This is a genomic window from Mesobacillus sp. S13 (assembly GCF_020422885.1).
Taxonomy (GTDB): domain Bacteria; phylum Bacillota; class Bacilli; order Bacillales; family Cytobacillaceae; genus Mesobacillus; species Mesobacillus selenatarsenatis_A.
Genome location: NZ_CP084622.1, coordinates 2,575,457 through 2,690,799, shown reverse-complemented (window position 1 = coordinate 2,690,799; position 115,343 = coordinate 2,575,457). Strand labels below are relative to the sequence as shown.

Here is a 115,343-nt window from a genome sequence, read left to right as displayed (position 1 = left end):
AGTTAATTTCATAAAAATTGAAAAGGTGTTGTTGCAGTTTGAATCTGACCCTAGTCGTTGGACTTTTTTTACTGATGCTTTTTTTGATTGGTATGATAGGCATCAAATTAATTAAAATCCCTGATATATTATTATATATTTTGCTTGGACTTCTTTTATCCATCTTTATTAAGGAATCCAAGGTAATTGAAATGGCAGGAGAGATCGGTTTAGTCCTGCTGTTCTTTATTCTTGGTTTGAAATTCCCGGTTAACAGGTTAATTTCAAACAGTGCCAAGGTGTGGAAAGGCGGCCTGCTGGATGCTGTCCTGGGGATATTTGTAACTGCGGTAATATCCCTCCTGTTCGGTCTGGATTGGGTATCTTCATTGATTGTTGGAGGAATTGTCTATGCAACCAGCTCCTCGATCACAGCAAAGCTTTTGGAGGAAAAGAATAGAACCGACAACAAAGAATCCGAATTCATGCTGCTGATCCTGATTTTCGAAGATTTGATTGCACCTATCCTTGTTACCGTATTGATTGGTCTATCTGGAAAGGGTTTGTCAGCTACAGATTTTATGATCATCCTTTTAAAAATTGCCATTCTCGCAGGGAATGCAGTGTTCTTCGCAAAAGTGGTCTTTAAAAGACTAGAATCAGGACTTAAAGAGATTATCAATAATGATATTTTCATCGTATTGATTACTGGAATTGCGCTTACCTATGGAGGCATTGCAATGATGCTTGGTTTATCAGAGGTAATAGGGGCGCTTCTGGCAGGTATGATGCTTTCTGAGCTGACCATTAAGGAAAAGGTTGAAAGAGCTGCTTTGCCAGTAAGGAACATTTTCCTCCCATTCTTCTTCCTGAATTTTGGTCTTCACATTGAATTGACAAGTGACATCCCTTATTTAGGTTTATTGGTTGTGCTAGTATTGTGGTCCTTAATTCATAAACTGATTGTGGGATATGTTGGAGGTCAATGGTATGGTCTCTCGAGAAGCTATTCCTTAAAAGCGGGCCTGTCCCTGACTCAGCGCGGAGAGTTTTCCGTTATCATCGCTGCGCTCGCGACCGGTGAGTTGAAGGTTTTTGCCAGTATCTACATTTTGGTGATTGCTTTCGTAGGAACCATCCTGTTCCAGCTGGCTCCTGGATTGAAGAAGTTAATTGTTCAGAAAGTGAAAGAAAAAAAGAGTTAAGCATTAAAGGGGCGACCCCATTAATGCTTTTTGATCGTCAGTTGTTCCTATATCAATCCAAGATTTCCTTTACACGTCCAACCTGACCGTCCTCCAGCCTAACCTTAATGCCGTGTGGATGTGAGGGTGAATTGGTCAAAATATCTTTAACGATTCCCTGAGTAAGTCTTCCGGTTTTCTGATCGGACTTAAGGACAATATTTACTTTCAAACCAGTTTTGATATGATTTCGATTTTTGCCATCTTTACTGTTTGCCATGATTCTGCCTCCAGACTTTCAATTGAAGAATGATAAAAACTATTGATGAGTATTCAATTCTACCATTATTTGAATTATTATAAAGTAAAAAAGCAAAGAGGGATGATCTTGAAGTTGGGGAAGTGGGCATGGTTAATATTATGCATAGTATTGATTGTCTTTTTAATTGGTTATCTTCAACAGAAACAGCAAGAAAAATATAAGGGTCTTGAGCTGATTCCTGAACAAACAGAGGATATTCCGCTATATTCTGGACTGAAGCCTGAGAGTCCAGTGTATAAAATAAAAGGTGATCATTGGGCTGATATCATGCATTTTTACGAGAACGAACTACCAAAAAAGGGCTGGAGTGAAGTCATGATGCAGGCCTCGCAAAATTCTGATGAAGATGGAGCCGGCTTCATTTCAAACTGGGAACAGAAAGGGACAAGCTGGGTATTATCCATAAGTGGAGGGTATTTTAAGGCCTCAGACCAGACAGAAGTCATTTTTGAGAAGCGAAAACCCTTAAAATCAATCAATTGGATTGAAACGGATGTCACTGAAGTGTGTGTAAATGAACAGCCAGATAAAACCGATGATTGTTTTTCCTTGACAGATCAGCAGGTAATCAAACGAATAATTGAATTAATCAATTCAGCCCCAGAAGCTGAAAATCAACAGATTTACTATAATGAGAAGAGTGTCATCGACTTCCGAACATTTAAGATTACTGTCTATTATGATCTTGAAAAGGGGATTTATTTGGTCTCAGAAAGAGGGACGAAATGGATGAAGCCTGAAAGAGAATTCTTTCAATTGACTAGAATTTCAAAAGAATATTGAACAACTCTTTTATGATATGATTCATAGTTCACTTAAAATAGACGGGTCTAATTAACTGGGTCATCCCGATTATTTTTATGTATTCGCTGGATTTAGCAGTTCGAAAAGAGATTATTTATGACTTAGGGTGTATCCTATTGTTAATGTGTATATATTTTTGACAATTATGAAGAAAAGGGAAGTGACCTTTGTGAATCCAACATATGCGGTTGCAGATGAATTACAACAAAATGCCCAAACAATCGCAACGGAAATGGTAGATTCCATAGTTGATCTTATTGGGGTGGAGATTCCAAAACAGGAAATTGAGCAGGCAATTATTGTCTATACGGAATATTTTATTTTTCTTGGTGAATCAATTAGAAACAAAGATGAGACAACCTCCAAGGGGCTTCTTGAATGGAGCAAGCAAAACGGGGAACGCGAAGCAGCCAAAGGCGGCAGGGTTTCTGACATTCTCTTTAGATATCCTCCCACAAGGATGGTCTTTATCGATAAAATGGCTGAGCTTAGTTTGAGGCATGGAGTCAATACCGATGATTTAATCTGGATCAATAAAAGAGTGAACAATATGCTTGATATTAGCATTAATGAAACTGTATTTGCGTTTGAAAGGCAGACTTCGAATCAGATCAAGGAAGTCCAGGATGAAAGAGATATTTTATCGACCCCAGTTGTTCCAGTCCAAGAAAATGTTGCAGTGCTGCCTTTAGTAGGGAAAATGGATCATGATCGAGCCAGATTGATACTAGAGAGGGCTATTCCCCTGGTATCTAGCCAAAAAATACAGTGTTTAATCATTGATTTTTCAGGAATTGTTATGATAGATGCAACCATAGCTAAACACATTTTTGACATCCATAATGTTTTAAGGCTGCTGGGAGTAAACTCAATAGCAACTGGAATGAGGCCGGAACTTGCTCAGGCTGCAGTGGAGGGTGGAGTTGATTTTTCAAGTATTAAAACATTTGCTACAGTAAAACAAGCAATTGATAGCATCAATCATGACTTGTAAGATGATAGGAGGATGGATTTGAATTACCAAAAGCCAGATATCAAACTAATTGCATTGGACATGGATGGTACACTCCTCAATGAGCGACACGAGGTCTCTGAAGAAAATAGACAGGCGATAAAAGAAGCGGAAAAAAGGGGTGTCCATGTCGTCCTCAGTACTGGGCGAAGTCTTAAAACGGCCAGGGACTATGTGTTATCACTGGAACTGTCTTCTTACCTTGTGACGGTCAATGGGGGAGAGATCTGGGGGCCAAACGGAGAATTAGTGACCCGGAACATGGTGGATACAGAACACATCCAGTGGATGTATGATTTAACCCGAGAGCATAATACTGGATTTTGGGCTACAAGCAGTGAAGACGTTTGGAGAAATAATATGCCAGAGGACCTGTTCTCCCAGGAATGGCTCAAATTCGGCTTCCAAATCGAAGAGGACGAAATCAGAGAAAGTGTGCTCAAAGAGTTAAAAGACAAGGGTCTATTCGAAATCAGCAATTCAAGCCTGAAAAATATAGAAGTCAACGCACTTGGCATTAATAAGGCAAAGGGCTTGGAAAAGGTATGCGAACTTCTGGGGATATCGATGGACAATGTGATGGCTGTAGGTGACAGCCTAAATGATATTGCCATGATTACGGAAGCAGGCCTTGGCATTGCTATGGGAAATGCACAGGAAACTGTAAAAGAAGCTGCCGATGATATCACAGGTACAAATCGAGAAAATGGTGTGGCACAGGCCATCGTGAAATGGGTTCTTTCATAATTTAGGAAGCAGATCACTTTGCTTCCTGAATTATTTGGCTCAGTTTTTGGTTTTCGAGTGCGTATGAGAATTCATAAGCGGAGGATTTTCGGCTATTGTATACAAAGCAAGCTTCTGAAGCATAAATAGGCGGAGATATTCCGGTTAACTGCTTTAAAAAAGAAAAAATAAAACGATTTAACCGGAAAAACGACCCTTATTTTTAAGAAAATAAGGGTCGTTATTTATTTAAGCGGAATTTTTTCGTTTATTTTTCAAACAATGTAAAATCAACAATCAGTAATAACAGAACTTTATATTAAACAGTTGTCTGTTCTTCGCTAGAGTGCTTTAACAGCAACTGCTTGAACCCATTTGAGTCTATTTCATTCAACAAGGCTTTATTTTCTGCAAGTTCAACTACCGCCTGTCCGTTTACAGCCTCTGCATAAACCTTCTCAATTTCAGCCCTTTTGACTCCTTTCCCTATATGGATAGCTTTAGGTGCGGAGTGTCTTGAAATCATGTTCCTGATTTTAATATGGTCAGCATGATTGCTGCCCCCAAATACTTTAATATCTGATTCTGCACTTGTAAACCCGCTTATTTTCACATTTTTGAGTATGATATTTCTAGAGCGATATTGAAGCGCGATTGCTGGTTCACCGCCATAGTCATATGAAGGGTCACCAATCACAGTAAAATGGTTTACTGCTACATTTTTATAAGCAGACACGACCATTGCTCTGGGAGACGAATTTGCGTACAACTTGGTATGAACCGGCTTAAAGGAGATAATATTGGCTGCCTGAATATTGACGGCTGTTTTGGATTCGGGATCATTTTCCTTGTGGTGCCCTATATGCCTGAAATTGAAGGATCGATTGTCATTGACAGATAGATGGCCAATGATGACAACATTGCTGGCTGCTGAAGAGTTATGATGAGCCTTGATTTCTACTCCTCCAAAGCATCTTGCTGATGAGTTGTTCAGTAGCCAAACATTTCGGGATCCATCGTCTATTTCAATGCCATTTGAATTTGAAAATCCCTCTTTATGTGTTTTACCGCTTGGATCACACATATGGCAATTCGAAATGAAAATATTATCACTATGGTGAGTGGTAATGCCGTCATCTCCGAAACCATGTCCGTTCAGATTGTCCAGCCAGATAAACTCACTGCCGCCTCGGGCCCGATAACCATCACCATAATAATTGTACAAAGGAGAAGAGATGTCAAAGCAATGCAAGCCTGGGTTAACTGCTTCAACATCCTTTATCCAACCATACTTTACATTGGCAAAAAGCAGGCAGCTGGAATGATTTCCCCAGGTACTGGTCTTTTCGGCACTTCCCAAACGTTCGACATTCCAATCCAGGGTCATTCCTTTTACATGGACATTCCTGTTTCCAGTACGATGGTTTTTGTTTGTCAGGAGTCTCCTGCTTTTAGGGGCGGAATCATGAAGCTTGATGATTGTTTTTCCTTTTCCTGCACCAAGCAAATAGGTGAAGGATGGCAGTTTGATTTCTTTTACAACATATACTCCCTCCGGAATATGAACTTTCACACGACCTTTGCCAAGGGCCATTTTGAAGGCATCTGTGCAATCAGTTTTTCCATCTCCAAGTGCGCCAAAATCCTCTATATGAACCTCTCGATTAATTTCTTTTAGTAAAGTTTTGTACTCTTCATTCAGTCCCTCAAGCCATTGAGGGAAAACATTGCCGTTCTTATCAACAACAGTACCGAATGGTTTACCGTGGTCAAATGCTGATTTTGTCTGGATGATTCTTCGGAAACTTGCACTGAGATTTCTGAGAACTGAAGAAAAGCTTGTATTATTTTTTACATTAATAGGTTTGTAATCTGCACTTGCTTCCCTAAACAATTCATTTGTCTCCTGAACTAATTCAAATATATTAAGCTTCTCTTCTGATAAACGGGAGATCAGTTCAGCATTTTTTGTTGGATCATGTTTTCGGTCGATATTTACCATGTTGTTCCCACCTTTTATTAAAAGCTGCTTGCATATTATTTCCCGCTATAGGGAAAGATAATCTATTCGTGCTTAAAAATACCTTCTATCAGCAGGAATCTCTAGTTAGCTTTTATCACTTACAAATAGGATATGTTAGAATAAAATCGTTCTCCATAGAGAGTGAGGGGTTTTAATGATTACTTTAGGTCCCAGGGTAATAAAAACTGGATTGGCCGTAGCACTGGCATTATACATAACAAACTGGATAGGGTTGGAGCCAGCGGTTTTTGCAGCTATTGCCGCTACATTTACGATCCAGCCTTCGATCTATCGTTCGTGGAAACAAGTATTAGAGCAGTTTCAGGCAAATACACTCGGCGCGATCATCGCGATTGCATCGATTTTTTTATTCGGGAATAACCCGATTGTAATCGGGCTTGTAACAGTAATAGTCATCATCATCAGCTTGAAGCTAAAAATGGAAAGTTCTTTATCCTTAACGCTTATTACCGTTTTGATTATGATGAGCTCCCAAGAATTTAATGGAGTAGTAGCAGCTGCAAACAAATTCCTCATCGTACTTGTAGGGATGGGTTCAGCATTCCTTGTTAATCTAATCATCTCGCCGCCAAATTTCAATAAAAATTTCACCGAAAAAATGGACAGCACTTTTAGAAACATGTCTTTGCTAATCAGAACAGCCATATCGAATGAGCTGACTGAAAAGACATTTCAGGGCCAATGGAGTCAACTTAGAAAAGATATTACTAAGCTTGAAGAACTCTATAAAATACTAGATGAGGAAAGAATGAAGATATCAAAGATAAAACATTTTGATATCAGGGAACTGGTATTGTTTAAGCAGATGCTTGCCTGTCTTCATCAGGGCTTAAGACTGCTGGATATCGTAGAAGATCATTTTTTTCAAAGCCGTCCTGAACAGCAAGAGACGAATGAATTTGATGATCAATTCGAAGAACTTATTCAATATCATGAAATGATCCTGCTTAAATATTCAGGAAAAATCAGAGAACTAGATTCGGAAGGATTTCTTGAAAATAGCGGGCTATTCCTTGAATCAATCCTAGAGGACACCTCAATTGAACGGAATGACCGATTGCGACTCATCATCATCGGGTCAGCCATTTATGACTACGCTTTTCAGCTTCATCGACTCAACGAATTGATTGATCAATATCAAAACAGAAAGACTGACACAGAAAAAGCTGTGAAAAAGCTTTTGTAGTAGGGATTGATAAAATTCAATAGAAAAATGGTACTAATCAAAATTCCTTTGTTAAAGCTTATTGTTGTGATTAAGTCCTGTTGATTGAAGTGGAAGGCGCGCAGACTCCTCCGAAAATGCTAATGCATTTCCCTCGTGCGTGGGCTGATTCTTGGAAGATAATCAATGTCCTGCGGGCTCAGCTGGACAGGTGAGACCCCGCAGGAGCTTGCTCCGAGGAGGCTCACCGCCAGCCTAGCGGAAAGCGAAGCGCCTGGAACGAAAATCAACAGTCTAATTTAATCCAGCCATTCCAATTAAAAACATCTATGCCAATTTATAAAAATCTCCTATAATCTATTTAATTGTGATTAAGGAGAAATTGAGAATGACAGAAAAAAATTTCACTGAGAAAAACCTGGTACATAAAAATGAGAATAAATATTTCTGGATTGTATTAAGTATTAGTATTGCTTCTTACATTTTGTTTGCAATATCCATCGTGGGAATATTTATCATTGCAGGATTCTTGATGATTTCATTGGTGCTTCATGCTTTGATGATTGGCCAGATACGGCTGAATGCGGTGAAAATAGGAGACAATCAATTTCCGTTAATCCATTCGACGGTCAAAGATTTATGTGTAAAAATGGAAATTAAATCCATACCTGATATTTACGTGATGCAATCAGGCGGAGTAATGAATGCTTTTGCGACACGCTTTTTCGGAAGGGATATGGTTGTTGTCTACTCCGAAATTTTCGACCTTATCGAACAAAATGCTGAAGAGGAACTCCAGTTTGTCCTGGCACATGAATTGGCTCATATCAAACGAAATCATTTCGGCAAAATGATGTTCATCCTTCCTTCTATGTGGATTCCGGGTATTGCAGAAATGTACCTGCGCGCTTGTGAATATACATGTGATCGCTATGCGGCCTTCTATACAGGTAATCCTGCAGCGGCGAAAAACGGACTTACCATGCTGGCGATTGGGAAAACCTTATATAGAAGGGTGAATAATACAGAATTTCTTGCCCAGATCAATAAAGAAAAAGGGTTTGTGGTCTGGCTGGCAGAAATCTTATCAACACATCCGCCGCTTCCAAAAAGAATAAATGAAATCAGCATCTTTTTTGGAGAAGGTTCAACCATAGTACCTTCCAAAAAATCAATAGGGCTTGTAGCACTTGTAGCTGCTTCCATAATACTTACAGGTTTGGTTTTGGTTGGCGGATACATGGTCTATGATGAGGTGAATTCATCTATCTTTGCAGATGAAGAGTATTATGAAGAAGATATAGAAGTTTCTCCATTAATCGAAGCAGTCATCAGTGGGAATGCGAAGAAGGTTGATAGTTTAATAGAGAATGGGGAAGATATTGAACAATTAGACTATAATGGATACACAGCATTGGACTGGGCTGTTATGGATATGAATACCGACATGGTTCAATTGCTGTTGAATCTTAAGGCGGATCCTAATTTCGAATCGGATTATGGCATGACACCATTTATGACTGCTGCCCAAACAGGGAATGCTTCAATGGTCAAAATGCTGCATGAAGCTGGCGGTGATCCTAACTACCAAGAAATGAGCTCTGGGTATACAGCATTGATTTATTCAGTATTCAGTGGCGAAATCGACACGGTCAAACTGATGATAGACTTGGGGGCAGACACACAGCTAAGAGATTATTCGGGTATGACTGCGAGAATGCATGCCTTGCAATCAGGTGAGCAGGAAATCGCAGATTTATTAAAATAAATTAGAGACAACTAGGAGGAAAATTCAATGAACAGACCAGCTGGTTTTTGGGTAAGACTGGGTGCAGCAATTTTAGACGGATTAATCATCGGAGTTCCACTTGCAATTATCAGTTATTTAATAACAGGTAACACTGAAGACAATGCTTTTACTTCCTCAGTGAACCTGCTCTACTCTGTGCTTGTTCCAGTAGTGTGGTCCGGATATACAGTCGGCAAGAAAATCGTTGGTGTAAGAATCGCGAAAGTAAACGGGGAGAAAATAGGTTTCGGCACGATGCTTTTGAGAACTCTCGTCGGCGGACTAGTTTATGTTCTTACTTTAGGTCTTGCTGCTATTGTCAGTGCTTTCATGGTAGGGCTTCGACAGGATAAAAGAGCAATCCATGATTTCATCGCAGGCACATATGTAACTTATGAAAAACCAAACGAAATACAGTATGAACAATAAGATCATGACACCTGGCATTCCAGGTGTTTTTTATTACTAAAATTTAAACAATTTTGAGTCATAAACATTAATCTCCATCTCTTGATTTTGTGGAAAAACTTGGTGATTTCTAAACCGTTGTTATGGTATATTAATGCTTATTAACTTGTACTATTGAACTTTCTGATTGTAAAACATCAAGTATGCAGGTTTTCTTGTTTTTAAGGGGGAGTAAGTGGATGGGACCGATTTTAATAGGCATTTTAGCAGCCTTCTTTTTTGCGTTCACCTTTATTTTGAATCAATCGATGGAGTTATCTGGTGGAAGCTGGATATGGAGCGCCTCCCTTAGATACCTATTCATGGTTCCCTTCTTATTGGCCATTGTGGCTGCAAGGGGAAATACAAAGCCGGTAATTCATAGCATCAAACAAAATCCTTTCCCTTGGTTTCTTTGGAGCTTTGTTGGCTTTGTCTTGTTTTATGCACCACTTACATATGCTGCAGCCTTTTCACCAGGGTGGCTGATTGCAGCGACTTGGCAAATCACAATTATTTCCGGTGCTTTGCTCAGTCCCTTGTTTTATGAAAGGACGATGACAAAAGAAGGTTTAGTAACAGTGAGGGCTAAAATACCCTTCAAGGGACTCGGAATGTCAGTGATCATTTTAGCAGGAATCTTGCTAATACAATTAGAACATGCTAGACATTTACCCTTTAAGATGGTTGTACTTGGGGTCATCCCAGTCTTGATCGCATCTTTCGCTTATCCTCTGGGAAACAGAAAAATGATGGAAGTTACAAATGGAAATCTTGACGCATATCAACGCGTCCTGGGAATGACTCTTGCCAGTCTGCCTTTTTGGCTTCTCTTATCTTTATATGGTCTGTTGACGGTGGGTCCTCCAACCACGAACCAAAGCTTCCAGTCCCTTTTAGTAGCCATTACCTCAGGGGTGATTGCGACTGTTTTATTCTTCAAGGCGACAGATTTAGTGAGAGGCAATATGCAGAAACTCGCTGCAGTAGAAGCAACCCAGGCCATGGAAGTTCTTTTTGCATTGGGAGGCGAATTTTTAATCCTGGCAACCCCACTTCCATCAACATTATCCTGGGTCGGCATTATCTTCGTCATGCTAGGTATGGCACTTCACAGCCTTACAACAATGAAGAGAAAAGAAGAGCAAATGAAAATCAGTGCGTAGATTGACCCTATCTAGCCTCATAAATCTCACAAACTCTATAAAATTGTTAAGGTGGGTTTGATTGGAGTTAAATGAAGTAAAACTTACAAAGCAAATGTCAAAAGTTTTTGGCATAGCAGAACATGCATGTAAATATGACAAAAGTCCATGCTTGACACCTGAGCATCTTTTGATTGGATGCTTGGATGATGGGTCTTACCCTATAAAGGAGGCAATACAAAAAAGTGGCATCGATATTGATTCTTTGAAGGATTCATGTCATCCGATTCTTGAAAGTCTTCCTTTCGGTTTCTGTGAACCAATTAAAACTCCAGTTTGTCAATCAACGAAACTAGTGATTGATCAAGCAATAAACTATATGAGGAACTACAATCAGGTTTTCCTAAATGAAGGACATGTCCTGAAGGCTTTAATTATAACTGGACAAACTGATAGAATGTTGACTCCGGAACAGCAAAACACCTTTCTGAGTCTGGGAACAGTATCGCGGGATATGCAATTGGATTTATCAGGATACAGTGTACAGAAGCAGCTTTACAAGAATATTAGAATGGTTCGCCATGAAGATGCTGAGAGGCTGATCCTGTTCATAAAAGATGAGTTTGGCACTCGTTGGATTGAGACAATCAAACAGGCACTTGTGCGTAATCTTCCGTCCATTTTTATCGCTGAAGATCGATCAGGGGATATAATTGGCTTTGCAGCTTTTGACATACAACAACCGGGTTATTTTGGACCTATGGGCGTCGCGAAAAACAAAAGAGCTAAAAGGATTGGAGAGTCATTGCTGCATGTCTGCCTGGAAGATATGTTGAGAAAGGGTTATAAAGAAATTATCATCGATCAAGCCGGACCAATCGAATTTTATGAAAAAGCGTGTAACGGCAAAGTCATTCCTATATTTGAATAAGGCTAATACAGAGACCATCCTCATGGTCTTTTTTTCATATTTTTCACCTGTTACTTATTTCCTGTTTATTACAAATTTAGTAATACTTTGTATTCATTTTTATCTGAATAGTATAAATATTCAATAAATAAAAAGGTTTTTACAAAATTATGCAGTATTTCTTCGGTAATCAAATGATCAGGGGGTGCAAGAATTTGCGAAGCAAAAAGAAGGTTACCGTAAGAAAACTCTCAGCAGTAATTTTAGCGTTCCTCATGGTATTTTCAACATTTACTAGCCAGCTGTCCATAGCTGCCGAACAGAAATCCAAAAGTTTTTCTGAGGAAGAACTAGTGCTGGAGAAACAACGAGAGCAAGCTTCTGAAAAAGCAGGAGAACAAGAAGCTCCATCTGCAGATACAAACGAACTGGCAAATCTGTTGGACGGATTGGGAATACATCCACCGCCTTTGAAAGGCGATGATCCAGCAGCAGTTGAAAAGGAAAATGAGGCAGCTCTTCTTGAAGCATTTAAAAAGGACCAGGAAATTGATGTCATCATCAGGATGAAAGATAGGCCAGACTTCAACATGATTTATCCTCAAGTGAAAGCAAAGAAAAACCGCGCTGCAAAGATTAAGACCATCCATGACCACCTCAAAGAAAAAGCGGCCAATTCTCAAAAAGGAATCAAACAGGCACTGGATGCCTTAGAAACAAAGGGGAAAGCCAAAAAGAAGAATTCACTCTGGATTATCAATGGAATGACTGCTTCTATCACAAAAGAAGCTTTTGAAGAACTTGAGAAACGTGATGATATAGCGGAAATCTCACTCGATCACACACTCAGCCTTCCTGAAGTGACAGTAGAAGAAAATCCCCCTCGTCTGCCTCAATGGGGACTAGAGAAAATTTATGCTCCAAAGGTGTGGGGTCAATACGGATTAAAAGGAGAAGGTATCGTTGTCGGGATCATGGATTCTGGTGTAGACGGAAATCATGAAGCTCTTAAACAAAACTACCGCGGCCGGGATGGTAATCATCAATATTCTTGGATTGATTTATCAGGCCAGGGCTATGACACACCGAATGACGGCTATGGCCATGGTACCCACGTAGCTGGTACAGCTGTTGGCGGCGGCACTGGTGAACCGATCGGGGTAGCGCCTGAAGCAGAATGGATTGCGGCAAAAATTTTCAATGATGGTGGCTCTACGACTCTATCTGCCATTCATCAAGCTTTTCAATGGTTTATGGCTCCAGGAGGTGACCCATCAAAGGCTCCTCATATAGTCAATAACTCATGGGGGAATTCCAATACTTATAACCTTGAATTCTATGAAGATGTAAAAGCTTGGGTGTCAGCAGGAATCTTTCCATCTTTCGCAGCAGGAAATGATGGTCCTGGGTCACAGACAATCGGCTCACCTGGAAGCTTTCCGGAGACTTTTGCGGTTGGCGCGACGGATGAGTTTGACCAGACTGCCTATTTTTCCAGCCGTGGCCCGGTCTTTTGGAAGGATGAAAACGGTGATGAGCAACGGATCATAAAACCTGATATTTCTGCACCAGGCCACAAAATTTATTCAGCCTGGCCGGCTAAAAGGAATGAAGGGAAGTACAACACAATCAGCGGTACATCCATGGCAACTCCACATGTCACAGGCGCAATAGCGTTATTGTTACAGGCTAATCCAAACCTGACAATTGACCAGATAAAAGAAACACTGAAGAAGACTTCAAGAGTGGAACCGCATATGGGTACGCTGCCCAACGATTCCTATGGTACGGGCATCATGAATATTTACCAGGCTATCACCGAAACCGCTTTTGCAGGTGAACTTACTGGCAAGCTGACAAATAAGGATGGTGAGCCGATTGAAGGGAAATTTGAAATAAAGGAAGAGGCTCTTTCCTTTACCATTGGGAAGGACGGGGAATTCAATTACAAAATCAGGGAAGGAAACCACAAAATTAAGGTTACATCATTTGGCTATCAGGATTACGAAACAGTGATCGAACTGAAAAAAGGCGAAACGTTATCTGTAAAATGGGTATTGGAGGATGCCGAGGCATTTACAGTATCCGGAAAAGTAACTGACAATACAGGGAAACCTGTTCCATATGCGTTCATAAGGGTTAAAGGCACGCCAATGCCGATATATCGCACAGATGCAAACGGAACATTTGAAGTGAAGAATTTGCCTGCCGGCCACTATGTCCTTCAGGTATCTGGTGAAGGGATAGATGGACTGGCAAAAGAATTGAATGTTGACGCTGATACCTCCATCGATTTGAAGGTGAATAGTAACTCAACAAATTTAAATAAAGATTGGTCTATGGCGAACGGCAACAATCAGCGAAATGCTGTGTCTTCTAACGCAATTGACCTAGCTGCCTTGGAGGAAAGCTGGGAGTACAATACTTCAGGGAAAGGAAAGATTCTTTTTTCTACACCGGCTGCAGCTAATAACAAAGTTGTCCTTGTCACGGACAGCGGTTATGTTGTAGCACTTGATGCATTTACAGGCAAGGAGCAATGGTCAGTAAGAATTGGAAGCACGAACAGGTCTTCACCGACTATAGATGGAGAGACTGTCTATCTGTCAGGTGGAGAAGACGGAAAGATCTACGCATTGGATCTGAAATCAGGAAGCATTATTTGGACCACAGTCGTTGGGGCAATGGCAGTCTATGAATCTCCATTACTTGTTGATGGAACACTATTTGTGTCATCTGATCTTTCAGAAGATGCAAAGGTAACCGCGTTAAATGCAGAAAATGGAGAAAAGAAATGGAGTGTCAATCTTGGCGCACCTACCTATTTCGGTCCTAGTGCTGGAGATGGGCTGTTATTTATCGGAAGCTATGATAATCAAAAGCTAAGAGCGCTCAGGATTGAAGACGGAACAGAAGTGTGGAACAAAACACTCGTAAATGAGGGTATTGCATCAAAGCCGGTATTAGATGACGGCACACTATATCTTGCAGGTACTAATTTTAACACTGAAGCCGGCACACTTTATGCTCTGGATAGCAAGACAGGTGAAGAGAAATGGAAGGCAGGCGGTATCGGTGATACGCAGGCTGGCTCACCAATCGTTTATGAAAATCTTGTCGTCATAGGTTCAGCAGTTCAGCCGGTATTGCGCGCATTCGACGCAAAGACAGGGCAAGTGCTTTGGAACAACCGCTCTGTGGGCACTACTTTGAACAGTGGTTCTGTTTCTGCAAATGGATTATTATTTTTTGCAGGTACAAGCGGAAACCTGTCTGTCATTGATGTGTACACCGGTGAAAGATTGAAAGATTTCAGCCTCCCAGTTTACAGTACATCGGGTATTCCTATCCTTTCAGGACAGGTAATCGTACCTTTCCAGACTGGCGTCAAGAGCTATAGCTCACCTGGCTCTGTTAAAGGAGCAATGAAAGATCATGAAGGCAATGTTATCGAAGGTACTGTGACGGTTGTAGAAACAGGAGAAACTGTCAGCGCAGATAAAAATGGAGTCTTTTTGCTCAAGCATGCACCTGGTGACTATACGATCAGGATTTCTGCTTATGGTAAAAAGCAAATAATTGAAAATGTAAAGCTTTCTTCAGGCTATCAATTCATAAAGAATTATCAACTTGAAGAAGCCGATAAGGGCTCTTTATCCCTCCTTGTAAAAGACCAGCGCACTGGTAAGCGGGTAGAGGGAGCGGCTGTCATCCTCAATCAGTCACCGATCGAGGGGAAGACGGACAGTAATGGGGAATTTTCCAAAGACGTTTATGAAGGAACCTACAAGGCAGTTATAGAGTTAGATGGTTACAAGACCGGCAGCTTGGAAATCGCTGTTAAGGCTGGCAATCATACAGACCTAAGCTTTGAATTGCAGCCAATAGATGTTGCGGTCCTAAATGATTATAAGAGTGAGATCACCACCCTATTGAATGTTAATGGATATATCGCAGAAGAACGGAGCTGGGATGTTGTCGAGGACATAAGCCGCTATAAAGTGCTTTACCTGAATGGCGGGTATGGTTCTGAAGGAATCAAGCCGACTGAGCACCAGTTTAGAGAGTTGGTAGAAAAAGCAAAAGCTCATCATGTCAGCATTATTTTCACAGATCAGTGGGGGGCGAACTATGGGTCCATCCATCATTTGAAGGACTTTTTCCAGGATCCGAAAGACCTTGGACATGACTATGATGGTGGTGAAGTGAGAATCCAGGTTGAAGCAGAACATCCTATCTTCAAGGGTTATAAACCTGGAGACAGAATCAATGTTTTAGAGAATAATGCAGATTTTGCCTGGTTCAATCAGTATACCGGTAGGACAATTGGTAAAATCGGCAACACGGATCAAGGGTTTGTAGGGTCGGGAATTGCCTATTATGCAGTATCCGAGGACAGTGCCCATTTATTATTGTCTAGCCATGCGACAGTACCTTGGGAAAGTTCCAAGGCCTGGCTTCGCGGCCAGCAGCAGATTCTTTTTAACAGTATTGATTATCTGTACAAAGCTCAATACGGAAAAATAACAGGTTCAGTAACCGATGCAGCCGGGGAACCTGTAGAGGCAAACATCGAAATGATTGAAACAGGAGTTAAAGTGAAGACTGACGCTGACGGAAACTTCACGCTTTTCCATGATGAAGGAACATTCAAACTAGAAGTAAGATCGAAAGGACTGGGTTCCAAAGCAGAAACTGTTACTGTAGCAAAGGGTACGGCGGCAAAAGTCCAAATTACTTTAGGTGAGTCAGAAAAAGGGATCCTAACTGGAACTGTAACGGACTCCATATCAGGCATGGAGCTCGAGGGAGTCGATCTTGCAGTTGAAAACTCAGCAGGCGAAACAATCGCAGAAGTTAAAACTTCTCCCAATGGAAGATATGAGGTTTCCGGATTGGAGGAAGAAGTATATCTCCTTATTTTCAGTAAGGAGGGATACATCGCACAAACTCAGAGTGTCGATGTTGCGCGCCATTCAGGTGATTTCGATATTCAGATGCACAATATGCCTTCCATCGGGGTAGTAGGTGACTACTATTCTTCTGAAAAAAACTTCAAGGCTCTCTTTAATGAGATCGGAGTAAGTGTTTTAGATGTTGCGCCGGCAGAATTAGTCCAGAGAATGCCAGAGTTTGATGTCATATTTTTCAATGACCCAAGCTCTTCAGCCATAACTGATGAAATGATGGAAGCAGCGGATAAAGCACAAACCAGCCTAATCTATGGTGATGCAGTCTGGGGTGGCGGCATCAAGCAGTTGGTGAATTTCAGAAAGGATCCGAAAGAGCTTAAAACAATAAGGAAGACAACTGAATCTGCCCAGTACAAGGTAATAGAGGAACATCCAATATTTGATGGAGCAAAGGCCGGGGAGTCCATCGAAATCCTCACTCCATCCTCCAGCTATGTTGGTTACTTCAAGGAATATAGCGGCTTTTCTCTTGCGGAAATCAAGCATGAAGGTTCTGATGCCGCGCATGGACTCGGGGTTGCATATAAACCAAGATCTGCTGGAAGTGCTGAATTATTGTTGAGTGGTCACGGTTTTGCTTATTACCATAGTGCCAAGGATTATACAGAGGCAGGAAAACAGCTTCTCATCAACTCGGTATTATGGGCGGCAAATGTTAAATATCCGGTGATAAGCGGAACGATTGTCGATGAAGAAGGCAATCCCTTAATAGCAGATATCAAGGTGAAGGGACAGCCATATCAAACTCAGTCAAGCGGTGAAGATGGAAGTTTTACTATCGCGACGCTAGAAGGAGAATACGAGATTGAAATCAGTGCCTATGGCTATGCCGAAAAAACTTTGAAAATAACGGCAGAAATGGACGGTGAGCCAAAGGAGATTCCATTGTCTGTAGCTGAAAGTGTTGCCTCCATTACTGGCAGTGTGGAAGATTCCAAGGATGGAAGTGCAATTGAGGGTGCGAAGGTTACACTGTTAGGTGCACCAAAAGAGGCAGTAACAAATATCCAGGGTCTCTACAACCTAACAAAAGTGGAACCAGGTAACTATACAGCACGCGTAGAAAAAGAAGGCTATGTGCGCCAGGACATTGAAGTGAAAATTACAGACGGCCAAAAAGCAACCTTGAATGTAAAATTGAAGCCATCACCAACAGTTGGAATCATCGTCGATCTGACTGCTTCAGGAACTACCTATAAACAATATTTGGAAGAACGAGGTTATAAGGTCATTTACCTGAACTATAAAGATACAGACAGGTTGGCTGAAGTGGATGTTATTTTTGCGAATTCCGATTATGCCAGAAATCTTGAACCGACAAAAGAAGAGTTTTTAGCATTCCAGAAAGCTTTGGATGAAAACAGGAAATCAGTCATTTGGACAGGCCAGGCTGGAGGACGCGGTTCGATTAGATATTTACAGGAATATAATGGTGAACCAAAAACTATATTCGAACATAACAACAAGCCTGGAGCGCAGGGAACTGTCGTGGGTGACCATCCACTTACTGCAGGTTTTAAGGCAGGAGACATCATCGAAATACCTGGAAAGTCAGGATATTACTATGGTTTTGACGGCTATTCAGGTAAAACCATTGTTGATTTTTCCCATTCAGAAACCGATGAAAAGGGCAGCATGATCGCCTATAAAGGAAGGACGACTGATTCAGTTGAGATTCTTTTAGCCAATATGACAATCAGCCATGTATTCAAGCCTAATGACTCCTTTGACCCCGCGAGAGAACGGCTGTTGAATAACGCGCTGAACTGGGCACTAGATAAGAAAGAGGCTCTTGTCGGTGAACTCCATGGCCTAGTCCAGAATGTCAACGGGGCAGTGCAGGGGATGGTTACTGTAAAGGAAACAGGCAAAACCTATCAGGTAGATGAAAAAGGGGAATTCTTTGCAGCATTAGAGGAAGGGACATACACCTTGATTGTTGATGCTTTTGGACATGCTCCAAAGGAGTTCACTATTTCAATTGAAAATGGCGAAGCATTAAATGAAAACTTCGTCCTAGAGCCGGTCGATTCTGGTATCCTATCAGGAAAAATTATCGATGCTTCTACAAAAGATACAATAGAGGGGGCAAGACTGGAAGTAATCGGAACACCAGTATCTGTCACAACAGGTAAAGATGGAAGTTACCAAGCGACACTTCCTGCCGGCCAATATGAAGTCAGGGTGATTGCGGCAGGATATAAGCCGGTTTACCAGTCTGTAGTAATTACCACAGGCCAGCATACAGACTTGAATGTCTCGCTTGTCGCTTCTGAAAAAATTGCATTCCTTGCAAATCCTTATCAACAGGACAGGATCATGCCATTCCTTGAAAACAATGGTTATGACGTTGATCTGCATCCATATAAGGAATCTGAAACCTTGATCGAGAATATATCAAACTATAAATTGATCATCGTCAATGATTTGTACATGGAAGACGACAGATTTAAGGCATTGGTGGAACGAGCGAATGAAAATGAAGTCAGCATTATTTTCACTTCATTGTTCGGTGGGCCTATTGGAGATTTGAGTGATGTATATGGAGATCCTGAGGAGTTTGAATATAGTTTTGTAGATAAGGAACTAAATCTTCGGGTAGATGAAAACCACCCAATCCTTAAGGGATTCAATAAAGGTGAAGAAATTCCATTGCTCCTCAACCCTAAAGGCAGCGTACAATATTCGGTGTTTGATGACTATAGCGGTACGATTCTCGGGAGTTTGACTAACCCGGTTAAGGGAGAACTAGGCAGTTCCATTGCCTATAAGTTCAGTTCATCCAATAGTGTCCATATTCTTTTATCTGCTCTGCAAATCAGCAGCTATGGGCATCCGAATGACAGATGGACTGAAAATGCGAAAAAAATATATTTGAATGCAATCAATTACGCATTGACCGCAAGCCAGGGTGAAATCAAAGGCGTGGTTAAGGATAGTCAAGGACAGCCAATTGCAAATGCCTTTGTTTCTATCGAGGGAACAAATAACAAAACAACCACTAACTCAGCAGGTCAATACAAATTTGGAATTGGTGTCGGTGATTATGAAATCAAAGTCCAGGCAAGAGGCTTTGCTCAACAAACCAAACCTGCTAAAGTTGCGGAGTTAGGAAGCAGTGTCGATTTGAACTTTACACTGGACGCGATTGAAGGATCTGATTTGAAGGGTGTTATTTCTGGAAAGAAAGGCAAAGAACTTGTGGCGGGTGCTTCATTGACGCTCGTTCCCAAGGATGAACCTGATTTTAAAATGGAAGGTTCCAGTCAGGAAAAAGGTTCTTATGTTTTCCAGAATTTGCTCCCTGGCGAGTACACGTTGAATGTAATGGCAGATGGATATGTCCAGGAATCTTTTGAGGTTGAGATCGGATCCGAGGATAAAGTATTCAACCTTGAACTGAATGCTTTCGAGGCTGCAGTGTTAGGTGATGTCAGCGGTGCCCTTACTGCTCTATTAAACGAGCAGGAGCTATTTGCGGAAGAAAAAGGCTGGGACATCCTAGGGAATGTCGGAAAGTATGATGTCATCCTGGTTAATACAAATAGAGGAACAAAAGAGCAATTTGAACAGCTTATCAAAGAAAGTGATGAACAAAAGACTAGCCTTGTATTCACGGGAACTTGGGGCGTTGGAGAGGGCTCCATTCAAAGACTGAAAGAGGCAGCGGGAAGTCCGGAAATGGATCAGCAGGGATATAATGAAGGTGCAATCTTTGTTCAAGCTGTCGATGGGCATCCAATATTTAATGAAGTCGCCCAGGATGAAAATGGCCGCGTTAAAATCCACAGTGCGAAAAGTCCATATTCAACCTTTAAAGACTACACTGGAATTGCGATTTCGAGCCTTTCAGTGGACGGGGAGGATAAAGGTGAATCAATTGGCTTTGAATTCAGGAGCAAGGATCATATGCACTTGCTGATGTCTTCTTTTTCAGTTACGAATATCATCGGACCTGACTATGGGTGGACTCAGGATGGACGACAGTTATTCGTGAATGCCATCAGGTGGTCCAAGGATTCGGTTCAGGAAATCCCTGAAGCTCCAGCTTGGGATTTGGATGAATTGAAGGTGAAGGATGAACTGGCATTAGTAAAAGGCACAGCAGCCCAGGGGACGACAGTGAATATTTATGAACAGCATGGGAATGATGTATTCCTGATTGACTCGGCTAAAACCGGGCGTGACGGCACTTTCTCAGTGGAGTTGGATCTTGCGAATGGATCACATACATTGCTTGCAGAAGCTGAGAACTTCGCCGGTAAAACTAAAACAGCGAAAACAATGAAAGTAATTGTAACTGGAAAACCAAAGAAAAAAGATAAAGATAAAGCAAGTTAACAAAAACGGATATGAGTTGATAAAGGCTTTCCTTTTTGGGAAGCCTTTTCTCTATAATGAATTGGATTGTCTACAGAGGCGTTTAGGTGGAAATTTAAATAAGATTTACTTACACTTTTAATGAGTTATTACCTATGGAATCACAGGAGAGTACCTTATCAATATGCTTATTATTTCACATTCTATGTCCTTTTATGGTATATTAATATTTAAAATATTCTCACAAGTTTTAGGAAGGTGACAAAATGACATCAGGAATCGAAGTGAATGACAGCAGTTTGCCATTACGCCGGGATGTGAAAATGCTTGGAAACATCCTTGGAGATATTCTAGTCTATCATGGCGGAGTGGAACTGTTTGAAAAAGTAGAAAAGATCCGCGCTATGTGCAAAACGCTTAGAAATGGACATGACCGCGATACATACCCTGCTTTGAAAGAGGAAATCGCTAGTTTGTCAGTACCCATGAGGAAGAATGTAATCAGAGCTTTTTCTGTATATTTTCATTTAATCAATGCTGCAGAACAAAACCATCGGATCCGCAGGCGCCGTGATTACTTGCTGGAGTCCGAGATCAGCGCACAGCCTGGCTCTATTGAAGCAGCCATCCTTTCATTGAAAGACAATCATATATCCTCTGATATCATCCAAAATGTATTAAATACCATTTCTTTGGAATTGATCATAACAGCCCATCCAACAGAAGCCACCAAGCGTTCAATTCTGGAGATCCAGAAAAGGATAGCAGATATCCTTAAAAGTCTGGACAACCCACTTTTATCCAAGAAAGAGCGTGAAAGGGTCGAGGAAAGCTTATTCAATGAGGTTTCCGTCCTATGGCAAACGGATGAATTGAGGGATCGTAAACCCACCGTCATAGATGAAGTAAGGAATGGACTTTATTATTTTGACCAGACTTTATTCGACGTGCTCCCTGAAATCCATCAGGAAGTAGAAACTAGCCTGAAAGGTCACTATTCTGAACATGAATGGAAAGTGCCTCATTTCCTTCGATTTGGTTCATGGATCGGCGGTGACAGGGATGGCAATCCAAATGTGACTCCAGATATTACATGGGAAACTTTGCAAAGACAAAGACGTCTCGTACTAAAAAAATATAAAGCTGTATTAGTTGACTTGATGAAGCGTTTCAGCCATTCAATCACAAGAGCAGCTGTTAGTGAAGAGTTAATGGCATCTGTGCTTGAGGATGAGGAAAGATATTTAACAGATGATCAAAAGTGGAATATTGAAGGCGAAGTGTATCGCCGTAAATTCGCGGTCATCATTCAAAGGCTCAAGGAAGCCGGGAAATCAGAAATAGGCTATAAATCATCAGAGGAAATGCTTGAAGACCTTCTTGTCATTAAACGAAGCATCTATCAGCACCACCCTGTGCACCATGAGCTTAAAAGTTTGCAGAAGTTGATCAGGCAAGTACAGTTATTTGGATTCCATCTTGCCACTCTGGATATTCGGAACCATAGCGGGGAACATGAAGCGGCAATATCTGAAATACTAAAAAAGGTCGGGATCACTCAGGATTACCCATCATTATCTGAAGATGACAAACAGGAATTACTTATTAAAATTCTTGCGGACCCAAGGCCATTGCTCCTTCTTCATGAGGACTACTCAAAAGAGACACAGGAAATGCTTCGAGTTTTTCAGATGATCAAACGGGCACACAATGAGTTCGGAAAGCGATCGATCTCTGTTTATTTAGTGAGTATGACTCAATCGGCAAGTGATTTGCTGGAAGTTCTTGTCCTAGCCAAAGAAGCCGGTATTTACAGGCTCCACACTGATGGTACATTTGAGACGGATTTGAATGTTGCTCCGTTGCTTGAAACGATCGATGATTTAACAGCTGGGCCTAAAATCATGGAAACATTATTCAACATGCCTGTTTACCGCAATCATTTGAAAAAGATGGGGGACCAGCAGGAAATAATGCTTGGGTATTCAGATGGAAGCAAGGATGGCGGAACGTTGACGGCTAACTGGAAACTTTACAAAGCCCAGCTCGAAATCAATGAAATGGCGAAGAAGTACCAAATTGGACTGAAGTTTTTCCATGGCAGGGGAGGTTCCTTGGGCCGTGGTGGCGGACCATTGAACAGAAGTTTGCTATCCCAGCCTGTCGAAACACTTGGGCAGGGAGTGAAAATTACCGAACAGGGTGAAGTATTATCATCTCGCTACCTATTGAAAGATATTGCTTATAGAAGCCTTGAACAGGCTACATCCACGATGATGAAGGCAGCTGCTAATGTCTTAAAGGAATCTGAGCAGGGCCATTTACGTGACCAAAGATGGGTTGATGCAATCGAACAAATATCTGCTGTTTCCTTGAGGAAATATCAATCGCTTGTGTTCGAAGATCCTGATTTCATCACCTATTTCAACCAAGCAACACCATTAAAGGAACTTGCTGAGCTTAATATAGGTTCTCGTCCAATGAGCCGTAAGAACAGCAGTAAGTTTGAAAATCTTCGTGCTATTCCATGGGTATTTGCGTGGACCCAAAGCAGACAGCTTTTCCCTGCATGGTATGCGGCGGGTTCTGGTTTGCAGAGCTTTGCACAACAAAGTCCTGAAAATCTGAAGGTCTTACAGGAAATGTATGCAGAATGGCCGTTTTTCAGGAGTACGGTTGATAATCTGCAAATGGCACTAATGAAAGCAGATATCACTACGGCACAGGAATACAAATCGCTTGTAGAAGATAAAGAAATTGCTGATCGTATTTTTGGCAACATCTTAGAGGAATACGAAAGAACCAAGAATATCCTTCTGGAAATAACAGAAGATGAAGAACTACTGGATCATACGCCAAATATCAAAGATTCAGTTCATAGACGGAATCCATATGTCGATCCGCTAAACTTCATTCAGGTTGAGTTGATTAAGGAGCTTCGTCAGGATGAAGATCCAGACGATGAATTATTGACTCAGGTATTATTAACAATCAGCGGTGTTGCTGCAGGATTAAGGAATACGGGCTGATGTAAAAGGAAGTCCCAAAGTGTTTTTGGGACTTCTTTCTTTTTCTTTCGATTGTAGTGATTGGAAACGGGTAAATCTAGAATAATGAAATATAGTTTCATCCAGGCAGTTCCAATTGCCTTTGCAGGGTAATATGAGTTAAAATTTCATGGTTAAGTGATGATGCCATTTTCATAGTAAGATTGAGTATTTTACTGACTCCAGCCATATGTCCATTTTGGATTGCAAGCCGATCACATTGGATTTCACTTTCAATGCTCATCTGATGTTCCGGAACAGGGTATTCAATATGGCCGATTTCGTGCCATATGATCGCTTCTTTTATATCACTGTCATCACAGAAAGCCTGGTAATCATAAACAACAATGAACCAATCAAATTCTTCTTCATAGGATTTATAAAACAATGTCAGGATTCGAGAGTCGATATCCCATAGATCAAGCCATTTTCCACTTTTAAAACCAAATACCTTTAACACGGCCTCCTTATTTTCGATAATCGCTATTCTCCCATTGACATGATACTTATCCGGGTCCAAAAGTTCACCAATGCATTTCAAAGAACTCCCCCTTTTTAAGAAGACCTGTTACCATTGTTAAATATATTGGTTATTGTTAAACAACATGAGTAAAATAAATTAGGTAGGATTTTGATCAGAAGGGAGGAAGCTGTGTATGCTTTGTTCACATAGATACTTGAAAGTGGATCGAAGAATTGAAGATAATGAACAAGTTTATGAAGAGTACGAACAATTGATGCAAATGTATAATGACAGGATTACCACAGCTTCTGACGTTTTTTATTTGCGTGATATTTTGGATATTACATTCAAGAAAATGTCAGGCATGACAGGATTCCTTTATCTTCATACGACAAGAGGGGTGTATTCCTTCTTTACTAATGCAAAGCCGGATCAGCTCATCACGAAATATAAAGAAATAAAACATCAAAAACTTACTTGATTTTACATATTAAGTAGCAAAAATCACACTCTATATACAAAGGGTGTGATTTTGTGCTTTTTTCAATTTTGGGTGCAATTGGATACCAATTGAATGAACATCTGCTGATTCTAAGCTCCATATCACTTCAGGAACTATTAGAAGCGGAAGCCAAGTACCATAAGGTATTAAGGACGTACTGGCATGAGAATAACTTCCTGACTTATAAATGGTGGTTTTTGGTGGTTCTATCCATTGTCCCGGCTATAATCTGGTGGGTGCGGGTCGATAAAACGAGGCTGATTGAAAATACAGCGTTCGGCTTGTTCTATGGAGTAACAGCCATCTTCCTTGATTCTATCGGAAGCAACGCAATGGTTTGGACATATCCAGTCAGGCTCACTCCATATTTAAATCCGCAGTTATATCCATATGATGTGGGAGTTGTCATCATTCCTTTTATGTTCGTTTATCAAGCATTCAGCATGTCATTCAAAAAGTTTTTTGTTGCAACAGGTGTATTATCCCTTTTCCTGGCTTTTATAGCAGAACCATTCATGGTGTATCTCGACATCTATAAAGAAATTACCTGGAAACATATTTATTCTTTTCCGATTTACTGGTTAATAGGGATCATGTGCTGGGTCATCATTAAAAAATTCAAATCCTATTCAACTTAAACTTGAAAATCCCTCGCCTAAGGCCAGGGATTTTTATGTTATATTGTTGGTAGAAAAGGAAGTGGAAATATGACGGACTTTACCATTAAAGTCATTCGAATTATTCAAGCAATCCCGGTTGGAAAGGTAATGACATATGGCCAGATAGCAAAGAGTGCAGGAAGCCCAAGGTCCGCAAGGCAGGTTGTCCGAATACTTCATTCCATGTCAGATAAATACAACCTTCCATGGCATAGAGTGATCAATTCAAAAGGTGAAATCGGCCTTCGAGATGAAGAATCATTCAATACCCAGAAATTTTTGCTGGAATCAGAAGGAATTAAATTCAACACAGAAAGATCTTTGCCGCTTAAGGAGTATTTGTGGCAGGGGGAAACCGAATTTTATTAATGGATATAGGAAAGTGGCCCTATCAATATTGGGATAAGGGATGAATGGGGAACGTTTAGCCAGGCCTTTTTCCAGTAAGAGCAAGGTCACTTTTTTTCAAGCTCGATTGAGGATGACAACGCTTTTGAAAAAAGCTTTTAAAGACAAAACTACAAGAATAATACATAAATCTGCAATATATTCTTAAATTATATACAATGTGTTGAGGGTTTTTGCACTCCTGGATGGGGGAATAGTATTAGAGGAGTAAATTGCATTGCGAGGTATATTATGGAAGTTTCATTGCTCGAAAAAGAAATAAGCGGATATATAGGAAGGTTGTTAAGAGAGAATTTTGGACGCGGCCCCGGTAACGTGTTTTGCACAATCTCGAGTCCTTTTGTATCAATTTATGTTACCAACTTTTTATCCCCGATGGAGAACACTCTCCTCTCTAACCAACAAAGCGTCTATGTCCAAAAAACAAGAGACTTGATGGTGGGAACGCTCGAAGAGGAAATCAAGTCCTATATTGAATCGAACACAAAAGATAAAATAAAGGAATTTTACTATGACTGGAACCTAGACGAAAAATCTGGAATGTTCTTATTCATCTTTGAACAAGACCAGCTTCTGAATTCCCAATCATACGTCAATAAACAGCTTATTGAGCAAAAAACAATTGAGCTAAGTAAGGAGATTCAAAAAACTCCTGAAAGCACTTATTCAAAGCTGCTTAACGAGCGGACACTGATTGTTGTCCGTCAAGGCATATTGATCAGCCTGGAAAAAGAATTCATTCATTTAGGTTTCTCAGAAACCTTGAAGATTGCTAAGAGGAAGCTTGAAAAGAAAGTAATAAATAAACATCTAAATTCCTATGAAACCTATTTAGACGCTAAGGTTATTGATTACTTTGTTGACTGGAACTTTGATGAGGATAAGAGCTTTACATTATTTATCTTGAAGCCATAAAGTGAAGTACCTCTTGAATAATCCATTTCAAGATGTTACTATACTAATAAGGGTAAAGGTTAAAACTCTTAACCTTGCTTAATTGAAAAATCTTTAACAATTAAATACATTAATTCTGATAGCAATGAATGGGCATAGAACCAAATCATAAGTCAGAAAAGGATGAAATGAATATATAATCCTTTTCTGACTTTTTTTATTGTCAAATATGGATTTTTTAACTGTAAAGGAATGATTATATACTATAATGAACATAAGCAGACAAGATTTAGTTTCATGCATTGATACTTTTGTATTGGAAAAACAACAGTCGATATCGGAATCTCCTAATACAATCAAGAAGAAGGAGCTTGAGACGTATCTAGAGGAATATGCATTGGAGCAAGGTATTTCTTATTTAAAACAGTCGAAACCAACAAAAACCATTTATATTTTCACTGTCGGGAGCCAAGAGGCTCAAGTGGAATTTTTCTATAGATATAGCCACTATTATACTAGACATTCTATAACTCTTAACTAAAAAGCTGTTCCTAAGGGAGCAGCTTTTTAGTTTTTTGCCGGTAAAGGTATTGAATTCATGCAGGTGTTATAGGATAATTTTGTCATTGTCTCTTAAAGTGAAGATTTAAAATTTACTAGTTATGGTACTAACATGTTCGTGAAGAAATCACAGAAAAAGATTCAGGAGGGATAAAAGGTGAATTTCGCTCTAAAAGCTTTGTTGATCATCATAGGGACACTTTCAATAGCCCTGGGAGTGATTGGGATTGTTGTTCCTCTCTTACCGACCACCCCGCTGATCCTGCTGGGTGCAGCCTGTTATGTGAAGGCTTCAGATGAATTGTACCAAAAATTAATCAAGAATAAATGGTTAGGCAGGTACATTAAGGACTTCCGTGAGAAAAACGGAATAACCCTTAAAAATAAGGTGCTTAGCCTGAGCTTAATGTGGATCTCAATCACGGGGACCATTTTGTTTTTTGACATTGAATTATGGCTTGCAGCCGCCCTCATCATTGTTGCTGTTACAGTCAGCGCCTATATACTATCCTTTGATACTATTTGAGATGGCAGCTACTGCTCCATTTTATCCTGTTTCATTCAACCAATTTGACTATTTCTATCTCCATTCAACAGGTACTTCCTTGACAGAAGGAACTATAATTTATACAATTATCTTGAATTCGAGATATATAACGATAAACCAGGGGTAAAGATATCTTTGAAAAGGAAGGAGACTTAAAATGAAACATATTTAAAAAAAAAGGAACAGATTCATCGAAACCAACATTATTGCTGCTGCATGGTACAGGGGGAAATGAAAACGATCTCCTTCCATTGGCGAATATGATTGACCAGGAAGCGACTGTATTGAGTGTGCGAGGGAACATCCTTGAAAATGGAATGCCTCGTTTTTTCAGGAGGCTTGCTGAGGGTGTCTTTGATGAAGAGGACTTGGTCTTCCGTACTCAAGAACTACATGAGTTCTTAGATGATGCCTCGGAAAAATATGAACTTGACCGTAGCAACATTGTTGCAGTTGGTTATTCGAATGGCGCCAATATCGCCGCTAGCTTACTTTTCCACTACAAGAATGCCCTCAAAGGAGCAATCCTCCACCATCCAATGGTTCCTAGAAGAGGGATTGACCTGCCGGAACTTTCCGGTACAGAAGTGTTCTTAGCTGCCGGGAAGAACGACCCGATTTGTCCTGCAGCCGAGTCAGAGGAATTGAAGTCACTATTGCTTAAAGCTAATGCTCATATAGAAATGCATTGGGAGAACAGCGGGCATCAATTGACCCTAAATGAGGTGGAAGCTGCACGCGAATGGTATGTACGCAGGTTTTAAGAGTTCATAAATAAAGAAGAGCAATGTGAAAACATTGCTCTTTGGCGTTATTTCACTAAGGCTTCTGCTGTTCTTTTAGGAGGTCACCTTTTTTGCTTTCATTGGTTCTTTCATCAATTCTACAAAGATGCTTGCAAACTCTGGATCCCATTGAGAACCCTTACCTTGTTCAATTATTGTTAGTGCTTTATCAAACAACATTCCATTCCGATAAGGTCTGTTGGAAGTCATGGCATCAAACGCATCTGCCACTGCAATGATTCTCCCAAATAGAGGTATGGCAGTTCCTGATATTCCCAATGGATACCCACGGCCGTCATAACGTTCGTGATGATACATTATGCCTTCAATAACTACGTCCATGTCTGTAACCCCTTGTACTTGCTGAACTATATTCGCACCAACTAAGGGATGTTTTTTAATCTCGGCAAATTCCTCATCTGTGAGTTTTCCGTCTTTTTGCAAGATTTTATCCGTGATGCCAATCTTGCCAATATCGTGCAAGATCGCTGATTTTTTTAACAATGAAAGTTCATGTACCGATAATCCATACTTTTCTCCGATTTGGAATGAATAAGCTGCTACTCTTCCGGAATGTCCCGCAGTATAAGGATCACGAGCATCTAATGCTGCCGACAAACTCTCGAGCAAACTCTCGAACATCATTTGGTTTTGTTGTTCCCGAATATTGATGGCATCAACCATGTGATTGAAGCCACTAACTAAGCCTGCGAATTCATCGGAGTATAATTCGTCGGTTTTTGCCGTTAGGTTCCCTTCCTGAACATTTTTCATGGAGTTTTGCAGTTGGACTATAGGTTGGTTTACATCCAAAAATAGTAATTTTGAACCATAATAAGCGAAAGCAAGACCTATAAGGATTATGAAGCCAGCCCAGCTCCAATAATTTTGAATCGATTCTCGCACTATATCGAGCTTTACTTGAGTCGCAAGACCGAATAATAAAATTGGAAAAACGGTTATATAAAGAAAACTTAATTGGAATTTTCGCTTAATCGAGATTATTCTTTTACCTTCCAGAGATAGAGACTCGCTGAAATGTTGATCTGCTATATTGGATAGCTCTTTGAGCAATGGCTGTATTGCCTTTATTGTTAGGAAAAATTCAATTATACCATGCATCCCGGCTACCAGGATTGCTCCAATCATTGCAAAAAGCACAAAAGAATAGGGAATACTCAACAATTCCAAATGGATAAAGTATGTTGCTAGAATCACTGCGGGAGCTGATAAGCCGATTAAATGCGGGCCCATTATCCTTTTAAAAGTCAGAGTGGGAAAACTGTGCAGCCTGGCAAAGGCATGATGCAAAGAGTTCAAATTTAAGCAACCTTCTTCATAAACTTTCAAGATGGGCTTAATATCCTTTGAAAAAGCAAAGTACTCAATAATGATCATGGAAAAGAAAGAAATTGTTAAAATAGCAGCCAGGACAAAAAATTCAAATGCAGAAAGAGATAGTGTGAAGAAAATAAAAATTCCTCCTACTCCTAAAACTGCTAAGCTTGAGCCAAAGATGTAATTATGTAAAAGTTGTTTCCTAAAATTCATAAATGATTCCAAACAATTTCTCCTTAATAAATGAAGTGTTTTGTTAATTATTAACTATTCCTATATGTCTGTAAAGAAAAAACCGCATTTTTGAAGGCTTATTCATTACGTTTATGGAACTTGTAGTAATATATAGTATGAAATCAAAGGAGAGATCATTATGAAGACGATTGGAATGATTGGTGGTATGAGCTGGGAGTCATCTGCTGAATATTACCGGATAGTCAATGAGGGAGTAAAACGGCAGCTTGGAGGATTGCATTCTGCAAAAATCATTTTATTTAGTGTTGATTTTAATGATATAGAAAGATGCCAATCAGAAGGCAGATGGCATGAAGCAGGGCAGATTTTAGGTGAAGCGGCTATTTCACTGGAAAAAGCAGGAGCTGATTTCATCGTGATTTGCACCAATACAATGCATAAGGTGATTGACCAAATTTGCCAGAAGACAAGCCTGCCAATTGTTCACATAGCAGATGAGACTGCAGCACAAATCAAAAAGATGGGAATTAAAAAAGTCGGTTTGCTTGGAACTAAGTATACGATGGAACAGGATTTCTTCAAATCAAGAATCCAAACAGAAAATATCGAGGTTATAATTCCAGACGAAAAAGATCGGAACTTAATCAATAAAACGATTTTCGATGAATTGTGCCTTGGATCTATCCAGCCCTCCTCAAGAGAAAACTTTAAAAGTATTATTGAAGGCCTTGCTGCTGAAGGGGCAGAAGGCATCATTCTGGGATGTACAGAAATCGGACTGTTGATTAAGCAAGAAGATGCAGTTATTCCTCTATTTGATACAACCGTAATACATGCTAATGGAGTAGTGGAAAAGGCACTCAATACCTAGGGAAAAATGGGCCAGAGGTTCTGGTCCATTTTTCATCTTGATACCAGATAACAGAAATGGGTACTAAACCTTTTCAGCAAGGGAATGTGGGAACTTAAAAGCTGACTATTTTTTATATATAGACAGCATCCGTGAAGTAAAGGAGTGCAGGGGCAGGGGACGCAAAAGAATATTTATAGACTGAGGCATAAGGTAGTCATTCTGGGCTTGCTTGAAACATTTATACATAGCTTTCCCGCCTACCGAGTTTGCAGAATGAATCGTGATTCGATTGGCATACAGCTGTTTCTCGACCATTATTTTTACAAGCATCAATCCATTTCTGGTATGGCTTGCAAGGTCATGATCTAAAGACAGGTGGTCGATTTCATAGTTTTTCAAGAGAATGAGACATTCATCTATTGTTTCTGCTAAAACATAGCCTTCGGGAGCCTTGCGGTAGTCATCTAGGAAAACACTGATTTCTTTCATTTCTCGATCTCCTTCCCATAAGGGGGTGACTAAGAAAAGTCGAATAGCCCTAGATATTTATCATTCCCTCAAGCCTAACACACTTTTTAACATAAAAATACCAATACTTATTGGGAAATCCTTCTAAAGATGGCAGTAGGCCACTTTATTGATGTCATTTTATTTAATCCAATACCCTTCACAGTGTTCATTGTTTAAAATGTGAAACAAGTACATGTTTGAAAAACGGAGTATTTAAAAAGGCATGCAAATTTTGAGTGATCTCAATAGTATCGACCCACTTATTTCAGAGAGAAGTGGGGGATCCCCGAATCTTACATTCGGGGGGCCATTATGTTAACTAAGAATTCTTAAATACTTTAGCAAGAATATCGGGTCTCGCAAGGTATATTGGATGCTTTTTTAGATGCAGAACCTGGATGAACTGAGTGTAAACATCCTCATTATGAGTGCTTGCCGCCACGACTTTCTTTACGAACCATTGTAACATCGAAAGACCTATTGGCTTTCTTCCTTTGGTCGTTCGGAACCGAAAGTCTTCTGTTAAGGCAATTAGCCAGGGGATTTGAAGGATATTTCCGACCTTTTTATGGTAGCTTTTTGTTAACTGTTTCTTGGTTGTCTCCTTCATTAATAGCTCCTTCAATGCCTTAGCTTCCATTGCAGCAAGGCTCATTCCCTGTGCGAAAACAGGATCGATCCGACAAATAGCATCACCCATCACGAGCAAGCCAGAAGGAAAATCTTTAAGTTTCTCTATATGGTAACGGCGAAGGGCAGGGAACCGATAGACCTCAACTTTCTGCGAGTATGGTAATTCATTTTTTATCACCTCATATAAATCAGGGTGTTCAAGTGTTTTTGCATATCGCATAAAACTGTCTGCATCATTAGGGACATCCTTGGTACCATAGCCAATCAGGGTTACCAACATACGATTCCCTTCAATAGGGGAAATCGTCCCGCCGCGATTAGTCTCTGGAGGATTAGGATAAGCGAGAAGACTGTGCCAATCCGTTGATCCAGAAGAGAATCCTTTATAGACCATACTGCCATAAAATAAATCCACCTTAACTTCTGTTTTGGAAGGAGTTTGGTATCCTGACTCCCTTAGCCATTGGTTATGGAGTGCCGCAGCCCCAGAAGCATCGATTATTAAATCTGCTGGGAGTTCGATTATTAATCCTTCTTCATCCTCGAATACCACTCTATCAATTTCATTCCTATTAATTAGTAGACTCTTAACTTTGCAGCCGAATCGAAAATGAATATTTGACATCTTTTCCAGCCTCATCAGAATTTGTCTTTCAAGTAATGGACGACTTTGCTGACTAATGAACACATTTGAAGCAAATCGAATCTTCTCACTTCCGTGGTGTGACCAAACGAGATCTCCAGCAAAATCAGATTTTTTCGCTCCTTTTTCGGACAATTCCTCAATGATTCCAGGGAAAAACTCCTCAAGGATCTCTTCACCACTTTTCAATAAGACATGGCCATGGACACTCTGCGGAACGCCTTTCCTGTTCATGCCCAGTTCAGCGCTTTTATCTTTTTCTATTACTAATACTTCATTGAAAAACTCAGACAGGACCCTTGCAGCAAGCATGCCTGCAATGCTGCCTCCTGCTACTACTGCTCTATTTCTTTTCATTTTTTCCGAGTTCATCTTTTGCGCCATTTCCCCTCATGTTGATATATTAAGTTAAAATGATAGTAAGAATGCCATAACGACAACAGGATAATTTTACCGGAAGAGGTGTCGAATTGAAAGAGTTACAAGCATATACAAAGGAATATCAAAAAGAAATGGGCTGGGAAATCAATAAAGAAAACTATGCTAAAAGCAGAGAGTCATTATTGAATAACTATTTACTTCTGACTACTGAGGTAGCAGAAGTTGCGGAGGAGTTGAGGAATGCTTTTAATTTCACACAAATGAAGGTGAAGGAGGGAATGGGGGAAGAAGAGGCGTTCGTCGCTGCGAAAGAGAGCATCAAAAATGATATTGGTAAGGAGCTGGCTGATTGCCTCGCGTATCTATTGAAATTTTATAACTACTTTGATATAGATTTGGAAGACAGCTTTTATGAAAAAATGAAGGAAGTTAGAGAGCGGAAAAACAAAGATCTTTAATGAAAGCTATTTATGGCGGCAGGCTGTTTTAAAGAAAATGTGAGTATAACTTTTTCGCGGATGCTTTAAGAATGGAGCTCAAGCTTATGAATGAACATCAATGGGACAAATTGCTGAATGTAAAAACAACAGGTGACCAAAAAGGATTCATGACTTCATTGCATTACCATCGGTATGAACCCACACCATATAGTGCGTTAGAAAAATTTTTCAATGATTATAAACTTGCACATGATGATCATGTAGTCGACTTTGGGTGTGGGAAAGGACGTATGAACTTTTACCTGAATGATCTCTTCAATTGCCATGTTGCCGGAATTGAAATGAATAAAGCGTTCTATATGGAAGCCCTAGAAAACAAACAGAATTACTTAAAGAACCATCGTTACAGGGCGGATAAAATTCATTTTTATTGCGTTTTGGCGGAGGAATATGAAATTTCACCAGAAGAAAACAAGTTTTATTTCTTTAATCCTTTTACCGTTCAAATTTTGATGAAAGTGTTAAACAATATCCTAATCTCTTTTGAGGAAGATCAAAGGGATATCGATGTGATTCTATATTATCCATCAGAAGACTATATCTTTTATTTAGAGACGCAAACACCATTTGAATTGATCAATGAAGTGAAGTTACCTGAAAATAACCCGAATGAAAGATTCTTAGTCTATAGATTGAAATCGTATAAGTAGAGCTATTAATTCATCTGAATAAAGATGCCCCAGCAATATGCCGGGGCAAAATTCAATTATTTAACACTCTGAGGATGTTGATCATCAGCCAGCATTGCTGCTTTCGCATTGAGGTCCACCTGTTCTGGTGACTTGCAGCCTGGAATGACAGCAGTTACTGCAGGGTGTTTCAAGACCCAGGATAATGCCCACGTGGCCATAGGCACACCTTCAGGAACCTCGTTTTGTTGGATTTCTTCTACCTGCTTGAGCAGGATGGCTGTTTCTTCGCTGTCATGTTTTGAGCGGACATCATCAGCGTTGAAGGTCGCACCTGGTTTGTATTTTCCGCTTAAATATCCACTAGCCAGCGGAACCCTGGCAAGTACCCCAAGATTTTGATTTTGGCTAGAAGGGAAGATCTGTTCTTCCGGCTTCCTGTCAAGGCGGTTGTATACGACCTGGATGGCACCTGCGTGTACGTCAGAAGCGCGATCCGTTTGGTAGCTTTCTTCATTCGATCGAAGTGATATTCCGAGGCTGCGGATTTTTCCTTTCTCCAATTGTTTATCAAGCATTGTCCATAATTCGTCGTTGTTGAATTCTTCGTCTGTACATGAGTGAGCCTGATACAAATCTATGTAGTCTGTTTTTAGAGCTTTTAGCGAAGCATCAAGCTGTTTCAGTACTTCATTTGCACTCCAGTGTCGGGTCCTTTCAAAATTACCATGGAAATGATGACCGAATTTTGTTGCCACAATCCAGTTCTCCCGCTTTCCACGGCTCAGGTAATCTCCAATAAGACTTTCGGATAAGTGATCTCCATAGCATTCAGCTGTATCGAGGAAGTTGATCCCTTTCTCATTTGCTTTGTCCAGGATGGCATCAACTTCATATTGTCCAAAATCCTTTCCCCACTCACCGCCATACTGCCAAGTCCCAATTCCGACTACAGATATATCAAGGTTGGTTTTCCCTAAGCGTCTGTATTTCATTTCATCACTCCTAAAATAATTTACATCAATCTTATCATTTGGCTGTTTTGAAGAAAAATATGTTGCACATATACAATGATCATATACATCATCCAAGGAAAATGGCTGATTTTAGAGGAATTCAAGCTTGAATCAAGAAATTAATATAGATCAACCAATTGACAAGGGGGGAACCCGATGGAAGAAAAAGTATTGAAAGCCATCCAGGATGAATACCCAGAGGATTTTGCGTGGTGTTACGGATGCGGGAGGATGAATGAGCACGGACACCATTTCCGGACCGGTTGGGACGGGGTGAAAACCGTATCCATCTACAATCCTAAAAAAGAACATATGGCAATGCCAGGGTTTGTATATGGGGGAGTGATTGGCTCGTTTGTAGATTGCCATGGCACTGGGTCAGCAGCTTTATACCTTCATCGCAAAAATGGATTTGAACCTGGTGACGGGGCAGAACCACCTAGATTCGTAACAGCATCCTTGCATGTCGATTTCATGAAGCCGACACCTCAAGGAACTGCATTAAAGGCAATAGGAACCGTACATGAAATCCATCCAAAAAAATATCGAGTCGAAACAGAAGTGTATGCTGGGCAAACATTGTGCGCTAAAGGAGAAGTCATCGCAGTTGTGATGCCAGATACTTTTACATCTAAATAGGACAAAAAAAGAGGCTTACTCAAAAAGTCAAATATATATTCGGCTTTTTGAGTAGCCTTTTTATTATGGATAATCATGTCAACCACAAAATGGATGCTGCATTTTATTGTTCCAGCGCTTTTTTGTGACTCCATATGGCCGATGGATACCGCATTTTTCAGCTCACGCGCGAAAATGTGTCTCCATAAGGTCAATGGCTGTGTATTTTCTATTGAATAGGTTCAAGCATAGTTGTCGGGAGATATCCTTCCTGTCCGGAATCTTTCATTTTCACTTTTGTTCGTCTAATTTCTCTTTCCAGGATTTCTACTTCACTGCCTTGTTTGACCTCCTCCACTTTATGATCCTGGACGATCGTGTCTACTCCGTCTACATCATTTATCTCAATTAATTGATAGAGCTCGTCGTATGCTTCCGGTGTTAGTGCGAGGTAGGCATCTTTTTGTACAATTGCCATATCTCCGGCTTGAAGAGTATTGTCTTTAACTTCTTCTTCGCTTTCTTTATACGTATCTTTCATGTTCTGGATGATTCCCGGAGCCTCTTCCTTCACTTTATCGACTACTTCTTTTGATTTCTCTTCTGTCGCCTCAGCGGCATTCTTTGTTTCTTCTTCTATTTCTTTCACTCCCTGTTCTGCTTCATTGCTGTTGCAGCCAGAGATGAGCATGATTGCCAAACTGGCAGGGATAATTAATTTATTCAATGGTAGCGACATAAGTATATCCTCCTGGAACCGTATTTTTTATATTTTAGGATACCACTTTGGCTTTCATATAAAACATTCGTAATTTTGTCGACAATTCATGTGGTTTAGTCAATAATGACTTTATGTATAGGAAACGAGGGATTGCCTATGAACAAGAAAACTAGATTTTCCCCCTTTGTAACAGCGGAAATGTTCGTTAAAGAACGTTTTCCTGACTGTGACGCTGCGTTGTTAGCGGGAAGTGTAACAAGGGGAGAAGACACTGTTACCTCTGATTTGGATATCGTGATATTCGATCAGAAGGTCCCATCAGCATACAGAGAGTCATTAATTGCCTATGGCTGGCCAATCGAGGTGTTTGTCCATAGTTTAAACTCCTACAAGCTTTTCTTTGAGAGTGATATTAAAAGGGCGAGACCAAGCTTACCGAGAATGGTTGCTGAAGGAATGGTTATTAGGGAAAGTGATTTTCTGCCACGGATCATCGAAGAAGCAAAGAGGATCATTGAAATAGGACCGGAGGAGTGGACCGACAAAGAGATTGAGTTTAAAAGATATTTCATAACTGATACGCTTGATGATTTCATTGGATCTGATAACAGGGCAGAGGCAATCTTCATTGCAGGTACTCTCGCTGAACAGCTTCATGAATTTGTGTTAAGGACTAACAAGCGATGGGTCGGCAAATCAAAATGGGTGGTGAGGGAATTAAATCGTTATGACCCTGTATTCACTGAACAATTTGTAGAAGCTTTTTCCAATTATTACGGTACTGGTAATAAAAATAAGGTCACAGAATTGGCCGAACTGATTTTAGAACCCTTCGGGGGAAGGCTATTTGACGGCTTTTCTATAAAGTAAAGTAAGTAAAAGCAGCCTGTATATTCTAGGCTGCTTTATCTGTTCCTGCCGAATTTCACTTTTTTGTGTGCCATCTAAGTTTATTAAATGGTAACAGTTATACTTACTTAAACCTCATTCATGCCTTGAATGAAAATAAAAGCAATAAAGCTGCTATTCCCTGTATACAGAGGCTGAAAAGGATAAAGAAGATGAACATTTCCTGCTCGGAAGCAATATTCTCAGGTAGACCGCAAATGGCCGGCTTTTTCATTACCGCGCCAAGCATGGTTCCCATGATTGCACTTGTGCCGCCGTTATATATTCCTGCAATCAAGGATTGTTCATTTAACAATGAGCCAAATAAATAACCTATCGTGATACCAAGCAATATGTTAAGCACTCCGACAATTTCAAATTGCGCTGGAAAAAGTAATGTGAGGTTCAGCGAAGCCACTAGTCCCACTATGCTGCTAGTAAAATAGGAGGCTGTATATCCGAACCTGTCACTAAAAAGCAGTCTCGACTTTCGAAGCCTTAAATATAGCCATGCTCCTGCGAAGAAATTAATGAATGTAACGGATATCAAGAATATGTTCATACGATAAACGCACCCCAATTTTACTAACTTAAGTTTTGTAAGCTGAGGAGGCTGCTAAGCAAAAACAGCTGATGATGAAAACCTCAATCATGATTAAAAACATAACTCCTTCTAACGCCGCAGCTCCTACCATAGGAGCCATGATCCCCATCATCAAGCCAGTGATAAATCCAGTCAATAAGGTTTGATAGTCAAAGAGATTCCCAAATAAAATCCCAGAAAGACAACCGATTATCACTGAAAATAACGTCGCTTCCAAAAAGTAAAAAGGATATAGATTAATAAAAACAATCCCGGTCCCAAGAGCCAAACCGCCACTGGTGACCATGGTTATGTTCATTCCTAAATGATAGCCAATTCGCTTTCTTCGATTGTAAAGAAATATATATAGTACATATGCGGACAAGAAATTAATTGGGTAAAAAATCACAATCCATTCTGGCATGACACATCACCTCTACTGTTCAATGTATTCATAATGAAAGATGAGGTGTTTGAATATTTAACCAATTATAAAGACATTTATGATATTTGCCTAGATGCCCTGTTAGGGAACTTGACCATATAAACAATCTTATATTATGGTGTATGTATATTTACTTTGGCTATTTCCAGGTTTGGAATGAATCAAAGGCTGGATGGGATGGTTGTCATGGATGAATTATTGAAGAAATTGCGATACAAACAGGGTCCTGCCATTTTACTGAATGCTCCGGAAGGATATCAGTCATTAATTGAAGAGGCAGACAATGAGAACGACAAAATGGAATTTCTGCTCATGTTCGCTAACAACAGTGAGGAAGTAAAGACTTGGTTTCCAACAGCACTTTCGGTTCTGAAGGAAGATGGTATCTTCTGGATCGCCTTTCCGAAGAAGAGCTCAAAAGTGAAAACGGATATTAATCGCGATACATTATTCAAGCTTGTCCAAGAACTTTCAGACTATAGAGCAGTTAGCAATGTATCCTTGGATGAAAAGTGGTCAGCACTCCGCTTCAGGCATCAGGACCTTGTCAAATCGAAAAAGTAATGGAATAAAAATATCTTTTAATCTATAAAATGTATGGTAAAATGAAAAAGTCAAAATTACATATTCCGTTCTTGCGGAAGAGGTTCTAGCTACCCTCTCAAAAAAACTAAGGGAAAACAGTACTGCTGTCTTAGTGGTACTGTTTTTTCTGTTGTAAAGGAGTATTTTTAATGAAGAATGAAAAAGCTGTTGTCGTTTTCAGCGGCGGACAGGACAGTACAACCTGCTTGTTTTGGGCCATGAAGGAATTCGGTGAAGTAGAGGCAGTCACTTTCGATTACAATCAGAGGCATAGGACAGAAATTCAATGTGCAAAAGAAATCGCAAGGGAGCTAGGAATCAAGCATCATGTTCTGGATATGAGTTTGCTTAACCAGCTTGCGCCCAACGCACTTACCCGGAAGGATATCGAAGTGAAGGATGGGGAAGATGGGAATCTGCCTTCAACCTTTGTGCCAGGAAGGAATTTATTATTTTTATCATTTGCAGGCGTGCTAGCCAGTCAAGTGAACGCTAAGCACATCGTAACAGGTGTGTGCGAAACCGACTTCAGCGGCTATCCTGATTGCAGGGATCAATTCATTAAATCGATGAATGTGACTCTTAATCTATCAATGGACCAGAACTTTGTCATTCATACACCGTTGATGTGGCTGAACAAAGCTCAAACCTGGAAATTGGCTGATGACCTTGACGCTTTTGAATATATCCGGACAAGAACATTGACTTGCTATAACGGAATCATTGCAGATGGCTGCGGGATTTGTCCTGCCTGTCAATTACGAAAAAAAGGGCTGGATGAGTTCCTGGAAGGAGTTGTTTCTTGATGTATGATTTCAGGATCGTCGACCAGCTGCAGAAAATAGATAAAGATATTAAGAGAGAGCAACTAAAATATCATTCCAAGCGTGTTCTCGTCAGTAAGGAATTCACCTTTGACGCTGCGCATCACCTTCACGAATATGATGGGAAATGCAAAAACCTCCACGGTCATACATATAAAGTCATTTTCGGCCTGAGTGGTTTTATCGATGCCCGGGGATTAATGATTGATTTTGGAGACATAAAGGATATTTGGAAATCAGATATAGAAATATATCTTGATCACAGATACTTGAATGAAACATTGCCGCCGATGAATACAACTGCTGAAAACATGGTTGCCTGGATTTATGAAAAAATGGCTGAAGCACTGGCAATTAGACAGCATTTATACGACGGTGCAAGGGTTGAGTTTGTGAAACTCTACGAAACTCCTACAAGCTATGCTGAAGCAAGACGGGAGTGGATGGAGATTGAGTAAGATTCCCGTTATGGAAATTTTCGGACCGACGATTCAGGGAGAGGGAATGGTCATCGGACAAAAGACAATGTTTGTACGAACGGCAGGCTGTGACTATTCCTGTGCCTGGTGTGATTCAACCTTTACATGGGATGGTTCTGGAAAAGACTTGGTACGGCAAATGGATGCTGCTGAAATCTGGAGTGAAATGAGAGCTTTGGGTGGAGATGGCTTTTCATATGTCACCATCTCAGGTGGAAATCCTGCTCTCCTAAAAAATCTATCTGGACTAGTTGAGTTACTAAAGGAAAACGAGATCAGCGTATGCCTGGAGACACAAGGGAGCAAATGGCAGGACTGGTTCTTGGAAATTGATGCACTGACGCTGTCTCCAAAACCGCCTAGTTCTGGAATGAAAACAGATTTTGAAGTTTTGGACCAAATCGTAGATGGACTGAAAGAGAAGGGGTCTTTAAGTAACGCCAGCCTTAAAATAGTCGTTTTTGATGACGTTGACTATGAATATGCCAAATCAGTTCATCAGAGCTATCCCGAATTACCGTTCTTTTTACAGGTAGGAAATGACGACATTGAAACAGAAGACCAGATGAACCTCATGTCATCGTTGGTAGATAAATATGAATGGCTGATTAATAAGGTTATGTGTGACGTGGAAATGAACAATGTTAGAGTCCTTCCGCAGCTTCATGTCTATGTTTGGGGAAATAAAAGAGGGGTTTAGACTAACAGGAGGTTAGATGATGAGAATCTTTTTATACTTAATTTCAATTGTTACTGCCAATGTGATTACAGCTGCTCTTGCGCCACTTCATTTTGGAATGTTCATTGTACCGATGGGGACATTGCTGATCGGGGCCACATTCATTTTCCGTGACCTTGTGCAGAATAAGTACGGCCGTGCGAAAACTTATATGTTCATCGGTTTGGCGCTCGTTCTTTCAGCTATTGTTTCGTATATACTTGGAGATACACTTACGATCGTCTTTGCCTCTGCATTGAGCTTTGCTGTTGCTGAGACAACTGATACGGAGATTTACACAAGGCTTAAGCTTCCAATGAGCTGGAGAGTATTCTACAGCGGATTGGTCGGCGGACTGCTGGATTCAGTAATATTTGTCGTAATCGGATTAAGTCCGCTTGGAGCAAACTTCCTTCCATGGGAAGCTGTTCCCGCAGCAATATTAGGCCAGGTTATCGTTAAAACCATCATTCAGGGGATTGGTGCTATGCTGCTTAACCCTATAAATAATATATTCAATCATAAAGCAATGTCGAATTAGGATAAAAAGGTGCTCGATCTATTGATCGAGCGCCTTTTGTTTGATTGGGATGAATTTGGCTGGTGTAATATTACCCGCGTCTCCTTCGAGAGCCCGCTGTTTTATTTTAGGAACAGATATGCTGAATTGTGATGTTTGGCTTTCCATATTATTGATTATTTCATTTTTAATCACAATAACAAGGATGAAAATAATCAGCAGCAAGCCCAGGGAACTGAATGCTACCCATGGAGCTGTCTTCAGTGTCCAGAAATTTTGTCCTGTAAGGCCCGCAAGTTCATTGGTTATGCTTTTGGGGTAAAATGTATTATATATCTTTTCCTCATGACGTCCACCGAGAAAGAGCTGGAATAGAGCTAATCCCATCAAAATCTGCAATGTCTGCAAAACCTGTTGGACAAACAATAAGACCAAATGTGGTTTCAAATGAGGCAGAATTTGTACCTTTAAAATATGAAGTTTACTTGCACCTAACAATGCTGAACTTGTCACATAAGATTTCGTGCTGATTTCCTTAACTAAATCTGATGTGAAGAAAAATACCGCCGGAAAACCGAGAAGGAATAATACAATCAACTGGTATTCAATTTTGACGATAACTGGTATTTCGTTAAAAGTAAATATGACAGCATCCATCAACATCACAGCGAGCAGCAGTAATGGAATATATTGAAACGGCAGGAAAAATGCCTTAATAAAAGGTTTACTGGCAGGTGCCCATGTTTCGGTCATTATTCCCATTGCTGCACCAACGGCAACCCTTGCAATAGAAACAATGAATACGGCCGCGATGGTATATTTTAACCCATCCAGAATCAGCAGCAAATTATCCCGCCCATCACGGTCAGTACCAAGGAGATATTCTTTACTAGGAGGATAAGGCGGATTTTCCAGGACGTTTCCGTTTTTATCATAAAGTTGGTCAAGCATCGAACGATAATCATCCGGACCGATATAATCATACAAAATACTTGCGATCAATAAGACCAGCAAGATCCCAAGGCTGATCTTCGTTCTTCGATATGTTGGCAATTTCATAGCTGGAATTCTCCTCTTCTCCTGGTCACAGTCTCTCTGACTACTAGTTTTATTAGAACCTCGAACATGATTATTGGAAGAATCAAAATGCCAATTCCATAGATTAGCGGCAATACATGTTCACCCCTGAAAACCTGGAATAGAATCTGGTTTGTAAGAGTTGTTTCGTAGTGGTACATATGCTCAACCAAAATCAGGTTGGAGAGCAGCATATAGAGAATGACCTGGAATTTGAGAGATAAAATAGGCAGGATATTCCGCAGGATGTAAACAAAATATAAATAAACCCTTGATAAGCCTTTGGAATATCCTAAATGAACGTAATGGGCCTGTTCTTCCTCTTCCATACATTTGATTAGATATAAGGCATAAAGAACTGCAGGCAAGAAAGATGTAACGATGACAGGAAATGCTAAGGGCTGTGAAGATCCAAAGCCGTACATAGGAAAAATTTTAAAGTTAAATTCCTTCAACAGATAGATATTCAGCATATTTATGATGAAAATAAACAGAAGATCCGGAAGCCCTTCAAAATAATCCAAAAATTGATGTAATCTTTTCCTTAACTTGATAGGCGATAAAATCACCAGGAACCCGATCAGGCTCCCCAGTAAGATGATAGTAGCCAGTGATATGCCAAGAACCTGATAAGAATTCAGAAATCCATCAATCGAGATTGCTAAATGTTCACCATTCTTTAAGTTGAATAATGCTGTAAAAGAAAGTAGAGACACAATACCAAGCAAGGAAGTTATTATTAATGCTAAACTATAAAGTACTTTAATGAGGGCTTTCATTAAAATCCTAAATCCATTTTTCATAGTTATTCTCCTTTCAGACTTATTTAATTTCTCTTCTGTGGTAAAAAAATCCTTTTTTTGCAAGAGAACAATTTGAGCAAATCTCCTATATAACACCAGATTGAGAGTGCTGGCAAATTTAGCACAGTATTATGAGAGTAATTTCTCTAATGTACAGTTGCTGTTTAAATTCTGTTAACAAACTTCTTTAAGTTTCGTTATAATGAGCATTCATAAACGGAGAATTTACGTTTATAGTTTGCTGAAAATACTTATGAAGCAGAAATAATCAGAGATATTTCGGTTAACAACTATAAAAAAATCAAAATCCAATGATTTGGATGGAATAAACGGAAAAACGACCCTTATTTGTAAGAAAATAAGAGTCGTTTATAATTTGATCTGAATTTTTTCGTTTATTTTTCACATTATAACTTCAATTTTTTCAAAAGGATTCTTTCGAGTGTTTTCCAAGGTAGGAAATTCTTTAACTGGATCATGTTCTTGACACCTTTTCCTAAAGGGTATCTTAGGGTTGGTGTACTTTCGGCTGAAGCAATCCTCGCTGCAAGTTTGGCTACATCGTGAGGATTTCCATAAGAATCTTGGCCTGCAGTTAGTATTTCCAGTATTGAGTCCTTCATTAAATCATATGGTGACTCATGGGACAATGATATACTTTCGATACTTTGCCATATATTTGTTTTGTATGAACCAGGTTCGATAAGGACTACATCAATTCCAAAGGGTTTTAGCTCAAGTCTTATGCTTTCACTATATCCTTCAAGGGCATGTTTCGATGCCACGTATGCTGACAATCCAGGAAATCCCAATCTTCCGCTGATGCTGCTCATATTTATGATTTTACCTGATCTTTGATTCCGCATAGCAGGGAGGACGGCCTGTGTGACGGCAATAACACCAAAGAAGTTCGTTTCTAATTGTTTTCGATATTCATCCACTGTAAGTTCCTCGGAAAATCCACCTTGAGCATATCCCGCATTATTAACAAGCAAATCTACAGAACCGAGTGATAGCACGTACTCTTTGAATTTCTCGATCGATAGTTGCGTTGTTACATCCAATTGAAAAACGGTAATTTTATCTGTCACATTTTCAGATGCTGCCAGTTTCAGCAAGTGCCCTTTTTTATTCAGGTTACGCATTGTTGCAATCACCTGAAAACCTGATTTAGCCAGTTCGATGGAAATCAATTCACCAAAGCCGCTAGAAGACCCTGTCACAATTGCTGTTTTCACGATTCTTCACCTTCTTATGTCACTTTTTAGTCAATATTACAGGTAAAAGGTCAATTTGAACATGATTGAATGTATCTTTCCAGGAATCATGGAAAAAATCTAATATTGTGGATTTTCCTAAAAAGGAGCTAGGCAAATGACAAAGTTAGACGCATTTAAGCTTTTGAATCTTATTGAAAGAGTATATCCGCTTGTCATAATAAAGGGTGATACGGTACAGAGATGGATGGCCAGTTGTGAAATGATGGATTATGGCTTGGTGTTGAAGAAACTGGTTCTGCATATGAGGGAGAAGCCTTATCCACCTACTTTTGATGAGATCCTCATTAACTCAAGTGGTAATGGCAGCTATTTTGTATGGATAGATGAATATTCAATTAGGGACTAGAAAACCCCGTCAAAGACGGAACACCTGATTGGAGGGTGAAATAGTTCTAAAAACATGCAAATTAAGTGTTTAATATTGTATTTCAAGTGGTACTTTTTTCGGTGAAAGTGATTTTTAGAAAAAAAAGGGGGGCTCTATTTTAAAAAAGACACTTCCTACATATTTCTTTACTAACGAGAAAATGGCTAAAATAAAAAAATACCAACAAATATTATTACCTGGTCACAAAAGATAAACGTTGTTAAATCAAGGATTTAAAGAAGAAAAATATCGAAACATGACATTTGTCATGTGTCATATATGACACCTGCTACTGCACAGAATGCTTTCCCTTATTTATAATTTGGTTAACTAACAAATCCGAAAGGGGAATTTATCTCAAGATGGCAACTCACAATGCAAAAGAACTTAGAAAACAGGTCGCCCCTTATGAAAGTTCAAATACTAAAGATAGTATCATTCAAATTTTCAATACGGTCATTCCGTTTTTGGTATTATGGTTTCTTGCCTATCAAAGCCTTGCGATTTCATATTTATTAACACTAGGCATCGCTGTGCTCGCCGCTGGCTTCATGATCAGGATCTTCATTATCTTCCATGATTGTACTCACCACTCTTTCTTTAAAAACCGTAAAGCGAACAAAGTGATTGGTACGCTTACAGGAGTATTAACATTGTTCCCATATAGCCAGTGGGGACATGAACATTCTGTTCACCACGCAACAAGCAGCAACTTGGACAAGCGGGGGACAGGGGACATCTGGGTCCTGACTGTTGACGAATACATGGCTGCCCCGATGTGGATGAAACTCGCGTACAGACTGTACCGTAACCCGTTTGTGATGTTTGTGCTCGGGCCGATTTATATCGTTTTGATCACTAATCGTTTCAACCGTAAAGGTGCGAGGATGAAGGAGCGCCTAAACACTTATTTAACAAATGTCTTGATTTTCGGGATTGCTGCTCTTCTAATTTGGGGTATTGGCTGGAAGGCTTTCATCATGGTAGAAGGTCCAATCTTCTTCATCGCTGGAATGTTCGGCATCTGGCTATTCTATGTACAGCATACATTTGAGGATTCATATTTCGAAGCCGATAAGGATTGGGAATATGTGCGCGCTGCTGTGGAAGGAAGCTCATATTACCAGCTGCCTAAAGTGCTCCAGTGGATTACTGGTAACATAGGCTACCACCATGTGCACCATTTAAGCCCTAGAGTTCCAAACTATAAGCTTGAAGAGGTCCATAAGAATACTAAGCCTTTGCAAAATGTGCCGACAATCACACTTTCTACAAGCTTGACTTCTTTGAAATTCCGTTTATGGGATGAAAAGAATAAGCAGTTTATCAGCTTTAAGGAAATGAAAGCCTATAAGCACAACAGCAAATTAACCGCACAGACTAAGCCTGAACTATAATAAACACTCCCCTTAATCCGAGTATGATTGATACTGGAATAAGGGGAGTCATTTTTTTAAGCTGGCAGATTTTACATATGTTAAAATAAGAACAGATACAGATAAACAGGCTATTTTTCATTCATTACTGCTTGGATATATTCTCGACTCACCGTGAAGAAGAGGGCCATCCTCTTTTCAAGGGGTAGTGGAAGCAACAGAATTTACGGAAAGAGCCATAATAAAAGAGGGTTGATATGATTAAAAAGTTTTTTAACTCGCTTAGAATTACCGGGATTTCTCCATACATATGGACGATTCTGGGGATATTGCCTTTTTACTTCCTTTGGCAGCTGCCAACGACAGTAGGGAAAGTTGTCGGAATCATTCTGACTCTTTTGTTCTTTCTCGTATACTGGCTAGCCTTTGTTTCTAAGGGCTGGACGGTTTATCTATGGACTTGTATTTTAATTGGTATTTCAATAGCGTCTACGAGTTTGTTCAGTTACATATATTTCGCTTTTTTTATCGCTTATTTCATTGGGAACATTAAGGACCGGATTCCTTTCCTGGTTCTGTATTTCATCCATCTAGTAGGGACTTCGATTGTGATCAATTTCGAGATTGTCTTGCAAGAGGACTTTTTCATCAGACAGCTTCCGATCATCGTGATTGTATGGATTGGTGTCATCCTTCTGCCGTTCAGTATCCATAACAAAAATGAAAGAGGAGAGCTTGAGGAGAAGCTTGAGGATGCCAACAAACGGATCTCGGAGTTGGTTAAACTGGAAGAGCGTCAAAGGATAGCCCGTGATTTGCACGATACACTAGGCCAAAAGCTGTCTTTGATCGGACTGAAGAGTGACTTAGCCAGGAAGCTGATCAATAAAGATCCTGAACTGGCAAAAGAAGAATTGAAAGATGTCCAGCAGACTGCCAGGACGGCTTTGAATGAAGTAAGGAAAATGGTTGCTGAAATGAGAGGAATCCGTGTTCGCGATGAACTGGTTCATGTAAGACAGATGCTAAAAGCAGCTGAAATCGAGTTTATCGGCAATGAAGAAGAATTCAATCTCAATAATGTTTCTTTGCTGTCTGAAAACATCCTGAGTATGTGTTTAAAAGAGGCCGTGACGAATATAGTTAAGCATAGTAAGGCATCAACGTGCAGCATATCAATCATGCAAAGTGAACAGGAATTGTTTGCTCAAGTAAGCGACAATGGCGTGGGTAATATTGCCGACGAAGACTTATATAAAGGGAGCGGTCTTCAGGGAATGCGCGAGAGACTGGAATTCGTGAATGGCACACTCGAAATTATATCTGAAAATGGAACCACTCTATTAATTAAGATTCCAAAAGTATTGAAACAAACGGGCAGGGAGGACCTGATATGATAAAAATTGTCATTGCGGAAGACCAGCGCATGCTTCTGGGGGCATTAGGCTCCCTGTTGAGTCTTGAGGATGATATGGAAGTTGTGGGGAAGGCGAGCAACGGAGAGGAAGCTGTTGCTCTTGCAAAAGAGCTTAAACCGGATATTTGTGTCATGGATATTGAAATGCCTGGGAAAACAGGTCTGGAAGCAGCGGAAGAATTGAAAGGCTTGGGATGCAAGGTGATCATTTTGACGACTTTTGCGCGTTCTGGTTATTTTCAGCGAGCATTGAAAGCTGGTGTGAGCGGGTATTTATTAAAGGATAGTCCATCTGAAGAGCTTGCAAGTTCGATTCGCAGCGTGATGGGGGGAAGACGCATTTATGCACCTGAGCTAATGGACGATGTATATAGCGAAGAAAATCCGCTGACTGATAGGGAAATGGAAGTGCTTGGGCTCGTTGCCGATGGTAAGAATACGAAAGAAATCGCAGGAGAATTAAGTATCACGACAGGTACAGTCCGAAATTATATTTCGACAATCCTAGATAAGCTCCAAGTGACCAACAGGATTGAAGCAATCACTCAATCCAAGGAAAAAGGATGGTTTAAATAATAAGAAGAGCCTGATATCAGGCTCTTCTTATTTGTAGAATACCTTATCAATATTATACTTGGCCTTAAGTACATTAATGGCATAGGTTTCATAAATTTCTCTGTCTATCGGATCGACCACTGTAATGACAGCAATCTTGTTCACTTCATGACGATGGTTTTTGATAGGAGACACATTATCCTCAAAATGTTTTTTTACGCGTGGTCTAAGCTTCCGGGCTTTCCCAACGAACATCAATTCGTCGTCGGCGTTGAAAAACAAGATGATTCCGCCTTTATCCCTAGGAATACGATGGTAATCTGTAAAACCATATTCGCTGCTAATGACCGCTTCTACCTTTTCTCCTAATTGCTTGCTTCGTGTAATGACTACATCTGGTGCTGGCAATTCAATTTTAATCATTTTTAATCACTTCCTATTCTTCAATTAGTAAATCGTACCACAGGCAAATATGAAAATCCACATAATAATATTATTTTACCCAATCAGAAAGAGACTGACGCATAATGTGCTGGCCGTACGGTCGGACGATAGACTTATAAAGAGGAATCAGTCCACATAAGGGTAAGATACTGTTCGAACGGTAGCCTTATGAAGAAGAATCAGGCCGTATAAGGGTAAGATACTGTTCGAACGGTAGCCTTATGAAGAAGAATCAGCCGGCATAAGGATACGATACCGTTCGAACCGTAGCCTTATGAAGAAGAATCAGAGTCAAGTCCTGGTTATTGTGTAAAATTAACGGCAAGTAATCTCAACCAAACCCTTTCATTTTTTTGCGAAACTTCCATGGTTTCTTTTCTTCATCTTCGGGAAGGGATGTCAAATGGTTTTCAATTTGATATCCCTTCCCGGAGATGTAATCATCCATGATGGAAGTGGAGCTGAAAATGCGGCTAATATACCCGACCCTTTAAAGATTTCCTCTTTGAGTAGTCTGACACATGGTAATGCATCAGAACAGCGCCAACCAAACGATACGCAGATTGGGAATTAGGGAAAATACGAATCACTCTTTCTCTTCTACGAACCTCCTGGTTCAGCCGTTCCAATGAGTTGGTGCTTCGGATATGGATCCTGATAGCTTCTGGGAAATTCATATATTGTATGGTATCTTCGAAACCTTCATCTAATATAGCAAGCGCTTTTCCAAACCTTGACTCATTACTAAAACGGTTCATCAATTCATCCTTGAACCGGCGTACATCTTCAATCGTAACTGCTTCAAATACTCGCTTAATCATCATGCGGATTTCGGCTGAATCCTTTTTAGGCAATTTATCAATAATATTCCGTTTGAAATGGACATTGCATCTTTGCCAAGCAGTGCCAATAAATTCACGTTGGATGGCTTTCTGTAGTCCTTGGTGGGCATCTGAAATTATAAGTTTTGGTGATTGGAGTCCGCGTGATTTAAGCTGTTGAAAAAAACGGCTCCAGCTTTCAAAACTTTCCGTATGGTCAACACTAAGGCCAAGGATTTCACGTGTATGATTCTCTGTAATGGCTGTTGCAATATAAACAGCCTTAGATACGACACGATGGTGCTCTCGCACCTTTATATACATGGCATCTGCAAAAACGTAAGGGTAGTAGGTAGTATTCAAAGGTCGCCCAGCCCATTCATTTACAATGGGATCAAGCTTCTGTGTAAGGGATGAAACAAAGGACTTGGAAACATTCTTTCCACAAAGCTGTTCCACGATGTTGGTCACTTTCCGGGTCGAAACACCATTGACAACCATCTCCAACATGGAGAGGACCATAGCTTGATCACACCGGGCATACTTTTCGAAAACGGTGGTTGAAAATTCTCCATTACGCGTCCGTGGAACCTTTAGGGCTATATTTCCAATACTCATCAACAGCTCACGTTCATAGTAACCGTTCCGGTAGTCACGACGTTCGACAGCACGTTCATAAGGTGCAGCCTTTAAATAGTCGTCTCTTTCCTTTTCCATAAACTCATTTAATACCAACACAACGGCAGATTTAATCACCATATCAAGATTGGAATTTACAATAGCTTCTTTTAAAACATCAACATTCAGGTTAAACTGTACTTGAGTCATTTATATTCCTCTTTTCACTTGTTTATCGTGGTTGAAAACAGTGTTGCCAAGAGTGAATAAAATGACTCTTTATTTTTACACAATTATACGGACTTAATCAGAATCAGCCGGCATAAGGGTAAGATACGGTTGGAACTATAGCCTTATGAAGAAGAATCAGGCCGTATAAGGGTAAGATACGGTTGGAACGATAGCCTTATGAAGAAGAATCAGGCCGTATAAGGGTAAGATACCGTTCGAATCGTAGCCTTATGATGAAGCATCAGCCGGCATAAGGGTACGATACTGGAATTCTACGAATGTTGAAGAGACTTCTTTAGGTATATGAATCAATCCACACTTGATATTTTCCTTCACTAAAAGCAATAATGATAAGGATGGCCGGTATAATTCGGCCTTTTAAAGAAAGCAGGGATTAAATTTGAATCAATTTAGATCACTTGGCATATCTGGACGACTTGCAGAAACACTTAACCAGCAGGGAATTTCCAACCCTACACCCATCCAGGAAAAAGCAATACCATTGTTGCTAGATAGCAAGGATGTTATTGCACAATCCCAGACAGGTACTGGAAAAACCTTTGCTTTTGTACTGCCTATTCTGGAGAAAATCGATATTAACAAACCAAATATACAGGCGCTGATTGTAACTCCTACTAGAGAGCTTGCATTGCAGATCACACATGAGATTAAAAAACTGATCGAGGGATTAGATGGTATAAATGTTCTTGCTGTATATGGAGGACAGGATGTTGAATCACAGCTTAAAAAGCTTAAGAAGAACATTCATATTGTCATCGGTACTCCCGGCAGATTGCTTGACCATATTCGCAGGGAAACGGTTGATTTTTCAAAAGCAGGTTTCCTTGTCTTGGATGAGGCTGACCAAATGCTTCACATTGGTTTCCTGAATGAGGTCGAAGAAATCATCAAGCAGACACCAAAAACGAGACAAACCCTACTTTTTTCAGCAACAATGCCGGATGAAATCAAAAAGTTAGCAAAACAACATATGTACAAACCAGAATATATCCAGGTTGAGAAAAATCAGGCCCCTCTGGAAAACATCAAACAAATTGCCATTAGTACAACTGACAGGGGAAAACAGAATGACCTAATCGAATCACTCAGATTATATCAGCCTTTTTTGGGGGTCATTTTTTGCAGAACGAAAAGAAGGGTTAGCAAGTTGAATGACGCTCTGAAAGCGAACCATTTTAATTGTGACGAGCTGCATGGTGACCTTTCACAGGCAAAAAGAGAACAGGTTATGAAAAAGTTCCGTGAAGCTAAGATTCAGTATCTGATCGCAACAGATGTTGCGGCAAGGGGACTTGATGTTGAAGGTGTAACGCATGTATTTAATTATGACATCCCTCTGGATACTGAGAGCTATATCCACCGAATCGGGCGAACTGGGAGGGCAGGAAGTGAAGGACTCGCTTTAACATTTTATTCGCCAAAAGATAGGCCCTTGTTGGACCAAATTGAAACAGAGCTCAACATAGGAATTGAAAAGAAAAACATGGGGAACGCCAAGAGAAGTGATTCCCAAGCCGATGAAGTTAGTGCCGGGAAAAAAAGTAAACAGAGATCGGGTGATTATAAGGGAAAGAATACTCGATCAAGAAGACGGGATGATAATAAACCTGAAAGAGATCATCGGGGTGAAAAAATTAGTAAAGATCAAGGTTCGAGAAGAAGGGCAGAAGATCGGCGCGAAGCACGATACGATGGACTAAGTCGAAGAGAGAGGGAGCAATCCTCACCAAATCGTGAACGAAGAAACCATCCTGAAGGACAGCAATCCAGCCCTTCTCGTCCAGGTGGAAGAAGAATGAGTGATGATAAAGCAAGGAGAAGTACTGTTGAAAGACCTACCCGGGATAGACAGGGCAGAGAGCGCCAGAACTCCAGCTCTCCAGGAGGCCGAACAGCCAGAAGAGGCGGTTCAAGCAGCCGCAGAAGCAGATAGCACATATAAAAACAGACCGCAGCTTATTTTATCTGCGGTCTGTTTTTATGCAGTTTTCTTATCGAGTTTAGAACTTTTCTGTTTAATGTTGCTTATTTGGAAGCTTGTCACTAGGGTTTTCTTTACCCTGACGTTTTCTATTCTGTTCGTCTTTCCTTTGTTTATCATGAAGTTTCTGCACAAATTCGTTGGTATTCTCCATCCGTATACCTCCTATTATAAATGATTCGTCGTTACTTTTTCCATTATTGAATCAAATCATTCATGTAAATAGACACCGATAGGGTAAAATAGGAGTTATAAATTCCCATGTAAGGAGAGACAGGTGTGGAAATAAACGATGTTTTCGGAAATTTGCCGGTGCTTGAAACGGAGCGTCTGGTCTTAAGGAAAATAAGATATGAGGATATTGATGATATACATACATATGCCTCCAACCCTGAAGTATCGAAATATGTATTCTGGGGAGCACATGAAACAAGAGAGGCGACGGAAGACTATGTAAAGATGATTTTAACTCTTTATGCAGAGGGAAAAATTGCTCCATGGGGCATTCACTATAAAGAGGATAACAAGCTGATTGGTACAGTAGACTTTGTTTCCTGGCAGACTCAGCATAAGACTGCGGAACTTGGTTATGCTCTGTCCAAGGATTATTGGGGAAGAGGGATTGCTACTGAGGCAGCTAAAGAACTGATCAGGTTTGGAATGGAAGAAATGGGTCTTGTCAGGATCCAGGCAAAAAGCCTTGTAGCCAATGTAGGTTCTGAGCGTGTAATGGAAAAGGCTGGAATGACTTTTGAAGGTATCTTAAGGAAGTTCATTTATGTTAAAGGCGCCCATTATGACGTGAAAATGTACGCAATCATAAAAGAAGACGTTTAAAAATGAGCGCCGTTTAGTTAACTGGTGTGATCTTGCTTGTTAAAGATATACACTCTTGCGTTTTCGGCTCTATTAAATTTAGGGCCTGAAAACCCTCTCTTTAATAACTCCTTCCTCATGAACATCATGATTCCTCCGTGCCCAACAATCAGAATGTCTTCACCGTGAGCCAATGCTTGATCCAGAACCCTGTTGATTCTCGTGATAACTTCCTGTTTACTTTCCTTTTGTGATTTATGTCCCAGTAACCAAGCAATCCGAATGAGTGTGACATGAAGCCAGAGGGGCAGACGAAATTCAGTATGAATGACAGGATAAAGTGTCATCTCCCGCAAGTCCTCCAAAAAAATGATCTCTCCTTCAAACGCTTTGAATGCTGTTAACTTAGCTCTTTCCAAATCACTTGAGTAACATTTAACCCACTTTTCATCCTGATGATGTATTTCAACTTCCTCGACTTGGGATTGATTATATTCTTTTTGCCAATTTAGAAGCTCCTGTGAAGTGACAAGCTTATTGGGATAGCCTAAGGTCACTTTAAAATGCCGTAATAATCCAACTTTCATATTCATCATCCTAACCAATGGAGTATCCTACTTTAATTCACCAAATAGCTATAAAATACCTTCAAGAAAATATTTGTGAACTTTAAAAGCAGGAGGTGTCTACACATTGCCAAGAGGAAAAGAACTTGAACAGCTGCCCATGGCGAACACTTTGCCAGGAATGGGGGAAGACCCCAGCAATTTTGACCGTGAAATACTAACAGGAATCACAAACGATATACGTCCAATGCCTGCAAAAATAAAGGAAGATCATCAAGGTAATAAATAACGTGAACTTGAAGGTTTTTTGCCTTCAAGTTTTTTTCGTTTTTACAGAAACCGGGTTGATAATAAATTAAAAGCATACTATTATTGAGTGTGAAACGTAAACGTTTACGTAAAGGGTTTGATTGGAAATGAATTATACAATTAAAGATGTAGCAAAACATGCAAATGTCTCGATTGCTACCGTATCAAGGGTCCTGAATGGACAGAGCGGCTATTCAAAAGCAACTGAAGAAAAAGTCCTTCATGCGATCAAAGAGCTTGAGTATCAGCCAAATGCAATCGCCCGCGGATTAATCAGTAAAAAATCCAACACTGTTGGGATTTTATTTCCCGAAGTGTCGAGTCAATTTTCTTCAAAGATCTTGCGGGGCGTGGAAGAAGCAGCCCACCGTCTAGGTTCGAGCGTAATTGTCTGCAATACGGCATCACATGGACAGAGAACCATGAAGTATTTACAGCTTTTGTCCGAAAAAAGGGTAGACGGGATCCTGTTTGTCAGTGAAAGGATCACGGAAGAGTATTACAAAACTCTTGACTCGATGAAAATACCAGTTGTCCTTATCTCGACTGAATCCTATCAATATCCCTTGCCTTTCGTGAAGGTCGATGACAAGCACGCAGCTTTCACCGCTACTGATTATTTAGTGAAAATGGGGCATAGTAAAATCGGGATGTTGAGCGGAAACAAAGACGATCTCATAGCCGGACAACCGAGAATAGATGGCTTTAAGCAAGCGTTGGCACAAAGTGGACTTCCGATAAACGAGAAAAGGATTATTCATTCACAAGGTTTTTCGTTTAAGGATGGTTTTACAGGTCTGCCAAAACTCCTTGAGCAGTCCCCCGATTTGACTGCGATTTTCGCTGCCAGCGATGCCTTGGCCCTGGGTGCGATATCTGCTGCATATAAACTTGGTGTAAAAATACCGGATCAACTTTCTATTATAGGCTATGATAATCTGCCCATCGCCGAAATGGCGATACCGCCCCTTACTACCGTAGCACAACCTCTGGAAGAAATGGGTATGGTTGCCGCAGAGATGCTTTTTTCGATGATGGATCAGGGTGGAAAAAGGGTTGAAAGCCGTATCATGTCTCACTCTGTGATTGAGCGGGAAAGCGTAACTAAAATAAAACCTATGTGATACGTAAACGTTTACTGTGCTGAAATCGCGTATGGATTGTTGCTTTATGAAGTCATCCATCTAATAAGAGTGTCACTAATTTGGAATGAAATTCTGACTGCGATAATTTTACAGAGATAGCCTTTATAAAACAAACTATTTGGGAGTGGTTTTGATGAAAAAGCATTGGTGGAAGGAATCAGTCATTTATCAGATTTACCCTAGAAGCTTTATGGATTCCAATGGAGACGGTATAGGAGATATCCCTGGCATTATATCGAAACTTGACTATCTAAAAGAATTGGGAGTAGATGTTATCTGGCTTTCACCAGTATATCAATCTCCTAATGATGATAATGGATATGATATCAGTGACTATCGAGAAATCATGGATGATTTCGGAACGATGGCAGACTGGGAGCTTCTATTAAAAGAGATGCATGACAGAGGATTGAAGCTGATCATGGACCTGGTTGTAAACCATAGCTCGGATGAACACCAATGGTTTGTAGAGTCCAGAAAGTCTAAAGATAATCCATATCGGGACTATTATATTTGGAGACCTGGGAAAGATGGAAAGGAACCAAATAACTGGCAATCTACATTTAGTGGATCTGCCTGGCAGTACGATGAAAATACAGATGAGTATTTCTTGCATATCTTTAGTAAAAAACAACCTGATTTGAACTGGGAAAACCCAAAACTTCGTCATGAAGTTTACGATATGATGAAATTCTGGCTGGACAAAGGCATTGATGGATTCAGGATGGATGTCATCAATTTCATTTCAAAAGTAGAGGGCCTTCCTGATGCGCCAAATCCTGATGGGAAAAACTACGTTTCTGGCAGCAAATACTTTATGAATGGACCGAAAATACATGACTTCCTTCAGGAAATGCATAGAGAAGCTCTTGCTGATTATAACGTGATGACTGTAGGTGAAATGCCAGGAGTGAATGTTGAGCAGGCAAAGCTGTACACTGATGATTCCAGGAATGAAGTGAATATGGTTTTCCAATTCGAGCATGTTGACCTGGATTCTGGCCCAGGGGGAAAATGGGACCTGAAGCCGCTGAAGCTAACGGATCTAAAGAATAATTTTACAAAATGGCAAACCGGTCTTGAGGATATAGGTTGGAACAGCCTTTATCTGAATAATCACGATCAGCCCCGTATGGTTTCGAGATTCGGGAATGATCAGCAGTACCGGGTAGAGTCAGCCAAAATGCTGGCCACATTCCTCCATATGTTAAAAGGTACACCATATATTTATCAGGGGGAAGAAATCGGGATGACAAATGTCCGTTTTGATTCTATTGATGAATATAAGGATATTGAGACACTGAATATGTATGACGAAAAAGTGAAACAAAATGGGGAAGATCCTGAAAAGGTAATGGAGTCCATCTATGTAAAAGGACGGGACAATGCCCGTACACCTTTCCAATGGGATGAAAGCGAGCACGGAGGATTTACGACGGGCACCCCATGGATCCAGGTAAATCCAAACTATAAAGAAATCAATGCGAATCAGGCAGTCGCTGATGAAAAGTCCATCTACCACTATTATCGGAAGCTAATCCAGCTTAGAAAAGAGCAACCGGTAATTGTCCATGGCAGATATGACATCCTGGTTCCTGATGATGAGAAAATTTATGTGTATACAAGAACGTTCGAGTCTCAAAAGCTACTAGTTCTTTTGAATTTCAGTGATCAAGAGCAGTCCTTCGGAGTTCCTTTAGAATTGCAAGGAAAGAAAAGTGAAATTCTGATTTCGAATTACGAAGCAAGCGAAGGATACGGTGCTGAAGTATCATTGAGGCCGTACGAAGCAATTGTATACCTTATTGAGGATTAAATAACGAAAAAAAGGCTGCGAATGCAGCCTTTTTTATATAAATTTCATTTAATTCTTATTTTTTTACTTCCCATTTCTTTACTAAAGCAAGGAAGTTTAGACGGTATTTTCTCATGATGGTATAAATGAGATAGTAAACGAACATACCGAAAAGTATGATATTGATGACCATACCCATGAAAAAGACAGCCCCTAAATGGATTCCGGCGTCTAACCCATGAGACGGCATACCAGCTGCAGAAGGGAAGATCCCATAAGGAAACAGGGTTTCACCAACAACTACATTCAAATAAAATAAGAATGGGAAAAGCCAGATGAGTGCGACACCACTAATGAAACCAGCTACCGGATTTCCTTTGAAGAGCTTTGCACTTACAGTAGAAAGTACTGGCCCCATGCCGAAGGATGGGATAAAGTGGACTAAAAATCCAAGAGTAAATCCTAAAGACACATTATGTGCATTCTCTTTGATTCTCAATAATTTTATAAGAAGGAATTTTAACCTGCGCAAATTTTTATTGATCATAATTCACCAACCCCAAATTAGTATACAATTTGATGAATCATTTGAATAGCTTTTTTGACATATTTATTCCAAAGTGATGGATTCTACGATTTTGGTTAGGAATTTTTTACTTACCTCTATTCAGAAGAAGAAAAAATGATATAGTTAAACTATATTTTCGGCTATTCTTTAATAAAATAAACATGATTATGTGGTAGCTGGGGTAAAAATAGGCATAGGCAAAATAAGAAAAAGTTTCGGAGAGTGATGACAACTGATGCGGTTTACAAAAATGATTCCCAATATGTTTACACTTGGGAATCTGTATTGTGGTTTTCTATCAATCGGATTTGCGGCAAATGGCCAATTTAATAATGCAGCTATATTAATTTTGATCGGTATGATGCTGGACAGCATGGACGGAAGACTGGCGAGGATGTTGAAAGCAGACAGCCAGCTTGGGAAGGAGCTCGATTCCCTTGCGGATATTGTTACCTTCGGGGTAGCACCTTCTTTTCTCGTTTATTATACATACTTTTATCAATTTGGATTGTGGGGCTTGATGGTAGCGGGGCTTTTCCCGTTATTCGGAGCTTATCGCCTGGCAAGGTTCAATATCAGTACAGATAAATCATCGCTTAATTACTTTATTGGCGTACCTATAACAGCAGCGGGCGGAATCATGGCCATCCTCACATTATTTGGAGACTTGATTCCCAACATCGTCACCACGGTTGTCTTTACGGCGCTAAGCTTCCTAATGGTTAGCAGGATCAGGATTCCAAGCTTTAAAGAAGTGCCGCTTCCGAAGTATGGAACAATCGTGACAATATTTCTTGGTTCATTGCTGTTTGTGATCTGGAAAGGAACATACAGCCAGTTCCCTTACTTGATTTATATTGCCACACCGTTGTATGTAGCGTATTTGGCTTATCGCTTTGTGAAGGGAAAAAATAAAAATAATATTGATTAGCATATAAAAAAGCCTTTGCTGTCATAGCAAAGGCTTTTTACATAAGGAGTTATTAATCTCTGGAAGAGTCGTTAAATGAACGAGATACATCTTCTTTCACATCTCCGGCTGTTTCTTTCAGTTTTCCTTTACCTTTATCAAGGCGGCCTTCAGCTTCCATTGATTCATTGTCGGTAAGCTTCCCGAATTGCTTTTTAGCTTCACCTTTAACCTGGTCAAATGCGCCTTTTGTTTGTTTGTCATTCATGATTTATGGCCTCCTTTAATTAATTATATTTTTATATACCCTGAATCAATCAACACAAACTCTGAAGGTATAGGATTTAATATGACTGTCATCAATTAAAAGATGGTCAAAACAAGTAGGAAGATATTTTTTAAAAAAATATTACTTTAAGAGGTAATTTAAGTTGCTTTTTAAAGTAATATAAATTACTATTCAAAGTAAGGAGGTGGAAAGAAGTGGATAATATTAGACTGAATGTTGCGTTACTTAGAAAAAAAGTCCCAAATCTAACCTCAGCAGCTAAGTCTGTTGGACTGAGACCGGCTACTGTTTCAAATTTATCTACAGGTAAAATACCGGTCGGCAGGGCAGAAGTGCGCACAATTGTCGCTCTCGCAGAACTTGCTGGTTGCAGTTTGGATGAGTTGATTTTAAGAGGGGAGAGTGTGGAAATGATTCAAACAGGCATTAAAACCTTGGACTTGTTTGCGCCAATTTCTAAAGGAGGAACTGTTGGGCTCGTGGCCCGTCCTGGAATGGGGCAATTAGTGGTACTGGCCGAAATGTTACATCGGTTGAAAAGAGAAGGATTTGTGACTGTTCTAATTAAACCGAAAGGGGATTATCCAGAACTTGATGATGTTCTCCAAGACGTCGATTTTGTCACAAAAAATATCGAAGAGACAGAGAAAATCATGCAAAGAGAAGGTGTAGATAAAGATTATGCCCTTACAGCCGATCGTTCGTATGTCCTTTCAGGGGAGATGTTCTCTTTGCAGGAATCCTTCGATAACAACGGAGTCAGCAGTGTAACGACTTTCTTGATAGACTTAAAGGGTGAGGCTGTCGATGAAGACCTCCCTTATGGCCCGCTAGATACTTTGTGGCAATTTGATGCTGATCTTGCCGCGCGCCATAAATACCCAGCTATCAATCCAATCTACTCCACATCCTCCATCTTAGAGGGGTCCTATTTAGATCCTGTTCACCATAGTATTCAACAAAGAGCGCAAAAGCTTTTACGCAGGTATAGAGAGTTGCGTGCAATCGTCAATGTCCATGGACTCGAACGGCTTCCAGCCTCCGAGTCGCAAGTCTATCAACAGGGGGAAAAGTTGGAAGCCTATCTGACTCAGCCTTTCTATGTAGCTGAAGCATTCACTGGGAAGAAGGGTGAGGATGTGAAGCTCCAGGACACATTATCGGATGTTAAAAAAATTCTTGATAATCCTTCAAGTATAGCGAGTGCAGAGGAACTTGATTTTATAGGAAATATAAAGTAACACATTGGGCCAGCCGTCGATGAGGCACTTTGTTCTATTTTTTGTCGTTAAAAACCCCAAAAAGTCAGGTACAACTAAACCTGACTTTTTGGGGTGAAGGGATATTTCATAATTAGTAACGACCCACCTGGAGCTGTTTGTAAACTTCTTCGCGCACTTCCTGCAGGGTGTCGCGTTGGAGCAGCTTAGTTGTACTTATTCGTAAATAGGTTTGTTCATCAATTGTGCCTTCTTGCTGCAACTTATCAAGATGGGGCAAACGGAAATTGCCAATAGGCAGGTAGGCAAGGAACAATTTCTCGTTTTTTTGTTTTAATGAGATTTTAATCCCTTTCAGAAGAGGGAAGAAATAAGATGAATAATCTTGTTCAATAATCAAGTCTTCCTTCAATGCATCCCTGATATAAGGTAAAGTAGTGGGCAGGGAAATAAAGTAGACCATTTGATCATAGGAATAATGAAGGTCTGAAACCCTGAACCCATAATGTTTGGTTACGCGTTTGGAATAAAACTTCTGCGAAAGGATATACATTGGCCTGCTAGTCAAAGCGGAAGCCAGGAAAAAGAAAAGGGCAGCGAGAATCAATGCCAGTTCAATCAATGCTAACGAACTCCTTAAAAGAAATTACAGTATTTTTGCCTGCGTTTTTAGCTTTGTAAAGGGCCTGGTCGGCAGCTTCTATTAGCTCATTTTTACTGTTTATGTTCATATGATCTGTACAAGCTGTTCCGACACTTACAGTTAAAGTGCCATTTGGCTGTGTTTTTTCACCGGGGAAGCTTGTCTTTTCAACATTTAACCGAATTGTTTCGGCTACTATTTCAGCTTGTTCCAGATCGGTACCAGGCAAAAGAACCACAAACTCTTCTCCGCCAAAACGGAAGGAATAATCTCCTGGTCTTAAAGACTCCACAATGACTCTCGCCAACTTCATTAAAACTTCATTTCCAAGCAGATGGCCGTTTTTATCATTGAACACCTTAAAGAAGTCAATATCAAATATGATAAGCGAAAGGGGAGCAGCTCTGCTTCCTTCAAAAGGAAAGTGTTCATTAAGAATGTTCTGGAATGCCCGTTGGTTTAGAAGGCCTGTCAAACCATCCCGTAAAGCCATTTCCTCAATTTGCTCATAGAGATTGGCGTGATCAAGTGCAATCGCCGCCTGGTTAGCCAAAGGCAGGATATTCTCTGTATCCATCAATGTAATGTTTTTTTTATTTACAATATTATCAATGAGCAGGATTCCAATATTCTTTCCCTGGTTAATTAGCGGAATAATCGCAAACTCCTCTGTTTGGAACAACTCAAAAATTAAGACTTGTGAAGGATCATCTTTCTCGATGCCTTTGACAATGACTGGTTTTTGGCTTGATAATGCTAATCCAAAGACATTATGTTCATCAATCGGGATTTCCAATGAACGCAAAAGAGCATTCAATTCCGGATCGGTGAAATTGCTGTCAAAATTATGTTCGATTAATTCGCTGAGTTTAAGCCTGTCTTCAGAGATTTTTTCCCAAACTTCATAACCTCTCTTCACATCCATTGGGCCTACGCCCACTATACCTTTTAGCGACTTTGACTCATTTGAAGCAAGGAAAATCATTGCTCTGTTAAAACCTAGCCCATGACCAGCGGTAACTGATGTCAAGATTACCTTCAAAAGCAAATCCTGCTGCAGAGTGCGCTGCATTGTTGTACTTACTTCACGAAAGACTTGTAGATGTTTTGATTGTTCCATAAGCATGTTCAGCCAGCGGTGGTGATTTTTTTTCTTATTCAGTAAATATTGTGATAAATAGCCTGCACAAGATCCAATCAGCAGGTATACCGGCAGAAGTGCCAAAATGGTCCCTTCTGTCTGTAAATAAACAAGAATAAGGCTGAAGATGGCGGCAACAATACCACCAATTAATTTAAAGGAATACCCAGCTGTAATGATAAACAACAGAATACTCCAATGTAAATGATTGCTTCCATAGAAATACATAGAAAGCTCAACAAGGATCAATGATGCAACAGAGAAGATCAATTGATTCAGAAAAGCGCTTACATGAAATCTGATTAAATTTGCTGTCAGTGATAACCCAACAGCAGCAATGATTAATAAAATGATAGCCTCCAGCTTGCTCACTCCTAATTTAAATCCTACATCTATTTTACTATTTTTTTCAAAAATTGATAGGTTGTTTTATTAGTATTGAGACTAAATAGTGTTGCTTTTGATAACCAAAAAGGAAAATTAAAAACGCCCCTAAATAAAATCGGGCAGGTTATGGGAAGATAATGATATCATCAGGAAACTGAGGTGTGTAGATGGAGGACAAGACTAAAATAGGCCTTACTTCGGCAGAAATGTCCAGTATGTGGACGCAGTATATTAATGATTCAATTTCAATCTGTGTATTAAGTTATTTTAGGAACAACATAGACGACAATAAGATAAAAGAAATTGTTGAGTATGCGAATGAATCTTCACAGAAAAACATTTTCATCTTAAAGGAGATCTTCAATCGTGAAGATTTTCCCTGTCCCGTTGGTTTCACAAAGAAAGATGTGAATATCCACGCACCCCGGTTATTTTCTGATACATTTGTCATGATGTATCTAAGGCATATGTCGATTCTTGGGATGGCAGCAAATAGTGCAGCAATTGGCCTGGGAACTCGCCCTGATGTGATCGCATTTCATAAAAGTGTTTTGAAATCAGCAGTCGGACTGCAGGATTTGACGAGGGAGTTAATGCTGGAGCAAGGGACTTATATTCGGCCTCCTTTTATATCAGTGCCTGATAAAGTTGGCTTTGTTGAGAAACAAAAATTTCTGTCAGGCATCAAAAGCAGGAGACGTGCACTCACTTCAGTTGAAATCACTCATTTATTTATGAATATACAAACAAACCAAATCGGGAAAGCGCTAATCATGGGATTTATACAGGTGGCACAGGACAAAGAAGTCAAGGAGTATTTGCAGAGAGGGAAGAAAATTGCTCAAAAACATGTCGACTTATTCAGTGATATCCTGAAGAATAATGATATCCCAGCTCCAATGTTTTGGGATGGTGCAGTAACAGACAGTACCACGCAGGTTTTTTCGGACAAGCTGATCTTATTCCATATTACGGCGATGATTGCCGCAGGGATTGGTAACTACGGAGCTGCCATGGCCGCAAGTCCGCGTAAGGATATAGGGTTGAAATATGCTTCCCTCATTCCCGAAATAGCTTTGTATGCGGAGGACGGTGCTAATATCATGATAAAAAATTCCTGGCTTGAGGAGCCTCCAATGGCTGATGATCGGGACCAGCTGTCCGGGTTGAAATAAATTGAAGAAGGGTGTCCCGTGTTTTGAATACACATGGTTCACCCTTAATTTATGGTTATGTAATCATTCATTGTTGATTTGCATAAAGGTATGAAAATTCCTAAGCGAAGAATTTCCGTCTATTGTATATAGTTGTAGCTTTTGAAGCGGAAATAAAGGGAGTTATTCCGGTTAACCGTCAAAAATAATACAAAATCCAACGATTTAGATTAAATGAGCGGAAAAATGCCCCTTATTTTAATGAAAATAAGGGGCGGTTCCAATTTAAGCGGAATTATTCCGCTTATTTTTTCGCCACTGTTAAATCTTTTGCCAGCAGAAATAGTCAGAAACAAGTGGCAATACTTTCTATTTGGCATTTTGTAAATCAGGGAATTTTACCGGGGTATTTACCGATAATTGATCCCGATAAGAACGGTACGCTATGACTGAATGATTATGAGAATGGACGTCGAGCTGCAAAATTTTTCCGTTGTTTGTCTCTAAATAGTATCTTATCTCATCCTTACTTAGTTCATAAAATGAAATGGTAACACCCAGGTATTGTTTAGTTGTGATTCTTGTATCAGGATGATTCCTGACATAGTCGGCTATTTGCTGGACAGTTGCAGAGGATGCACTTGTGATGGAATAAAGAGTTTCTTTGGCGTGGCCAAATGCCTGATTCAAACCTATCTTTGCTTTATTGAGCAAATTATTAAAAGATATGTTCAATTTCATTCCTCCAACTAAGCATTTTCCTTTATGTTAGTAATATACCCGGGAAGATTATAGAGAATCCATTTTATTGTTTATTTTACTTTCGAAATACCATCTTAAAATCGGGGGGACTGCAAAGTAGATAAAGAATAACCTAAACAGCTGGAAACCTGATACTATGGATAAATCCGCATTGACTTCATGTGCAATGATGCCCATCTGATCCATTCCGCCTGGCGCCAGGCTGAGAAAGCTTGTAACTATATTGAGGCTCAAAACGTCTGATAAGAAGAAACTTAATAAAAGTGATTCCATCACTAGCAAGAAACCACTCAACAATGCGAGTGTGATTGTTAATGATTTTCTCTCTAATTTCTGAGGTTTTAAAAGCATGCCTATATAGCCGCCAATCATCAGCTGTGAAGCATCCATTACCGATGACGGCAGGGATGGGCCAGTAAATTCAGCATAAGACAAAATGGCTGTTCCTAATATTGGCCCGAGTAAAAATGGAGTAGGCAGCCGCAGCTTTTTAGCGATTATCACTCCAAGGATACATACTAAAATAAATGAGAAAAAATTAATTGGTTCCGAAACAAACTGGCTTGAGCCTTCCAATCCATTATTCGCCGAATGGCTGATGTTAAGTACAGGGCCGAATATGATAAAAGGGACGACAAAAACAATCATTAATAATCTGGAGACCTGAAGGAAGGTAACCGTTGTAATATCAATGCCCTTCATTTCTTCTGCAAATATGATCATTTGTGACAGCCCGCCTGGGATACTGCCGGTCAAAACAGTAGGATAATCAACTTTAGTCAACTTTGATATCACTTTAGAAATCAAAGCAGCAGAACTTACCAGAATCACCGTCATCATCAACATGGTTGGAAGGTTTACTATGATATTCTCTACTGATGAACGTGTAAAGGAAAGACCGATTGAATATCCAATCAAGACCAATGCTGAATCCCTAAAAGCTCTTGGCCAGTACAGGGTTAATCCTTTAAAACGATCAGCAATCAAAATTGCCGACATTGGCCCAAGGAGCCAGGAAACAGGGATGGACAGGGATGAAAATATCAGGCCGCCAGCTAAAGCAATCAAGAAAGAAGATATAAATGATTTTGCGCGTAAGTTATTTTTCAAATCTGCACCTTCTTGTGATTTTGTCACTCCACCAAATTGTGGTAAGACAATCCTAGCATAATGTATCTATTTGTTAAAAATAACATAGGTTAAGTTTCATTATTGTAGAGATTATAAATTGCTCGGGGAGATGGTTTAATGGGTCACGATATCAATAGCTTTGAAGAATTGAGAACTTTATTTGGTGAGCCAAGTGAGTTGGCAAAACGCAAGGTAATTTCCTTGGTGGATGAACATTGCTCCAATTACATCTCTCACTCCCCATTTTTAGTCTTATCCACCTCAGACGAAAATGGGTACACAGATTCCTCTCCAAGGGGTGATGCTGCTGGATTTGTCCTTGTTCTCGACCATAACCGGATAGTGATTCCGGAGAGGCCAGGGAATAAGAGAATGGATTCTCTGAAAAATATCTTATCAAACGGCAGAGTAGGGCTGTTGTTTCTAATCCCTGGGATGCTGGAGACATTGAGAGTCAACGGAAAGGCCAGATTGACACGTGACCCAGAACTGCTAAGCAGGATGAAAGCCGGTGGGAAGGAGCCGCTGCTTGGCATCGTAGTGGAAGTAGAGGAATGCTATATACAATGCGGAAAAGCATTGAAACGGTCAGGTTTATGGAATCCTGAAACCTGGGGAGACTCATCAACATTACCAAAAGGTGCAGAGATACTGGCAGCACACTCGAAAATGCCTAAAGGGTCCGAAGATGAGATTCGGAAAAGATTGGAAGATGGATATAAAAATAGACTTTATTGATGGCGTGTTTTTCCCTAATTAAAAAGCTGCCAATTGGCAGCTTTTAATCATTCATGCACACATTTACGAGTGCTCAAGTGATTCCTCTTGGATTACTTCGTCCAGTCGGTCGGGGTAATTAGTGAACATACCCGTAACCCCCCATTCCAGAAGCATTTTCATATCATCCTTTTCATTGACCGTATAAGGGAAAATCATCAGATCAGAACTAGTTACTTTTTGGATGTAGCCTGGGCTGACGGCTGTGTAATGTAATCCGACGCCAATTGCGTATTCCTTGATTTTGCTTACTTCCTGATCAGTAATGACCGCTGGAGCATAGTAAGACAACAGCTGGACCAATGGAATCGATTCATCCATTTGATGTATTTTTCTTAAGCTTTCAGCACTGAAAGATTGAACAATAACATTTCCGAATGGCTGGGCACCGGTAAGATTGTACTCATTCAGAATATCGAGTAGCTTTTCTTCCATTCCAGGATAGACTTCAGGTGATTTGGTTTCAATGAAAAACTTTGAGTTAGAACCGAATTTAGTAAGCACCTCACGGAGGGTAGGGACTTGAAGCCCCCTATACCCGGCATTCTTTTTTTCAGGGAATGCTTCGTTAAACCATGAGCCCGCATCCAGTTTCTTTATTTCCTTAAGCGTAAGATTTTTGACTAGTCCTTTTTTATCTGTGGTCCGGTCTATGCTTTCGTCATGCAGCGCAATCAGTTCTCCATCCTTTGTCATTTGAAGATCGATTTCAATGTAATCGCCATTCATGCTATTCCCCAGTTCATAAGCTAGAAATGTATGTTCAGGAACATATCCTGAAGCACCACGGTGAGAAATGTTGAATGCCTTGACTTGCCCGTTATCCGAGGAGATTTCCGCTAAAACAAGATTTGATGTGGCCCCTGATAGGTAAATGATCATAGCTGCGATTGCCATCCAGCGAAAATATCCAACCATCTCCAATGTTCCCTCCTAAGAGTATTGATCCATTGCATTATGGAGATTTTTACAGCGGTTACTTAAGTGAGAATATTATTTACATCTTTGCAAGTTATAAGTCAGAAACATGAAAACTACTTCCAAACCTTCCACCAATTGCGTTTAGATTGTTTAGAAGCTGCTGTTTCCCTGAAGCTATCAACCATATTTTTGAACATCTCATCTCGCGTCCTGATTTCACGGCGGAATTCCTCTCTTTCAGACTGAAGAGTGTGTACTAGATAATCTCGTTCCTGATTGATGACCTGATTTAAATTGGAGAGCTCCTGATTTGTTGTCTCACGGCTATTGGAAACATAATCAGCAAGTATTTTAAACTCCTCGGAAACCGTCTCAGTGGTCTCGTTCAAGCGTTTTGCCAAAAGGGACAATTCCTGATTTGTTCCTGAGGATAGCTTATCCACCGAATTTTCAAGCTTGATGATTTTTTCATTTGTCCCTTTTGATGTTTTAGTCAAACTTGAGGTTAAAGATGCAAGCCGTTCGGAAGTACCTTTCGAAACGTTCGAAATGCTTCCGGATAGGGCGTTTATTTTTTCGGAAGTTCCTTTTGAAACCTTCGCAACACTTTCAGTCAGCTTGGTGATTTTATCAGTTGTCCCCTTTGAGCTCATCTGGATATTTTCCGATAACTGGGCTATTTTTTCCGTCGTGCCCTGCGAAGCCTTCGTAACCCGATCAGAAAGCTTGCTGAACATTTCTGTTGTGCCTTTTGATGCCTTCAAAAGATTCGTGCTGATTTCGGAAGTCCCTTTCGAAACATTCGTAAGCTCTGTTGAGATGGTTCCGAGACGTTCGGAACTTTCCTGTGAGCTTTTGGCTACTGTTTGAGAGAGGTCGATAATATGTTCATTGGTCTTTTCGCCTGTTTTATAAATTGAATCAGAAAGGGTTTTTACTGTTGTTAAAGTCCCTTTTGAAATTTCTTTTTTTACTTCCTCCAGAACTTCTTTTCGAATGCCATTTCTGATCTCTGCCTTGACCTCTTCAAGCAGTGATTCCTTATATTGTTCCATTGCCATCATAAAAGCGGCATATTCATTCGTACTGTCTGGCTGGGATGCGGAGGGCATATTCGTCTTTACAGCAAGGTTGTTTCCATTTGGAGTTTGTTCTGACACGACATCAGTACCCATATGTCTCTGCAAGAGCTCCCGAATCATTTCTTTGCTAAGATTCTTATCGCGCATTTGTTTTATTTTCACCAATTGGTCTATTTCAATATCCGTATAAAATCTTGCACCTTGTTTCGTTCTTGGGATAACCAGCAAACCGGCAAGATCCTTTTCCCATTGTCTAATGGTGCCAGATGGAACATTTATTTTCTTGGACACCTCTTTGATTGTGTATGCCTTCATGAATTGAGTGTCAAACATCATGTACATTCCTTTCTGTTTTGGTTTATGAAAATATCGATGTCCTATTACAATTCAGCAAGACCATTCCTGTTTTCCTGCATGATGACAAAACCTCTCAAAAGTAGTGCTGTTTCAGCATAACTATCTGAAATCATACAGTGTTTGCAAACATTCTTTCATGAAGTTATCATTTGTGGTGATGATTTTCTCATTTTGATTTACAATAGTCATGTAGGCTGATATTCAGGCCGAGGGGGATTTAAGAGGAACAAAAAGATTGTCGGAAAATGAAGGCCCTCAATACATAATTAACAATCATTGTGAATATTTCATGCTTTTTGGAGGGGTAAAGAAATGTCTGAGGTAAAAGTCCGAATTGAAAAGGATTTTTTGGGAACGAAGGAAGTATTAGCGGATGCTTATTATGGAATTCAAACTTTAAGGGCGGTTGAAAACTTCCCGATTACTGGTTACAGAATCCATAGTGAGTTGATCAAGGCAATGGCCATGGTGAAAAAGGCAGCAGCACTTGCCAATATGGAAACAGGAAGACTATACGGAGGCCTGGGGGAGGTCATCGTAAAAGCAGCTGAAGAAATTATCCAGGGACAATGGCATGACCAGTTCATTGTTGACCCTATTCAAGGTGGAGCAGGTACATCCATCAACATGAATACGAACGAAGTGATAGCCAACCGTGCTTTGGAATTGCTAGGTGAGAAGAAAGGGGATTATTTTACCTTAAGTCCTAATTCCCATGTAAACATGGCGCAATCGACAAACGATGCATTTCCAACAGCGATGCATCTGTCCGTGCTGGCGCTTCTCGACAAGCTCCTCGATACCATGGAAATCATGCGAGATGTCTTTTCCCAAAAAGCAAGGGAATTCGATGCTGTCATCAAAATGGGCAGGACACACTTGCAGGATGCTGTTCCAATCCGGCTCGGTCAGGAATTCGAAGCATATACGCGGGTGATCGAAAGGGATATTGAAAGAATCAAGCATACCCGGGGCCACTTATTTGAAGTGAATATGGGAGCAACTGCCGTTGGGACCGGGCTTAATGCCAATCCGAAGTACATCAAAAATGTTGTACGACACCTTTCTGAAATCAGTGGTTATCCATTAAAAAATGCGGACCATTTAGTTGATGCCACTCAAAATACCGATGCTTATACGACAGTTTCGGCTGCTTTGAAGGTTTGCATGATGAATATGTCAAAAATAGCCAATGATTTACGCCTGATGGCTTCCGGTCCTCGGGTAGGCTTTAACGAGATTTTCCTTCCATCTAGACAACCGGGCTCTTCCATAATGCCTGGCAAGGTGAATCCGGTCATGCCTGAGGTCATTAACCAAGTTGCCTTTCAGGTAATCGGGAACGATCATACGATTTGCCTTGCTTCCGAAGCAGGTCAGCTGGAGCTGAATGTAATGGAACCAGTTCTTATTTTTAACCTGATTCAATCGATCAGCATCATGAACAATGGTTTTAAAGTTTTCACAGATCATTGTCTCGTCGGAATTGAAGCAAATAAAGAAAAGACCGAAAAGGATGTGGAGCGGAGCGTTGGCATCATCACTGCTGTCAATCCGCACTTAGGTTATGAAGCAGTGTCGAGGATCGCAAGAGAAGCAATCCTGACAGGAAAGTCAGTAAGGGAACTATGCCTTGCATACGACGTCCTGACAGAAGAAGAGCTTGATTTGATCCTGAATCCATACGAAATGACAAACCCAGGCATTGCAGGGGAAGAGTTATTGAATAAAGATTGATTATAAAAAGGGTGGCCTAAAAAGTACAAGCTTTTGGGCCCCCTTTTGTTATTTTCCAAGTTTCAAAATGGCCATTGAAATCTTGTTATCTGACAGCTCTAGGCTTCAAGGCTTTTTACTTTTTCGTTTTTTCTTAAATGGAAAGCTAAAGCAATTGTCCCGAGAAAAAAGGTGGCAATGCCTGCACCTATCAGCACGCCTGAAACACCGATTGATTTTGCCAGCAGTGCACCCGCAGCAGGGGCGACCAGCATCGAGAATGTCTGCAGGGAGGCAGCTGTTGATGATACCCTGCCCATTATGTTCTTGGGTGTTTCTGATTGCAGGACATAACCATATGGAACACCTTCTGCAGAAGCGAGTAGTCCAAGAAGGAAAGCGCCAGCCATCCACATAATCTTAGGGAGTTCAAATATCCCCAATACGCCGATTCCAATAGTAAGAATCAAGCTGCCACTCAGTACAGAAGCTGAAGCTATTAACTGAATCGGCATATTTTTCCAGCCGGTAAATCGGCCGAGGAAAAGTGCGCCAATCACGCTGCCAAATCCAACAGAACTGACAAGCAGGCCGAATTCTTCACCGCTAAATCCCAGATTCTGCGCAACAAAGATAAACAAACCATCATACAAAAAGATGATGAAAAAGGCAATGGAGGAAAGAATGATTGCAGCTTTTAGAATCCTTGCTGAGAAAATATGCTGAATTCCTTCTTTAAGATCTTCTAAATATGAGGTTTTATTTTGCATCCCCGCAGGTGCTTCTGTTTCTATTTTCGGCAGTGTGAACAATATCGCAATCGCAATCAAAAAGCCTGTTGCCTCAAAAATAAATGGGCTCTTTACTCCGTAAAGGGCGATGATACCGCCACCTAAGGCGGGCCCTATGATTTTCATTGTATTGACTGATAATTGACTCAAAGTTACAGCCTCAGGAAGTTCCTCATCTGCAACTGTATGTCTGATCGCACTCTGTCTTGCTGGATCATACAATGCAGCTACAGTCGCCTTAAGGAAAACAAAAAGGAGCATAACATAAAGGTTTGGCGCAAAAAATAAACCGGCAACAAAGAAAATCCTTAACCAGAGGCATGATATCATCAGCATCTTTTGTGGAAGTCTGTCTACATACACACTGGCAAGCGGCCCGATGATTACCCACGGTATTCCCATGACGATTATGACGGAAGCAATTGCCCCTTCGCCAAGATCCCAATGGTACGCAACTATAACCTGTATGGCAATAAAGTCGAGCCAGTTTCCCAAATCGGAAAATACTTGTGCACCAAAAAGCGAACGAAAAGCCTTGTTTTTCAGCGGTTTAAAAATACCAGTATTCATACTAAGCCCTCCTATTGATCTGCTTTAAGTGCTTCCTTTCTTCGTTCCACTTGTTTCTGTCCAAGTTTCTTCGGATCCTGACCCTCAGGAAGTCTATCATTCTGCAGGGAGTCAAGCGATTCTTTTATCCATTGAAGCTCAGCCTCGAGTTTTAACTCCGCGTATCTCATTGCCAGCATTCCGACACTGTTTATATAAGATGTATTATTCTGTTTCCATTCCTTGATGAAGCTTAATATTTCCTCTGACTCTTGGGCTCTATTTTTTAAATGGCCGGCCAGAAGCCCTAAATCCATCTCATTGTGCCAGGCAGCCATTTTAATGAATAACTCATCCTTAATGTTAGGAGGTTCTGGTTTTCTGGCAAGCCAGCTTTCCAATTCTGTCCAGCCTTTGCCGGTCAGCTCATAAAGTTTTTTCTTGCGGCCTTCTGCTTCTGACTCAATGGTAATGATATACCCATGTTCTTCAAGCTTCTTAAGCTTTGGGTATAGGCTGCCATAACTCATACCCCAAAATAGGCCTGCCGCTTTATGCTCGAATTCAGCTTTAATGTCATACCCAGTGCTTGGTCGGAAACTAATAACTGCAAGGATTGAATGTTCAATTGACATGTGCATTTCTCCCTTAGTTTTTATTAATATATATATATCGTTTTGATATATCAATATGATATGTCTAATACAAAAAAATGTCAAAAAAATAAAAAACTGTTTTTTTGTTTGACAAAGGGGAATTAAGCCATTAAAGAAATCTTCAATGACCAAATTAAAAATTGCATCTTAAGAACAGGAGGAATTTGAATTGGCATTTCGTAAACCTCAGGAAATTGCTCAAGTGACTATAGATTCTGGCACATACAAGGCAGCTATGCCTGTAAAGAACATGCTGGCACTGGGATTCCTGGGCGGGGCTTTTATTGCTATAGGGTATCTTTTGGACATCAGGGTAATCGCGAACCTGCCGCATGAGTGGGGAACTTTTGGAACATTCCTTGGTGCATCGGTATTTCCTCTTGGCCTGATTTTAATCCTTCTTGCCGGGGGAGAACTGTTGACAGGTAATATGACTGCCATTTCAATGGCCAGTCTTGCGAAGAAGGTAACAGTAAAGATGCTATTGAAAAATTGGTTCTGGATTACTCTGAGCAATTTTGTTGGCGCTCTTTTTGTAGCCTATTTTTTTGGCCATATTGTTGGCTTGACCGAAACGGGACCTTATCTTGAAAAAACAGTCGCGGTAGCAGGTGCAAAGCTGGATGCTGGTTTTTGGGCGGCTTTTTTCTCAGGGATAGGTTGTAACTGGCTTGTTGGTTTAGCGGTGTGGCTCTCATATGGGGCATCCGACATGACGGGGAAGGTGTTGGCCATCTGGTTCCCGATCATGGGGTTTGTGGCAATCGGATTCCAGCACGTAGTCGCAAACATGTTCGTCATCCCTGCTGCAATTTTTGCAGGCCACTATAGCTGGGGGGAGTACTTCACTAATTTTGTTCCCGTTTACTTAGGCAATGCAGTTGGAGGTGGAGTCTTCGTAGCTTTGATCTATTGGATGAGCTATAAAGACAACATTAAAAAGTCTGCTGTACAGCCTGAGGATCAATTTTCAAAGGCAAGCGCAAAAAAACGGGCAGCAAGCAAATAAAAAATGGAACCTCTGAGGCAGGGGCTCCATTTTTTATGTCACAGGCTTATTTCATAATAATCCAAGAGATTTTAAACCATTGTAAATCCCCGAGTTTGTAACAGCAGTTGTCTTATGTTTTGCATATTGAAACAGGTCAGGATGCGCATTGCCCATCGCGAATCCTTCACCAGCACTTGCCAGCATTTCCTTGTCATTCATTCCGTCTCCAAAGGCAATTGAGGCTTCACGGTTAATCCCCAGTTTTTTTAGAAGGAATTCGACGCCAATCCCTTTATTTACATGATCACGAATTACATCATAGCAATGCTTCATACCCTCGACATTCACCTGGGACAAATGGATTCCATTCTTGAATCTGTAAAGCGACTCACCATTTTTTCCAGCAGTGATGATCGTCATGCCAAGAATTTTTTCGATCGCATTTTCAGTGAAAACTGCATTTTGGCGTAAATGGAATTGCTTGAGAAAGGCTTGTACCGATTCTGATTCCAGATTGGTCAAGTAATTTTTTTCATGCGTATAACAAACAACTTCATGGTCATTTGCAGCTGCAACATCCAAAATGTATTTTACATCATCAGGGTGCATTGGTTCGGCAAAAATCGTTTCGCCTTCATAAATTCCCAGTGCGCCATTATATCCGATAAATGAAGTAATCTGAAGTTCCTCTGCAAGCTCCGATATCTCATGGAGCGGACGTCCTGTAGCTAAAACCACCTCAATGTTTTGCCATTTCATATTATTAATAGCTGTCTTCGTAGAGTCTTCAATCGTATCATCAGGTTTTAAAATCGTTCCGTCTATATCCAAAAATAAAATCTTAAAATGTCCCATGGCAAATACTCCTGACTTAAAAGGATAGTTTAAGTGTTACACAATGACCCTGAAGTTATCAAATAATGAGGTATGACGGATCTTGTTTAATAGAATTTACAAAAGGGTAAACTTTAACCAAGAAAACAATAAGGAAAGGAGATGTTTCTAATGTTATGGACAATAGCAGGAATATTGCTGGTACTTTGGCTTCTAGGTCTGATTTTTGAAATCGCCGGCGGAATCATTCATATCCTCCTGGTCATCGGGATTATCTTGATTGCATATAAGGCGATCAAAGGACGGGCTTCTGGTTGATAGGAGTTTTAGGGCAGCGGCAAATAGTCGCTGCCTTTTAAATTGGTATTTGCTACAGTTGGATTGTTTTTTTAATGAACAGGGCATATTGGTGACCTATTTTCGAAATTTTAGGGATTTCAGGTAACCAACCGATGTTGTTGTTGGCCAATTTTCGAAATATTAGGGATTTTAGGTAACCAATCGGGCTTGCAGGCGCTCTGTTTTTCTCATATCAGGAAGTTTACTTCACCAATCGCGCTCTTATAGCAATGTTGTTTGAAACCAGGGGCTCATTACATAAAACGAGTGTGGCATGCGCTGTTCATTCAATTTGCCCGAATTTAAACCTTGGAATAATAAAAGCCATTTCCTTTATTTTCTATGCTTTTTCATAATACAATGACAATACATACTTTATGGCGAGAGTGGAGGTCCAATAATGAACATTAATCAGATTACAAAAACTTTATTGGGGCGTACACCTGCAATTTTGGGCAATGAACAATTCATCAAGTTCGCAGTATTGCTACCATTAGTGGAAGTCAATAACGAGATCCATATTTTATTTGAGGTGCGATCCCTTACAATGAGAAGGCAGCCTGGAGAGGTATGCTTTCCGGGCGGCAGGATAGAGATAGGAGAAGAACCTCAAAAAGCAGCGGTCAGGGAAACCTCGGAAGAGCTTGGCATAAATGAAAGTGAAATCGTCGATGTGTTTCCTCTGGATTATATGGTATCGGCATTTGGTACAATCATTTATCCTTTTGCCGGTAGAATCAGTGATCCAAGTAAAATCATTCCGAATGAAGCAGAAGTGGGTGAGGTATTCACAGTACCTTTGTCATTTTTTAAAAAGAACCAGCCTGACAGTTATAAAATCAATTTCCAGGTGGAGCCAGAAGATGGTTTTCCTTTCGATTTGATTATTGGAGGCGAGAATTACAATTGGCAAACAAGGAAAATGGATGAATATTTCTATCGAGCTAACGAAAAGGTGATATGGGGTCTTACAGCCAGAGTGCTGACCCATTTTATTGAACTGATGGAGAACCATCATTCTAAAGAGTAGGAGCATATACTGCTCCTTTTTTTCGTGGAAACCATTATCTTGATAAAACTGTTTCAAAAACTCCTGCGGGTATAGAAAAGAGAATTTGGAAATTCATTTCCTACATCTTTCTCTAAAAAATACGCAAAAATATTATTCTCTCAATAACGATTTTGCAACATTTAAATCAGTGACAAATCTACTATTTCCTTGTAAGAGCTGAATTTAATAGCAAAAAAGGTTGCGATTGGTAGATTTATTATTTATAATTTTAAGATAATTATTCATAGAAAGTTGGGCAAATTATGAAATTATACATATCTGTGGACATGGAAGGAATCACTGGTCTGGTCGACCATACCCATGTGGATTCTTCTAAGCATAATTACGAACGTGGTCGAAAAATCATGACCCAGGAAGCAAACTATGTCATTGCAAAAGCATTTGAAACTGGCTGCCGTGAAGTCATCGTCAATGATAGCCACTCTAAGATGAACAATCTCTTAATAGAGGACCTTCATCCAGATACCCAGTTGATTACTGGCGATGTGAAGCCTTTCTCAATGGTCCAAGGGCTTGATGATAGCTTTGAAGGTGCCGTTTTTGTTGGCTACCATGCAAGAGCTTCTATGAGCGGTGTAATGTCTCATTCGATGATCTTCGGTGTCCGCCATATGTGGATCAATGATGTTCAAATAGGAGAGCTCGGATTCAATGCCTATGTGGCTGGTTATTTTGGAGTACCTGTCATCATGATCGCAGGGGACGATGGTGCTGCACGCGAAGCTGAGGCGTTGATCCCTGGCATTACAACAGCTGTAGTCAAGCAGTCTATTTCCCGGTCTGCTGCAAAGTCTCTGACTCCGGTCAAAGCTGGTGAACTGCTTTCTGAAAAGACAGAGGCGGCTATCAAGAATCTGGAAAAAGTGAAACCGCTTACTCCACCTGAGAATCCTGTATTACGAATTGAATTTGCTAACTATGGGCAGGCAGAGTGGGCAAATTTGATGCCTGGTACAGAAATCGAAGAGGGAACGACTATTGTAAAGTTCCAGGCCAAGGACATACTAGAAGCCTATCAAGCTATGCTTGTGATGACAGAGCTGGCCATGAGGACGACATTTTCATAGAATGTGCTCAACCACCTCAAGAACTGACACTAAGACATGATAAGGATGTGAGTCAATGCTCCGTTATTTACTCAAACGACTCGGTTCGATGGCGGTCACGCTGTTGGTCATCATTACGCTGACCTTCTTCTTGATGCACTCTATTCCCGGTTCTCCTTTTAATGAAGAGCGGGCAACGAGTGAAGCGGTCCAAAAGAACCTTGAAAGTTTCTATCATTTGGATGAGCCTTTATACATCCAGTACTTTATTTATTTAAAGTCGGTCGCGACATTTGATTTCGGTCCTTCTATTAAAAAGTCCTCTCAGACTGTAAACGAGATGCTTGGAAGAGGATTCCCTGTCTCATTCGAGCTTGGAATGATCACTTTGATTGTCGCGATATTTTCCGGCATCCTTCTAGGGATCATAGCGGCTCTCCGCCATAATGGCTTGATCGATTATCTTGCGATGACAGTAGCGGTTGTCGGTATTTCTGTACCAAACTTTGTAATGGCGACACTATTAATCCAGCAGTTGGCTGTAACCTGGGAAATCCTTCCGGTTGCCACCTGGACAAGCCCTAAGCACATGATTCTGCCGACTCTGGCACTCGCTACAGGACCTATGGCCATCATTGCCCGATTGACGAGATCAAGCATGCTTGAGGTCTTGACGCAAGACTACATACGGACAGCAAAGGCAAAAGGGCTGTCACCAGTTAAAATCGTCTTTAAACACGCATTGAAAAATGCATTGCTGCCGGTTGTCACCATTCTTGGGTCATTAGCAGCCAGCATACTTACAGGAACTTTCGTCATCGAAAAGATTTTTGCCATTCCTGGCATGGGTAAGTATTTTGTCGAGAGCATTAACCAACGTGATTATCCAGTCATAATGGGAACAACGATTTTTTACAGTACGGTATTGATCGTCATGCTTTTCCTTGTAGATCTCGCCTACGGAATACTTGACCCAAGGATCAAGCTTCATAAAAAGGAGGGGAAATGATGGCTCTGCGTAAACATCAGGAACCACAAGCAGCCTCGTCCGTTCCAGACGATTGGTTTGTTCCAATAGAAAAAAATGACTCAGAAGCAGAAGCTGTTGTCAGGCCAAGTCTATCGTACTGGCAGGATGCCTGGAGACGTCTCCTTAAGAATAAGCTGGCAATGCTTGGGTTGTTTTTCTTATCTGTATTGACATTCATGGCTGTATTCGGTCCGATCATCTCGCCTCACACAGTGGACCATCAGGATTTGGTCAATCAGAATCTGCCGCCATCAAGTGAACATTGGTTCGGAACTGATGAACTCGGTCGTGATGTATTCACACGTACGTGGTATGGTGCCCGTATTTCTTTATTCGTCGGCATTGCTGCAGCTTTGATTGATTTTCTAATTGGAGTGATTTATGGAGGGATTGCAGGCTATAAGGGTGGAAGAACAGATCATTTTATGATGAGAATCATCGAAGTTCTTTACGGCCTTCCATATTTGCTTGTCGTCATTTTAATTAGTGTAGTAATGGGGCCAAGCCTTGCTACGATTATATTCGCACTGACCATTACTGGATGGATTGGTATGGCACGGATTGTGCGCGGCCAGGTACTCCAGATCAAAAACTACGAATACGTTTTAGCGTCGAAAACTTTTGGAACGAAAACAGCACGGATCATCCGTAAAAATCTGCTTCCAAATACGATGGGGCCAATAATTGTGCAGATTACACTATCCGTTCCATCAGCAATCTTTGCCGAAGCATTCCTTAGCTTCCTTGGTTTGGGCATCCAGGCACCGCTAGCGAGCTGGGGATCGATGGCTAGTGATGCTTTGCCGGTTATCCTGTCAGGTGACTGGTGGAGATTGTTTTTCCCGGCATTCTTCATTTCATTGACGATGTTCTCGTTTAACGTTTTAGGTGACGGGCTTCAGGACGCACTTGACCCGAAGCTAAGGAGGTAAGCAACATGGAAAAAGTACTGGAAGTAAAAGACCTTCATGTTTCATTTAAGACATACGGCGGAGAGGTAAAAGCTGTCCGCGGAGTCACTTTTGATTTACATAAAGGCGAAACATTAGCAATTGTTGGAGAGTCTGGCTGCGGGAAAAGCGTGACTTCCCAAAGTATCATGAGATTGATTCCGGAACCCCCTGGCAAGTTTGACGGCGGATCCATCCTTTTTAAAGGAAAAGACTTGACGAAACTGAAGGACTCAGAAATGCGGAAAATTCGCGGATCAGATATATCAATGATCTTTCAGGATCCGATGACTGCACTGAATCCGACTTTGACAATTGGTGATCAGCTGACAGAAGGAATTCTGCAGCATATGAAGCTATCAAAGGAGCAGGCAAAGAAGGTTGCAGTACAAATGCTTGACCTAGTGGGAATTCCAAGTCCGCAGGCTCGGCTGAAACAATATCCGCATCAATTCAGCGGCGGGATGAGGCAGAGGATCGTCATTGCCATGGCGCTGGTCTGCCAGCCGGAAGTGTTGATTGCCGATGAGCCGACAACAGCACTGGATGTGACAATCCAAGCCCAGATTTTAGAGTTGTTCCGTGATATCCAGAAAAAAACTGGCGTCTCCATCATCCTGATCACCCATGATCTTGGTGTTGTAGCACAAGTCGCAGATCGGATCGCGGTCATGTATGCAGGCAAGATTGTTGAAACAGGAACAAGGAGAGAGATTTTTTACAATCCTCAGCATCCGTATACGAAAGGGTTATTGAACTCAGTTCCGCGTTTGGATGTTGACGGGGCGGAGTTGGTCCCAATCGGCGGGACACCGCCTGATTTGTTCTCACCGCCAGTGGGTTGTCCTTTTACAGCCCGCTGCCCATATGCAATGCAAGTTTGTGACAAAGTCTATCCAGCAGAAACAAAGCTTTCCAACAGCCACGGGGTGGACTGCTGGTTGCAGGATGAGCGTGCAAAAAAATTAATTGCGAGTAACTAGCGTTCAATCAGGCTTTTGCCTTTTTGATATATATATTTGGATCAACATAAGGGGGAAACAGAGTGAAGAAGTTATTAACCATACTCATGGCGGCACTGCTCGTATTCACAATGGCAGCATGTACCGCGAACGACAATGCAGGAAAAGAAAAAGAAGGGAAAGACAGTGGTGATGGAGGAGAGGAAAAGGTTCTTTACCTGAACAACGGCCAGGAACCAACATCTTTTGACCCGCCAATCGGTTTTGATTCAGCTTCTTGGAACGCATTGAACAATTTGATGGAAGGTCTGACACGTCTTGGTAAAGATCATCAGCCAGAAGAAGCTACTGCAGAAAAATGGGATGTATCTGAAGATGGAAAGACATACACATTCCACATTCGTGAAGATGCAAAATGGTCCAATGGAGACCCTGTAACAGCAAATGATTTCGAGTTCGCTTGGAAGCGCCTCCTTGATCCAGCAACAGGTTCTGCTGCGGCATTCCTTGGATACTTCATTGAAGGTGGAGAGGAATTCAACAGCGGAGAAGGTTCTGCTGACAATGTAAAAGTAAAAGCGGTGGATGATAAGACATTTGAAGTTACATTAACAAGTCCACAGGCCTATTTCTTAAGTGTCATTGCCAATCCGGCTTTCTTCCCGATCAATGAAAAGGTTGCCAAGGAAAACCCTGAATGGTTTTCTGAAGCAGACTCTTTCGTTGGCAATGGACCATTTAACCTTGCTAGCTGGGAGCATGACACAAAATTCGTCATGGCAAAGAATGACCAGTACTGGGATGCAGAAAACGTAAAACTTGATCGTGTTGAATGGGCAATCGTAGACGACACAAACACTGAGTATCAAATGTATGAGGCTGGGGATTTGGATGTTTCCGACGTTCCTGCTGAATTAAGTGAAAAGTTGTTCGACGAAGGAAAGGTAAATGTAGACGATCAAGCTGGCGACTATTTCTACCGTTTCAATGTCACGAAGGAACCATTCCAGAACGTGAACATCCGTAAAGCATTTGCTCTAGCGGTTGACCAGCAGAAGATCGTTGACTATGTCACGAAGAACAAAGAAAAAGCTGCTTATGGCTTTGTATCTCCTGGATTCCAGGATCCATCAGGTAAGGATTTCCGTGAAGTGAATGGAGATTTCAATAAGACTGATGTAGAAGAAGCGAAAGCATTACTTGAAAAAGGAATGGAAGAAGAGGGTTACACCGAGCTTCCTGAAGTGACCCTGACATACAGCACAAGCGATGTGCACAAAAAGATCGCAGAAGCTTTACAGCAAATGTTCAAAGAAAACTTAGGTGTTGAAGTCAAGCTTGCCAACATGGAATGGAACGTCTTCGCAGAAGAACAGAAAGCATTGAAGCACCAGCTTTCCCGAAGCTCATTCCTTGCTGACTATGCTGATCCAATCAATTTCCTGGAAAACTTCCAGACAGGTCACTCCATGAACCGTACTGGCTGGGGCAATCCGAAATATGATGAGCTGATTCAGCAAGCAAAGAATGAATCTGACGAAGCAAAGCGTTTTGACTTGATGTATCAGGCAGAAAAAATCCTGTTTGAAGAAGCACCAATCTTCACGGTCCACTTCTATAACCAGGTATATCTGCAAAATGAAGCAGTATCCGATGTTGTCCGCCATCCGGTTGGATACCTTGAATTAAAGTGGGCAGATAAGAAGTAATTTTTTCTAAGAAAGAGGTGTTCATCTTGGAACACCTCTTTTTTACTAGTACATACTCTTTAATAATATCTTATAACATATCTAATTTTATTTTACTCCGCAAAGCAGAGCCGTTGCATTTACCGAAAAGAGTCGGAGCACAGATTTTGGGTAAAAGCAGAGCCGTTGAATTTACCGAAAAGAGTCGGAGCGCAGATTATGGGTAAAAGCAGAGCCGTTGAATTTACCAAAAGGGACCAGAGAACAGATTTTGGGTAAAAGCAGGATATTTTTTATCCTGATAATTAAGGTTAATAATTCAATTTTTTAAAAAAATAAAAATTTCACTAAGGGAGTTGATTGACATGTCAATTAAGCCCACACGCTTGAAAAAAGGTGATACGGTGGCTGTTATTGCGCCAGCGAGTCCGCCTAACAAGGAAAACCTGAAGCGCGGCTTAAAATTCGTCGAGGATTTAGGGCTCAATTATAAATTAGGAAAATCCTTGTATTCAGAATATGGTTATCTTGCCGGAAATGATGAAGCGAGATTGGCCGACTTAAATGAAATGTTCCTTGATGATGAAATCAAAGCGATCATCTGTGCTGGAGGAGGATATGGGACAGCCAGGATTGCCTCCGCATTAGACTATGATGCTATTAAAAATAACCCGAAAATTTTCTGGGGCTACAGCGATATTACATTCTTGCATACTGCCATCAGGCAGCAGACAGGGCTGATTACTTTCCACGGTCCGATGCTTGCTTCGGATATTGGAAAAGAAGAGGCTAATCAAATATCCAAGGATACTTTCAAGCAATTGTTTGCACCAGCTGAGCTGAATTATGATTCTACTATTTCCCAAATTGAAGAATTGGTTCCAGGATCCGCTGAAGGTCCTCTGGTTGGAGGAAATCTCTCACTTCTATCAAGTTCGATGGGCACTCCTTTTGAAATTAATACAGAAGGAAAGATCCTGCTTATAGAAGATATAAATGAAGAACCGAGGGCAGTTGATCGCATGTTGAACCAGCTTTATATGGCTGGTAAACTTCAGGAATCAGCCGGGATCATAATTGGTGACTTTAATAACTGCGTACCTGAAAGAGAGCTTTCTTTATCTCTTGAAGAAGTTATTGACCATTACATTCAACTTGCGGGCAGGCCGGCACTACAAGGCTTCAAAATGGGGCATTGTTCCCCGCATATTGGAGTTCCGCTCGGTGCGCATGCTTCCATGGATACGAAAGAAAAAAGGCTTTTTATAGAGAGTGGAATCAACTAGAACTAAAAGGGAGTTAGAGTTATGATTATTGAAAAAGTCGAAACTATGCGCATTGCTGTCCCTTTGATCAAGCCATTTAAAACCGCACTCCGTACAGTTACGGTCGCTGAAGCGATTTTCGTTAAAATTTCCTGTGATAACGGAATCACTGGCTGGGGAGAAGCACCGCCAACTTTGGTCATAACAGGGGACAGTCTCGCAAGTATTGAGGCAGCAATAAATGACGTTATCAAGCCATTTTTGTTAAAAAAGAACCTTATTAACTATGAAGCTATCTTTCAGGGGTTAAAAACCGCCCTTGTAAATAATTCAAGTGCAAAGGCAGCCATTGATATGGCGCTTTATGACTGTATCTCGCAAAATTGCAGTCTTCCGTTATATCAATTCCTTGGCGGATACAGAAACGAGATAGAAACTGATTTTACCGTCAGCGTCAACAGCCCTGATGAAATGGGTGAAGATGCCGTTCATTATGTTAATAATGGATTCAATGTGCTAAAGGTAAAGGTAGGGATAGGTGAAATCTCGACCGACATTGCCAGGATCCATGAAATCCGCAAAAGGATAGGCAATGACATTAAGATTCGTCTTGATGCGAACCAGGGGTGGAAACCAAAGGATGCAGTCAGGGCCATCCGAAAAATGGAGGATCTTGGCCTTGATATCGAGCTAGTTGAACAGCCGGTTAAAGCAGATGACCTGGAAGGTTTAAAGCAGGTTACTGATTCAGTCGATACTTTAATAATGGCTGACGAAAGTGTTTTTTCACCTAAACAGGCATTTGAAGTCATCAAGAGGAGAAGCGCTGACTTGATTAACATTAAGTTAATGAAGTCAGGAGGAATTTATCAGGCTCAAATGATTAACCAAATGGCTGAAACCGCCGGGATTGAATGTATGGTTGGCAGTATGATTGAAACCAGGCTGGGGATAACAGCTGCTGCCCATTTCGCGGCAAGCAAGAAAAACATCACCCGTTTTGATTTTGATGCGCCATTAATGCTGGCGAATGACGTAATTTCAGGCGGAATAATGTATAATGGCAGAAATATCACCCTTCCGGACCAACCTGGTCTCGGTATAAAAGAAATCCTTTTAGAAGGAGGAAATTCCAATGGAAAGCAATAATATCTGGCTCGTCAATGTACCCGTAGCGACATTGTGGACTTCCCATGATTCAGCAAGGGAAATTGATAAGGATGCAACTTCCGGAAACTTGAATATAGAAAAATGGCTTGAAAAGCTTACATATGAGCCACGATTACAATTATGCGATGACAACCTTGTTCAATCACAGGTTTTATTTGGCCAGGAAGTCATGATCATAGGAGAAACGAATGAATGGGCAAATGTTGTTGTTCCAGACCAGCCGTCAGGAAAAGATAGACGGGGTTATCCGGGGTGGATGCCGAAAAATCAGCTTATCCAGCAATCAGACTGGTATATCAAAAAAGGGTCAGTAGCTGTCATTACCGCTAAGAAAGCCTTGCTATATTCCGAAAAGAACGAAAAGTTAATGGAATTAAGCTATCAGACCAGGTTGCCTGTAGTGGAGGATATAGTCGATCGAATTCGCGTTAAAACACCAACTGGTATCGGCATTTTAAGAGCTGAGGATGTATCGGTTTTTCCAACAGAGGAGGAAAATCCTAATGGGAATGGTGCAGCGGTCGTGGCTGCCGGCGAGCAGTTCCTAGGTCTGCCATATCTTTGGGGAGGAATGAGCAGTTATGGCTATGACTGTTCTGGTTTCAGTTACAATATGTGCCTGGCGAACGGCTATATTATTCCGAGGGACGCCCATGAACAAGCGGCAGCTGGTGAACAAGTTCCGCTATCAAACATCATGCCAGGGGATTTACTTTTCTTCGCATATGAGGAGGGAAAAGGAAGCATCCATCATGTTGGTATCTATTATGGAGATGGCAAGCTCCTTCATTCACCGAATACAGGAAAGAATATTGAAATCATTTCCTTGGAAGGAACGATCTACGAGAGAGAACTCTGTGCAGCAAGACGCTACTGGATTGATACGGAGGAATAATGATGGAAAATGAAGTTTTATTAAGTGTAAAAGATCTTAAGAAGCATTTCACTATGGGTAAAAATGAAATCTTAAAAGCAGTGGATGGCATCTCCTTTGATATATATAAAGGAGAAACATTTGGCCTTGTTGGTGAATCAGGCTGCGGTAAATCCACAGCCGGAAGAACCATGATTGGACTCTATGACCGGACAGGTGGAGAAGTTGTTTTCAATGGCAAAGACGTGCATTCACTTTCAGAGAAAGAAAAATTCCAGTTCCATAAGCAGATGCAGATGATCTTCCAGGATCCGTATGCTTCACTGAATCCTCGTTCTACAGTAAAAGAAATTATCTCAGAACCGATGGAAGTCCATGGAATGTTCCCGAACAAAAAAGAACGCCTTGAAAGAATCTATCAGCTGCTTGAGGATGTTGGTTTAAATCGCGACCATGCCAACCGTTATCCTCATGAATTCAGCGGCGGTCAGCGGCAAAGGATTGGCATTGCCAGGGCACTTGCGCTGGATCCGGATTTTATCATAGCAGATGAACCAATTTCAGCCCTTGATGTATCCGTTCAGGCCCAGGTGGTAAACCTGCTGAAGCGACTGCAAGAAGAAAAGGGTTTGACTTATCTATTCATTGCTCACGATCTTTCAATGGTGAAGCAAATCAGCAACCGGATCGGAGTTATGTACCTCGGCCATATCGTCGAGCTTACTGCTAGTAACCAGTTATACAATAAACCGCTCCATCCGTACACTCAAGCGTTACTGTCAGCCATACCGATACCCGATCCTGATGTGGAGGATCAGCGCGAACGAATCATCCTGCAAGGAGAACTCCCAAGTCCGATGGATCCGCCTAGCGGCTGTGTTTTCAGGACAAGATGCCAGCATGCCATGGATATTTGTGCTCAAAAGAAACCTGTGTGGCAGGAAATCGACAAGAATCACTATGTCGCCTGCCATCTATATGATGAACATTTAGACGAAAAAAATAAAAAAGAAATGCTTGTCAATATCAGGTAAGGAATAAAAACTATGACATTAGAAGAATTAAGAACAATACTGTTGCAAGAACTCGCTGGGTGTAATGGCCGGGCGAGTTTGTTTTTGGAGATTGAAGGAGAAATGATTGAATTTAACAGTAATGAGGTTTACCAGTCTGCCAGCTTGATAAAATTGCCGATTTTATTCGAAGCTTTGAGGCAAATGGAGGCAGGCCAGCTGCAAAAAGAAAGTCAATTGCCTATTGAAGAAGGAGACAAAATTGGTGACACCGGTGTTCTTCAGGCTATGAAGGTCAAACAACTGCCGGTTGTGGATTTAATGTCCCTTATGATCATCGTGTCAGATAACTCGGCAACCAACCTGATGATTGATTTGCTTGGCAAAGACTCTATTAATGCCACTATTTCCAGGCTAGGAATGAGCCATTCTATATTGCAGCGTAAAATGCTGGATTTCTCAGCTATTCAATCCGGTCTCGATAATTATACATCTGCTGCAGATATCGGACTATGCTTGAAAGAAGGAGTTAAAGGAGATCTACTCAACCAAGACTCAAAATCTATATTCCATGCGTTTTTACTTCAACAGCAATTCAAAGAAAAGCTGCCATTTTATATGGATGATACATTACTTGAAATCGGAAATAAGACGGGAGAACTTCCCGGAGTCGAACATGATTGCGGTATAATTGCCTATGGAGAGAATGAAGCAATTATTGTTGTACTCATTGATGAACTATCAAATCCACAATCCGGAAAATCGACAATTCAGCAGATTGGGAAGCATATAAACAGCTTTATAACAGGGCTTTCGACTCCAATCGACCATAAGTGATAGTTTCTGATAACAGATAGATATCAGCTGCTAGCAATTTAATATCTGGTATTTTTGTATTCTAACAGATAATGCTTCCATTCTATTGTTGATTAAAAAAATCAACACAATTAAAATAATTGTGATATCCATTTTGATTTTGCAAGGAGAAGTTAAATGAAGGTAAAGGAAAGCACGACAGGGTCTAATATCGCAGATGCAGTAGCTGTCAATAATCAATCACCCTATTTTGTGTGTATACATAAAAACTCCGTGATTCTTTCCATAGATGAAGGCGGCACCCAGTTGCTCGGATACAAGTCTCCAGGTGAATTAATAGGTAAATCGATATTTTCCTTTTTAGCTGATACTAGGCAAGGAACAATCACTGCCAGAATCGCAGCAATAGAAGAAGGAACAATTCTGGATGGTATAATAATGAGTTTCTTAATAAACGGAATTCCAATGGACCTCCAGGTCGATTCTGAATGTGTGATGTTTAATGGGGAACCAGCTATTAGATCCTATCTTCGCTTTATAACACCCAGTTCCATTGATCAAGATTACTCGGAAGAGGCAGGTTCACTTATACTAAGTGCAAACAAAGGCATTGTCATCACCACACCAGAAGGCAAGATACGGGCTGTCAGTGAATCATTCACTCGATTGACAGGCTATCTTAAGGAAAGTGTGATTGGTAAAAACCCGAGGTTATGGAAGTCGCACAGCTATACACCGATTTTTTATAAGAGAATGTGGGACTCTATTTTGACAAGAGGATGTTGGGAAGGAGAGTTATGGAATAAACGAAAAGATGGCAGCCATTATTTAATGAAGGTGAACATCTTCTCAATCTTGAATGAAGAACGAGAACTGGTAAATTACCTCGCTGTCTATACTGACCTTTCCGAAGTGGAAAAGCTTTCCCAGCAGCTCAAAGAACGCGAGGAACAATACAGGACACTTGTAGAACTTTCGCCTAATGCGATTATTCTGACTCAATATGATCAAATAGTTTACGCTAACCCGCACACTGAAGCCTTATTTGGGTCCAACTTGAAAGAGTTAATCGGCAAACCTGTTCGGTCTATTTTCATCAACCATCCGAATCTGGTTTCCAGACTGGATTTTAATGATAAGACAGTGATCAGTTTTGAGGATCGGTTTAAAAAGGAAGACTCATATATTGATATTGAAGTATCATCTTCCATAATTACCTACCAGGGAGAAAAAGCTGTATTGACTGTTATAAAGGAAATCACTAAGCGTAAAAGTATGGAAAGAGCTCTTCGGGAAAGTGAAGAACAGTATCGCTTCATTGCTGAAAATTCATCTGATATGATCGGAAGGCTTTCACGTGAAGGAAAGATCATTTATATATCTCCCTCAAGCAAGAGGATTCTGGGCTATAAAAACGATGAATTGATTGGAACAAATCTTTACGGGAAAATCCATCCAGAAGATGGTCAGCAACTGCTTGAGCAATACGGAAACCCTAATGAATTAAGTGGCATCGTAACATCCAGTTACAGGATGCTTCATAAAAATGGCAGTTATATATGGGTTGAGACTACTGCAAGACCGGTAAAGGACAAGTCAGGCAAGTCTTCAGGCATGATGTTCGCCACAAGAGACGTGACAGCAAGGAGGACTATTGAAAATCAATTAAGAGAAAGCAATTCTCTCCTGAAGAAGCTATCGTCTCTTGATGGATTGACTGAAATATATAACCGCCGCGCCTTTGACGAATTCCTTATTACTGAATGGTCTTTTGCTTGCAAGCAGAAAACCGCATTATCCCTGCTTCTTTTAGATATTGATTATTTTAAAAATTACAATGATACGTATGGGCATATCCAAGGCGATAACTGCTTGAAATCGTTTGCCCGTGAGCTCGAACGATTTTTCCATGAAAAAGGGTATTTTGCTGCGAGATATGGGGGTGAAGAATTTGCGGTAGTTCTTCCGAATACGGAGGCACCAAAAGCATCTCAACTAGCAGACGAATTCCGTTCAATCATCCAGAAGATGAACATTGAACACCTAAACTCCAAAGTCAGCAGTAGTGTTACAATCAGTGTCGGGATTGCGTGCGTCACTCCTATACATCAGAATGACCCTAAGCAGATTCTTGAATTCGCCGACCGGGCGCTCTACAAAGCTAAGCAAAACGGCCGGAATCGTATTGAAGTATGTGAAAGTGCGAATAATAATTAGATCTAAGCTAATTTTGGGGCTCCATCGACTGTAGATCGATGGAGCTTTTTGTTCTTCACATTGCTTTTTCCATTAATTTTACTTTCTCCTGGTCAACACTATATTTTATAGACCATATTAAGAATAAGATCCCGAAAGCAATATACATGATTCCGCCGAACATACCCACCAATCTTGGACTGAACCATTCCAGCGCTAAGCCTGTAAAGAACATGGAGAACCCGATGAAAGTATTGGACAGCATACTGGTGATACCGAAGTACATTCCGTGCCATTTTGAAGGAACAGTATCCATTGCCACCGTGTCGAGAAGTGTGTTGCCGACTCCGCTGAAAACTGCGGTCAAGCCAAACAATGCAGCTGCCAGCCAAAAAGACTTTGTCTGGCTTATCGTCGTCAAGATCAATCCTTCGCCAATGATACATACAAAAGAAAATAATAGAAACCTATTTTGGATCATCCTTGTTAATAAAGGGCTGATAATCAATCCCACGCCTAGTACACTGTAAAAGATCCCCACTCCCAGATCAGCTTTTTCAAACGTCTCGACGGCATACACGCTTATTAACACATTCTCAATCCCATTAATCAGCGGGATGATAAGCTCGAACATCATTAACAATAACAGGAACGATGAAGCCGCAATAACGGGCAGCAGCTCACTATACTTTTCATGATTTGGTTTAAGGATCAAGTCATTTTCTTTCTTTGGCTCAAGAGAAGGCAGTGTCGATAAAATCCAGCCGGCGGCAAGGAAGGATACAATATTAAGCATAAATGCTGTTTTCGCTCCCAGGAAATAGGAAACAACCCCTCCGCTAAATGCTCCAATTACTAATACAAATCCTATTAATACTTGTTCCCAGCCATTTATATCTTTTAGTGATTTCGACGAAACCATGGCAGGAATGCTTGATTTTCTGATCGGTGCGTAGATGGCTTCTCCAGACGCCAGCAGGAAGGAGGCAGCATAGACAATCCACATATCATCAGGATGATCGACCGCTAGAAAAGACAATGCTATAACCGCTCTGGCTAAGTCGGTAATGATCATGACTGTTTTTCTTCCGAATTTCATTCCGAGGCTGCTGCTCAAAGGGCTAAAGAATAAAAAGGGGATCATCCTGAGAGCCATTGTGATTCCGACAGAGAGTCCAGAACCAGTCATTTGCAGGATGAGTGCCAGCAGCGCCACCTGGCTGAACCGATCCCCAATTCCATTAATGATGCCAGCGAAGAATAGCTTCCGGTAGGATTTCTCCAGTTTAAATGTTTTGAACATAGTGTCCTCCAACAGTCTAATTATATATTAATCTAATTAGATTATAATCTAATCTAATTGTAAAAGGAACTATTTTTTTCGCTGGCTGGGAAAGGGTTCAAACGGATGATGAATTTCTTGCCTATTTTTATGGAAAAATGTATTCATAAAAAGTAAAATGCTATATAATGATTTTCGTATTTCTGAAATTTTGAAGTCGAAATGTTATTTTTATAGATACAGGGGGAATGATTGATGAAAATGAGAGTTTCCGCAGTCCAGTACCATCTTCACACGATCAGGTCGTTCGAAGAGTTTGCTCAGCAGTGTGAGCATTATGTAAAAACAGCACAGGAGTATGGTTCAGAATTCGTTTTATTTCCTGAGTTCTTTACTACTCAATTATTATCAATCGGAAGTGACCAGGGTACGAGGCTTACCATCAATGAACTCCCCGGTTTTACTGAACAATATTTAAACCTGTTCCAGGGTTTCGCATTGGAAACAGGCATGCACATCATTGGCGGTACTCATGTCATCGCTCGAGAAGGAAAGCTCTATAATGTGGCGCACATGTTTTACCCGGATGGCAGAATCGTTGAGCAGGCGAAGCTTCATATCACGCCAACCGAGGTTAATGAGTGGAATATGAGTGCGGGTGAGGATTTCAGGGTATTTGATACAGACAAGGGTCGCATCGCGCTGCTAACTTGCTATGACATTGAGTTTCCTGAAATCGTAAGAATGGCTAAAGCTAAAGGTGCAGATGTCATTTTCGTACCTTCCTGTACAGATGACCGCCATGGTTTCCATCGCGTCCGCTATACAAGCCATGCTCGAGCTATTGAAAACCAGGTCTACGTTGTTTTGACAGGAACGGTTGGCGCATTGCCAACTGTAGACTTTATGCGCGCCAATTTTGGCCAGGCGGCAGTGATTACGCCTAATGATATTCCGTTCCCGCCAAAAGGCCTCCAGGTTGAAGGAGAACTTAATGATGACATGATCGTTACTGCTGACCTTGACTTAGAACTACTATACGAGGTGCGCGAGCGAGGTTCTGTCACTACTTGGCGTGACCGCCGCACGGACCTTTATCCGGACTGGGAACAAACAGAAAAAATCTAATCTGATAAGGAGCATGGTTCATGGAATATATTCGTGTTAACAGTATTGAAGATCCGCATTTTGCAAAGCTCCATAATTTAATGAAAGAAGTCTTTCCGCCTGAAGAGGTACTTGAGTTTGATTTATGGAAAGAACCTCTCGAGGATCCGGGCATCAGAGTATTCGTTGCTGTACATGAGGGAGAGGTTGTAGGAGTTACCGAATATCGATACTATCCAGACTGGAATATAGCCATGACGGATTTCACGATTGTTGGGAAACCGGGACTCAGTCTTGGAAGATTCCTTGCAAATAAAAGGATGGAAGACTTGCAAAACCTCGCTGGTGAAAAAGGTGTGGAGCTGTTCGGTATGTTTGCAGAGATTTATGACCCATACCGAAAGGCAGACCATGATTTTGGCGGCGTAAAAACGATGGATCCGTTTGTGAGACGTGAAGTCTTATCCCATCTCGGCTATAAGCGACTTGATATGGAGTATGTGCACCCATCATGGGAGAATGACGGAGAAGCTGTAGAGGGACTTGATCTATGCTTCATGCCGACAGATGAGATTACTCATGAACTGCCGGCAGCGTTAATCTCAGATTTTCTCACTACTTATTATTCCGTTCTCGCTAAGAAACCTGAGCAGTGGAGTAATATGATTGATCAGCTAAAAAATAGAGAAACCGTGACTTTATTGCCTTTATAACCTGAGCACAAACGTCAATTCAGCAAAAGTGACGGTCGCGTTCTTGTTACAAATGTAGAACCTAAACAGGTTTTATCTCGGTTTCATTAGGTTCTGTAAAAAAAATAGACGGAAAAATTCCGATTAAATTGGAAAAGACCCTTATTTTCGTAAAAATAAGGGTCTTTTTTCCGTTTAAATGAATCGAATCGTGGGATATTGTTTTATTTATTTCAGTTAACCGGAATAGCTCCGTTTATTCCTGCGTGTAAAATGAGATCCTTATACAATAGCCGGAAATCATCCGCTTATATGTCATCATACAAAGGCGAAGTCAGCAAGGAATGCAGACAGCTTTTTATTGCAAAGATAATACTGTCTTTCTGGTAAAGACAATCAAATCCGGTGATAGTACCAGGTACTAATTCGGCAGGGAGAAAACTGAAAAACCGCCCTTATAAACATGTTTTTCGTACGATATTATATTAAAAAATAACATCATTATCGTAATATAGTTCATCTTGGGTAACAAAAAAACGGCCTAAGCCGTTTAAAATGCATAATGAAAAATTCCATAGTAAAGGGGAACAACAAAGATCAATCCACTTAGCCTAGCTGCAAGGGGCATCGGTTCTTCTTCTTCATCTTCATCGAATCCAAAATCGGCTGCAAAACGGTCCGCAAAGAATACGGTAAAAATGACATCCCAAAGAAGACCAAATACAAAAACGATTTTCCAGACTAGAGGGATCAGCATTGGTGTCTCCGTTACATAACCAAATAATCCAAACCATGTGATGATTGAAATGACAAAATCTGTCCTGGTGATCTTGTTTTTATATTTTCCCTTCAATAAAAACCAAATAGCTGTCGTGCCTAAAAACCCCAAATATATAATCCATAAAAAATCAGCCATCTTATTTACCTCTTAATCTCTATTATTTGCATACTCCAATGTTTTTACCTGTAATTGATAAGGCGATATGGGTCCTTGAAATACAGTTTGAGAGCGCACTTTACCTATTATAAATGTGTATAGGCAATGTTGGAATAGAATATTGTCGAAAAAACACTTTTGTTTTTTTACAAATGAATGTTGAATTTTTTAATTAAAGGTGTAAAATTACACTAAACGAACCATTTTGGATTAAAGAGGGATTGGGGGATAAAAATGGAACATACTCCTAAAGAAGAAAGGCGCAGGATTTTTCGTAATGAGCTCTATCATTTAAAAGAACTAGGTTATGTTACTGGAGAGGAATACAAAAATGTATCAGAAGCACATAATGAATACTTTTTGGATTTGATGGCAAAGGAACGGCAGGAGAAAGAGTTGGCAGCAAGAACGAAGAAGAATGATTCTGTTGCCTCTGATGACCAGCCTGCAGCCAGCATACCAATGAAGGTGAATCGAAAAAATCAGCCTATTGTCAGGCCAAAGAAATCAGCAGAAGAGATCCGTGAACGAAACATTTCCTGGTCGCTGAGTCTTGGAGTCATCATGCTTTTGATTGGCGGGTTGTTTGTTGCGACAAGCAACTGGGAAACGATGACTCCTTTCATGAAAGCTGGGTCCATCGCGCTTGTTTCGGGTTTATTTTACGGAATTGCCTATATGAGTTACAAGGTTCTAAAAATTGATAAGACAGCCTTTGCATTTGTGATCCTTGGCAGCTTATTCCTTCCGATCTTCACCTTATCGCTTGGGTGGTTTGAATTGCTGGGTTCTTACTTATCGTTTTATGGAGAAGGCCGATTCATATTAGGGGCAATAAGCAGTTCTGTTTTGATCCCTATATATGGTTTTCTCGCTAATAAGCTGTCTTCAAGGGTGTTCGTATGGTTTTCGTTCATTACTGTATCAATTACAGCAGCCTATCTGTTGAAAGCGATTGGCTTGCAAACAGATGGTTTTTACCTTGGACTGGTTGTGTTTAACACTCTTTTGCTTGCAGCTTATCATCAGCTGAAAAAGAAAGATGTTTTGTCTCTCTTCACGGCCGAACTTGCGCTATACGCTCAGGCCAACCTGGTCCTGTCCACATTATTGATGCTTTTCTTTTATGAGAATGATGTATTCAATGGCTTCAACTTGATTTTGACTGCCATCCTATATCTATCGATGATCTTCGTTAATGGCCATAAAGAGTATCATTTTGTTTTCAGTGCCATGTTTGTTTATGGTGCTTATCAAATTCTTGAAACCTGGGAATTTGCTGAGGGAAGCCTCATTGGTTATGCACTCCTTGGGTTTGTGTTCCTGTTCATTCCCAGGTTCATCGAAGATAAATATGCTTTGAAAAGAGCGTTCCAGATTACTAGTGCAGTCGTATCGGGTCTTGCTTTTCTATTCATCACAGCAGAAGCGATGATGATTCATTCAGAAAATCCATCCTATATTCTGGTGGCTGCTTACCTGATAATTTCGGCTAACTTCATTTATCTTGCGAATGCCAATGAAAATATGATTTTCAACTATTTAAGTCCGATATTTATTGCGGCAGCTATGTTTGAAGCGGTTTTGCAGACGTGGAAATGGATTAGCATCGAACATCTTTCATTGCCAATTTATTTCATTGGTTTTGCCTTATTCATGCTTTTAGGCTGGCCGCTCAAGCTGAGATCTCTTCATGTAATCAATACTAGCTCACGTGACGTCGGGATCGTCATCATGCTTTCAATGATTCTTATTGCTTTTTTTCAGTCACTTTGGTGGGAGCTGGGAATGATGTATTTTCTGACTAGCTTTGCTTTTTATGTCATGAAAAACATCGACACCCGGGCAATTTTGCCGTTGATGGCTCAATGGGCAGCGCCAATTTCACTCGGTTTATCTGCAACTGCAATCGGGGAAGAAATAAGGTTGAATTCCAGCTTCTATCACGATGCTATAGGATTGCCGGGGAATTTTGCGCTTGCGGGTGTCCTTTTGTTGGCTGTCAGTTTCGGTCTTGGTAGAATCCAGGAAGCCAAATTGTCAAAAAATGCCTTTTTCTGTGGGCATGGTTTTTATGCAGTAAGCTTGTTCTACACCTTCACGTTTCCTATTTCGAATCTTTACGGAGAATCTGTTATTTGGTTTGGCGGAATCCTGATGTCTCTTCTGCTTTATAAAGTGACAAAAGAAACCGTGGTGGCATTTCTCTCGGCATTGGTCAGCCTCGCATGGTACTTGATCACTTTCAATTCTATTGATGAGATGTTGTACGACTTCAGCACATTTTCCGAGGCACTGATCATTCCTGGTGGGGGCTGGTTATTGTTGGGAGCGGCGGCTTTGCTTTTTCAAAAAAGAAAAGAGCTTGCAGTTGCGCATTCATGGATTGCACATGTCTATCTCGCTCCTATTATGGCAGTCGCCTTTATCATTTACGGTGAAGAAGCAATTATAAGCTATTTGATATCAGCAGGGATTTATGCAGCGAGTATTCCTTTTGTAAAAAAGGAATGGAAGGTGAAAGCATTCCTGTACGCAGCGTTCACCTCATTGTTTTTAGCGATTCATACTGGTGTCGGTTATTTTTCAAAAACTGAATCAGGTCACTATGGATTTTTGCTGACAAGCACCCTGCTGACTGTATTTTGGAAACTGTCCTCTGCTGACTACAAACAGAGAACACTGTACTATCTTGTGCCGATTTCACTGTTAGGGGTAGCAAGCTTCCTCGCAGCATATCCATACAGTTGGCTGCTGTATGGAATAACGATTGGCTACGCAGCGGCAATATTGGTTTTGCTTCATAAAGTGAAATGGGAATTAGTTGCGATCGCTCCTTTGATGATGGTTTATTACGGTACGGTCCAGATGATCTTCCAAGCCCGTCAAGAAGTATTTTGGGATATAGCGATTCTTGCTGGATTCGGTATATTGCTTATTCTTTCAGGAAGAAAAATGTTTCAGAACCTTTGGGAAAAAGGTGTCCCTATTGGACTGAAAAGCCTGGATGCTTATTCAATAGTGGGTTTCCTGTTCATTGTTTCGGTCGCTTTTTTGAATAGCGAAACCTTCTGGGCTCTCATTATCCACGGCCTTCTTTTATCTGCAGGATTATGGCTGCAGAGGAACAGGGTTCATGGTATAGGAGTCAGGGTAATTCAATTTACAGCGGGTGCATACCTTTTGGTTCCTTATTACACAGCTCTAGAGCAATTTGAAATACCAGCCATTCTGGAACGGGAAATCTATGTTCTTCCGTTTGTTGCTTTAAGCATCTTTGCACGCCTTATTTTTAAAGGGGAAAATAAACAAATCACTAGCTATATCCAATGGGCAGTACTGGTAATCGTCTCGCTTTTGTTGATCCAGGACGGCCTCGAGAGCAATACCGTTTATGATGCCTTGATTCTTGGAACGCTGTCACTGATTTCAATGCTGGCCGGAATGTGGCTAAGGATAAAATCGTATTTCTTTGTTGGTTCGGGAGTATTGCTTCTGAACGTTATCCTGCAAACACGACCGTTCTGGGGAAACTTACCTTGGTGGGGATACCTGTTAATCACTGGTTCCGTACTGATCACTATTGCTAGCTTCAACGAATGGCATAAACAAAAAGGAGCCAAGGGAGAGAAGACCTATCTCGTAAAATTAAAAGAGCGTCTGCTCGTGAAATTAAAAAGCTGGAACTGAATGAAGCTGGCAAAGGGAGAGTTGAGTATCCTTTGCCAGCTTTATTTTTTTAGAGATCTAAAATGTGCATTTTTTATATATTTCTGTTAACATTCTAAAAAATAAAGGTGTCTCATCAGCTAAGGAGGTTGTGAAATGAGGGATGTAACTCTTTTAGACATATTCGAACACCATATTGCCCAGAAATACTTGAAGCGATCCGGCATGGCCCATGCTATAGCTGTCGCTTATCACGCCTTCCATCTTGCCAGAGAGCATAATGTAGACGTTGATATTGCAGCGAAAGCCGGTTTCCTGCATGATATCGGCCATTTCACATGGTACAGGAATGGAAAATGGGATTACGAGCTATATCGGAAGAATGATATCCACCCGATCAAAGGAGCAGAAAGGGCGCATAAACTCCTGATCCGTTTGGGTGAAAACCCCGTACAGGCGAAAGCCACTTCACTTGCAATCCTTTTCCATACAGACTCCTTTTTACCGACAAATGACATTGTACGTACTCCGCTTCAGCAGGTAGTGAAATGGGCAGATGAAAAAGATGAAGAAGAAGGAGGTAACCATCATTACAGAAAAATAGAGCATGAGCGTGCAAAGCAAAGCTTGATAAGGTTAGATCGAATGATTGATGAAGTGCTAATCAACGGTGAGAGCGGGGGAGATACGCAATTACCATCGTAAAAAAACAATAAAGGGCATCCATTCGATGCCCTTTGTTTGTTATATTAATGATTTTCCGGAAAAACTCTTTTTATCGTAGAATTGAATTCTTCAGTAAGCCCCACGATTGGCCTTCTGCTCAAAAGCTGATCCCTATAGTCTGTCATGCTGACAAAAAAGTCCGCATTGGAGGAGACATACACGTCAGCAATAGACTCATCGTTCGCTTTAATTTGTTGAGATATTTTGTTCTGCAATTCACCTGGAACTCCATCTGTGTTGCCGTTTTCAAGAACTACAGCCACATATGCTTTTCGCTGGACTGTTATGACCGTAGCGTTTTGGACTTCTTTAAGCATTTCCACTTGTTCCTCAGCATTTTGATCCACATGCATTCTGTATGTTTGGTTATATGAAGTAGAGTTGTACTCCTGATTGATATTCTGGATTTGTGCTTGGTTGTTATTTATCCGGTAAGTTTCTGTGCCCTCATCCGTATATGTATTGCACCCAGTGAACAATAGGATGGTCATTATCAGAATGAGCAGCTGTATGCTGATTCGTTTCATTGGCAAATCCTCCTATTTTTAAAATCTGGAATATATTGCCCAATCTAACGAATTTTTATTCAATTTATATAAAATAGACAAATAAAAGGCCAGCTTTGAGGCTGGCCTTTTGTGATGATCTTAAGTATATGGACTAACAGAATCCCTTTTTTCTCTTAATTTATAAAACTTCCACACATCCTTAATGATAATTTTCACCACAGAATAAAGTGGAATGGCAATGAGGATTCCCACGAATCCATATAAGGAGCCAGCTGCAATTAAAAGTAAGATGACAGTTATAGGGTGGATACTGAGTTTCTTTCCCATCACTTGAGGGGTGACAAGGTTCCCTTCAAGCTGCTGTACAACCAAAAGGACAACGAGTACTTTTAACATCATCAAGGGACTGTTTGTAAGGGCAACGAATAATGCGGGTATCACGCCTATAATTGGACCCAGAAATGGAACTACTGTAAAAAACATTGTAAATATCCCCAAGATCAACGCATATTCAAGCCCAATGATTTTATAACCAATATACATAAGCGTTCCATCAACCACCGCAATGATGAACTGGCCCGTTACATAGGTGAATAGTGTCTTATCTATATCTTTTAAGATTTTGTTACCTTCCTGCACATGCTCTGAAGGAATTAGTTTCATCATATAAGGTCTTAATTTTTCATCGTCTTTTAAAAAGAAAAATGCAAGAAAGGGAACTACAACCAAAACAGTGGCGATACTTGTTATGACCGAAAATACGGTCATAATATTTTCACCTAAGTTTTGTGAAAGCTTGCTTAGATAGTTTAAAGCCCTTTGCTTAATTTCATCAGCATTTATAATTCCAAGCTGATTATCATTGATGACATCTTTCGATTCTTCGGTAATTTTATCTACTTTTTGAGGGAAATTTTCCGTTAAATCACTGATTTGCCCTCCTAATAGGGAACCGGCAAAATAAATGAATCCTGTGAATAATCCAGCTACTAAGGTAAATACAATCAAAATACTTGCAAGTTTAGGCATGAATTTACTTAACCATTGAACGGGCTTTCGTAATATATAATAGATAAGACCTGAAATCAGGACAGGAAAGAAAATGGCGATGATAAAATTTTGCAGCGGCCAAAGGAAGTAATCTATCTTACCAAAGAGGAAGATGATAAGAAGCAAAAGGATGGTTCCTGTTGCATATTTAAAAAAAGGTCGTTGAATCCACATGTCTTTACCCCCTGAAAATTTTGTCTCTTTCTGATTATTTACCTTAAAGGGCAGGCCATTAAACAAATGGTTGTCATATAGTGGACAGTGATCTCATAACATGTAGTAATTGATAGTTTTAATTATTTTTTAACGGGTAAATATTCTGGTCAACAGAAATAGAATCGAAGCATAAGCCACTGGTCATCTTCTGTGTAAAGGGGTCTCTGTATGGTTGCAGTCGAAGAACATCTATTATTTATCAAAGAACTTGGCCGTTTATTCGATGAGTACGCACAATGCGAGGATAAGGAACTGAAGAATGAGATTTATAAAGATATTCAACTATTAGGTGAGGCAATCAATATTAGCAACTAAGTCTAGATAGATTCCGGCAAGCCCTATATCAGTGGCTTGCCGTTTTTATTCAATTGGATGGATTTCTTTTAGTTAAGATGAAAAAACCCTGGATAACAAATTCAGCAATCTCTAGGAAAGACAGGCATCTTTCCTTCATATATATAAACAAGCAAATGAAAAGGAGGGTTATAAATGAGAATTGACCTTTCAAAGGAACAGTATTTGACTCTTGTGAAATTAATGCAGCTTGGAAATTGGCCGCTTGGACTGACCGAAGCAAATCAGGAGCTGGTGAGTAAAGCAGAAGATCTTGAACAATATATTTTTTCGCTTGCGAGGGATTTTGAAGCGGATGACGGGGTTTACTACGACAAGGAGGAAGAGTATTATTATCTCTCTGAAGATCTTAAAGACACAGTTGAAGCCATCATCGATGAATACGAGGAAGATGTCTTTTGGGATCAGCTTACCCATAAGCTCGCCACAATTGATTTGAAGCGCGAGATAGACATCAATGCTACGATAGAGCAGAAAATCAATCGACTTTTCCAGCTGAAAGCACGTTACGAAAAATACTTCCTGGAAAACGGATTGGACAAAATCGATATTTTGTAAATGAAAAATCCGGCTCACCTGGGCCGGATTTATTTTATGAACAATCTTGCTTTTTCTGAAATGAAGTCAGCTGTAAATACCAGGATTAAATAGAAAAACAGCAAAAGGGTTATATCAGTGTAATGGAAAAAACTCATGCTCAGCTTGAATTGCTGTCCAAGTCCTCCAGCGCCAACAAAACCAACGACAATCGTCGTCCGCATGATGACCTCCCAACGGTACAGTATATACGTCAAGAACCGTGGCAGAACTGCAGGCAATACACCATACAATAATAGCTGCAGACGGCCTGCGCCGCTGGATGAAAGATTCCGTACAGGTCTGGAGTCTAAATCCTCAATGACCTCGGCAAAAAGTTTGCCAAGTATCCCGAAATTATGAAGAGCAAGTGCGATTGCTCCGGGCAATAGACCGGGTTTGAAGATAAAGATAATGATCATTGCCCAAACAAGCTCCGGGACAGCACGTGAAAAAATATAGCCTCCTCGAATTGCACCGAATGAGAGCCACGCATGCCATTTTTTCACAAGAGTCAGGGACCCGTCGGCAACGTTCCGTGCTGCAGGTATAACAGTCAGAAGCGCGGCAATTGTTGATAACCCCGTTGCCATAATGCTCATGACCAAAGTTTCGATTGTAAGGCCCAAAGCATTTTTCCAGCTTTCACCATTCAAAAAGGCCGGATTTTCTTCTCCAATTCCAAAAAGCCCTTTAAAGAACTTGCCTGCATAATACATATTTTGTTCTGAGAAAAGAGAAGACAAGCTTGCCTTTTCAAGCATGAATATAGAAGTCCAGGATCCAACTGCCAACAACAACAAAGCATAAACAGAGCCCCTTATAAAGCTAACTCTCCGTTTCTTCATTGGACCAGCCTCTTTCTTAATTGATTGCTCCACCAGTCAATGATGATGACTAGCAGAATTAAAAAGAACACAAAAGTCCAAACTTCATTATAATGAAGATCATCAAGACTCAGCTGGATTTGGTATCCGAGACCACCAATGCCCACAAAACTCATAATGGCAGATGAACGAACACCACATTCAAACCTGTACATTGCATAGCTGGTGATGTTCGCTCTGACCATGGGCAAGTATCCATACCATAAAGTCTGAAGTTTGGTTGCGCCTGCTGCTTCTAATGCTTTGATTGGTTCTTGGGAAACATCTTCAAGCATGTCCGCAAAAATCCTGCCGAGGATTCCTCCATAGGGGATAGCCAATGCGAAGATTGCCGCAAAAGGAGAGAGACCAATCGATGCGACGAATAACCATGCCCATACAAGTTCATGAATGGCCCTCATGAAGCCGAGCTGCTTTCTGAAAAAACTTCGGATATAACGTTTAGCTTTTCCCTCCGCTACTATAATACCCGAGGCCGGAACACCAAAGAAAAAGGCTATGACAACTGCCAGACTCATACCAGCAACAGCGTAGGAAAGAGTGGTCCAACTTGACTCCAGGGCCAGAAGTATTATGTCACCTGTCAAATCGGGGGTGAAGAAAGCTGCAGCAATCTGCTTTGCTGTATCAAACCCCTTGCTATGAATCAAGTCATTATCCCATTCTACAGAAAATAAACTTATGAAAAATGCCAGCAACAGGATCATTGATAGAATTTTTCTTTTATGCAGCTCAAAGCTCAACCATCTTTTATCCATATCAAGGCATCTCCTTTAGTTTGTAAAGGCTTTTGATATGGTCATCAGTGACGGATGAAGCGGGGAGGTCAAAAAAGAGTTCACCATCTTTAAGTGCTATCAATCTATCGAAATATTTCCTGGCATATTCGACAGAATGAAGGCTTGCAATCAGTGTTTGGTTTTCCTCAAAAGCGATCTTAACCAATAATTCAAGCACATCTTCCGCACGTGCAGGATCCAGCGAAGCAACCGGTTCATCAGCTAAAACAATTTCAGGACTTTGGACAAGGAGCCTGGCAAGCGCAACCCGTTGTTGCTCTCCGCCTGAAAGGAAAGACGTTTTTTCATATAATTTCTCTGTCAATCCCACGCGATTCAGGGCCTGGATGGCATAGTCCTTATCCTGAGGGATCAGCAGGGAAACTATTGATTTGAAAATGCTCCATTCAGACAGTCTGCCAGCAAGAACATTGTGGATGACTGGAAGCTCACCGACAAGGTCAAATTGTTGACGAATAATGCCGATTTTTTTTGCTCTCTTTTTCGGTTCCTTTAACTCGGATAAAGGGCTGCCGTCTATCAGGATTTGACCTTTATCCGGGGATAGAATACCTGCCAGCATGTTCAGGAGAGTAGTTTTTCCTGCTCCGCTTGGACCAATAAGCCCAACCAATTCTCCCTTTTTTACAGTAAAAGAAAGGGAAGATAAGGCTATCTTCCGCTCATAGGTTTTCGATATTTGATGTAGACTTATTATTTCTTGCATGTATTCCACCTACTTGATGATCTTGAGTTGCTTTGCGACCTTTTCTATGGCTTCGTAATTTTCATTCTTTGTCTCTATGAATTTATCGGTCTGCAATAATTCCATGATTTCATTATCCTCTGAAGTCATAGACAGAATGGCATCTTTTAATTTTGCTTTCGTTTCATCGTCCATTTTGTTTAATGTCCAGTTGTAATCATAGTATTCAGGTGTTGTATAAATAACTTTAACCTTTGATTCATCTACTTTGCCTTCTTTTACAGCTGCTTCCCACACAGAAATATTCAATGCACCTGTCTGGAATGCTCCAGATTCCACAAGCTTATAGGTCTTATCATGAGAACCGGAGTAATTAGGCTTTCCGTCAAGGTCTTGATCTGGGTCTATACCGGCTTCCATCATGAAATAACGGGGCATTAGGTGCCCGGAAGTAGAACTTTCACTGCCAAAAGTAAAGGACTTTCCTTTGAGACCTTCAACACCATCAATCTCAACATCAGTATGGGCAATGAAAACAGATTTGAACTTTTCATCAATCGGCCTTTGGGCAAATGCCTCTGCTTCAGGAACTAAGTTTCTTGCCTGTACACCAGTAAGACCGCCAAACCATGCTAGCTGGATTTCACCGCGTTCGAATGCAGTGACAAGCGCTGAATAATCAACAGAAGGGACATACTCAACATCCAATCCTGTCTTCTTTTCTAAGTCCTTCGCAAAATCTTCCATGCTCCTGTTCAAATCTGCAGTATTCTGGTCAGGAATTGCACCGATTTTAATGGTTTCGGTTTTTTTGTCTTTTTGACTTTCATCTGAACCATTGTCAGAACAAGCTGCAAGGGTAAGAATCATCAACAAGCTTAAGAATGTAATCAATTTTTTCATTTTTATCACCTTTATAAATAAATTTTATGTACCTTATAAAATTTATCAATAACAAGAGGATAACTCAATAGATTTCTATTGAATTTATTATGAATATAATGGCAGGTAAGTGTATTTCATCTAAAATTGGTGCAAAAACCGTGTTTCCCAACTGGGAAAAAATAAAAACCTGACGGGATATCCCGTCAGGTTCCTTTGTTTACTTAGAGTTTTCGGCCCATTCTTCTACATTCCAGACTTTGGTTACCCAGTCTTCGTAGAAATCTGGTTCGTGGCTGACAAGGACAATCGTCCCTTTATACGCTTTCAAAGCTCGCTTTAATTCCGCTTTCGCAGTAATGTCCAAGTGGTTGGTAGGCTCGTCAAACAGCAGCCAGTTGCTCTCGTGCATAAGCAATTTTGTCAGGCGGACTTTCGCCTGCTCTCCGCCGCTAAGCTGGTTCAGCGGACGTGAAATATGTTCATTCTTTAGACCGCCACGTGCTAAGGCAGCTCGGACCTGATGCTGGTCCATACCTGGGAACTCGCTCCATACATCTTCAATCGGAGTGATGTTTCCTGCTTTCACTTCCTGTTCAAAGTAGGAAGGGAAAAGGAAGTCTCCGCGCTCGATCTTGCCGCTCAATGGAGGAATCTTTCCGAGCATGGTCTTCAGCAATGTCGATTTACCAACACCGTTCATTCCGACAATCGCAATCTTTTCTCCGCGCTCAATTGTAACCGATAATTTCGGAAGAAGCGGGTGAGTGTATCCGATTTCGAAATCAGTTCCTTCAAAAACATAGCGGCTGCTAGCCCGTGATTCTTTGAATTCAAAGGTAGGTTTGACAGCTGTTTCAGGTCTGTCGATCCTCTCCATACGGTCAAGCTGCTTTTGGCGGCTTTTTGCACGGCCTGTTGTCGAATAGCGTGCTTTATTTTTTGCAATGAAATCTTCTTGTTTCTTGATGAATTCCTTCTGCTTTTCGTATGCGTTAATATGCTGGTTTTTATTGATCTCGGCTAATTCCAGGAACTTTTCATAGGTTGCAGTATAACGGGTAAGCTTTGAAAATTCCAGCTGGAAAATGACATTCGAAACCTGGTTCATGAATTCAGTGTCGTGAGAAATCAGGATAAAAGCATAAGGGTAATCTTTCAGGTATCTGGACAGCCACTGGATATGCTCGAGATCAAGGTAGTTGGTAGGCTCATCAAGAAGTAATACTTTTGGTTTCTCCAACAATAACTTGGCAAGCAAGACCTTCGTGCGTTGCCCGCCGCTCAATGCGGAAACATCTCGGTCAATTCCGATTGCATCAAGACCAAGACCGCGTGCCGCTTCCTCGACTTCAATATCCAGGGAATAGAATCCGCCTGCATCAAGTGCATCCTGTATTTCCGCCATTTGTTCAAGTAGCTTTTCCAGCTCTTCTGGTGTTGCATCCGCCATTTTTGCTGTCACTTCATTCAGTTCTTCTTCTTTTTTGAAAAGCGGAAGGAAGGCATCGCGCAATGCATCGCGGATTGTTTTCCCAGGGGTCAGCACGGTATGCTGATCTAAATATCCGTATTCCACGCCTGGAGTCCATTCAACCTTACCGGAATCGTGGATCAACTGTCCGGTAATGATATTCATCAATGTCGACTTTCCGACACCATTCGCACCTACAAGACCTACGTGGTCTTCAGCCAGCAATCGAAAGGAAACATCCTTGAAAAGGGTACGGTCACCAAACGTGTGGCTTAAATTTTCTACGTTCAATAAACTCATGATAAAATCCTCGCTTTAATCTATTTTAAGGTAATTTTTTAACAATCACATTTCTTAATCATACTAAAATCTATAGATTTCCACCAGAGTTTTCTAGGCTGGAAGTTATGGAAGCTGTTTTTATAAACATTGTGGTAAATTACCTATTTCGGGGTTCTAAGCAATTACTATAGACTTACTAGTAATTTACAGGATTAGTATAAATTAACTGAATTTACAAAATATACTGTATATTGATTGAAACGGCTTTTTCTCCTCTGCTATATTGTTATTCAATACATAGAAGGAGGTTTTAAGATATGAAAAAACGATTGTTATCTAGTCTGATTCTAGCAGGTGCTTTGACGGTTTCTTCAGTTCCATACAATGTTTTTGCGCATGACGAACTTGGGGATGTCAATATAGAAAAAGGAGAGAGGGCTGGGTATAGCAATGTTTCTGTCCCTTTAATGGAAGGGAGTAAAAACCTTCAATTCTTACATGAAGCAGCCGCTCCTGAGATGAACACGGTAAGAGCTGACGGAAAGCAGAACAGCTTTGCTGATGTCTATGCACATAAAGGGTTTGCTTACCTTGGAACTCACACGAAAAATGGCGGAAATGGCGGGGTGAGGGTGTTTGATATGAAGGATCCGTCCAATCCAAAAGAGGTAGCTGTTTTTGCCAATAATGATATCCCTGGAACGTGGCAGGAAAAAGTGATTGTAAAAAGCGTCAACACTCCATCCTTTAATGGAGATCTTGCTGTTGTGAGTGTTCAGCAGTTAGATAGTAAAAATCCTGAGTCAAAAGGGGGATTCCTGATTTATGACGTAACCGACCCAACAGAACCAAAGAAGCTGGGATTCTATGAAGTAACCAAGAAAACGAGAGGAACACACGAATTATATTTAACCATGCAAGGCAACCGGGCGATCGTACTTGCCGCTAACCCTTATGCTGACTATTACAGCCATGGTGAGGAGAAGGATTTCCAGGTTGTTGATGTTAGTGACCCAGCAAATCCAAAGAAATTGTGGGAGTTCGACCCAAGGACGTTGGAGGAAATTCCGGACGATTTTAACGGATACCATTGGTATTCTCCTGACGGAAAAACCCGTCCAGTATTCAATCACAGCACGATGATAGATGAAACCGGAAAATATGCTTATGTATCGATGTGGGATTTGGGAACAGTCATTTTTGACATCAGCAATGCGGAGAACCCTAAATATCTTGGACGAACAGATTTCGGTTCCGATCAGCAGGGATCCGCCCACTCGGCTACCCTGGCAAAAGGAGGAAATGTCCTGATCGAGACAAGGGAAGTCTATAACCCAACGAAAGAAGGCTATGAACAATCCTACGGCTACACAAGGATATTTGATATAAAGGATAAAACAAATCCTAAGTTGCTGAGTGAATTCAAAACAGATTTAGTAGATGATGTTGAAGATGGTATTACATTCGCAAATACAGTTCATGACCCTAAAGTCCATGGTAACACATTGTATTTGTCTCACTATGCGGGAGGAGTATATGCAGTGGATATCACTGATCCTGCAAATCCTGTTCAAGTTGGACAGTACACTCCTGAAAAAAGCGATGTATGGGGAGTATTCATTGACAGAAACTACATTCTTGCATCTGATATTGGATCAGGGTTAAAGGTTTTACAAAAGAATAATAATTCCGCTCAACCGCATAAACAGGGAATTGAGTGAATTTAAAAGGTGAAAGCATGCATGACGCATGCTTTCACCTTTTTTAATAGCTTCGTGGAAACCAATCATTCTTAATGAAGTTGTGCAAAAATGCAAGCAATTCGGGCATAAGAGGTTGATACTGTTTAATATCAGATTGCGTGGGTAAATGATAACTAGCTGACTAACTAATTGAGGTGTATAAAATGAGAGTTGCCAATAGCTATTTATTTACAAAGGAAGATATGGTCAATCCTGATCGTGTACCCGAATGGGTTATAGACGAATATAAAAATTTCCGTGATGTTGTCACTCATCGAGAGTTCCCATGTTATTTTGGAATGTCTGCGGAGAAAAAAGGGGAACTCCGCTACTCATATATAAGCCGGGAAAATTGGGAACAGTTGCCTGGGGCCATTGAAGAGTTCATAGGTTTATTTGACGAATCAAAACCTCTTATCAGGCATGGTTTATTTGTATTTGTTGAACCTGAAATGGAAGAAAAAACAATTCAGTATTACCGAGAATATTTCTGGAATGTACTTCAATTTTTACATGAGAAAGACACGAAGCCGTGGCCTGCTGATTATCCAACGGATCCAGACCATCACTTATGGGCATTTTCGTTTGCTGGGGAACCATTCTTTGCTTTTGGGAATGCTCCGGCTTATAAACAAAGGAAAACGAGGGACCTCGGAAATAGTCTCGTCATTGGTTTCCAGCCGCGACGAATTTTTGATGGTCTTGAAGGAACTTCAAAAGGTGGGATCATGTCCCGTGAGAAGGTAAGAGAGCGAGTTGAAAAGTGGGACAATCTGCCAAAGCATCCCAATGTGAGTCATTATGGCGACCCTGATCACAGAGAATGGAAGATGTATTTTATTGGAGATGACAGCAAGCCAATAGAAGGCAAATGCCCTTTTCATCATAAATAATACATGAGGCTAAATTCTGTTATAGAGAATTTAGCCTTTTTTGGGCACTTTTTTAAGAGCCAATTCCGACACATTTAGAATGTAAAATAATCCCTCGTTTTGCTATAATTGTATTGGGCTAGAATTTTTTCAAAGAACAGTCATCCACATCCCATACTTTTTACAGAAGGGAAGGATGCTAGATGAAGGCTACAGGAATCGTGAGGAAAACGGATCAGCTGGGTAGAGTGGTCATTCCGATGGAGCTCAGAAAAAAGCTGAGTATCGGTGAGAGCGATCCGCTCGAGATATTTGTTGATGAGGATATGATCATCCTGAAGAAATACCAGCCAGATCAGACTTGTCTCATAACTGGTACAATCAGCAGCAATAACATGTCACTTGCAAATGGAAGAATCGTCTTAAGCAAAGAAGGAGCGGAGCAATTGATCAAAGAGCTCCAAAGCTATCTGGCGACCAACTAGAAAACACTTTTAGGCAGCCCTCAAATGAAGAGGACTGCCTTTTTATTTCTGTTAAAGATCCTTACGATAAATCGGCATGCTCATGCATCGCGGGCCGCCTCTTCCTCTTGACAGCTCGGAACTTGGAATCTCGATGACTTCCACACCATTTTTGCGCAGTAAGTCATTTGAAACATAGTTTCGGTCATAAGTGACGACTACACCTGGGGCAATTGCAAGTGTATTGGAGCCGTCGTTCCATTGCTCTCGGGCCGCTGCGATTTCATGTCCGCCTCCGCAAGGAATCAATACGAGCTCTTGCAAGCCGAGGACTTCTTTCAGTGTCTCTGTCAGATTAGAGCGCTCAGCTATATTAAGCTTATCGGGTTCCTGGCCTTTTTCCAGGATATAGATTTTCATATGGCCATTCGGTCCTTCGATACCGTGGTGAATCGTAAACTTCTCATGGTCCACCATAGTAAAGACAGTATCCAAATGCATGTAAGCTCTTAATTTAGGGATTTCAACAGCCACTACTTTTTTAATTGTGCTGTTTCTTGAAAATATCCGTTTCGCCAATTTTTCAATTGCCTGCGCAGACGTTCTTGCACTCACCCCAATCGCAACTACTTCAGGGCTGAGTACCAACTCATCTCCGCCTTCTAATGGATAATATTCATCGCGATCATACCAATGGGGAATATCATGACTAGAGAATCGCGGGTGGTGTTTCATAATAAAGTCCATAAATAACGATTCTCTTTTTCTGGCCCCTTCACACATCTTGTTAATAGAGACACCATTGCCAATCACAGCTGCCGGGTCTCTTGTAAAATAAAGATTTGGCATTGGATCCAGGAAGAAGGGGTAGTAATCATCAAGCAACTCATGTAAATGAACTTTTTTCTCTTGCTCGATTTCTGATTTAAGGACACCGGACATGACCTTTTGGATCATTTCATCCGTTGAAAAAGAATGAAGGTACTCCTCAACTGTTTTTCGGGAGCCATTCAGGTTGCTCTTACTTTCATTCAATACTTGATCCAGGAACTGTTGTTGAAGCTCTTCGGACTTTAATGATTCCTCCATTAATTCTTCCAGATAGAGTACCTCTACACCGCGGTTTCTTAATACATCCGCAAAATAATCATGTTCTCTCTGCACTGCCGGTAAATAAGGGATATCATCAAAAAGAAGCCGTTCCAGGTATTTAGGCGTCAGGTTTTCAACTTCCTTCCCTGGCCGGTGAAGTACTACTGATTTTAGCTCACCAATTTCGGATGTCACATTCAAAGGATATTTCATAAAAGCAGCCTCCATATTCAGTATCTATTTCTATATGAAATAAGGAGGAAGTGATCATTATGTATAACTCAAAATTTCACTGCCCCCGCCAGTCTGCTTGCCTGCAAAATGGCTCTCTTTTCTATACCCTATTAAAAACTTTCAAACCTATTTTTAAAGATCCCCTCAAGTCTTTATTGCTTGATATCTTCACGTTAATTCAGGCATATCACGCTTTTTACAAAAAGTTCATGCATTGGGCCGGAAAATAGGGGAAAATAAACAGATAAAAAAGAAAGCGTTTTCTGTCCTTCATAGATGTACAAATGAAATAAATATGATAAAGTATATTTTGTGAACACACACTAAACATGGAAAAGAGACAATTTCATTGTCCTCTCCAAAAAGACAGATGTATCCATTATAATGACATGCCAAATTTGACGGCAGAAAGGGGATTTACGATGTCTAGCAAAACATTGGATCAATTTTTAAACGAGAACCTTGAGGACTTAAAAGGGAAGGGTTTATATAATGTGATCGACCCGTTAGAAAGCCCTAATGGACCAATCATAACCATCAATGGGAAAGACATGATCAACCTATCCTCTAATAACTATCTTGGGCTTGCTACTGATGAAAGATTGAAAAAGACTGCAGATGAAGCGATTGAAAAATATGGAGTTGGTGCCGGAGCAGTACGTACAATCAACGGTACACTCAGACTGCACCTTGAGCTTGAGGAAATCCTGGCGAAATTCAAAAAGACAGAGGCCGCGATTGCCTACCAGTCCGGATTCATGTGTAATATGGCAGCCATTTCAGCTGTTATGGATAAAAATGATGCTATCCTGTCTGATGAGCTGAACCATGCATCCATAATTGATGGCTGCCGTTTATCAAGAGCAAAGATTATCCGTTTCAACCATTCTGATATGGAGGACCTTCGTGCAAAAGCGAAAGAAGCGAAGGAGTCAGGACAATACAATAAAATCATGGTAATCACCGACGGCGTGTTCTCGATGGATGGAGACATTGCAAAGCTTCCGGAAATTGTTGAAATCGCAGAGGAATTCGACCTGATTACCTATGTCGATGATGCACACGGTTCAGGTGTACTTGGTGAAGGTGCTGGAACTGTTAAGCATTTCGGCCTTTCAGATAAAGTTGATTTCCAAATCGGGACTCTTTCCAAGGCTATTGGCGTAGTTGGGGGTTATGTTGCGGGGAAACAGAACCTGATTGATTGGCTGAAAGTAAGAAGCCGTCCGTTCCTATTCTCGACTTCTCTGACACCAGCAGATGTTGCTGCCAGCATACAAGCGATTGAAATCTTGATGGCCAGCACAGAGTTGAATGAACGCCTATGGGAAAACGCGAACTATCTGAAGGATGGTCTGCAAAAGCTTGGTTTTGATATTGGCCATTCTGAGACGCCGATCACTCCATGTATCATTGGTGATGAAGTCAAGACACAGCAGTTCAGCAAAAGGCTTTACGAAGAGGGAGTGTACGCTAAATCGATTGTATTCCCTACCGTACCACGCGGAACTGGCCGCGTAAGAAATATGCCTTCAGCAGCACACACTAAAGGGATGCTGGATGATGCCCTTGCTATATATGAAAAAGTTGGCAAGGAACTAGAGATTATTTAATTGGATATGCCGGTTTGACGACAAGCCGGCTTCCTTTTTTCATGAAAACCGAAGGGGAGTACATATAATGAGGAAAATCTTGATCACAGGAGCACTTGGCCAGATTGGTTCTGAATTAACAGTTAAACTACGAGATATTTATGGGCAGGATAATGTTATTGCGACAGACATCAGGAAAACTGATTCAGAAGCAGCCGTAAACGGCCCATTTGAGATCCTTGATGTCATGGATGCCAACAAAATGGTCGAACTGGCCAAAAAATATGAAGTTGATACGATCATGCATATGGCAGCTTTATTATCTGCCACGGCTGAAACGAAGCCAGTATTTGCATGGAACTTGAATATGGGAGGCTTGATGAATGCTCTTGAAACTGCAAGAGAGCTTGATTTACAGTTTTTCACGCCAAGTTCCATCGGGGCATTCGGGCCGAATACGCCAAAAGACAATACGCCACAGGACACGATCCAGCGTCCTACGACCATGTATGGTGTCAACAAGGTTGCCGGTGAACTGCTAGCAGATTATTATTTCCACCGTTTTGGCGTTGACACAAGGGGAGTAAGATTTCCAGGATTGATTTCATATGTTACCCCTCCAGGCGGCGGCACAACGGATTATGCAGTTGAAATCTACTATGAAGCAATCAAAAATGGAAAATATAGTTCATATATTGATAAAGGTACTTATATGGACATGATGTATATGCCAGATGCGCTCGGAGCTATTATCGATCTGATGGAAGCGGATCCTTCCAAGCTGATTCATAGGAATGCTTTCAATGTAACGGCGATGACTTTTGACCCTGAGGAACTGACAGCTGAAATCAAGAAGCATATCCCTGGTTTTGAGATTTCTTATAATGTTGATCCTGTACGTCAAGCAATCGCAGATAGCTGGCCTAATTCCATTGATGCATCAGCAGCCGCGGAAGAGTGGGGATTCAAGGCGAAGTATGATCTTTCCAGCATGACCGCTGATATGCTAGAAAAGCTGAAAACAAAGCTATAAAACCAATGGAAAAGGTGAAATCTCAATGATTTCACCTTTTTACATAAATCAGCTTATCTTGCTTTTCTGTGACTTTCCCTATTATAGCCGAATGGTCAAGTCCTTTGTTTTTCAATACTTCCACGTACCTTTCAGCTTCACTTTCAGGAAGCGAAACGAGAAGGCCGCCAGAAGTGATTGCATCACACAGCACTAGCTGCTCTTCATTTGAGATGTCTTCATAGTGAACATCATCTTCCAGCCACTTATGGTTAGATTTTGATCCTCCAGGAACGACTCCTTTTGCAGCCAAATCATATGTACCATCTAAAACAGGTACTTTCGATAGTGAGATTTCAAAGCTCACATTGCTGCCTCGTGCAATTTCACTTCCATGGCCTAGCAACCCGAATCCAGTGACATCTGTAACAGCATGCGGTGTAAATTCCTTGAGCGCATCTGCCGCAGATTTATTCAATAATGCCATTGTGTCGGTTACCGCCTGCTCTTGCTCCGCAGTGACTGCACTGCGCTTGATTCCTGTAGTCATGATGCCAACACCAATCGGTTTTGAAAGCACAAGCAAATCGCCCGGTTCTGCACCGACATTTTTCCAGATGGCTCCAGGATGGGCCAAACCTGTTACGGATAAACCGAATTTTGGTTCCTGATCATCGATGGAATGGCCGCCAATCGTTACTGCACCTGCTTCTTTTACCTTGTCTCCGGCACCTCTCAATATCTCAGCAAGCATATCCGGACCAAGCTTTTTGACAGGATATCCTACTATATTAAGAACTGTTTTAGGTTCACCGCCCATTGCATAAACATCACTCAGTGCATTTGCTGCCGCAATTTGCCCAAACATATACGGGTCATCCACAATCGGGGTGAAATAATCTATCGTTTGGATTAGGGCGATATCATCAGTCAGTTTATAGACACCTGCATCATCGGATGTTTCGTGTCCAACTAGCAATTCAGGAACAGGTTCCTGCGCTGGCAATAGACGCAAAACTTGCGTCAAGTCCTCAGGACTGATTTTGCATCCTCAGCCAGCCTTTGTTGATAAAGAAGTCAAACGGATTTTTTCATGTTCACTCAACCTGATCACCTCCACAAAAAAGTATACTCTTTCTTTTTCTTAAAATCATCCTTAAGATACTATTATTTGCACTAGAGTGGGCTTTACACTAAAATGACAGTAAATACATATAGCAAGATGAACAAGGGGGATTTTCATTGGGAAAATATCAAGTAGCTGTTCAATTCTGCATGATGTGAAACTATGCACCAAAAGCCGCGAGTTTCGCGGAAGAACTTTTCACGCATTTCCGCAGCCAAATAGAAAAGATGGAGCTGATTCCAGCTTCAAAAGGAGCTTTCGAAGTCACGATAAATGGCAAGACAATATACTCGAAACTGGATACAGGAGTTTTTCCTGATACAGACGAAATAATCAATCAAATGGAAGCAATGAATTAATGCCTGGCAATTTGCCGGGCTTTTTTCATATCACTTAAGTTCACCGTTTTGAAAAAACTTTTAATTGGGCAATAATGATATAATTATGAATGCACTACAGTTGTGGGGGAGATAGGCTTTGAAACAATTTTTAAGACAGCTTCCTGCTGTCCACGAATTACAAAAAGATAAAAGGTTCATCGATTTAATCGAGAAGTATGAGACAGATACAGAACATTTCACACTCATCATAAAAGAGGTGTTAAATGATATAAGAAAAGATATTGTTAATGGAAAATGGAACGGTCCTGAACCTGGTACCTCAATGTTTATAGACAAGTTTTTCGAATTGCTTGATTCAGCAGCAGCAGAGCGATTCGCCTTTACTTTGAAAAGGGTCATCAACGCTACTGGCACTATTTTACATACGAACCTTGGCAGGGCACGGTTGAGCGAAAGCGCAGTGAATCATGTAGTAGAAACGGCAAAGAATTATTCGAATCTTGAGTACAAGCTTCAGGAAGGTGAACGGGGTTCGCGGCACAGCCATGTTGAAACCCTTGTTAAGGAAGTCACTGGTGCTGAAGCAGCGATGGTTGTCAATAATAATGCAGCTGCTGTTTATTTAATCATGAGTGCACTTGCGAAAAACAAGGAAGTCATTGTTTCCCGAGGGCAGCTCGTTGAAATAGGCGGATCATTCCGGATATCTTCAATCATGGAGGAAAGCGGAGCTCATTTAGTGGAAGTGGGAACAACCAATAAAACGCATTTATATGACTATGAAAATGCGATTAACGACAATACTGGAATGATCATGAAGGTCCATACAAGCAACTTTAAGATTTATGGATTTTCGAAAACAGTTGAAACTGAGGAACTGGCTCAACTTTCAGAAAAGCATGACCAGATTGTTTTTTATGAAGATCTGGGAAGTGGTGTCCTGTACGATTTCTCCCGCCACGGAATTGGAGACGAACCAATTGTCGGTGAAGTCCTGAAGATGGGAGCAGATATCGTTTCATTCAGCGGAGATAAGCTTCTTGGGGGACCGCAGGCCGGTATCATCGCTGGCAAGAAATCACTCATTGATCAGCTGAAAAAGCACCAGCTTGCCAGGGTGGTACGAGTAGATAAAATGACACTTGCCGCGTTAGAGGGTACTTTGATGGATTATCTTAAAGGAGAACAAGGGTTTCTCAATATTCCAACTTTAAGGGACTTGCTTGTTCCTCTGGATGAACTGAAAGACAGGAGTGACCGTTTTATCCGTGAAATTAATGCTTTGAATAATGGCATAATAGCGGTTGTGGCTGAAGGAACAAGTCAGGTGGGCGGCGGGACGATGCCTGATGTCCATCTTCCTACATTATTAGTCACCATTAGACATCCGGATATCAGTGCTGAACATATTGCCAGAAAGCTCCGCACTGAACATTCACCAGCAATCGTCGTCCGTATACAAAAGGAAGAGGTCCATATCGATCTTCGGACAGTTACAGCAGAAGAAGAAAGTATACTTCTAAATGCAATCAAGACCATTTAAAAAGTAAGGGCTGCCTTTTTAGGTGCAGTCCTTACTTTTTTAGAGTGGGAATAAATCTTTTCTGGTTATAGATATTCCATTGACCTATTTTACATATCGTGGTGCGAATTATGTTTCTGACGAGTGTGATTGCGATTCTTCACTTTCTTCGAACCGCTTAATGGAGCAGGCTGGCTGTCTTGGTCGCCTTTAGGAGCATTTTTGCGCATATCCTTTGAGTCATTTTTGTTCATTGCTCATCCCTCCTGATAATAGGATTGGATTTTTCACAGAATTTATACTGAATAAATTACATTTAACTGAGCAATTTAACGGTATAGATTTATTACACCAGGAGGAAAACACAATGCCTTATAATAAAGATAAACAGCAAGCCTTTCAGGCAGCACAGCAAGGGTTCGAAGACGCGCAAGGTCTATACTCGGAAATAGTCCGGGACTCAGCAAGCTATGGACATCAACTGAAGCATCTAAAAAATGAAGTGAATGAAGCATTCCAGCAAATCGAAAA

At 40.8% G+C, this 115,343-nt stretch carries 108 protein-coding genes, 1 pseudogene and 1 riboswitch (1 of these 110 cut by a window edge); of the genes and pseudogenes, 69 read left to right on the top strand and 40 right to left on the bottom strand.

Features of this window, described 5'->3' with window-relative positions; genetic code table 11:
• Positions 1 to 38 precede the first annotated feature (38 nt).
• Positions 39 to 1,184, top strand: coding sequence for a cation:proton antiporter (locus LGO15_RS13685; protein WP_226085052.1), 1,146 nt, complete (start codon positions 39 to 41; stop codon positions 1,182 to 1,184).
• Positions 1,185 to 1,236: 52 nt separating this feature from the next.
• Here LGO15_RS13685 and LGO15_RS13680 read toward each other — a convergent pair whose 3' ends face one another.
• Positions 1,237 to 1,443 carry a YwbE family protein gene (locus LGO15_RS13680; protein ID WP_226085051.1) on the bottom strand — a complete coding sequence of 69 codons (207 nt, stop codon included), beginning with the start codon at positions 1,441 to 1,443 and terminating at the stop codon, positions 1,237 to 1,239.
• A gap of 108 nt (positions 1,444 to 1,551) precedes the next feature.
• Between LGO15_RS13680 and LGO15_RS13675 the strand changes: the two genes are divergently transcribed.
• From LGO15_RS13675 to LGO15_RS13665, 3 genes are all read left to right on the top strand, one after another.
• Positions 1,552 to 2,268, top strand: coding sequence for a hypothetical protein (locus LGO15_RS13675; RefSeq protein ID WP_226085050.1), 717 nt, complete (start codon positions 1,552 to 1,554; stop codon positions 2,266 to 2,268).
• A 190-nt stretch (positions 2,269 to 2,458) separates the two neighbouring features.
• The gene (locus LGO15_RS13670; protein ID WP_226085049.1) at positions 2,459 to 3,283 is read left to right on the top strand and encodes an STAS domain-containing protein; all 825 of its coding nucleotides are present in this window, start codon (positions 2,459 to 2,461) and stop codon (positions 3,281 to 3,283) included.
• An 18-nt stretch (positions 3,284 to 3,301) separates the two neighbouring features.
• The gene (locus LGO15_RS13665; RefSeq protein WP_413231350.1) at positions 3,302 to 4,048 is read left to right on the top strand and encodes a Cof-type HAD-IIB family hydrolase; all 747 of its coding nucleotides are present in this window, start codon (positions 3,302 to 3,304) and stop codon (positions 4,046 to 4,048) included.
• Between the two features lie 298 nt (positions 4,049 to 4,346).
• Here the strand turns inward: LGO15_RS13665 and LGO15_RS13660 are convergent, their stop codons facing one another.
• A complete protein-coding gene (locus LGO15_RS13660; RefSeq protein WP_226085047.1) occupies positions 4,347 to 6,029 on the bottom strand; it encodes a glycosyl hydrolase family 28-related protein in 1,683 nt (560 codons plus the stop codon).
• Between the two features lie 175 nt (positions 6,030 to 6,204).
• Here LGO15_RS13660 and LGO15_RS13655 point away from each other — a divergent pair, with 175 nt between their 5' ends.
• From LGO15_RS13655 to ppc, 7 genes are all read left to right on the top strand, one after another.
• Complete coding sequence (locus LGO15_RS13655) at positions 6,205 to 7,257, top strand: FUSC family protein (protein WP_226085046.1); 1,053 nt, start codon at positions 6,205 to 6,207, stop codon at positions 7,255 to 7,257.
• Positions 7,258 to 7,624: 367 nt separating this feature from the next.
• On the top strand, positions 7,625 to 9,004 hold the full coding sequence (locus LGO15_RS13650; RefSeq protein WP_226085045.1) for a M48 family metallopeptidase: 1,380 nt from the start codon (positions 7,625 to 7,627) through the stop codon (positions 9,002 to 9,004).
• A gap of 27 nt (positions 9,005 to 9,031) precedes the next feature.
• Entirely contained in the window at positions 9,032 to 9,454 is a 423-nt protein-coding gene (locus tag LGO15_RS13645; protein WP_226085044.1) for an RDD family protein, read from the top strand.
• Between the two features lie 218 nt (positions 9,455 to 9,672).
• A complete protein-coding gene (locus tag LGO15_RS13640; RefSeq protein WP_226085043.1) occupies positions 9,673 to 10,638 on the top strand; it encodes a DMT family transporter in 966 nt (321 codons plus the stop codon).
• A gap of 61 nt (positions 10,639 to 10,699) precedes the next feature.
• Positions 10,700 to 11,548 carry a GNAT family N-acetyltransferase gene (locus tag LGO15_RS13635; protein WP_226085042.1) on the top strand — a complete coding sequence of 283 codons (849 nt, stop codon included), beginning with the start codon at positions 10,700 to 10,702 and terminating at the stop codon, positions 11,546 to 11,548.
• Between the two features lie 194 nt (positions 11,549 to 11,742).
• On the top strand, positions 11,743 to 20,841 hold the full coding sequence (locus tag LGO15_RS13630; RefSeq protein ID WP_226085041.1) for a carboxypeptidase regulatory-like domain-containing protein: 9,099 nt from the start codon (positions 11,743 to 11,745) through the stop codon (positions 20,839 to 20,841).
• Between the two features lie 245 nt (positions 20,842 to 21,086).
• On the top strand, positions 21,087 to 23,849 hold the full coding sequence (gene ppc, locus LGO15_RS13625; protein ID WP_226085040.1) for a phosphoenolpyruvate carboxylase: 2,763 nt from the start codon (positions 21,087 to 21,089) through the stop codon (positions 23,847 to 23,849).
• A gap of 97 nt (positions 23,850 to 23,946) precedes the next feature.
• Here ppc and LGO15_RS13620 read toward each other — a convergent pair whose 3' ends face one another.
• Positions 23,947 to 24,408 carry a hypothetical protein gene (locus LGO15_RS13620; protein ID WP_226085039.1) on the bottom strand — a complete coding sequence of 154 codons (462 nt, stop codon included), beginning with the start codon at positions 24,406 to 24,408 and terminating at the stop codon, positions 23,947 to 23,949.
• Between the two features lie 115 nt (positions 24,409 to 24,523).
• On the opposite strand from LGO15_RS13620, the gene LGO15_RS13615 reads away from it, so the two are divergent.
• The 6 genes from LGO15_RS13615 (at position 24,524) to LGO15_RS13590 (ending at position 28,665) form a co-directional block, all read left to right on the top strand.
• Entirely contained in the window at positions 24,524 to 24,811 is a 288-nt protein-coding gene (locus LGO15_RS13615) for a hypothetical protein (RefSeq protein WP_226085038.1), read from the top strand.
• Positions 24,812 to 24,864: 53 nt separating this feature from the next.
• Positions 24,865 to 25,470 carry a CBO0543 family protein gene (locus tag LGO15_RS13610; RefSeq protein WP_226085037.1) on the top strand — a complete coding sequence of 202 codons (606 nt, stop codon included), beginning with the start codon at positions 24,865 to 24,867 and terminating at the stop codon, positions 25,468 to 25,470.
• A gap of 69 nt (positions 25,471 to 25,539) precedes the next feature.
• Positions 25,540 to 25,860 (top strand): MGMT family protein, encoded by a 321-nt coding sequence (locus tag LGO15_RS13605; RefSeq protein WP_226085036.1) that lies wholly within the window; start codon positions 25,540 to 25,542, stop codon positions 25,858 to 25,860.
• A 270-nt stretch (positions 25,861 to 26,130) separates the two neighbouring features.
• Positions 26,131 to 26,814 (top strand): Na-translocating system protein MpsC family protein, encoded by a 684-nt coding sequence (locus tag LGO15_RS13600; protein ID WP_226085035.1) that lies wholly within the window; start codon positions 26,131 to 26,133, stop codon positions 26,812 to 26,814.
• A 697-nt stretch (positions 26,815 to 27,511) separates the two neighbouring features.
• Positions 27,512 to 27,880, top strand: a complete 369-nt coding sequence (locus LGO15_RS13595; RefSeq protein ID WP_226085034.1) for a YbaN family protein — start codon at positions 27,512 to 27,514, stop codon at positions 27,878 to 27,880.
• A gap of 185 nt (positions 27,881 to 28,065) precedes the next feature.
• Positions 28,066 to 28,665: an alpha/beta hydrolase gene (locus LGO15_RS13590; RefSeq protein WP_226087892.1), complete on the top strand. Its 600-nt coding sequence runs from the start codon at positions 28,066 to 28,068 to the stop codon at positions 28,663 to 28,665.
• Positions 28,666 to 28,740: 75 nt separating this feature from the next.
• Here the strand turns inward: LGO15_RS13590 and LGO15_RS13585 are convergent, their stop codons facing one another.
• Positions 28,741 to 30,249 carry an HD-GYP domain-containing protein gene (locus LGO15_RS13585; protein ID WP_226085033.1) on the bottom strand — a complete coding sequence of 503 codons (1,509 nt, stop codon included), beginning with the start codon at positions 30,247 to 30,249 and terminating at the stop codon, positions 28,741 to 28,743.
• 148 nt (positions 30,250 to 30,397) lie between these two features.
• Here LGO15_RS13585 and LGO15_RS13580 point away from each other — a divergent pair, with 148 nt between their 5' ends.
• Positions 30,398 to 31,090: an aspartate/glutamate racemase family protein gene (locus tag LGO15_RS13580; RefSeq protein ID WP_226085032.1), complete on the top strand. Its 693-nt coding sequence runs from the start codon at positions 30,398 to 30,400 to the stop codon at positions 31,088 to 31,090.
• Positions 31,091 to 31,195: 105 nt separating this feature from the next.
• Here LGO15_RS13580 and LGO15_RS13575 read toward each other — a convergent pair whose 3' ends face one another.
• Both LGO15_RS13575 and LGO15_RS13570 read right to left on the bottom strand, forming a co-directional pair.
• Positions 31,196 to 31,561, bottom strand: coding sequence for a cyclic-phosphate processing receiver domain-containing protein (locus LGO15_RS13575; RefSeq protein ID WP_167832641.1), 366 nt, complete (start codon positions 31,559 to 31,561; stop codon positions 31,196 to 31,198).
• A gap of 340 nt (positions 31,562 to 31,901) precedes the next feature.
• A complete protein-coding gene (locus tag LGO15_RS13570; protein WP_226085031.1) occupies positions 31,902 to 33,242 on the bottom strand; it encodes an FAD-dependent oxidoreductase in 1,341 nt (446 codons plus the stop codon).
• A gap of 86 nt (positions 33,243 to 33,328) precedes the next feature.
• On the opposite strand from LGO15_RS13570, the gene LGO15_RS13565 reads away from it, so the two are divergent.
• Both LGO15_RS13565 and LGO15_RS13560 read left to right on the top strand, forming a co-directional pair.
• Positions 33,329 to 33,697, top strand: a complete 369-nt coding sequence (locus tag LGO15_RS13565; protein WP_226085030.1) for a MazG nucleotide pyrophosphohydrolase domain-containing protein — start codon at positions 33,329 to 33,331, stop codon at positions 33,695 to 33,697.
• An 86-nt stretch (positions 33,698 to 33,783) separates the two neighbouring features.
• Positions 33,784 to 34,389 (top strand): methyltransferase, encoded by a 606-nt coding sequence (locus LGO15_RS13560; protein WP_226085029.1) that lies wholly within the window; start codon positions 33,784 to 33,786, stop codon positions 34,387 to 34,389.
• Between the two features lie 56 nt (positions 34,390 to 34,445).
• On the opposite strand, the gene LGO15_RS13555 is transcribed toward LGO15_RS13560, so the two are convergent.
• Positions 34,446 to 35,363 carry an aldo/keto reductase gene (locus LGO15_RS13555; protein WP_226085028.1) on the bottom strand — a complete coding sequence of 306 codons (918 nt, stop codon included), beginning with the start codon at positions 35,361 to 35,363 and terminating at the stop codon, positions 34,446 to 34,448.
• A gap of 177 nt (positions 35,364 to 35,540) precedes the next feature.
• On the opposite strand from LGO15_RS13555, the gene LGO15_RS13550 reads away from it, so the two are divergent.
• Entirely contained in the window at positions 35,541 to 36,023 is a 483-nt protein-coding gene (locus LGO15_RS13550; protein WP_226085027.1) for a PaaI family thioesterase, read from the top strand.
• Positions 36,024 to 36,231: 208 nt separating this feature from the next.
• On the opposite strand, the gene LGO15_RS13545 is transcribed toward LGO15_RS13550, so the two are convergent.
• Positions 36,232 to 36,741, bottom strand: coding sequence for an SH3 domain-containing protein (locus LGO15_RS13545; RefSeq protein WP_226085026.1), 510 nt, complete (start codon positions 36,739 to 36,741; stop codon positions 36,232 to 36,234).
• A 138-nt stretch (positions 36,742 to 36,879) separates the two neighbouring features.
• Here LGO15_RS13545 and LGO15_RS13540 point away from each other — a divergent pair, with 138 nt between their 5' ends.
• Positions 36,880 to 37,593: a nucleotidyltransferase domain-containing protein gene (locus LGO15_RS13540; RefSeq protein ID WP_226085025.1), complete on the top strand. Its 714-nt coding sequence runs from the start codon at positions 36,880 to 36,882 to the stop codon at positions 37,591 to 37,593.
• Between the two features lie 118 nt (positions 37,594 to 37,711).
• On the opposite strand, the gene LGO15_RS13535 is transcribed toward LGO15_RS13540, so the two are convergent.
• Positions 37,712 to 38,173, bottom strand: a complete 462-nt coding sequence (locus LGO15_RS13535) for a hypothetical protein (protein ID WP_226085024.1) — start codon at positions 38,171 to 38,173, stop codon at positions 37,712 to 37,714.
• A gap of 28 nt (positions 38,174 to 38,201) precedes the next feature.
• Positions 38,202 to 38,618: a hypothetical protein gene (locus LGO15_RS13530; RefSeq protein ID WP_167832649.1), complete on the bottom strand. Its 417-nt coding sequence runs from the start codon at positions 38,616 to 38,618 to the stop codon at positions 38,202 to 38,204.
• A gap of 207 nt (positions 38,619 to 38,825) precedes the next feature.
• Between LGO15_RS13530 and LGO15_RS13525 the strand changes: the two genes are divergently transcribed.
• The 5 genes from LGO15_RS13525 (at position 38,826) to LGO15_RS13505 (ending at position 41,786) form a co-directional block, all read left to right on the top strand.
• Positions 38,826 to 39,203: a hypothetical protein gene (locus LGO15_RS13525; protein WP_226085023.1), complete on the top strand. Its 378-nt coding sequence runs from the start codon at positions 38,826 to 38,828 to the stop codon at positions 39,201 to 39,203.
• Positions 39,204 to 39,276: 73 nt separating this feature from the next.
• Positions 39,277 to 39,319, top strand: a riboswitch (PreQ1 riboswitch).
• A gap of 54 nt (positions 39,320 to 39,373) precedes the next feature.
• The gene (gene queC / locus LGO15_RS13520; RefSeq protein WP_226085022.1) at positions 39,374 to 40,030 is read left to right on the top strand and encodes a 7-cyano-7-deazaguanine synthase QueC; all 657 of its coding nucleotides are present in this window, start codon (positions 39,374 to 39,376) and stop codon (positions 40,028 to 40,030) included.
• Positions 40,030 to 40,506 (top strand): 6-carboxytetrahydropterin synthase QueD, encoded by a 477-nt coding sequence (gene queD, locus LGO15_RS13515; protein ID WP_226085021.1) that lies wholly within the window; start codon positions 40,030 to 40,032, stop codon positions 40,504 to 40,506. The genes queC and queD overlap by 1 nt, the downstream gene beginning before the upstream one ends.
• Positions 40,499 to 41,227, top strand: a complete 729-nt coding sequence (gene queE, locus LGO15_RS13510; RefSeq protein ID WP_226085020.1) for a 7-carboxy-7-deazaguanine synthase QueE — start codon at positions 40,499 to 40,501, stop codon at positions 41,225 to 41,227. The genes queD and queE overlap by 8 nt, the downstream gene beginning before the upstream one ends.
• 19 nt (positions 41,228 to 41,246) lie before the next feature.
• Positions 41,247 to 41,786: a VUT family protein gene (locus LGO15_RS13505; protein WP_167832676.1), complete on the top strand. Its 540-nt coding sequence runs from the start codon at positions 41,247 to 41,249 to the stop codon at positions 41,784 to 41,786.
• A gap of 18 nt (positions 41,787 to 41,804) precedes the next feature.
• On the opposite strand, the gene LGO15_RS13500 is transcribed toward LGO15_RS13505, so the two are convergent.
• From LGO15_RS13500 to LGO15_RS13490, 3 genes are all read right to left on the bottom strand, one after another.
• Positions 41,805 to 42,824 carry a hypothetical protein gene (locus LGO15_RS13500; RefSeq protein ID WP_226085019.1) on the bottom strand — a complete coding sequence of 340 codons (1,020 nt, stop codon included), beginning with the start codon at positions 42,822 to 42,824 and terminating at the stop codon, positions 41,805 to 41,807.
• Positions 42,821 to 43,645: an ABC transporter permease family protein gene (locus LGO15_RS13495; protein ID WP_226085018.1), complete on the bottom strand. Its 825-nt coding sequence runs from the start codon at positions 43,643 to 43,645 to the stop codon at positions 42,821 to 42,823. Before LGO15_RS13495 ends, LGO15_RS13500 begins: the two co-directional genes overlap by 4 nt.
• Positions 43,646 to 44,052: 407 nt before the next feature.
• On the bottom strand, positions 44,053 to 44,886 hold the full coding sequence (locus tag LGO15_RS13490; RefSeq protein WP_226087891.1) for an SDR family oxidoreductase: 834 nt from the start codon (positions 44,884 to 44,886) through the stop codon (positions 44,053 to 44,055).
• 133 nt (positions 44,887 to 45,019) lie between these two features.
• Between LGO15_RS13490 and LGO15_RS13485 the strand changes: the two genes are divergently transcribed.
• From LGO15_RS13485 to LGO15_RS13470, 4 genes are all read left to right on the top strand, one after another.
• Entirely contained in the window at positions 45,020 to 45,271 is a 252-nt protein-coding gene (locus LGO15_RS13485) for a replicative helicase loader/inhibitor (RefSeq protein WP_226085017.1), read from the top strand.
• 383 nt (positions 45,272 to 45,654) lie between these two features.
• The gene (locus tag LGO15_RS13480) at positions 45,655 to 46,689 is read left to right on the top strand and encodes a Delta(5) desaturase DesA (protein ID WP_167832657.1); all 1,035 of its coding nucleotides are present in this window, start codon (positions 45,655 to 45,657) and stop codon (positions 46,687 to 46,689) included.
• Positions 46,690 to 46,925: 236 nt separating this feature from the next.
• Positions 46,926 to 48,065 carry a sensor histidine kinase gene (locus LGO15_RS13475; RefSeq protein WP_226085016.1) on the top strand — a complete coding sequence of 380 codons (1,140 nt, stop codon included), beginning with the start codon at positions 46,926 to 46,928 and terminating at the stop codon, positions 48,063 to 48,065.
• Positions 48,062 to 48,661, top strand: coding sequence for a response regulator transcription factor (locus LGO15_RS13470; protein WP_167832659.1), 600 nt, complete (start codon positions 48,062 to 48,064; stop codon positions 48,659 to 48,661). The genes LGO15_RS13475 and LGO15_RS13470 overlap by 4 nt, the downstream gene beginning before the upstream one ends.
• Positions 48,662 to 48,688: 27 nt before the next feature.
• Here LGO15_RS13470 and LGO15_RS13465 read toward each other — a convergent pair whose 3' ends face one another.
• Together LGO15_RS13465 and LGO15_RS13460 are read right to left on the bottom strand one after the other, a co-directional pair.
• The gene (locus LGO15_RS13465) at positions 48,689 to 49,063 is read right to left on the bottom strand and encodes a nucleotide excision repair endonuclease (protein WP_167832660.1); all 375 of its coding nucleotides are present in this window, start codon (positions 49,061 to 49,063) and stop codon (positions 48,689 to 48,691) included.
• Positions 49,064 to 49,557: 494 nt separating this feature from the next.
• On the bottom strand, positions 49,558 to 50,733 hold the full coding sequence (locus LGO15_RS13460; protein WP_226085015.1) for an IS256 family transposase: 1,176 nt from the start codon (positions 50,731 to 50,733) through the stop codon (positions 49,558 to 49,560).
• A gap of 421 nt (positions 50,734 to 51,154) precedes the next feature.
• On the opposite strand from LGO15_RS13460, the gene LGO15_RS13455 reads away from it, so the two are divergent.
• On the top strand, positions 51,155 to 52,708 hold the full coding sequence (locus LGO15_RS13455; protein WP_226085014.1) for a DEAD/DEAH box helicase: 1,554 nt from the start codon (positions 51,155 to 51,157) through the stop codon (positions 52,706 to 52,708).
• Positions 52,709 to 52,790: 82 nt separating this feature from the next.
• Here LGO15_RS13455 and LGO15_RS13450 read toward each other — a convergent pair whose 3' ends face one another.
• Positions 52,791 to 52,910, bottom strand: coding sequence for a DUF4023 domain-containing protein (locus LGO15_RS13450; RefSeq protein ID WP_226085013.1), 120 nt, complete (start codon positions 52,908 to 52,910; stop codon positions 52,791 to 52,793).
• Between the two features lie 125 nt (positions 52,911 to 53,035).
• Here LGO15_RS13450 and LGO15_RS13445 point away from each other — a divergent pair, with 125 nt between their 5' ends.
• Positions 53,036 to 53,593: a GNAT family N-acetyltransferase gene (locus LGO15_RS13445; RefSeq protein ID WP_226085012.1), complete on the top strand. Its 558-nt coding sequence runs from the start codon at positions 53,036 to 53,038 to the stop codon at positions 53,591 to 53,593.
• 17 nt (positions 53,594 to 53,610) lie between these two features.
• Here the strand turns inward: LGO15_RS13445 and LGO15_RS13440 are convergent, their stop codons facing one another.
• The gene (locus tag LGO15_RS13440) at positions 53,611 to 54,159 is read right to left on the bottom strand and encodes a histidine phosphatase family protein (protein ID WP_167830910.1); all 549 of its coding nucleotides are present in this window, start codon (positions 54,157 to 54,159) and stop codon (positions 53,611 to 53,613) included.
• Between the two features lie 106 nt (positions 54,160 to 54,265).
• Here LGO15_RS13440 and LGO15_RS13435 point away from each other — a divergent pair, with 106 nt between their 5' ends.
• The 3 genes from LGO15_RS13435 (at position 54,266) to LGO15_RS13425 (ending at position 57,408) form a co-directional block, all read left to right on the top strand.
• Complete coding sequence (locus tag LGO15_RS13435; protein ID WP_226085011.1) at positions 54,266 to 54,427, top strand: hypothetical protein; 162 nt, start codon at positions 54,266 to 54,268, stop codon at positions 54,425 to 54,427.
• A 127-nt stretch (positions 54,428 to 54,554) separates the two neighbouring features.
• A complete protein-coding gene (locus LGO15_RS13430; protein WP_226085010.1) occupies positions 54,555 to 55,571 on the top strand; it encodes a LacI family DNA-binding transcriptional regulator in 1,017 nt (338 codons plus the stop codon).
• A gap of 154 nt (positions 55,572 to 55,725) precedes the next feature.
• Positions 55,726 to 57,408 carry a glycoside hydrolase family 13 protein gene (locus LGO15_RS13425; protein WP_226085009.1) on the top strand — a complete coding sequence of 561 codons (1,683 nt, stop codon included), beginning with the start codon at positions 55,726 to 55,728 and terminating at the stop codon, positions 57,406 to 57,408.
• A gap of 55 nt (positions 57,409 to 57,463) precedes the next feature.
• Here LGO15_RS13425 and LGO15_RS13420 read toward each other — a convergent pair whose 3' ends face one another.
• On the bottom strand, positions 57,464 to 57,934 hold the full coding sequence (locus LGO15_RS13420; RefSeq protein ID WP_226085008.1) for a DUF2062 domain-containing protein: 471 nt from the start codon (positions 57,932 to 57,934) through the stop codon (positions 57,464 to 57,466).
• Between the two features lie 256 nt (positions 57,935 to 58,190).
• Here LGO15_RS13420 and pssA point away from each other — a divergent pair, with 256 nt between their 5' ends.
• Entirely contained in the window at positions 58,191 to 58,886 is a 696-nt protein-coding gene (gene pssA, locus LGO15_RS13415) for a CDP-diacylglycerol--serine O-phosphatidyltransferase (RefSeq protein WP_102262929.1), read from the top strand.
• A 52-nt stretch (positions 58,887 to 58,938) separates the two neighbouring features.
• Here pssA and LGO15_RS13410 read toward each other — a convergent pair whose 3' ends face one another.
• Entirely contained in the window at positions 58,939 to 59,133 is a 195-nt protein-coding gene (locus tag LGO15_RS13410; RefSeq protein WP_167830905.1) for a CsbD family protein, read from the bottom strand.
• 215 nt (positions 59,134 to 59,348) lie between these two features.
• On the opposite strand from LGO15_RS13410, the gene LGO15_RS13405 reads away from it, so the two are divergent.
• Positions 59,349 to 60,395, top strand: a complete 1,047-nt coding sequence (locus tag LGO15_RS13405) for an ATP synthase beta subunit C-terminal domain-containing protein (protein WP_167830904.1) — start codon at positions 59,349 to 59,351, stop codon at positions 60,393 to 60,395.
• A gap of 112 nt (positions 60,396 to 60,507) precedes the next feature.
• Here the strand turns inward: LGO15_RS13405 and LGO15_RS13400 are convergent, their stop codons facing one another.
• Both LGO15_RS13400 and LGO15_RS13395 read right to left on the bottom strand, forming a co-directional pair.
• A complete protein-coding gene (locus tag LGO15_RS13400) occupies positions 60,508 to 60,996 on the bottom strand; it encodes a hypothetical protein (protein ID WP_167830903.1) in 489 nt (162 codons plus the stop codon).
• A complete protein-coding gene (locus tag LGO15_RS13395) occupies positions 60,989 to 62,530 on the bottom strand; it encodes a GGDEF domain-containing protein (protein ID WP_167830902.1) in 1,542 nt (513 codons plus the stop codon). The genes LGO15_RS13400 and LGO15_RS13395 overlap by 8 nt, the downstream gene beginning before the upstream one ends.
• A 182-nt stretch (positions 62,531 to 62,712) precedes the next feature.
• Here LGO15_RS13395 and LGO15_RS13390 point away from each other — a divergent pair, with 182 nt between their 5' ends.
• Positions 62,713 to 63,720 (top strand): DUF3231 family protein, encoded by a 1,008-nt coding sequence (locus tag LGO15_RS13390; protein ID WP_167830901.1) that lies wholly within the window; start codon positions 62,713 to 62,715, stop codon positions 63,718 to 63,720.
• Positions 63,721 to 64,068: 348 nt separating this feature from the next.
• On the opposite strand, the gene LGO15_RS13385 is transcribed toward LGO15_RS13390, so the two are convergent.
• Together LGO15_RS13385 and LGO15_RS13380 are read right to left on the bottom strand one after the other, a co-directional pair.
• On the bottom strand, positions 64,069 to 64,434 hold the full coding sequence (locus LGO15_RS13385) for a hypothetical protein (protein ID WP_167830900.1): 366 nt from the start codon (positions 64,432 to 64,434) through the stop codon (positions 64,069 to 64,071).
• Between the two features lie 54 nt (positions 64,435 to 64,488).
• A complete protein-coding gene (locus LGO15_RS13380; protein ID WP_167830899.1) occupies positions 64,489 to 65,571 on the bottom strand; it encodes an AbrB family transcriptional regulator in 1,083 nt (360 codons plus the stop codon).
• A 138-nt stretch (positions 65,572 to 65,709) separates the two neighbouring features.
• On the opposite strand from LGO15_RS13380, the gene LGO15_RS13375 reads away from it, so the two are divergent.
• Positions 65,710 to 66,330, top strand: a complete 621-nt coding sequence (locus tag LGO15_RS13375) for a pyridoxamine 5'-phosphate oxidase family protein (RefSeq protein WP_167830898.1) — start codon at positions 65,710 to 65,712, stop codon at positions 66,328 to 66,330.
• A 63-nt stretch (positions 66,331 to 66,393) separates the two neighbouring features.
• On the opposite strand, the gene LGO15_RS13370 is transcribed toward LGO15_RS13375, so the two are convergent.
• Together LGO15_RS13370 and LGO15_RS13365 are read right to left on the bottom strand one after the other, a co-directional pair.
• Positions 66,394 to 67,287 carry a glycerophosphodiester phosphodiesterase gene (locus LGO15_RS13370; protein ID WP_167830945.1) on the bottom strand — a complete coding sequence of 298 codons (894 nt, stop codon included), beginning with the start codon at positions 67,285 to 67,287 and terminating at the stop codon, positions 66,394 to 66,396.
• 116 nt (positions 67,288 to 67,403) lie between these two features.
• Positions 67,404 to 68,708, bottom strand: coding sequence for a MerR family transcriptional regulator (locus LGO15_RS13365; protein WP_167830897.1), 1,305 nt, complete (start codon positions 68,706 to 68,708; stop codon positions 67,404 to 67,406).
• A gap of 333 nt (positions 68,709 to 69,041) precedes the next feature.
• Here LGO15_RS13365 and aspA point away from each other — a divergent pair, with 333 nt between their 5' ends.
• Entirely contained in the window at positions 69,042 to 70,466 is a 1,425-nt protein-coding gene (gene aspA, locus LGO15_RS13360; RefSeq protein WP_167830896.1) for an aspartate ammonia-lyase, read from the top strand.
• A 98-nt stretch (positions 70,467 to 70,564) separates the two neighbouring features.
• Here aspA and LGO15_RS13355 read toward each other — a convergent pair whose 3' ends face one another.
• Together LGO15_RS13355 and LGO15_RS13350 are read right to left on the bottom strand one after the other, a co-directional pair.
• Complete coding sequence (locus LGO15_RS13355) at positions 70,565 to 71,806, bottom strand: MFS transporter (protein WP_167830895.1); 1,242 nt, start codon at positions 71,804 to 71,806, stop codon at positions 70,565 to 70,567.
• An 11-nt stretch (positions 71,807 to 71,817) separates the two neighbouring features.
• A complete protein-coding gene (locus LGO15_RS13350) occupies positions 71,818 to 72,420 on the bottom strand; it encodes a PadR family transcriptional regulator (protein ID WP_167830894.1) in 603 nt (200 codons plus the stop codon).
• A gap of 190 nt (positions 72,421 to 72,610) precedes the next feature.
• Between LGO15_RS13350 and LGO15_RS13345 the strand changes: the two genes are divergently transcribed.
• Positions 72,611 to 73,450 (top strand): formate/nitrite transporter family protein, encoded by an 840-nt coding sequence (locus tag LGO15_RS13345; protein WP_167830893.1) that lies wholly within the window; start codon positions 72,611 to 72,613, stop codon positions 73,448 to 73,450.
• A 51-nt stretch (positions 73,451 to 73,501) separates the two neighbouring features.
• Here LGO15_RS13345 and LGO15_RS13340 read toward each other — a convergent pair whose 3' ends face one another.
• Complete coding sequence (locus LGO15_RS13340; RefSeq protein WP_167830892.1) at positions 73,502 to 74,287, bottom strand: HAD family hydrolase; 786 nt, start codon at positions 74,285 to 74,287, stop codon at positions 73,502 to 73,504.
• A gap of 150 nt (positions 74,288 to 74,437) precedes the next feature.
• Between LGO15_RS13340 and LGO15_RS13335 the strand changes: the two genes are divergently transcribed.
• The 13 genes from LGO15_RS13335 to LGO15_RS13275 all read left to right on the top strand — a co-directional run bounded on the left by LGO15_RS13335 (position 74,438) and on the right by LGO15_RS13275 (position 88,708).
• On the top strand, positions 74,438 to 74,584 hold the full coding sequence (locus tag LGO15_RS13335; protein WP_167830891.1) for a lmo0937 family membrane protein: 147 nt from the start codon (positions 74,438 to 74,440) through the stop codon (positions 74,582 to 74,584).
• Between the two features lie 421 nt (positions 74,585 to 75,005).
• Positions 75,006 to 75,635: an NUDIX hydrolase gene (locus LGO15_RS13330; protein WP_167830890.1), complete on the top strand. Its 630-nt coding sequence runs from the start codon at positions 75,006 to 75,008 to the stop codon at positions 75,633 to 75,635.
• Between the two features lie 284 nt (positions 75,636 to 75,919).
• Positions 75,920 to 76,744, top strand: coding sequence for a M55 family metallopeptidase (locus LGO15_RS13325; RefSeq protein ID WP_226085007.1), 825 nt, complete (start codon positions 75,920 to 75,922; stop codon positions 76,742 to 76,744).
• A gap of 55 nt (positions 76,745 to 76,799) precedes the next feature.
• The gene (locus tag LGO15_RS13320; protein WP_226085006.1) at positions 76,800 to 77,732 is read left to right on the top strand and encodes an ABC transporter permease; all 933 of its coding nucleotides are present in this window, start codon (positions 76,800 to 76,802) and stop codon (positions 77,730 to 77,732) included.
• Positions 77,732 to 78,685 (top strand): ABC transporter permease, encoded by a 954-nt coding sequence (locus tag LGO15_RS13315; RefSeq protein WP_167830944.1) that lies wholly within the window; start codon positions 77,732 to 77,734, stop codon positions 78,683 to 78,685. The genes LGO15_RS13320 and LGO15_RS13315 overlap by 1 nt, the downstream gene beginning before the upstream one ends.
• Positions 78,686 to 78,690: 5 nt before the next feature.
• The gene (locus LGO15_RS13310; protein ID WP_167830887.1) at positions 78,691 to 79,686 is read left to right on the top strand and encodes an ABC transporter ATP-binding protein; all 996 of its coding nucleotides are present in this window, start codon (positions 78,691 to 78,693) and stop codon (positions 79,684 to 79,686) included.
• Between the two features lie 62 nt (positions 79,687 to 79,748).
• Positions 79,749 to 81,374: a peptide ABC transporter substrate-binding protein gene (locus LGO15_RS13305; protein WP_318999784.1), complete on the top strand. Its 1,626-nt coding sequence runs from the start codon at positions 79,749 to 79,751 to the stop codon at positions 81,372 to 81,374.
• A gap of 344 nt (positions 81,375 to 81,718) precedes the next feature.
• Positions 81,719 to 82,639 carry a S66 peptidase family protein gene (locus tag LGO15_RS13300; protein WP_167830886.1) on the top strand — a complete coding sequence of 307 codons (921 nt, stop codon included), beginning with the start codon at positions 81,719 to 81,721 and terminating at the stop codon, positions 82,637 to 82,639.
• Between the two features lie 21 nt (positions 82,640 to 82,660).
• Positions 82,661 to 83,767, top strand: coding sequence for a mandelate racemase/muconate lactonizing enzyme family protein (locus tag LGO15_RS13295; RefSeq protein WP_167830885.1), 1,107 nt, complete (start codon positions 82,661 to 82,663; stop codon positions 83,765 to 83,767).
• Entirely contained in the window at positions 83,754 to 84,683 is a 930-nt protein-coding gene (locus LGO15_RS13290; RefSeq protein WP_167830884.1) for a C40 family peptidase, read from the top strand. The genes LGO15_RS13295 and LGO15_RS13290 overlap by 14 nt, the downstream gene beginning before the upstream one ends.
• Before the next feature lie 2 nt (positions 84,684 to 84,685).
• Positions 84,686 to 85,696, top strand: coding sequence for an ABC transporter ATP-binding protein (locus LGO15_RS13285; protein ID WP_167830942.1), 1,011 nt, complete (start codon positions 84,686 to 84,688; stop codon positions 85,694 to 85,696).
• 12 nt (positions 85,697 to 85,708) lie between these two features.
• Positions 85,709 to 86,512: a serine hydrolase gene (locus LGO15_RS13280; protein WP_167830883.1), complete on the top strand. Its 804-nt coding sequence runs from the start codon at positions 85,709 to 85,711 to the stop codon at positions 86,510 to 86,512.
• Positions 86,513 to 86,668: 156 nt separating this feature from the next.
• The gene (locus LGO15_RS13275) at positions 86,669 to 88,708 is read left to right on the top strand and encodes a sensor domain-containing diguanylate cyclase (protein ID WP_167830882.1); all 2,040 of its coding nucleotides are present in this window, start codon (positions 86,669 to 86,671) and stop codon (positions 88,706 to 88,708) included.
• A gap of 55 nt (positions 88,709 to 88,763) precedes the next feature.
• Here LGO15_RS13275 and LGO15_RS13270 read toward each other — a convergent pair whose 3' ends face one another.
• Positions 88,764 to 89,990 carry an MFS transporter gene (locus tag LGO15_RS13270; protein WP_167830881.1) on the bottom strand — a complete coding sequence of 409 codons (1,227 nt, stop codon included), beginning with the start codon at positions 89,988 to 89,990 and terminating at the stop codon, positions 88,764 to 88,766.
• Positions 89,991 to 90,224: 234 nt separating this feature from the next.
• On the opposite strand from LGO15_RS13270, the gene LGO15_RS13265 reads away from it, so the two are divergent.
• Both LGO15_RS13265 and LGO15_RS13260 read left to right on the top strand, forming a co-directional pair.
• A complete protein-coding gene (locus LGO15_RS13265; protein WP_167830880.1) occupies positions 90,225 to 91,097 on the top strand; it encodes a carbon-nitrogen hydrolase family protein in 873 nt (290 codons plus the stop codon).
• Between the two features lie 20 nt (positions 91,098 to 91,117).
• A complete protein-coding gene (locus LGO15_RS13260) occupies positions 91,118 to 91,789 on the top strand; it encodes a GNAT family N-acetyltransferase (protein ID WP_167830879.1) in 672 nt (223 codons plus the stop codon).
• Positions 91,790 to 92,318: 529 nt separating this feature from the next.
• Here LGO15_RS13260 and LGO15_RS13255 read toward each other — a convergent pair.
• Positions 92,319 to 92,684 (bottom strand): hypothetical protein, encoded by a 366-nt coding sequence (locus tag LGO15_RS13255; RefSeq protein WP_167830878.1) that lies wholly within the window; start codon positions 92,682 to 92,684, stop codon positions 92,319 to 92,321.
• A gap of 255 nt (positions 92,685 to 92,939) precedes the next feature.
• On the opposite strand from LGO15_RS13255, the gene LGO15_RS13250 reads away from it, so the two are divergent.
• Both LGO15_RS13250 and LGO15_RS13245 read left to right on the top strand, forming a co-directional pair.
• Positions 92,940 to 96,395: a hypothetical protein gene (locus LGO15_RS13250; RefSeq protein WP_167830877.1), complete on the top strand. Its 3,456-nt coding sequence runs from the start codon at positions 92,940 to 92,942 to the stop codon at positions 96,393 to 96,395.
• Positions 96,396 to 96,530: 135 nt separating this feature from the next.
• A complete protein-coding gene (locus LGO15_RS13245; protein WP_167830876.1) occupies positions 96,531 to 97,079 on the top strand; it encodes an HD domain-containing protein in 549 nt (182 codons plus the stop codon).
• A gap of 44 nt (positions 97,080 to 97,123) precedes the next feature.
• On the opposite strand, the gene LGO15_RS13240 is transcribed toward LGO15_RS13245, so the two are convergent.
• On the bottom strand, positions 97,124 to 97,627 hold the full coding sequence (locus LGO15_RS13240; RefSeq protein ID WP_167830875.1) for a YhcN/YlaJ family sporulation lipoprotein: 504 nt from the start codon (positions 97,625 to 97,627) through the stop codon (positions 97,124 to 97,126).
• Between the two features lie 120 nt (positions 97,628 to 97,747).
• Positions 97,748 to 98,899, bottom strand: a complete 1,152-nt coding sequence (locus tag LGO15_RS13235) for an AI-2E family transporter (RefSeq protein WP_226085004.1) — start codon at positions 98,897 to 98,899, stop codon at positions 97,748 to 97,750.
• Between the two features lie 144 nt (positions 98,900 to 99,043).
• On the opposite strand from LGO15_RS13235, the gene LGO15_RS13230 reads away from it, so the two are divergent.
• Both LGO15_RS13230 and LGO15_RS13225 read left to right on the top strand, forming a co-directional pair.
• Positions 99,044 to 99,190: a hypothetical protein gene (locus tag LGO15_RS13230; RefSeq protein ID WP_167830874.1), complete on the top strand. Its 147-nt coding sequence runs from the start codon at positions 99,044 to 99,046 to the stop codon at positions 99,188 to 99,190.
• A 174-nt stretch (positions 99,191 to 99,364) separates the two neighbouring features.
• The gene (locus tag LGO15_RS13225) at positions 99,365 to 99,787 is read left to right on the top strand and encodes a hypothetical protein (protein WP_167830873.1); all 423 of its coding nucleotides are present in this window, start codon (positions 99,365 to 99,367) and stop codon (positions 99,785 to 99,787) included.
• 29 nt (positions 99,788 to 99,816) lie between these two features.
• Here the strand turns inward: LGO15_RS13225 and LGO15_RS13220 are convergent, their stop codons facing one another.
• From LGO15_RS13220 to LGO15_RS13200, 5 genes are all read right to left on the bottom strand, one after another.
• Positions 99,817 to 100,653, bottom strand: a complete 837-nt coding sequence (locus LGO15_RS13220) for a PhnE/PtxC family ABC transporter permease (protein WP_167830872.1) — start codon at positions 100,651 to 100,653, stop codon at positions 99,817 to 99,819.
• Complete coding sequence (locus tag LGO15_RS13215; RefSeq protein ID WP_226085003.1) at positions 100,650 to 101,450, bottom strand: PhnE/PtxC family ABC transporter permease; 801 nt, start codon at positions 101,448 to 101,450, stop codon at positions 100,650 to 100,652. Before LGO15_RS13215 ends, LGO15_RS13220 begins: the two co-directional genes overlap by 4 nt.
• A gap of 1 nt (position 101,451) precedes the next feature.
• Positions 101,452 to 102,198, bottom strand: a complete 747-nt coding sequence (locus tag LGO15_RS13210; protein WP_167830870.1) for a phosphonate ABC transporter ATP-binding protein — start codon at positions 102,196 to 102,198, stop codon at positions 101,452 to 101,454.
• Positions 102,199 to 102,207: 9 nt separating this feature from the next.
• Positions 102,208 to 103,080, bottom strand: coding sequence for a putative selenate ABC transporter substrate-binding protein (locus LGO15_RS13205; protein WP_167830869.1), 873 nt, complete (start codon positions 103,078 to 103,080; stop codon positions 102,208 to 102,210).
• Positions 103,081 to 103,279: 199 nt separating this feature from the next.
• Positions 103,280 to 104,833 carry an ABC-F family ATP-binding cassette domain-containing protein gene (locus LGO15_RS13200; RefSeq protein WP_167830868.1) on the bottom strand — a complete coding sequence of 518 codons (1,554 nt, stop codon included), beginning with the start codon at positions 104,831 to 104,833 and terminating at the stop codon, positions 103,280 to 103,282.
• A 299-nt stretch (positions 104,834 to 105,132) separates the two neighbouring features.
• Between LGO15_RS13200 and LGO15_RS13195 the strand changes: the two genes are divergently transcribed.
• The 3 genes from LGO15_RS13195 (at position 105,133) to LGO15_RS13185 (ending at position 107,914) form a co-directional block, all read left to right on the top strand.
• Positions 105,133 to 106,536 (top strand): LVIVD repeat-containing protein, encoded by a 1,404-nt coding sequence (locus tag LGO15_RS13195; RefSeq protein WP_167830867.1) that lies wholly within the window; start codon positions 105,133 to 105,135, stop codon positions 106,534 to 106,536.
• A gap of 185 nt (positions 106,537 to 106,721) precedes the next feature.
• Positions 106,722 to 107,450, top strand: coding sequence for a YqcI/YcgG family protein (locus LGO15_RS13190; protein ID WP_167830866.1), 729 nt, complete (start codon positions 106,722 to 106,724; stop codon positions 107,448 to 107,450).
• Between the two features lie 182 nt (positions 107,451 to 107,632).
• Positions 107,633 to 107,914: an AbrB/MazE/SpoVT family DNA-binding domain-containing protein gene (locus tag LGO15_RS13185; protein ID WP_167830865.1), complete on the top strand. Its 282-nt coding sequence runs from the start codon at positions 107,633 to 107,635 to the stop codon at positions 107,912 to 107,914.
• Between the two features lie 51 nt (positions 107,915 to 107,965).
• Here the strand turns inward: LGO15_RS13185 and arcA are convergent, their stop codons facing one another.
• Positions 107,966 to 109,198, bottom strand: a complete 1,233-nt coding sequence (gene arcA, locus LGO15_RS13180) for an arginine deiminase (RefSeq protein WP_167830864.1) — start codon at positions 109,196 to 109,198, stop codon at positions 107,966 to 107,968.
• Positions 109,199 to 109,641: 443 nt separating this feature from the next.
• Between arcA and LGO15_RS13175 the strand changes: the two genes are divergently transcribed.
• Both LGO15_RS13175 and LGO15_RS13170 read left to right on the top strand, forming a co-directional pair.
• On the top strand, positions 109,642 to 110,832 hold the full coding sequence (locus tag LGO15_RS13175; protein ID WP_167830863.1) for a glycine C-acetyltransferase: 1,191 nt from the start codon (positions 109,642 to 109,644) through the stop codon (positions 110,830 to 110,832).
• 67 nt (positions 110,833 to 110,899) lie between these two features.
• Positions 110,900 to 111,844 (top strand): L-threonine 3-dehydrogenase, encoded by a 945-nt coding sequence (locus LGO15_RS13170; protein ID WP_167830862.1) that lies wholly within the window; start codon positions 110,900 to 110,902, stop codon positions 111,842 to 111,844.
• Between the two features lie 31 nt (positions 111,845 to 111,875).
• Here the strand turns inward: LGO15_RS13170 and selD are convergent, their stop codons facing one another.
• The gene (gene selD, locus LGO15_RS13165) at positions 111,876 to 112,928 is read right to left on the bottom strand and encodes a selenide, water dikinase SelD (protein ID WP_167830861.1); all 1,053 of its coding nucleotides are present in this window, start codon (positions 112,926 to 112,928) and stop codon (positions 111,876 to 111,878) included.
• 191 nt (positions 112,929 to 113,119) lie between these two features.
• Between selD and LGO15_RS24350 the strand changes: the two are divergent.
• Both LGO15_RS24350 and selA read left to right on the top strand, forming a co-directional pair.
• Positions 113,120 to 113,308: pseudogene (locus tag LGO15_RS24350) on the top strand (Rdx family protein); the annotation flags it as partial.
• A gap of 118 nt (positions 113,309 to 113,426) precedes the next feature.
• Positions 113,427 to 114,833, top strand: coding sequence for an L-seryl-tRNA(Sec) selenium transferase (gene selA / locus LGO15_RS13155; protein WP_167830860.1), 1,407 nt, complete (start codon positions 113,427 to 113,429; stop codon positions 114,831 to 114,833).
• A gap of 89 nt (positions 114,834 to 114,922) precedes the next feature.
• On the opposite strand, the gene LGO15_RS13150 is transcribed toward selA, so the two are convergent.
• Complete coding sequence (locus tag LGO15_RS13150) at positions 114,923 to 115,066, bottom strand: small acid-soluble spore protein P (RefSeq protein ID WP_023614207.1); 144 nt, start codon at positions 115,064 to 115,066, stop codon at positions 114,923 to 114,925.
• A gap of 113 nt (positions 115,067 to 115,179) precedes the next feature.
• Here LGO15_RS13150 and LGO15_RS13145 point away from each other — a divergent pair, with 113 nt between their 5' ends.
• Positions 115,180 to 115,343 carry the 5' portion of a hypothetical protein gene (locus LGO15_RS13145; protein ID WP_167830859.1) on the top strand. It continues 94 nt past the right edge of the window, so the window shows 164 of its 258 coding nt (coding positions 1–164); its start codon is at positions 115,180 to 115,182; its stop codon lies off the right edge, out of view.

Coding starts and splice junctions, on each gene's coding strand:
- LGO15_RS13680 (WP_226085051.1), bottom strand. CDS start 1,443: ATGGCAAACAGTAAAGATGGCAAAAATCGAAATCATATCAAAACTGGT.
- LGO15_RS13660 (WP_226085047.1), bottom strand. CDS start 6,029: ATGGTAAATATCGACCGAAAACATGATCCAACAAAAAATGCTGAACTG.
- LGO15_RS13655 (WP_226085046.1), top strand. CDS start 6,205: ATGATTACTTTAGGTCCCAGGGTAATAAAAACTGGATTGGCCGTAGCA.
- LGO15_RS13650 (WP_226085045.1), top strand. CDS start 7,625: ATGACAGAAAAAAATTTCACTGAGAAAAACCTGGTACATAAAAATGAG.
- LGO15_RS13645 (WP_226085044.1), top strand. CDS start 9,032: ATGAACAGACCAGCTGGTTTTTGGGTAAGACTGGGTGCAGCAATTTTA.
- LGO15_RS13640 (WP_226085043.1), top strand. CDS start 9,673: ATGGGACCGATTTTAATAGGCATTTTAGCAGCCTTCTTTTTTGCGTTC.
- ppc (WP_226085040.1), top strand. CDS start 21,087: ATGACATCAGGAATCGAAGTGAATGACAGCAGTTTGCCATTACGCCGG.
- LGO15_RS13615 (WP_226085038.1), top strand. CDS start 24,524: ATGCTTTGTTCACATAGATACTTGAAAGTGGATCGAAGAATTGAAGAT.
- LGO15_RS13605 (WP_226085036.1), top strand. CDS start 25,540: ATGACGGACTTTACCATTAAAGTCATTCGAATTATTCAAGCAATCCCG.
- LGO15_RS13600 (WP_226085035.1), top strand. CDS start 26,131: ATGGAAGTTTCATTGCTCGAAAAAGAAATAAGCGGATATATAGGAAGG.
- LGO15_RS13580 (WP_226085032.1), top strand. CDS start 30,398: ATGAAGACGATTGGAATGATTGGTGGTATGAGCTGGGAGTCATCTGCT.
- LGO15_RS13575 (WP_167832641.1), bottom strand. CDS start 31,561: ATGAAAGAAATCAGTGTTTTCCTAGATGACTACCGCAAGGCTCCCGAA.
- LGO15_RS13570 (WP_226085031.1), bottom strand. CDS start 33,242: ATGGCGCAAAAGATGAACTCGGAAAAAATGAAAAGAAATAGAGCAGTA.
- LGO15_RS13560 (WP_226085029.1), top strand. CDS start 33,784: ATGAATGAACATCAATGGGACAAATTGCTGAATGTAAAAACAACAGGT.
- LGO15_RS13555 (WP_226085028.1), bottom strand. CDS start 35,363: ATGAAATACAGACGCTTAGGGAAAACCAACCTTGATATATCTGTAGTC.
- LGO15_RS13550 (WP_226085027.1), top strand. CDS start 35,541: ATGGAAGAAAAAGTATTGAAAGCCATCCAGGATGAATACCCAGAGGAT.
- LGO15_RS13545 (WP_226085026.1), bottom strand. CDS start 36,741: ATGTCGCTACCATTGAATAAATTAATTATCCCTGCCAGTTTGGCAATC.
- LGO15_RS13540 (WP_226085025.1), top strand. CDS start 36,880: ATGAACAAGAAAACTAGATTTTCCCCCTTTGTAACAGCGGAAATGTTC.
- LGO15_RS13535 (WP_226085024.1), bottom strand. CDS start 38,173: ATGAACATATTCTTGATATCCGTTACATTCATTAATTTCTTCGCAGGA.
- LGO15_RS13530 (WP_167832649.1), bottom strand. CDS start 38,618: ATGCCAGAATGGATTGTGATTTTTTACCCAATTAATTTCTTGTCCGCA.
- LGO15_RS13525 (WP_226085023.1), top strand. CDS start 38,826: ATGGATGAATTATTGAAGAAATTGCGATACAAACAGGGTCCTGCCATT.
- queC (WP_226085022.1), top strand. CDS start 39,374: ATGAAGAATGAAAAAGCTGTTGTCGTTTTCAGCGGCGGACAGGACAGT.
- queD (WP_226085021.1), top strand. CDS start 40,030: ATGTATGATTTCAGGATCGTCGACCAGCTGCAGAAAATAGATAAAGAT.
- LGO15_RS13505 (WP_167832676.1), top strand. CDS start 41,247: ATGAGAATCTTTTTATACTTAATTTCAATTGTTACTGCCAATGTGATT.
- LGO15_RS13500 (WP_226085019.1), bottom strand. CDS start 42,824: ATGAAATTGCCAACATATCGAAGAACGAAGATCAGCCTTGGGATCTTG.
- LGO15_RS13495 (WP_226085018.1), bottom strand. CDS start 43,645: ATGAAAAATGGATTTAGGATTTTAATGAAAGCCCTCATTAAAGTACTT.
- LGO15_RS13485 (WP_226085017.1), top strand. CDS start 45,020: ATGACAAAGTTAGACGCATTTAAGCTTTTGAATCTTATTGAAAGAGTA.
- LGO15_RS13480 (WP_167832657.1), top strand. CDS start 45,655: ATGGCAACTCACAATGCAAAAGAACTTAGAAAACAGGTCGCCCCTTAT.
- LGO15_RS13475 (WP_226085016.1), top strand. CDS start 46,926: ATGATTAAAAAGTTTTTTAACTCGCTTAGAATTACCGGGATTTCTCCA.
- LGO15_RS13470 (WP_167832659.1), top strand. CDS start 48,062: ATGATAAAAATTGTCATTGCGGAAGACCAGCGCATGCTTCTGGGGGCA.
- LGO15_RS13465 (WP_167832660.1), bottom strand. CDS start 49,063: ATGATTAAAATTGAATTGCCAGCACCAGATGTAGTCATTACACGAAGC.
- LGO15_RS13460 (WP_226085015.1), bottom strand. CDS start 50,733: ATGACTCAAGTACAGTTTAACCTGAATGTTGATGTTTTAAAAGAAGCT.
- LGO15_RS13450 (WP_226085013.1), bottom strand. CDS start 52,910: ATGGAGAATACCAACGAATTTGTGCAGAAACTTCATGATAAACAAAGG.
- LGO15_RS13440 (WP_167830910.1), bottom strand. CDS start 54,159: ATGAAAGTTGGATTATTACGGCATTTTAAAGTGACCTTAGGCTATCCC.
- LGO15_RS13430 (WP_226085010.1), top strand. CDS start 54,555: ATGAATTATACAATTAAAGATGTAGCAAAACATGCAAATGTCTCGATT.
- LGO15_RS13425 (WP_226085009.1), top strand. CDS start 55,726: ATGAAAAAGCATTGGTGGAAGGAATCAGTCATTTATCAGATTTACCCT.
- LGO15_RS13420 (WP_226085008.1), bottom strand. CDS start 57,934: ATGATCAATAAAAATTTGCGCAGGTTAAAATTCCTTCTTATAAAATTA.
- pssA (WP_102262929.1), top strand. CDS start 58,191: ATGCGGTTTACAAAAATGATTCCCAATATGTTTACACTTGGGAATCTG.
- LGO15_RS13410 (WP_167830905.1), bottom strand. CDS start 59,133: ATGAATGACAAACAAACAAAAGGCGCATTTGACCAGGTTAAAGGTGAA.
- LGO15_RS13390 (WP_167830901.1), top strand. CDS start 62,713: ATGGAGGACAAGACTAAAATAGGCCTTACTTCGGCAGAAATGTCCAGT.
- LGO15_RS13375 (WP_167830898.1), top strand. CDS start 65,710: ATGGGTCACGATATCAATAGCTTTGAAGAATTGAGAACTTTATTTGGT.
- LGO15_RS13370 (WP_167830945.1), bottom strand. CDS start 67,287: ATGGTTGGATATTTTCGCTGGATGGCAATCGCAGCTATGATCATTTAC.
- LGO15_RS13365 (WP_167830897.1), bottom strand. CDS start 68,708: ATGATGTTTGACACTCAATTCATGAAGGCATACACAATCAAAGAGGTG.
- aspA (WP_167830896.1), top strand. CDS start 69,042: ATGTCTGAGGTAAAAGTCCGAATTGAAAAGGATTTTTTGGGAACGAAG.
- LGO15_RS13355 (WP_167830895.1), bottom strand. CDS start 71,806: ATGAATACTGGTATTTTTAAACCGCTGAAAAACAAGGCTTTTCGTTCG.
- LGO15_RS13350 (WP_167830894.1), bottom strand. CDS start 72,420: ATGTCAATTGAACATTCAATCCTTGCAGTTATTAGTTTCCGACCAAGC.
- LGO15_RS13340 (WP_167830892.1), bottom strand. CDS start 74,287: ATGGGACATTTTAAGATTTTATTTTTGGATATAGACGGAACGATTTTA.
- LGO15_RS13335 (WP_167830891.1), top strand. CDS start 74,438: ATGTTATGGACAATAGCAGGAATATTGCTGGTACTTTGGCTTCTAGGT.
- LGO15_RS13330 (WP_167830890.1), top strand. CDS start 75,006: ATGAACATTAATCAGATTACAAAAACTTTATTGGGGCGTACACCTGCA.
- LGO15_RS13325 (WP_226085007.1), top strand. CDS start 75,920: ATGAAATTATACATATCTGTGGACATGGAAGGAATCACTGGTCTGGTC.
- LGO15_RS13320 (WP_226085006.1), top strand. CDS start 76,800: ATGCTCCGTTATTTACTCAAACGACTCGGTTCGATGGCGGTCACGCTG.
- LGO15_RS13315 (WP_167830944.1), top strand. CDS start 77,732: ATGGCTCTGCGTAAACATCAGGAACCACAAGCAGCCTCGTCCGTTCCA.
- LGO15_RS13310 (WP_167830887.1), top strand. CDS start 78,691: ATGGAAAAAGTACTGGAAGTAAAAGACCTTCATGTTTCATTTAAGACA.
- LGO15_RS13300 (WP_167830886.1), top strand. CDS start 81,719: ATGTCAATTAAGCCCACACGCTTGAAAAAAGGTGATACGGTGGCTGTT.
- LGO15_RS13295 (WP_167830885.1), top strand. CDS start 82,661: ATGATTATTGAAAAAGTCGAAACTATGCGCATTGCTGTCCCTTTGATC.
- LGO15_RS13290 (WP_167830884.1), top strand. CDS start 83,754: ATGGAAAGCAATAATATCTGGCTCGTCAATGTACCCGTAGCGACATTG.
- LGO15_RS13285 (WP_167830942.1), top strand. CDS start 84,686: ATGGAAAATGAAGTTTTATTAAGTGTAAAAGATCTTAAGAAGCATTTC.
- LGO15_RS13280 (WP_167830883.1), top strand. CDS start 85,709: ATGACATTAGAAGAATTAAGAACAATACTGTTGCAAGAACTCGCTGGG.
- LGO15_RS13275 (WP_167830882.1), top strand. CDS start 86,669: ATGAAGGTAAAGGAAAGCACGACAGGGTCTAATATCGCAGATGCAGTA.
- LGO15_RS13270 (WP_167830881.1), bottom strand. CDS start 89,990: ATGTTCAAAACATTTAAACTGGAGAAATCCTACCGGAAGCTATTCTTC.
- LGO15_RS13265 (WP_167830880.1), top strand. CDS start 90,225: ATGAAAATGAGAGTTTCCGCAGTCCAGTACCATCTTCACACGATCAGG.
- LGO15_RS13260 (WP_167830879.1), top strand. CDS start 91,118: ATGGAATATATTCGTGTTAACAGTATTGAAGATCCGCATTTTGCAAAG.
- LGO15_RS13255 (WP_167830878.1), bottom strand. CDS start 92,684: ATGGCTGATTTTTTATGGATTATATATTTGGGGTTTTTAGGCACGACA.
- LGO15_RS13250 (WP_167830877.1), top strand. CDS start 92,940: ATGGAACATACTCCTAAAGAAGAAAGGCGCAGGATTTTTCGTAATGAG.
- LGO15_RS13245 (WP_167830876.1), top strand. CDS start 96,531: ATGAGGGATGTAACTCTTTTAGACATATTCGAACACCATATTGCCCAG.
- LGO15_RS13240 (WP_167830875.1), bottom strand. CDS start 97,627: ATGAAACGAATCAGCATACAGCTGCTCATTCTGATAATGACCATCCTA.
- LGO15_RS13230 (WP_167830874.1), top strand. CDS start 99,044: ATGGTTGCAGTCGAAGAACATCTATTATTTATCAAAGAACTTGGCCGT.
- LGO15_RS13225 (WP_167830873.1), top strand. CDS start 99,365: ATGAGAATTGACCTTTCAAAGGAACAGTATTTGACTCTTGTGAAATTA.
- LGO15_RS13220 (WP_167830872.1), bottom strand. CDS start 100,653: ATGAAGAAACGGAGAGTTAGCTTTATAAGGGGCTCTGTTTATGCTTTG.
- LGO15_RS13215 (WP_226085003.1), bottom strand. CDS start 101,450: ATGGATAAAAGATGGTTGAGCTTTGAGCTGCATAAAAGAAAAATTCTA.
- LGO15_RS13210 (WP_167830870.1), bottom strand. CDS start 102,198: ATGCAAGAAATAATAAGTCTACATCAAATATCGAAAACCTATGAGCGG.
- LGO15_RS13205 (WP_167830869.1), bottom strand. CDS start 103,080: ATGAAAAAATTGATTACATTCTTAAGCTTGTTGATGATTCTTACCCTT.
- LGO15_RS13200 (WP_167830868.1), bottom strand. CDS start 104,833: ATGAGTTTATTGAACGTAGAAAATTTAAGCCACACGTTTGGTGACCGT.
- LGO15_RS13195 (WP_167830867.1), top strand. CDS start 105,133: ATGAAAAAACGATTGTTATCTAGTCTGATTCTAGCAGGTGCTTTGACG.
- LGO15_RS13190 (WP_167830866.1), top strand. CDS start 106,722: ATGAGAGTTGCCAATAGCTATTTATTTACAAAGGAAGATATGGTCAAT.
- LGO15_RS13185 (WP_167830865.1), top strand. CDS start 107,633: ATGAAGGCTACAGGAATCGTGAGGAAAACGGATCAGCTGGGTAGAGTG.
- arcA (WP_167830864.1), bottom strand. CDS start 109,198: ATGAAATATCCTTTGAATGTGACATCCGAAATTGGTGAGCTAAAATCA.
- LGO15_RS13175 (WP_167830863.1), top strand. CDS start 109,642: ATGTCTAGCAAAACATTGGATCAATTTTTAAACGAGAACCTTGAGGAC.
- LGO15_RS13170 (WP_167830862.1), top strand. CDS start 110,900: ATGAGGAAAATCTTGATCACAGGAGCACTTGGCCAGATTGGTTCTGAA.
- LGO15_RS13150 (WP_023614207.1), bottom strand. CDS start 115,066: ATGAACAAAAATGACTCAAAGGATATGCGCAAAAATGCTCCTAAAGGC.